Raw genomic sequence first — 114,042 nt, 5'->3', positions numbered from 1 at the left:
GTCTGCACCTGCGCCACGGAGTCCGCGAGCACGTCGCCGATCTCGCTCAGCGCCTCGGGACCGGGGATGAACAGGAAGATGCCCGACCGCGTGTGCAATGCCGTGAGCAGGCACAACAGCACGAACACCTGGGCGATCGCGACCAGCGGCGGAGTCAGCCGGGTAGCGCGCAGGAACGCGCCGGTCACGGTGATCGCCACGATCACCACGCCGATCCGCACCAGCCACAGGTCGCCCTCGATCACACCGGAGAGGGCGGTGGACGCGCAGAGCACGGCCAGCGCGGCGATCCACGGCGTCGCCGAGGTGAACCACTCGGGTTCGGTCCCTCTCGTCGCCGGAGCGGAACGGGTCCCCATCTCAGCCCACCTCCGAGCGCACCGACGGACCCCGGTTACCCGCCGAGGCGCACAACTCCTGCCACACCTGCTGCATCGACGCGGACGGCTTCGCGATCGCCACACCCCAGCCCGCGCCGTTGAGCAGCCGCCGGGCGTCCTCGGGTTCCGGGGCGGCGGCGTCCGTGCCACCCGCCCACGCGTTCACGTCCAGCAGCACGGCCATGCTGCGCATGCCGCGCGGCCGGTACCGGATCAGCTCCTCCGCCGACGCCGGCGAGAGTCCGCCGAGCACCGCGATGACCTCCTGGCCCGCGCCGGGGTCCACGCCGCCGGTGAGCTCACGGCGGTGCGAGCCCTGCAACGCCGCGAGCGAGTCCAGCACCACGTGGTCGCTGTGCCCGCCCTCGGACGAGCCACCCGCGAGCACCCGCCCGTCCTCCGAGACCAGGCGCACCTGGTGACCGAAGTGGTGCAGGTGCAGGCAGATCGACGCCGCGAACGAGATGGCCCACTCCAATGACGCCGTGGGACCGCTACCGCGGTGCGCGTGCACCCGGTGGTCGAGCAGCACGGTCGTGCCGCCGCGCCACGGGCGTTCCTCGACGCGCACCATCAGCTCGTCGCGCCGGGCCGTCGACCGCCAGTGGACCTTCCTCAGGTCGTCGCCCTGCCGGTACTGCCGCACGATCGCGTCGTCCTCGCCCTGACCGGCCCGCAGCCGCACCGAGCCGTCGTCGCCCGCGCCCATGCCGGAACCGCCGGGCAGACCCGACAGCCGCACCACGCGCGGCACCACGACCAGCCGCGACCGGCCCGCGAGCTCGCGGTCGAACTCGGCCAGCCCGAACGGGTCGGTGATCCGCGCCATCAGCGGGCCGACCTGCTGGACGCCGCGCATCACCGGCTTGAGCGGGTAGCGCAAGGTCGTCGGCGTGTTGCGGGGCAACCGCTCCACCAGGAACCGCGGCCGCGCGCCCAGGGCGTACGGCACCGTGTCCTCCAGCATCAGCCCGCCCGTGGGCAGCCGGCCGGTGCTGCGCAGGTCGAGCTTCACCTCGGACGCCGCACCCACCGGCACCCGGCTCGGGGCGAGGAACCGGGCGGCGTGCAATCCAACCCGAGCCCTCGTCGCGAGCCACGCGGCCAGCAGGGGAAGCGCGATCACGAAGGCGGCGACCCGCAACAGGTCGCGTTCGTTCAGCACCGCGGCGCACACTCCGGCGGCGAACCCCGCGGCCAGCAAGCATCTTCCGCGCGTGGTCAGACCGGAGAGTGCGGTGCGCATCGTTAGCGTGGCGTCCCTGCGTTGTTGTTGTTCATGCTGCGGACGAACGCCGCGCTCGGGTCGAGTGCCGCAGTCGGCACCGGCACCCGCTGCAACAGCGCCCTGATCAGCTCGGCGGGGGACCGGCGAGCGGCCTGCGCCTCCGCCGTGAGCACCAGCCGGTGGGCCAGCACGGGGATCGCGATCGCGTGGATGTCGTCGGGAACCACGAAGTCACGGCCGGCCAGCGCGGCTTGCGCGCGTGCGGCGCGGACGAGGTGCAACGTGGACCGCGGCGAGGCACCGAGCCGCAGCTCCGGCAGGCGGCGCGTCGCCGAGACCACCTCGACGGCGTACCTGCGGACCTCAGGCGACAGGTGCACCCGGCGCACGGACTCGACCAGCCGCAGGATCTGCGCGGCGTCCGAAACGGGCCTCAGGTCGTCGAGCGGGTTGTGGCCCGCGTGCTCGTCGACCATCGCCAGCTCGGCCTGCGGGTCCGGGTACCCGATCGACACGCGCGCGGTGAACCTGTCGCGCTGTGCCTCCGGAAGGGCGTAGGTGCCCTCCATCTCGATCGGGTTCTGCGTCGCGATCACCATGAACGGCGAGCCCAGCGGGTAGGTGTTCCCGTCGACCGTGACCTGGTGCTCCTCCATGCACTCCAGCAGAGCGGACTGCGTCTTGGGGGAGGCGCGGTTGATCTCGTCGCCGACGACGATGTTCGCGAAGATCGGTCCAGGCCGGAACTCGAAGTCGTTCTCCTGCCGGTTGTAGATGGAGGAGCCGGTGATGTCGCTCGGCAACAGGTCGGGCGTGAACTGCACTCGGCTCACGGTGCAGTCGATGGAGCGGGCAAGCGCTTTCGCCAGCGAGGTCTTGCCGACACCCGGCACGTCCTCGACCAGCAGGTGCCCCTCGGCGAGCAGCGTCACGAGCGCAAGGCGGACCACGTCTGGTTTACCGACGAGCACCCGCTCGACGTTCGCGGCGATCCGCTGAACGGCGCCGTGCAACTCTCCCAGAATCTGATCGACCGGCGCGTGACTGTTCGCGCTTGGGCTTCCCGGCGTCACTAAACCTCCAGCAGCCGTGTCCGGAACACGGACGTGTGAGCGTTTCACGCAGTGTGTCAAACCACGGCTAAGTGCCCTACACCTGCGGGCTACATCGGGTTCGCTCCACCAGCATCCACCTTCCCCCACCAACTCGCCGCAACTCTCGGTTTTGACGGAAATTTCTAGGCCGTTCGAGTGCTAATTCCGGGCTGAACCCTCACCCGCGAAGGTGGTGACTGACCAGCTCCCCCACCGTCCCCCCACGCTCCCCCACGGCGTCTACCTGGGCAAATGTGTCACGACATGCTGTGTGGACAGCTGTTTCAACGTTGACTGTGGTGAAAAGTGGGGTACTGTGGCGGCCGGTGGGGCAGACGGGGGCTCCGCTGCCGGTCCGTCGCCCGGTGAGGGAGGTGGCTGCCGATGTTCCTCGGCACTCACTACCCGCGCCTGGACGACAAGGGTCGGCTGACACTGCCTGCGAAGTTCCGGGACGAACTGGCGGGAGGTCTCATGGTCACCAAGGGCCAGGACCACTGCCTGTACGTGTTTCCCCGGGCTGAGTTCGAGCAGATGGCGAAGAAAGTCGCCGAGGCGCCGTTCACCAACGACGCCGTACGCGCCTATCAGCGGTATCTGTTCGCAGGAACGGACGAGCAGCGTCCGGACGGTCAGGGCCGCGTCCTGATCGCACCGGAACTGCGCCGGTATGCCGGGCTGACCAAGGAGTGCGTGGTCGTCGGCGCGTTCACCAGGATGGAGATCTGGGACGCGGCGGCCTGGCAGACCTATCTCGACGAGCACGAGGACGGCTACGCCACCGCTCGCGAGGAGGTCATTCCGGGCGTCTTCTGATGGCGGTCAGCCGAGCAACAGGCCGGATGTTCCACACGCGATTCGGGTGCCGTGAGGCCTCGGTCCGCTCGAGAATCGGCCCTGGCGCACCTTCCCCGGCGCCAGGTTCGACGGGCGGGCGGGGACCTGACGTCACCCGAAACGCGCATAAGGGGAGTAGAGAGACCATGGATCAGCCGCGGCACGTTCCGGTGCTGCTGGATCGTGTCCTGGAACTCTTCGCTCCAGCGCTCTCCGGCAAGCCCGCCGTCGTCGTCGACACGACGCTCGGCATGGGCGGCCACTCCGACGCGCTGTTGAGCGCCCACCCCGAACTCACCCTCATCGGGCTCGACCGCGACCCGCAGGCCATCGAGATGGCCGGCAAGCGTCTCGCTCGCCACGGTGACCGCGTTCATCTCGTCAACGTCACCTACGACCACATCGACGAAGCCGTGGAAGACCTCGGTTATTCGCGCGTGGACGGTGTGCTGATGGACCTCGGCGTGTCCTCGTTGCAGTTGGACGAGGAGGAGCGCGGGTTCGCGTACTCGAAGGACGCCCCGCTCGACATGCGGATGTCCAAGGGCACCGGCATGACGGCGGCGGACGTGCTGAACACGTACGGGCACGGCGACCTCGCGCGGATCCTCTCCACCTACGGCGAGGAGCGGTTCGCGGGCAAGATCGCCTCCGCGGTGCTGCGGGAGCGCGAGAAGGAGCCGTTCACGAACTCGGGCCGGCTCGTCGAGCTGCTCTACGCCGTCGTGCCCGCGGCTTCGCGGCGCACCGGTGGCCATCCGGCGAAGCGCACGTTCCAGGCGCTGCGGATCGAGGTCAACGGCGAGCTGGAGTCGTTGCGGCTGGCACTGCCCGCCGCTCTGGGCGTGCTGCGCGTCGGCGGGCGGATCGTCGTGGAGTCCTACCAGTCCCTCGAGGACCGGATGGTGAAGCAGGCGATCGCGGAGCTGGCGAAGTCCAAGACGCCGCCGGGCCTGCCCGTCGAGCTGCCGGGTCACGGACCCGAGGTCAAGTTGCTCACCAGGGGCGCGGAGCTCGCGAACGAGAAGGAAATCGAGGACAACCCGCGTGCGGCGCCGGTGCGCCTGCGGGCGGCGGAGCGGATCGGAGAGCCGAGATGACGGCACCCGCGCGGGTCGGTGGGTCGTCACCCCGCGACCCCTCCCCGAAGAAGACCCAGGACAAGGTCCAGGAGAAGGACAAGGCCCGGCGGCGGACCGCCGGCGCCGAGCGTGCCTACGCGCGCCGGGCCCAGCGCGCCTCGAACCTGCGCGGCGGTTCCGCGAGCCCGCAGCAGAAGGCCGTGTCCAAGGCTCCGTTCGTCGTGCTGGTGATGCTCGTGCTGGGCGCGGGCGTCGCCGGGATCATGTACTTCTCCACCCAGGCCGCCGCCGACACCTACCGGCTGCAGGAGGCGCGGGCGGAGGCCGAGAAGCTGACGCTGCAGATGGAGCAGCTGCGCCGCGAGGTGGCGCTGCTGGAGTCGCCGACCGACCTCGCGCGCCGCGCGGGGGAGATGGGCCTGGTCGAGCCGTCGAACCCGGCACGGCTGCGGCAGAACCCGGACGGCTCGATCGAGGAGTTCGGCAAGCCGAGCGCGCCGACCAAGTCGACGCCTCCGCCTCCGCCGTCCTCCGAGCCGCCCGCACCGCCCGCGGGCCAGACTCCTCCGGCGGGTCAGACGCCTCCGGCGGGTGGCTGATGCCCGGTCCGCAGACCAGGGGACCGCGCCGGCCGTTGTCCGTGCGCGGCTCCCGCCCGGCCGCGCGCCTGGGCGGCAACAGCAGGCTGCGCATCGGCGTCGGCCGGATCCTGCTGATCGGCGCCCTGCTGATCGCGGGCGTCAAGCTCGTGCAGGTGCAGGGCCTGCAGGCGGCCGAGCTGTCGGCGCAGGCGCAGAAGCAGCGCACGACGCCCATCGACATCCCCGCCGAGCGCGGGTCGATCCTCGATCGCAACGGCAACCAGCTCGCGTTCTCGATCGAGGTGCGCGCGCTCTACATCCTTCCGCAGCGCGCGCGTAAGGCCTGGGACGAAGCGCACGCGAAGGACGAGAAGAAGTATCCGGGGACCTACGAGGACCGCGCGCGTGAGATGGCCAAGTTCATCTCGTCGACGCTGGGGCCAGAGGTCAACGGGGAGAAGACCGACGAGGAGTCCGTCTACCAGCAGCTCGTCAAGGACATCTCCTACGAGGTCCTGGTCAGCGAGGCGGAACCGGCCAAGGCCGCGAAGATCGTCGAGAAGTTCCCCGCGGAGATCGGCTCGGAGTACCGCTCCAAGCGCATCTACCCCAACGGCGACCTGGCGGCGAACATCATCGGCGCCGCGAACTGGCGCCAGGAGGAGAAGCCGCCGACCGTCCAGGGCATCCTCGGTCTGGAGAACGCCCAGGACAACGTGCTCGCGGGTCGCACGGGCCGCCGAGTGGTCGACACGATGTCCGGTGACGACACCCTCGTCATCCCGAACACCGAGCGCGAGCTCGTGAAGCCGCAGCCCGGCAAGAGCCTCGAACTCACCATCGACATCGACACCCAGTACGCGGTGCAGAGGATGGTCGCCGACTACGCGAAGAAGTCGGGCGCCAAGAACGCCTCCGCCGTCGTGCTGGACAGCCGCACCGGCGAGATCGTCGCGATGGCCAACGACAAGACCTACGACCCGACGGACTTCGGCAAGGCGAGCGAGGACCAGAAGCGCAACACCGCGGTCGCGTACAGCTTCGAGCCCGGCTCCGTGAACAAGATCGTCACGGCCGCCGCCGCCGTCGAGTACGGCCTGTTCAAGCCGGACGACGTGCTGCAGGTGCCGGGGTCGCTCAAGGTCGCCGACCGGACCATCAGGGACGCGTGGAACCACCCGACCGTGCCCATGTCGTTCACCGGCGTGTTCGCCAAGTCCTCCAACGTCGGCACGTTGCTCGCCGCGCAGGAGGTCGGTCAGGAGCGCTACGCCGAGATGCTGCAGAAGTTCGGTCTCGGCCGCCGCACGAACTCCGGCGTCCCGGCCGAGGAGGCGGGCCAGGTCCCGCCGCTCAACCAGTGGTCCGGCTCGACCTTCGGCAACCTGCCGATCGGCCAGGGTCTCTCGATGACGCTGCTCCAGATGACCGGCATGTACCAGGCGATCGCCAACGACGGTGTCCGCGTCCCGCCGCGGCTGATCCGCGCCGAGATCGGCGAGGACGGCGCGCGTTCGGAGAAGCAACGGCCGGACGGCGTCACCGTCGTGTCGCCGGAGACCGCGAAGACCGTCCGCCAGATGTTCCGCTCGGTCACGCAGTCCGACCTGCGGGACGCGAACCAGAACGGCACCGGCAAGCAGGCCGCCCTGCCCGGCTACCAGGTCGCGGGCAAGACCGGCACGGCGCAGCAGATCGACCAGAACTGCAAGTGCTACTCCCAGTCCCAGTACTGGATCACGTTCGCCGGCATCCTCCCGGCGGACAACCCGCGCTACGTCGTCGGGATCATGCTCGACGCGCCGACCGGCACCCAGTTCAGCTCGTCGGCGGCACCTCTGTTCCACGACATCGCGACCTTCCTGACCCAGCGGTTCCAGGTGCCGATGTCGGTCGAGCAGACGCCGTTCGTGCAGTTGCAGCTGTAGATCAATTGAGTGGGCGCGCATTCTTGGTCGCGCGCGCCCGTTTCGCAAGTGACCTGAGCCACGCCCAGGCGTGACAACAGGACATTCCAGTGTTTCACAGTGAAAAACTCTTCGTAATGAGACGCGATCCATCACGTCTAATACTCCGAAACCGGAGTGGCAAGGCGAGATGGGGTTTGGCGTGCGTTTTCTCAGGTATTCGATCTTGGCAGGGGTCCTGGCGGTGACGATGGTTCCCGCAGCTCAAGCAGGTGAGGACGAATGGACGGCCGAGTCCTTCTGGCTGCACATGAACAGCACCCCGACAAATGATCAAATGATCGCCACCGAGGCGCAGCGCCGTTCCTACGTGGTGCTCAACGCCTGGGAAACCGATCTTGCCGCGAAGTTCAAGGCCGCCAATCCGAAGATCCAGACCTTTGTCTACAAGGATCTCTCGTCGACGCGCAGCTATGCGTGTTCGAACGGCACCGACGATTCCGATCTCCCCACCGGCGTCGGTTACTGCGAGGCCGACCCGTCGTGGTTCCTGCTCGACTCCGGCGGCAAGCGCTTCGAGTACGACGGCTACGAGGGCCACTGGCAGATGGACGTCGGCAACGTCGGCTACCAGAACGCCTGGGCCGACAACGTGGTCGCGTCCTCGGCCAAGGTCTTCGACGGCGTGTTCATGGACAACGCCCTGTTCGCCTGCGACACGTACCACGACGGCGTCTGCCCGGCCGCGTACCCGACCGACGAGTCGATGCGCGAGGCCTACCGCTCCATGCTCGCCAACACCAGGCAGAAGTTCGTGGACGCGGGCCTCAAGACCGTCGCGAACATGTCCAACGCCCGCCTGCACGACGGCGCGTGGGACTCGTACGTCGAGCACCTCGACGGCGGTTTCGACGAGTGGTGGCTGACCTTCGGCGACAAGGACCTGCTCTCCGAGTACTCGCAGGGCTGGAGCCGGCAGATCGCCCAGATCACCGCCAACGAGGCGAAGGGCAAGATCACCTGGGTCCAGCCGCACCACAGCGGCGCCGAGCAGCCGTTCCGCTACGCCTTCGCGAGCTACCTGCTGGCCAAGGGCGAGCACGCCGCGATCTCCGAGATCGACCAGACCGACCGCTACGACGGCCCCTCGCAGTGGCGCACCGAGTACGACTGGGACCTCGGCACGCCGCTCGGCGAGCACCACGAGGTGGCCGCGAACGTGCACCAGCGCGACTTCGAGTGCGGCACCGTGATCGTCAACGCGAACAAGACGGGCAGCGCCCCGATCACCGTGCGGCTCGCCGAGACGCAGTTCAACGAGCGCAACTCCCCGGTCACCTTCGTCGCCCTGCCGGGCACCACCGGAACGGTGCTGCGCAAGAGCTGTTAGAGCTTCGCGCGGTCGTCGTGCATCGGCTCCGGCCGGGCGACCAGCACCGGGCAGGACGCGTGGTAGAGCGCGGCCCGCGTGACCAGCCCCACCCCGTCGTGCTGCCCGCCTCGTCCGACGACCACGAGATCGGAGTCCAGCGCGGCCAGGGCCTCGTGCGGATGCCGTGACTCCACCAGTACTTCGGGGGTCAGTTCGGGAGCGGTGGTGCGCAGGAACAACACGGCCCGGCGGATCGTGGCCTCGTCGCGCGGCACCGTGACGCCGTGCTGGGCCGGCAGGTGGATGTGCAGCAGGCGGAGCCGCGCTCGGCGGGTGCGGCAGAGCTCGACCGCGCGCCGCAGCACGACCGGGTCCTCGCACCCGCCGACGGCAGCGGTGATCCAGCCGTGTTCGCCGCGGATCGCCTCTGGGCGTCCGCGCACCACCACGACGCCGCACCGCGCGCGGCGCAACACCGGGAGGACGAGGGAGCCCAGCCCCAGGCTGCGGTGCTGTTCGCCTTTGCACCCCAAGACCAAGGTCGCGCTGGAGTCCGACGCCCTCACCAGTGCGGCCACCGGGTCGTCTCCGCTCGGGCGGAAGTGGGCGGTGAGCATGGGGAGTCGTTCCAGGACCCGCTGGACCGTCGTGTCGCCGGGGTCCGCGAGGTACACCTGAAGATCCGTCCGGAGCGACCACGCGTGCCGCGCGGCCCACTCGAAAGCGTGATACGCGGACTCGGAAGTGTCGACTCCGACTGTCACGGAACGACTGAAATCGGGTGCCCAGAAGGAAAATCTCCTGGGTTCCACCGCCGTGCTGGTGTTCATCGCCGCCTCCTGCCGCTCTCTACCTCACCGCAGCCACACCAGTGGTCACAGGGCCCTAAGTCACAAAGCGGGCAGGAACTTGTTCGGCCGGACGGGCTCGCTGGACAGGACCAGCGACGAGGGCACTCGAACGGCCCAGAGTCGCTGATCATCACCCGAACGCCAACGCGCCGCTCGACCACTCTGCGCACGCCGGTAGCCTCTTGCCCGTGCCTGCCAAGCTCGAGGGCAAGGTCGCGACCGCCCCGCCCCGCCCCAACGCCATTCGCCCTGCTTCCGTGGCTGCTCTCGCCGCGGTCGCCGACGTGCACCTGACCAGGCCAGCGCATGCCGACGTCCAGGTGACGGGGGTCACTCTGCGTGCACAGCACGTGGTCGCCGGAGACCTCTACGCCGCGCTGCCGGGCGCCAACGCGCACGGCGCCGACTTCGCCGCCACGGCGATCGCGAACGGTGCCGTCGCCGTGCTGACGGACGAGGCCGGAGCCGCGCGCGACGCCCTCAAAGACGTGCCCGTGCTGATCCACCCACGTCCCCGCGAGGTCGTGGGGCTGCTCGCCGCGCACGTCTACGGACAGCCGTCGACCAAGATCAAGCTGTGGGGTGTCACCGGCACGTCCGGCAAGACCACCACCACGTACATGATCGAGTCGGTGCTGCGCGCCGCCGGGAAGAACACCGGCCTGATCGGCACGGTCGGCACCCGCATCGGCACCGAGCAGCTCGGCAGCTCGCACACCACGCCCGAGGCACCGGACCTGCAGGCGCTGTTCGCGGTGATGGCCGAGCGCGGCGTCACCGACGTGGCGATGGAGGTGTCGAGCCACGCGCTGCACATGGGCCGCGTCGCCGCCACCGAGTTCGAGATCGGCGCGTTCACGAACCTGAGCCAGGACCACCTCGACTTCCACGCGGACATGGAGGAGTACTTCCAGGTCAAGGCGCAGCTGTTCGACGGCCGCGCGCGCAAGGAGGTCGTCTGCGTCGACAGCGAGTGGGGCGACCGGCTCGTGAAGCCAGGCACCATCACCGTCGCCACGACCAAGGCCGCGGACTGGACGTCGAGCGAGATCCAGGTGTCGCCGACCGGTGAGCAGACGTTCACCGCGCACGGCCCCGGTCTCGACATCGAGATCCACCTCCCGCTCGCGGGCAGCTTCAACGTCGCGAACGCCCTGCTCGCCATCGCCTGCCTGCACGTGGAGGGCATCGGTGCCGAGGCGATCGCCGAGGGCCTGCGCAACGTCCAGGTGCCCGGCCGCATGCAGCGGATCGACGAGGGCCAGGACTTCACGGCCGTCGTCGACTACTCGCACAAGCCCGCCGCCGTCGCGCTCGCGCTCGACGCCGTGCGCGCCAAGACCGACGGCCGGGTGATCATCGTGCTCGGCTGCGGTGGCGACCGGGACCGCGCCAAGCGGCCGTTGATGGGCGAGGCCGCCGCCGAACGGGCCGAGGTGTTGATCATCACCGATGACAACCCCAGGAGCGAAGACGCGTCCTCTATTCGGGCCGCCATGCTCGAAGGGGCCCTCGCCGCGCACGACAGGGGCGAGGTGCTCGAGATCGGCGACCGGAGGCTCGCGATCGAAAAGGCCGTCGAGCTGGCTCTTCCGGGCGACGTCGTCGTCGTGGCGGGCAAGGGACATGAGACGGGACAAGAGATCGCCGGCGTGATCCAACCGTTCTCGGACGTCGAGACGCTGACCGCCGCGATCAGAGAGGCGCACCGTTGATCGCACTCACGCTCGCCGAGATCGCTGAGATCGTCGGCGGACGCCTGCACGCGACCGATGGCAGTCCGGTGGTCACCGGGTCCATCGAGTTCGACACCCGCAAGGTCACCGAGGGGGGCCTCTTCCTGGCGTTGCCCGGTGAGCGCGTGGACGGCCACGACTTCGCCGCGCAGGCCGTGGCGTCGGGCGCGGCCGGTGTGCTGGCGGGCCGCGAGGTCGACGCTCCCGCGGTGATCGCGCCGCCGGTGCAGACCAAGCACGCCAACGCCTACGTGCTCGCCGGCGACAAGACGGGCGAGGGCGCGGCGGTGCTCGAAGCGCTGGCCAAGCTCGCCCGCCACGTGACGGACCGCCTCAAGGACCTCACGATCATCGGCATCACCGGCTCGGCGGGCAAGACGTCCACCAAGGACCTCATCGCCCAGGTGCTCAGCCCGACGGGCGAGACCATCGCGCCACCCGGTTCGTTCAACAACGAGCTGGGCCACCCGTGGACCGCGCTGCGCGCCACCGAGGACACCCGCTTCCTCGTGCTCGAACTGTCCGCACGCGGCATCGGCCACATCGCGAACCTCACCGAGATCGCCCCGCCGAAGATCGGCGCCGTGCTGAACGTCGGCACCGCGCACGTCGGCGAGTTCGGCTCGCGTGAAGGCATCGCGCAGGGCAAGGGCGAGCTGATCGAGTCGCTGCCGGAAGACGGCGTCGCGATTCTGAACGCCGACGACCAGTTGGTCGCGGGCATGGCGAGCCGCACGAAGGCCAAGGTCGTCCTGGTCGGCGAGAGCCCGAACGCGGACGTCCGCGCCGAGAACATCGAGCTGGACGAGCAGGCCCGCGCGAGCTTCACGCTGAAGACCGCGCGGGGCGACGCCCAGGTCAAGCTGTCGCTGAACGGCCCGCACCAGGTGGGCAACGCGCTGGTCGCGGCCGCGATCGCGCTCGAACTGGGCGCCACGCCCGCCGAGGTGGCGCAGCGGCTCGGTGCGGCCGAACGGGTCTCCGCGCACCGCATGGTCATCACCGACCGGGCGGACGGCGTGACCGTCATCGACGACGCGTACAACGCGAACCCCGACTCGGTGCGGGCGGCGTTGAAGGCGCTGGCGACGATCTCGCGCGCCACCACGCCCGCCCGCCGCAGCTGGGCCGTCCTCGGCCCGATGGCGGAACTGGGCGACGACGCGGTGCGCGAGCACGACGAGATCGGCCGCCTGGTGGTGCGCCTGGACATCAGCAAGCTCGTGGTCGTCGGTGAGGCGGCCCGCGCGATGCACCAGGGTGCGCACCTGGAAGGATCTTGGGGAGACGAATCCGTCAGGGTGCCGGACGCGGACGCGGCGATCGCGCTGCTCCAGGGGGAAGTCCGGCCCGGTGACGTCGTGCTGGTCAAGGCATCGAACGCCTATCGCCTGTGGCGCATTGCCGAGGCCCTGCTGGAGGCAGGAACCAAGTGAAGAGCATCCTGATCGCCGCAGCGATCGCACTGGCAGTGTCGATCCTGCTGACGCCCTACCTGATCAAGATCTTCTCTCGCCAGGGCTTCGGCCAGGAGATCCGCGAGGACGGTCCGCAGCACCACAAGACCAAGCGCGGCACGCCGACCATGGGTGGCCTCGCCATCCTGGTCGCGATGTGGGCCGGTTATCTCGGCACGCACCTCGTGAACTCGATGTCGGCCTCGGCCTCGGGGCAGACCCCGACGGCGTCCGGCCTGCTCGTGCTGATGCTGACGACGTCGCTGGGCATCGTCGGTTTCCTCGACGACTTCATCAAGATCCGCAAGGCCCGCAACCTGGGCCTGAACAAGACGGCGAAGCTGGTCGGCCAGTTCATCGCGACGATCACGTTCGCGATCCTGGTGCTGCAGTTCCCGAACAAGGACGGCCTGACGCCCGCGTCGGTCAACCTGTCGTTCGTCCGCGACATCACCGTGGTCTCGTTCGGCGTCATCGGGTTCATCGTCTTCTGCTACGGCATGGTCGCCGCGTGGTCGAACGCCGTGAACCTGACCGACGGCCTCGACGGCCTCGCCGGCGGTTCGTCGGCGATGGTGTTCGGCACGTACGTCGTGATCTCGTTCTGGCAGTTCCGCTACAACTGCTCCAGCTACGCCGTGGCCGGCTGCTACGACGTGCGCGACCCGCTGGACCTCGCGGTGATCGCCGCGGCCGCGATGGCGGGCTGCATCGGCTTCCTGTGGTGGAACGCCGCTCCGGCCAAGATCTTCATGGGTGACACCGGGTCGCTCGCGCTCGGCGGCCTCGTCGCCGGTCTCGCGATCGCGACCCGCACCGAGCTGCTGATGATCGTCATCGGTGGTCTGTTCGTGGTCGAGGCCCTGTCGGTGGCGTTGCAGGTCGCGGTCTTCCGCACCTCACGACGGCGCCTGTTCCGCATGGCACCGTTCCACCACCACTTCGAGCTGGCGGGCTGGGCGGAAACCACTGTCATCATCCGGTTCTGGTTGATGGGCGGCATCTGCTGCATGTTCGGGCTCGGCGTGTTCTACAGCGAGTGGCTGACGGGCGGTTTCTAGAGCTATGACCAAGCTGGCCGGAACAAAGGTGCTGGTGGCCGGTGCTGGAGTGACCGGCAGGTCCGCCGCGGAGGCGTTGCTCGCGGCGGGCGCCGAGGTCGTGGTGACGGACTCGTCGCCGGAACGGCTGGCGGCGCTGGAGACCGTGCTCGAAGGCGTCGAACTGGTGCCGGGGCTGGTCGAGCCTCCCGCCGGGACGTCGCTGGTCGTCACGAGTCCGGGGTGGCAGCCGTCGAGCCCGTTGCTCGCGGCCGCCTCGTCGGCGGGCATCGAGGTGATCGGCGAGGTCGAGCTGGCCTGGCGGATGGGCACCGAGCTCGCCGACCCGCCGGTGTGGCTCGCGGTGACCGGCACGAACGGCAAGACCACCACGGTCGGCATGCTGGAGTCGATCCTGCACGCCGCCGGCGCGGACGCCGTGGCCTGCGGAAACGTCGGCCTGCCGGTCGTGGACGCGCTGCTGGCCGGCCGCCGGGTGCTGGCGGTGGAGCTGTCGAGCTTCCAGCTGCACTGGGCGCCGTCGGTCCGGCCGCAGGCGGGCGCGCTGCTCAACCTCGCGGAGGACCACCTCGACTGGCACGGCGGCATGGACGCCTACGCGCAGGCCAAGGCTCAGATCCTCACCGGTGAGGTCGCGATCGGCTGGCTCGACGACGAACTCGTCGGCGACCTGCTGGAGGCCTCGCCCGCGCGGGACCGGATCGGCTTCACCCTCGACGAACCGGAGGACGGCCAGCTCGGCGTGCGCGACGGCTGGCTGGTCGACCGCGCGTTCGCCGACGACGAGGCGCTGGTCGAGATCGCGAAGATCCGCCCGGCAGGTCCTCCCGGCATCGCGGACGCTCTCGCCGCCACGGCCCTGGCGCGCGCGTACGGCGTGCCGTCCGAGGCCGTGCGCGAGGGCTTGGAAGCGTTCGAACCGGCCGCGCACCGTGCCGTGCTCGTGACGGTCGACGCCGCGGACGTCAAGTACGTCAACGACTCGAAGGCGACGAACCCGCACGCGGCCGTGGCCTCCCTGCGGGCGTTCGACAGCGTCGTGTGGATCGCCGGCGGCCTGCTCAAGGGCGCGTCGGTCGAGGACATGGTCCGCACCGAGGCCCATCGGCTGCGGGGAGCGGTGCTGATCGGCGCCGATCGCCAGGTCATCGCGGACGCGTTGGCGAAGCACGCGCCGGACGTGCCGGTGCGCGTGCTCGACGTCGCCGACGACGAGGACCCGATGCAGGAGATCGTCCGCACCGCGCAGGAGTTCGCGCAGTCCGGTGACACCGTGCTGCTCGCACCGGCGGCGGCGTCGATGGACATGTTCAGCGACTACGCACACCGCGGCCAGGCGTTCACGGACGCTGTAAAGCGCCTCACGGGTGGCCGGTAGGGTTCGAAACGGGCGACACGCCCCAGGAATCCCCGTTCGAGCGCTTGACACAGGAGACGATGATCTGGTGACCGTCGTCGCCGACAAGCCGAGAAGCAAGCGGAAGGTTCGTCCCACGGGCCGCGTCGCCTCGTTGCGCAGCGGTCTCACGTCGTGGATGAGCCGGCCACTGGCCGACTTCCACCTGTTGCTCGCGATCTTCGGCATGCTCACCGTGCTCGGCCTGGTGATGGTGCTGTCGGCGTCGGCGCCGGGACAGGTCGCGTCAGGCGTGTCCGCGTACAGCGTGTTCCAGAAGCAGCTGATCTACGTGTGCATCGGCGCTGTGCTCTTCTGGGTGATGCTGCGGTTCCCGTTGCGCAAGCTGCGGCACTTCTCGACGGCCGCGATGGCCATCGGCGTGGTGTTGCTGGCGCTGGTGCTGACGCCGCTGGGCGACGTCCGCGGTGGTGCCCGGTCGTGGTTCACCGTCGGGCCGATCTCGTTCCAGCCGATCGAGGCCGTGAAGCTCGCGCTGGCGCTGTGGGGCGCGCACGTCCTGGTCACCAAGCGCGCGTTGCTCTCGCAGTACCGGCACCTGCTGGTGCCCGTCGTACCGGTCGCGATGCTGGTGTTCGCGCTGGTCATGCTGCAGCCCGACCTCGGCGGCACGATCACGCTCGGCGTGGTGCTGATCGGCCTGCTCTGGTTCGTGGGCGCGCCGATGCGGTTGTTCGGCGTGATCGCCGGTGGCGCGATCGCGGGTGCCGTCGTGCTCGCGATCGGTGCCGCCTACCGGCTGCAGCGCGTGACGTCGTTCCTCAACCCTGACGCCGACCCCGACGGCGCCGGTCTGCAGGCGCGTCAGGCGATGTTCGCGCTCGCCGAAGGCGGGCTGTTCGGCAAGGGGCTCGCGCGGGGCAGCTCGCAGTGGCGGTACCTGCCCAACGTCGAGTCGGACTTCATCTTCGCCGTCATCGGCGAGGAGCTCGGCTTCGTCGGGTGCGCGCTGGTGCTGGTGCTGTTCGGCATGCTCGCGTGGGTCGGGCTGCGGATCGCGTCGCGCAACACCGACCCGTGGATCCGGATCGTGTCCGCGACGCTGACGGTGTGGCTGGTCGCACAGGCCGCGATCAACATCGGCTACGTCGTGCAGCTGCTGCCCGTCACCGGCCTCACGTTGCCGATGATCTCCTCCGGCGGCACCTCGATCGTGACGACCATGGTCGTGTTCGGCATCCTCGCGAACTGCGCCCGGCACGAGCCCGAGGCCGTGGCGGCGCTGCGTTCGCTCGGTCCCGGCCGGGTCGGCGGGCTGCTCAGGCTGCCCGCGCCCGAGGCGTACAAGCCGCCCGCCAAGCGCAAGCCGGTCCGTCCGTCCACGCCTCCGCGCGCACCGGGCAGGCGCACCGCGCAACTTCCGGTCGTCGACGAACGTCGTATGGCTGGACGCTCAGCTCCGCCTTCGGAGTACCGTCGCCGCGAATCGCGGCGGACACAGGGCCGTTCGGAGCAAGGTAGGTCGACCCGCGGTCGCGGGCGATACAACTGATCGATCATCCCTACGCCAACACCAAATCGGGAGAAGTCTTGACCGGGCACCCTGCCCCCAGTGGTCCGTGCGTCGTGGTCGCAGGTGGTGGCACCGCGGGTCACATCGAGCCGGCACTGGCGCTGGCCGACGCGGTCATGCGGCTGCGGCCGGACGCGCGCGTCGTCGCGCTCGGCACCGCGCGCGGCCTCGAGAGCAAGATCGTGCCGGCCCGCGGGTACCCGCTGGAGCTGATCCCGCCGGTGCCGATGCCGCGCAAGCCCACGCTGGACCTGCTGAAGCTGCCGCTGAACGTGCGCGGCGCCGTGAAGCAGACCCGTGAGGTGCTGGAGCGCGTCGGCGCGGACGTCGTCGTCGGGTTCGGCGGCTACGTGGCACTGCCGGCGTACCTGGCCGCGCGTGGCCGCATCCCCATCGTCGTGCACGAGGCGAACGCCAAGGCCGGACTCGCGAACAAGGTCGGCGCCAAGTTCGCCGCGCACGTCGCCGCGGCCGTGCCGGACTCCGGTCTCACCGACGCGGAGATCATCGGCATCCCGCTGCGCCAGTCGATCACGACGCTGAACCGCGCCGCGTTGCGCGATGAGGCCCGCCGCTTCTTCGGCCTGGACCCGCACGCACCGGTGCTGCTGGTGTTCGGCGGATCGCAGGGCGCGCGTTCGATCAACGAGGCCGTGGCGCCCGTGGCGGCGGAGTTCGCCCGCGCCGGCGTCGGTGTGCTGCACGCGTACGGCCCGAAGAACTCCGTTGCTGTGCAGCAGGTTCCGGGCGCTCCGGCGTACGTTCCCGTGCCGTACCTGGAGCGCATGGACCTCGCGTACGCCGCCGCGGACGCCGTGCTGTGCCGTTCGGGCGCGATGACCGTCGCCGAGGTGTCGGCCGTCGGCCTGCCCGCGATCTTCGTGCCGCTGCCGATCGGCAACGGCGAGCAGGCTTTGAACGCCGGTCCGGTCGTCTCCGCGGGCGGTGGCCTGCTGGTGCCGGACTCGGAACTGACGCCGCAGAAGGTCGCGTCGCTGGTGGTGCCGCTGATGGCGGACCGCAACCGGCTCGCGCAGATGTCCGCGGCGACGCTCGGCACCGGCCGTCGCGAGGCGGACGAGATCCTGGCCCGCTCCGTGCTGGAGGTGATCAAGAAGTGAGTCTCGAACGAGTTCACCTCGTCGGCATCGGTGGTGCCGGCATGAGCGGCATCGCCCGCATCCTGCTGGCCCGCGGCGTGCAGGTGTCCGGTTCGGACGCCAAGGACTCGCGGACCGTGCTGGCCCTGCGCGCCCAGGGCGCGCGGATCGCCGTCGGCCACGACGCGTCGAACCTGGACCAGCTCGTCGGTGGTCCGACCGAGGTCGTGGTGTCGACCGCGATCAAGGACACGAACCCGGAGTACGCGGCGGCCCGTGAGCGCGGCATCACCGTGCTGCGCCGTGCCGAGGCTCTCGCGGCGCTGATGGAAGACCATCGCGTCGTGTGCGTCGCCGGAACGCACGGCAAGACGTCGACCACGTCGATGCTCACCGTCGCGTTGCAGCACTGCCGCGTCGACCCGTCGTTCGCGATCGGTGGCGACCTGAACGAGTCCGGCGCCAACGCCCACCAGGGCACCGGTGGCGTGTTCGTGGCCGAGGCGGACGAGTCCGACGGCTCGTTCCTGTTCTTCTCGCCGTCCGTCGCCGTCGTGACGAACGTCGAAGCCGACCACCTCGACCACCACGGCACCGTCGAGGCCTACACGGCCGTGTTCGACTCGTTCCTGGAACGGATCGTGCCCGGCGGCGTGCTGGTGTCCTGTGTGGACGATCCCGGTGCGGCGCGGCTGATCACCGAGGCTCGTGCGCGTGGGATCCGGGTGCGCGAGTACGGACGTTCGGCCACCGACGCACGTCTCGTCGACTACAAGCCGCTCGAGTCCGGTGGCCTGGCGTCGGTCGAGATCGACGGTGTGGCGGTCGAGGTCCGGGTCGCGGTGCCGGGCGAGCACATGGCGCTGAACGCGATCGCCGCGCTGCTGGCAGGTCTGGAACTCGGTGCCGACCAGGCCGGGCTGCTCGAAGGCCTCGCCGCCTTCGGTGGCGTGCGGCGGCGGTTCGAGTTCAAGGGCCGCGGCAACGGCGTGTCCGTCTACGACGACTACGCGCACCACCCGACCGAGGTCGACGCACAGCTGCGTGCCGCGCGTCCGGTCGCGGGTGCGGGCCGTGTCATCGTGGTGTTCCAGCCGCACCTGTACTCCAGGACCCGTACGTTCGCGACTGAGTTCGCCGCCGCGTTGTCGCTGGCGGACGAGGTCGTCGTGCTGGACGTCTACGGCGCCCGCGAGGAGCCGGAGCCCGGCGTGACCGGTGCCCTGATCGCGGACCAGGTCACGGCTTCCGTGCACTACGAGCCCTCGTTCGACCGAGTCCCGGCGCTGGTGGCGTCACTGGTGCGTGAGGGCGACCTGGTGGTGACCATGGGCGCGGGCGACGTGACGATGCTCGGCCCCGAGATCGTCAGCGCGCTGTCATGAGCGCACCGGTTCGCGGGAGGTCCACGCGAGTTCGCTCCGCGAACCGGAGACCGAAGAGTGCTGAGTACCGGGCGCGGCGCAGGGTGATCCTGCGCCGCCGCCTGGTGGCGCTGCTGTCCGTGCTTTCCGTGCTGGCCTTGGTCTACTGCGTGTTCTTCACGCCGTTGCTGGGCGTCCGCCAGGTCGACGTCCGCGGCAACGTGGCGCTGACCGAGGACGAGGTCCGTGCCGTCGCGGGGATCGACTCCGGCTCCCCGTTGGTGCGCCTGGACCTCAAGGAGATCCACGACCGCGTGGCGGGCATCCCGCGCGTCGCCGCGGTCGAGGTCGAACGCCAGCTCCCCGGCACGGTCCGGTTGCTGATCACCGAACGCGCCCCGGTCGGCTCGGTGAAGCTGCCGGACGGCTTCCACCTGATCGACTCCACCGGCAAGGACTACGCGATCCTCCCGGCCGCCGCGCCGGGCGTGCCCGAACTGGTGCTGACCCTGCCCTCGTCCTCGGACCCGGCCACTCGCGCCGTGGTCGGGGTCGTGAACGGGCTGCCGGAGAAGCTGCGACCCGAGGTGGTGTCGGTGGCGGCGACGACCGGTGCCGACGTGAAGCTGACGCTCACGGGGGACCGCGTGGTGAAGTGGGGCAGCTCCGACGACACGGCTCGCAAGGGGGCTGTGCTGCTCGTGCTGCTCACACGGGAGGGCAAGACCTACGACGTGTCATCGCCTGACCTGGCCACGGTTTCCTAGGCCGCCTCCGGGGCCCTCGGGCGCGACCATCGCGGACGAGACTTGCAGGACACGGCCTAGCCTCTCAGCCGAGCGTCAGGTGGAAGCCTTCAGTCCTGGCTTCCTGTTGGCTCTTCCAGATCACACCGCGGTTGGCGTTGCCGATCTTCGCGCCGTAGAGCCGCTCTCCCTCGGGGATGCCGCTCACGGTGAACCTGAACGAGCAGCGGGCGCCTGCGCCGGTCTGCAGCGTGCCGACGCCGAGCACCTCGTTGTCCTGGTTGACGATCTCGACCTGGCCGCCGAGTGCGATGTCGGCGTAGCCGCCCGAACCGCAGCTGCCGTTCACGGTCATCGAGCCGCTGACCGTGAACGCGTTGGGTGAGGCCGAGGTGGACGGCGTGGCGGAGTTCGTGCCGGCGGAGCGCAGCAGGTCGGGACCGGTGGCCCTGCCCAGTCCGAAGCCGATTCCGCCCGCTGTCAGCGCCACCAGCGCGAAGCCGATCGCGAGCCACGGCGGCCGGCGTTTCGGTGGTGGCTCCGGTCCTACGGTCACTACTGGTGGAAATGGTTCCACTGCGGTCCTTCAGTTCGAGGTCGTGCTGTCAGCGCCGTGGTGCCGGCGGCCTTGACGGCGTCGGGAGCCGGCGCGGACGCCGGTGCGGGGACCGAGGATTCGGCTGGGAGCACAAGGGATTCTCCTGAGGATCGCGCGCTAGCCGTTCGGCTTCAGCCGCGCCATCGCTGCCCGTACGACGAGGCTGCCCAGCCTGCTCGTGACGAGTTCCAACACGATCGCCTCGATGACGAGCGAACGCACGGACGCGGGTGCGGGTGCCAAGACATGCCTCCTGGTGATGAACGACTAACGTGCTCATCGGACAGCCACTCGCGGTATTAGCCAGAATGATCGTTGTCACCCGAAGGAAGTACTCATGCCGGGCCACGTCGTGGTGGTGGGCGCCGGTCTCGCCGGACTGTCATCTGCGTTGCACCTGCGGGGAACCGGTCGCCGGGTCACCGTGCTCGAGAAGGCGGACGCACCGGGTGGCCGGGCCGGCACCGTTCGCGTCGGCGGGTTCACCGCGGACAGCGGGCCGACCGTGCTGACGATGCCCGAGTACCTGGAGGAGGCGTTCGATGCGGTGGGAGAGAGGCTTTCCGACTGGCTGACTCTCGACCGGGTCGATCCCGCCTATCGCGCCCGGTTCGCGGACGGGTCGGGCATCGCGGTGCACACCGATGCCGCCGCGATGGAGGACGAGGTCAGGACCGTCTGCGGCGCAAGGGAAGCGGCCGGGTACCGGGAGCTGCGGCGATGGCTCGGAGAGCTGTACTCGGCGCAGCGCGAGCACTTCATCGGCGCGAACTTCGACTCGCCGTTCGACCTGCTGCGGCCGGAGCTCGTGAAGCTCGCGACGCTGGGCGGGTTCGGGCGGCTGGAGCCGCGGTTGCGGCGGTTCTTGCGGGACGAACGGCTGATCAGACTCTTTTCGTTCCAGGCTTTGTACGCCGGTGTGCCGCCACAGCAGGCTCTCGCGGCGTACGCGGTCATCGCGTACATGGACACCATCGCGGGCGTGTACTACCCGCGTGGTGGGATGCACGCGGTGCCTCAGGCGTTGGCCGCTGCCGCGACGAAGCACGGTGCGGAGTTCCGTTACGGCGCAACGGTCACACGGCTGGAGTGGCGCGGTGCGCGTGTGGTGGCCGTGCACACCGCTGAGGAGCGCATCGAGTGTGACGCGGTGGTCTTGGCGTGTGAGCTGCCGGACGCCCATCGATTGCTCGGGAAGTCGCCGCAGAGGGCGCTGCCGCATCGATGGTCGCCATCTGCGGTGGTGCTGCACGCCGCGACGGACCGCACGTGGGACCTCGGACATCACAACATCCTGTTCGGGGCGGCGTGGCGGGGCACGTTCGACGAGATCGTCCACAAGGGACGGTTGATGTCCGATCCGTCGCTGCTCGTCACGCACGCGCAGGACGGGCTGCACTACGTGCTGGCGCCGTGCCCGAACCTCACGACCGGGCAGATCGACTGGGCGCGCGTCGGTCCCCGCTACCGCGACGAACTGGTGCGGACGCTGGAAGCGCGCGGGCTGGACGGCTTCGGCGCGGCGGTGCGGGACGAGGTGCTCGTGACGCCGGTGGACTGGGGCAACGCGGCGGGGACGCCGTTCGGGCTCGCGCACACCTTCGCGCAGACGGGACCGTTCCGGCCGCGCAACGTCGTGCGGGGCGCCGAGAACGTGGCGCTGGCGGGTGCGGGGACGACGCCGGGTGTCGGGGTGCCGCCGGTGCTGATCTCCGGACGGCTCGCGGCCCGGCGGATAAATGCGGTGCGGCCGCGTTGACGCTCATGCAGGCTGCGCCGCATGACACGCACCGCACCACCACTCGCCGCCGATGAGCGCGCGACGTACACGGCCCTGCTGGACTACCTGCGCGCCACGATCGAGCTGAAGGTCGAGGGCCTGGCCGACGGCGACGCGGCACGGGCGGTGCTGCCGTCGAAGCTCACGACGGCGGCCGGTGTGGTGAAGCACGTGCGGTGGGTCGAGCACCACTGGTTCGAGGTGGTGCTCGCGGGACGTGCGTCGCGGGCCCCGTACACGATGGAGGACCCCGACGCGGACTGGCGCGTGGAGGAGGGCGAGACCCTCGCCGGGTTCCTCGCGGACTACCGCGCGCAGTGCGCGGAGAGCCGGGAGGTCCTCGCCGGCCTGGAACTCGACGCCGAGGTGCCGTTCCGGGGCGACCGGACGGTCTCGGCCCGATGGGTGCTCGCGCACGTCATCGAGGAGACCGCCCGGCACGCCGGTCAGCTGGACGTCGTCAGGGAACTGCTGGACGGCACCGTCGGCGACTAGGCGACGCTGAGGGTCCAGCTCTCGTAGGTGTTGTAGGTGCCGCCGCGGGTGATGATCCACAGCTCCCGCCCGACCGGGGTGAGGTAGCGCTGGTCGGAGGACAGCCGGATGCGGAAGTCGCCGGTCCTGACCGGTTCGAACGTCCACAGCTGCTTGGCGTCGGCCGGGTCGCAGTCGAACTCGTAGGCGTTGGTGCCCCCGTGCTTCGCGGAGAGGCACTTGCCCGACGCGATGTTGCGCAGCATGGTGCTGCCGCCGGTCTCGATCCGCTGGAACTTCTGCTCGGGCACGTCCGCGCACGGCTGGTGGTAGACCGACGTGCTGTATCCCGTCGGCGTTACACAGCCGTAGCTGTCGTGAACACTCGCGATGCGGACGATCTGGCCAGTGGTGTCGACGGGCACCGTGGTGCCGGTCTGCCGCACCCGCCAGCGCTGGTGGTCGGTGTCGGCGAACTCCCAGGTCCACACACCTTCCGTGGTGTCGGCGTAGACCTGGCCGAACTTGATCCGCACCGTGTCCGCCACGTCCGGCACCAGTTCCGCGAACTGGGTCGTCTCCGCCTCGTCGTCGCAGACGTCGCTCCACAGTCCGAACGTCACGTCCAGGCAGGAGCGCGTGCCGAGGTTGCGCAGCAGAAATCTTTCGTCGCCCAGCTGGATCTGCTCGAAGCGCTGCCTCGGCGTGTCGTCGCAGGCGGCGAGTTCGTGCAGGCCGCCACCGGAGTCCGGCTGCAGGCACTGCCCGTGCGCGACACTGCTGATCTCGATGATCGGATTGCCTTCCGGCGCCGCACTCGCGGGTGCGACCGTCACTGCCCCCAGAGCGATCGCGGCCAGCGCGACGCTCAGCATCTTCATCCCCATCTACCGACAGTAGCGACGGGGACGCCTGGAAAGGTGTGGAAGTGACGTAGGGATGGGCGAGACGATCTCTCATTCGACGTCCGACTAGGCTTGCGGTGCGTCGTCCTCAGGATCGTGCGCAACTACTTGACGGCACGACCGGGGAGTAGTAGCGCACAGTGTTGGGACCCTACGGCGTGGCTGCTGGACCGACGCACCGTCGGTGCTTACCGTCCAGCAGGAACATATGGGGTTGACATAACTCTGAGCCTCGATGAGAGGTTGAGAGTTTCAATCCGGGTGCATCTCACCCAGCACAGCGCGGACCACGATCAGGAAGGCGGATCCGATGACGCCCCCGCACAACTATCTCGCGGTGATCAAGGTCGTCGGCATCGGTGGAGGCGGCGTCAACGCCGTCAACCGCATGATCGAGGTCGGGCTGAAGGGCGTCGAGTTCATCGCGGTGAACACCGACGCCCAGGCCTTGCTGATGTCTGATGCCGACGTCAAGCTCGACATCGGCCGCGAATTGACGCGTGGCCTCGGCGCGGGTGCGAACCCCGAGGTCGGGCACAAGGCCGCCGAAGACCACCGCGAGGAGATCGAGGAGGTCCTCAAGGGGGCCGACATGGTCTTCGTGACCGCCGGTGAGGGCGGCGGCACGGGCACCGGCGGCGCGCCCGTCGTGGCCTCGATCGCCCGCAAGCTCGGCGCACTGACCATCGGCGTGGTGACGCGCCCGTTCTCGTTCGAGGGCAAGCGCCGCGCCAAGCAGGCCGAAGACGGCATCCAGGCCCTGCGCAACGAGTGCGACACGCTCATCGTCATCCCCAACGACCGGCTGCTGCAGCTCGGCGACATCGGCGTCAGCCTGATGGACGCCTTCCGGTCCGCGGACGAGGTGCTCCTCTCCGGTGTCCAGGGCATCACCGACCTGATCACGACCCCCGGTCTGATCAACCTGGACTTCGCCGACGTCAAGTCGGTCATGTCCGGCGCGGGCTCGGCGTTGATGGGCATCGGCTCGGCCAGAGGAGAGGGCCGAGCGGTGCAGGCCGCCCAGAAGGCCATCAACTCGCCGCTGCTGGAAGCCTCGATGGAGGGCGCGCACGGCGTGCTGCTGTCGATCGCCGGTGGCTCCGACCTGGGCCTTTTCGAGATCAACGAGTCCGCGTCGCTGGTCCAGGAGGCCGCGCACCCGGACGCGAACATCATCTTCGGTACGGTCATCGACGACTCCCTGGGCGACGAGGTCCGGGTCACGGTGATCGCGGCCGGCTTCGACAGCGGCGGCCCCACGCACAAGAAGCTGGAGCCGACGGCGCTGTCCTCGCAGCCTCGGACCGCTACCGGGCCCATCGCCTCTGCTACCGCGGTGCCCACGCACGTGCAGCAGCCGGTGGCGCAGACTCCGCCGCCCGTGCAGGCGCCTCCGGTTCAGCAGCCGGTGCAGCACGTGCAGCAGGCGCAGCCCGAGGTTCGGCAGGCTCCGCCTGTGCAGCAGCCTCCGACCACCGTGCCGCCGCAGCCCTCGCCGGCTCAGGGGAACGGGTACGTGCCTTCTGTGCCTCGGTCGTTGTCTCCGAACGGGTCGCTGCCTTCTCGGCCTGTGCCGGTTACCGAGGACCCGGATGACGAGGTGGACGTGCCGCCGTTCATGCGGCGGTGATGTGCCGGCGCGGCTGCTGGGTGCGGCTGTGTCGGGTTGGGCCGGGGCGGATGCGGCCTTGTGACTTGTGGTGATGATCTTGTCGGACCCCCTGAGTAGCGTTTGGGCTCAGGGGGTCTTCCTGTTGGGGGGACGCCTGCGTCAGCTTGGTCTCCGTGTGGGTGGGGGCCTGGCGGGCGGCTTTGCGGTAGTCGGCTTGCCTGGGGCTTGCGTTGGGCTGGCGGGTCGCGACCAGGTGGGTGGTGGCCTTGCGGGCGGCGGGCTTGCGTTGGGGTGGCGGGCGGCGGGCTTGTATTGGGTTGGCGGGGTGCGACCGGGCGGGTGGTGACCTTGCGGGCGGCCAGCTTGCGTTGGCAGGCGGGTCGCGACCTTGCGGGTGGTCACCTTGCGGGCGGCGACCTTGCGTTGAGTGCTTCCCCTGGGGGCTCTGCCCCCAGACCCCCGGCAATCTGATCGGGGGGTGGCGCCGCGGGCGGGTTGATGGCACGCCTGTTGCTTTGGGCGGCCGCCGGTTGCTTAGAGAGTTGCGTTGGCGGTGGGGTCCCGTCCCAAGCCGCACCAGGAGCGGGCCACATCTGGAAGGGGAGGTCAAGTCGACGAAAAGCGTGTCGACTTGACCTCCCCTTCCAGATGCAGCAAGTGCTGTGGTGCGACTCGTGACGGGACCCCACCGCCGGGCCCGCTCGGTAAAGACGGCTCGCCTTCGGCATCGCGTTGAGGACGGCTCGCCTTCGGCCTCGTGGGTGGGTGCTGCCGGGGCGGCCTGGGGGCCGCTTGCCGGAGCGTGTCGGTGGTGCGAACTAGGGTGTGGGGGTGCGCATTCGTCGTGTTGTCACCACCCGCGCCGGTGGCGTGTCCAAGGGGTCCTACGAGTCGTTCAACCTCGGCGATCACGTCGGGGACGACGGGGAGGCGGTCGAGGCCAATCGTGCTCGGCTCGCGGAGGGCATTGGGCTTGCGCCCGACCGGTTGGTCTGGATGGAGCAGGTGCATGGGCGCACTGTTGCCACCGTGGACGGGCCGCAGGCCGAGCCGCTTGAGGCCACCGATGCCGTTGTGACGAAAAGGGCTGGTCTCGGGCTTGTCGTGTTGACGGCTGACTGCGTGCCGGTGTTGCTCGGCGATCAGGAGGCCGGGGTCGTCGGGGCGGTGCACGCCGGGCGGGTCGGGGCTCGGGTCGGGGTTGTTGTGGAGGCTCTCAAGGCGATGATGGCGCTGGGGGCCGAGCTTGAGCGCATCGAGGTTCTGCTGGGGCCCTCGGTGTGCGGTGAGTGTTACGAGGTGCCCGCGGACATGCAGCGGGACGTCGAGAAGCACTTGCCTGGTAGTGCGTCCAAGTCGCGGAAGGGTACGCCCGCGCTGGATCTTCGGGCCGGGTTGTGGAACCAGCTCGGGAGTGCCGGGGTCGGGAAGATCGGGGTCGACCCGCGGTGCACGTTCGAGGAGAAGGACCTGTTCAGTCATCGGCGGCAGGCGCCTACCGGGAGGCTTGCGTCGGTCATCTGGATCGAGCCGTGAACCGGGCCGAGGAGCTGAAGGAGAACCTCGCCGAGGTCGAGGAACGCATCGCCAAGGCCTGTGAGGCGGCGGGGCGAGACCGGGACGAGGTGATGTTGCTCGCGGTGACGAAAACCTGGCCCGCGAGCGATGTGGAGATCCTTTACGGGCTCGGGTTGCGGCACTTCGCGGAAAATCGCGATCAGGAGGCCGCCGTGAAGGTCGGCCAATTGAGACATCTCGAAGAAGCCCGTTGGCACATGGTCGGGCGATTGCAGCGCAACAAAGCGAAGTCCGTCGTCGAGTGGGCCGATCAGGTCGACTCGGTGGACAGCGTCCGGCTGGCGGAGGCGTTGGCCAAGGCGGCGCACGCGAAAGGCAAGACGCTCGACGTGTTGCTGCAGGTCAGCATCGACGGGGACACGTCGCGCGGTGGGGTTGCTGTTGCGGATGTGGCGGAACTGGCTGGCGTGATCACTCGTTCGGGTGATCTTATTCTCCGAGGTGCGATGACTGTCGCGCCCCGGACGATGAACCCATCGCAGGCGTTTCAGGCGTTGGTTTCGGTGGTATCAGGCCTACGTGATCATCATCCCACTGCCATCGGAGTGTCAGCGGGAATGAGCGGTGACCTGGAAGATGCCATCTCGCACGGATCGACCTGTGTGCGTGTCGGAACGGCGTTGCTCGGCGGCCGGCGACTAACCTCGCCGTAGGTTGTCGGGAACCTCGGGACCGTCCGCACCGTCCCTAAGAGTGGGGAACCGCCGAGGAGGGGCTGGAATGAGCGCTTTGCACAAGCTGAAGGCCTACTTCGGGATGGTCCCCGCCGAGTACGCAGACGACCCCGGCTACGACGACGACCGCGGCCGCTACGGCGACTACCGGTCCGAGTACGCGGCCGAGGCCGACGACTACGACCCATACCCGCGGCGCAACCGCGTGTTCACGCCGGGCCGGTCGGAGCTCCAGGGCTCCGGATACCGGGCCGACATCGACGAGTCGGACGACTACGAGCCGGAGTCGCGGCGCGGGGGCAGCCCCTCGAGCACGCGACGCTGGAGTGCCGATGCACCCGTGCACGGCGCACTCGCTGTCGAGCCGCAGCGCGAGCCCGTGAGCAGGCTGCGTCCCGTTGCCGAGCCGGCAACAAGCAACCCGTTGGCGCGCATCACCACGCTTCACCCCCGTACCTACAGCGAGGCGCGCACTATCGGGGAGCACTACCGCGACGGCACACCGGTGATCTTGAACCTGACCGACATGGACGACGCGGACGCGAAGCGTCTCGTCGACTTCTCGGCCGGACTCGCGTTCGCTCTGCGCGGGTCCATGGACAAGATCACCAGCAGGGTGTTCCTTCTCTCACCGCCGAACGTTGACGTCACGGCGGAGGACCGCAGGAAGCTGGCGGAGGGTGGGTTCGGGAACCACGGTTAGAGTTGACCCGTGGACCCGATCCGTCTCGTCATCTTCTACGTCCTGTTCGCGTTCTCCCTGTTCCTGACCGCGCGTGTCGTGGTCGAGATGGTGAGGACGTTCGCGAGGGAATGGCGCCCAGCGGGCGGCGTAGCCGTGACGCTTGAGACCGTGTACACGGTCACCGACCCACCGGTCCGTTGGCTCCGTCGGGTGATCCCGACTGTGCGGATCGGGGGCGTCGGGCTGGACCTATCGATTATTGTGCTGTGGCTAGTCGTTATCATTCTGATGCGATTCGCAGATCCCAGGTGACGGGGAACCGTGGGATGACCGCAGCCCAGGAGTGCGAGAGGTGATCCGATGCCGTTGACCCCCGCTGACGTGCACAATGTTGCATTCAGCAAGCCGCCGATTGGCAAGCGGGGCTACAACGAGGACGAGGTGGACGCGTTCCTCGACCTGGTTGAGGGCGAGCTCGCCCGCTTGATCGAGGAGAACAACGACCTCCGTCAGCAGGTCGAGCAGCTCGACCAGCAGCTTGAGACGTCGCGCGCCGACCTCGACGACGCGCGTGCCAAGGCTTCTTCCAGCCCCATGACGACCCGTATGCCGGTCGAGGAGCCGCGCCGCCTGGCGCCGGTCCCGCCGCCTTCGGTCATGGAGCAGACGTCCCCCGGTGGTGGCGGAGACCACCACGTGCAGGCCGCGAAGGTCCTGGGTCTCGCCCAGGAGATGGCGGACCGGCTGACGGGCGAGGCGAAGGCCGAAGCGGACGGCATGCTGTCCGAGGCCCGCACGAAGTCCGAGCAGCTGCTGTCCGAGGCCCGCGCCAAGGCCGACACGATGGTCAACGAGGCACGCACGCGTGCCGAGACCATGCTCAACGACGCGCGGACGCGTTCGGAGACTCTGGAGCGGCAGGCCCGTGAGAAGGCCACCGCGCTGGACCGTGACGCGCAGCGCAAGCACGCCGAGGTGATGGGCAACATCACCCAGGAGAAGAACACGCTCGAGAAGCAGATCGACAAGCTGCAGACGTTCGAGCGCGAGTACCGCACGCGACTGAAGACGATGCTCGAGTCGTCCCTGCGCGACCTCCAGGACCGCGGCCCGGCCGCTCCGTCCGAGGGTCGTTCCCAGGGCTACTCGTTCGGCGCACGCGCTGAAGCGGGCTGAACTACTGTTCGCTAGGTGCTCTTCGTAGTTCTACTTCTGGTGCTGGCAGCCCTCGGGTTGCTCGTTCCTGCGCTGGCCACGTCCAACACGATCTGGGCGTGGTCGTCCGTGGGCGCGAGCGTGCTCGCCGCCCTGGTCCTTGCTTGGGACTGGTGGCGACGGCGACCGGGGGACCCCGCTGCCGACGCGCAGAGTGTAGATCAACAAGCTGTAGCTGATGATCAACGGGTAGTGGTGCCGGCGGAAGCCGACACGCCGCCCGCTGACGAGGAACCACTGGAAGAGGACACCGACGCGGCGGACCTGCTCGTCGTGGCCGATCTGGTGGACGAGGTCCGGGTGCTGGACGAGCGGCCCCGGTATCACCTGAGCTCGTGCTCCTGGCTTGCCGGGAGGCCCACTCTGGGCCTCCCGGTGCAGGAGGCACGGCAGTTGCAGTTCACGCCTTGCGCCCACTGCACCCCTGACGCGGTGCTGGTGCGCAGGAGCCGTACCGCCTGATTTCGTTCGTTTCGCGGACGAACCGTGCGGTCTGGCGGCACGAACGAGCCATGAGGCTGAGAGCCCTTGGCCGTCGTTTCCGCATTCGTCTTCACCGGGCAGCCCCCGTGGGGTTCTGCTCACGCCCGGCACCGGCGAGTCGTGTTCCGCAGACGGAACACGACCGCCCCTCCCGGCGTCAGCGCCGGTAGCTGACCTTCGCGCGGAACGTGCTGTCCGGCTTGTCCCGGTAGTGGTGCTCGATCGCGCCGTCGAACTCCGAGATCAGGCCCTCGTCGTTGTACGCGATGTGCTCGACGTCGAAGTCACCGGCGTTGTCGTACCAGCCGAAGCCGTGGTTCACGACCAGGACCTTCTGATCCTCGAAGTGGCCCTCGGTGATGCGCTGCCCGTCGTGGCGGTACAACCTGATCTCGAGGAACTCCTGCTCGTCCGGGGACTCGCCCTTGATCCGGATCAGGTTGTCCTCCTCCGGGGCCTCGCGCACGGAGAACAGCCCCGGTGGCGTCCAGGTGCCGGAGCGGCCCTCGGTGGGCCACGCGCCCGCGTCGGAGTCCCAGACGAGGGAGCCGGTCGCGGCCGAAGCCGGTGCGGCGGTTGCGAGCAGTAATGCTGTGGTGGTCAGAACAGCGCGAATCATGGTTCCCCCCAGGATGTCAGCGGTTGAAGTCGACCCGTGCCCGGAACGCGTTGAAGGGCTGGTCTCCGCAGGTGTGCGTGATCGACGCCGCGAACACGTCGGTCCACCCGTCGGCGTTGTACTCGACGCGGTCGACGGTGAAGTCGGCCGTGTCGTCGGTGCAGACGAAGCCGTCGCCGAAGACCCTGACCTGCTCGTCGTGGTACGAGCCGGCGGTGATCAGCTGTCCGTCGTGCCGTTTCAGCTCGACGAGGACGTAGTCCTCCAGGCCGTTGTGCTCGGCGTGGATCCTGATCGTGTTGTCGGACCGGCGCAGCCCGACCCGGATCTCCTCGGCGGGAGCCGACCAGTTCGCGGACCGGCCGCGGATCGGCCAAGCGTTGGCTTCGGCCTCGAAGGAGAACTCCTGCACCGGAGCGACGACGGTGGTGCTCAGCAAAGCGGCGAGTGCCAGAACTTTCACGTGATCCCCCAATCACCTCGTCGAGAAGTCTGGGGGAGGCGCCGCTCAGCGCACCATGAGTGCTTCTACTCAGAGCACGACCGGGCGCGCGCCGTGGGCCGTGACGAGGCCCGGCAGGCGTTCGCGGCTCGTCACGACGACACGGCACCGCGGGGTGCCCGGTAGCAGCGGCACGACCTGGGCGGTGTCGGCGGCGTTGTCGAGCACGATCAGCATTCTCCGGTCGGCCAGCAACGTGCGGTAGAGCGCTGTCTGCGCGTGAGGTTCCGGTGGGATGCCGTCGGGACTGGTGCCCAGCGCGGTGATGAACTCGCGGACGACGTCGGCCGGATCGGAACCGTTGAGGTCCACGAACAACTGGCCGTCCGGGTAGTCGGCGGCGTGTTCGTGCGCCCAGTGCAACGCGAGCCGCGTCTTTCCCGTGCCGGCCGGACCGGTGATCGTGACGATCGGCCCGGCCAGGTCGAGGGCCGCGAGCTCGGCCGTCATGCCGGCGAAATCCGTTGGGGCGGCGGGAAGCTGGCGTGGACTCCATTGTGGACGTTGGATCAACGACGCGTGCAGGTCGCGCAACGCGGGACCGGGGTCGAGGCCCAGTTCGTCCGCGAGCCGGTCGCGGAGCTGCGAGTAGTGGGCGAGCGCCTCGGGGCGTTGGCCGGCGCCGATCAACGCGCGCATCAGCTGGCTCGCGAGCCGTTCGTCGAGCGGGCGTTCGGACGTGCGGGCGGTCAACTCGGCGACCAGCGAGAGGTGCTCGCCCGCGGCCAGGCGCGCGTCGGTGCGGTCGAGTTCGGCGGCGGTGATCTCGCCTGCCAATGTCTCGCGCAGACCGGCGAACCACGTGCCGTGCAGGCCTGCGAACGGTTCGCCGCGCACGAGCGCCATGGCCTCGTCGGGACGGCCGAGCACGACGAGAGAGCGGAACCGGTGCAGGTCGATGGACGCGGGGTCGGTCTCCAGCACGTACCCGCCGGAGCGGCGGACGATCGGGGTGCCGTCGAGCGCGGTCCGCAGCCGGGACATGTAGCTGTAGAGCGCGGCCTTGGCCTGTCGCGGCGGCGCGTCGTCCCACACCCGTGCCAGCAGCTTGTCGACGCCGACGACCTGGTTGACGTCGACCAGCAGCACCGCCAGCACGCTCAGCTGGCGGGCGTGGCCGACGTCGACGAGGTCGGGGCCGAGCCGGATCTCAGGTGCGCCGAGGACGCGGAACTCGTGCCTCACCGGTCCAGGAACAGCAACATGATCAGCAACGCCAGCAGCGCCAGGTCCACGACCACACCGGACGGCTTCGAGTCGTACCTCAGCCGGGTGATCGTGGCGCCGACCATCAGCAGCCCGAGCCCGACGGTGGCGGCGTGCGCCACCCACTCCCACGTGACCAGGCCGACGACCAGGCCCGCCGCACCGGCCCACTCCAGCACGCCGATGGTGCGCCACAGCGCCGGGTTCATCCGGAAGTGGTCGCGGGCCTCGAGTGACGCCTTCGCCCCGAACAGCTTGCCCGCGCCTGTCGCCACGAACAGCAGGGCCAGCACGATCGACAACGCGATGGTCAACGTCATCGCGCGAGCATACGGTTTGCGCCTGCGGTTACTCTGTAACTCACAGGCACCGATCCGGCCATCACCGGGGAGCCTCCGGAAGAACGGGTGCGCGAGCACCTCAGTAGAACCGGACGGGACCGGCCCGTCACAGCCGAAGAACGAGAGGCTCACCCCCAAGGTGAGCAAGCGGGGTGGTACCGCGGCAGGCCGAGCCACATCGGCGTGTCGTCCTCGCGTGTCGCATCTGACCGCGAGGAGCAGTGAAGATGGCCTACCCCAGGGCCGGAGCGAACGAGGTCCCGGCGCAGCCGTCCTTTCCGAACCTCGAGCAGGACGTGCTCGGGTACTGGAAGGACGACGAGACCTTCCAGGCGAGCATCGACCGCAACCCGGTGGGCGAGAGCGGCGAGAACGAGTTCGTCTTCTACGACGGCCCGCCGTTCGCCAACGGCCTGCCGCACTACGGGCACCTGCTGACCGGCTACGTCAAGGACGTCGTGCCGCGCTACCAGACGATGCGCGGCAAGCACGTCGAGCGCCGGTTCGGCTGGGACACGCACGGCATGCCGGCCGAGTACGAGGCCGAGAAGCAGCTGGGCATCACGCAGAAGCACGAGATCGACGAGCTCGGCATCGAGAAGTTCAACGAGGCGTGCCGCACGTCCGTGCTGCAGTACACGGACCAGTGGCGCGAGTACGTGACGCGGCAGGCTCGCTGGGTCGACTTCGACAACGACTACAAGACGCTCGACCTCGACTACATGGAAAGCGTCATGTGGGCGTTCAAGGCCTTGTGGGACAAGGGCTTGATCTACGAGGGCTTCCGGGTGCTCTGGTACTGCTGGCGTTGCCAGACGCCGTTGTCCAACACCGAGACCAAGATGGACGACGCCTACCGGGACCGGCAGGACCCCGCCGTCACGGTCGCGCTGCGCCTCGAGTCCGGCGAGAAGGCCCTGGTCTGGACGACCACGCCGTGGACGCTGCCGAGCAACCTGGCCGCCGCCGTGCACCCGGACGTCGACTACGTGACCGTGGTCGGTTCCGACGGCGACAAGTACCTGCTGGCCGAGGCCCGTGTCGCGGCCTACGCGCGTGAGCTCGGCGAGGAGCCCGAGGTCGTCGCCCGCTACAAGGGGTCGGACCTGGTCGGCAAGAAGTACCTGCCGCCGTTCGACTTCTTCGTGGGCCGCGAGAACGCGCACCAGGTCCTGACGGCCGACTACGTGACCACCGACGACGGCACGGGCATCGTCCACATCGCACCGGCGTTCGGTGAGGACGACAAGGTCGTGACGGACGCGGCGGGCATCGAGGTCGTCGTGCCGGTCGGGCCGGACGGCAAGTTCACCGCGGAGGTGGCGCCGTACCAGGGCGTGCACGTCTTCGAGGCGAACAAGCTGATCATCCGCGACCTCAAGGACGCGGGCCTGCTGCTGCGCCACGAGACCTACGACCACCCGTACCCGCACTGCTGGCGGTGTGCGAACCCGCTGATCCAGCGCGCGCTGTCGGCGTGGTTCGTCGCGGTCACGCAGTTCAAGGACCGGATGGTCGAGCTCAACCAGCAGATCAACTGGGTGCCGGGCCACATCAAGGACGGCCAGTTCGGCAAGTGGCTCGAGAACGCGCGCGACTGGAACATCTCGCGCAACCGGTACTGGGGCTCGCCGCTGCCCGTGTGGACCTCGGACAACCCCGAGTTCCCGCGCACGGACGTGTACGGGTCGCTGGACGAGCTGGAGCGCGACTTCGGCGTGCGTCCGGACAACCTGCACCGGCCGTTCATCGACGAGCTCACGCGGCCGAACCCGGACGACCCGAGCGGTCAGTCCGTCATGCGGCGCATCCCGGACGTGCTCGACTGCTGGTTCGAGTCGGGCTCGATGTCGTTCGCGCAGGTGCACTACCCGTTCGAGAACGCGGCGTGGTTCGAGAACCACTACCCCGGCGACTTCATCGTCGAGTACAACGGGCAGACGCGCGGCTGGTTCTACACGCTGCACGTGCTCGCGACGGCGTTGTTCGACCGGCCCGCGTTCCGCGACTGCGTGGCGCACGGCATCGTGCTCGGTGACGACGGCCAGAAGATGTCCAAGTCGCTGAAGAACTACCCGAGCGTCAACGAGGTCTTCGACCGCGACGGCTCCGACGCCATGCGCTGGTTCCTCATGGCGTCGCCGATCCTGCGCGGTGGCGACCTCGTGGTGACCGAGCGCGGCATCAGGGACGCGGTGCGCCAGGCGGTGCTGCCGTTGTGGAACTCCTGGTACTTCCTCGCGTTGTACTCCAACGCTTCCGGGAAGGAGGGCACGTGGCGCGTCGACTCGAAGAACGTGCTCGACCGGTACGCGTTGGCGAAGACGCACGACCTGGTGCGCGACGTCCAGGCGGCGATGGACGTCTACGACATCTCCGGTGCGTGCCAGCTGGTGCGCGAGTACCTGGAGGTGCTGACGAACTGGTACGTGCGGCGGTCGCGGCAGCGGTTCTGGGACGGTGACCAGGACGCGATCGACACCCTGCACACCGTGCTGGAGATCGTGACGCGCGTGACGGCGCCGTTGCTGCCTTACACGACCGAGGTCGTGTGGCGCGGGCTGACCGGTGGCCGTTCGGTACACCTGACGGACTTCCCGTCGGTCGAGGACGTGCCGGCGGACGACGCGCTGGTGGCGGCGATGGACGAGGTGCGGGACGTCTGCTCGACGGCGTTGTCGCTGCGCAAGGCGAACAAGCTGCGCGTGCGGCTTCCGCTGGCGCGCCTGACGGTCGCGTCGCCGGTGGCGGGCTCGCTGGAGGACTTCGCCGAGATCGTGCGCGACGAGGTCAACGTCAAGGAGGTGTCGCTGTCCACGGACGTCGACGCCTACGGGCAGTTCCAGCTGGTCGTCAACGCGCGGGCCGCCGGTCCGCGGCTCGGGCCGAACGTGCAGAAGGTCATCAAGGCCGTCAAGGCCGGCGACTGGTCCGAAGCGGACGGAAAGATCGTCGCCGCCGGTGTCGAGCTGTTCGAGGGCGAGTACGAACAGCGCCTGGTGGCAACGGATCCCGCCGCCACGGCCGCTCTGCCGGGCGGTGCCGGTGTCGTCGTGCTCGACACGGTGCTGTCGCCGGAACTGGAGGCCGAGGGCGTCGCGCGTGACCTGGTTCGCGTCGTGCAGCAGGCGCGCAAGGACGCTCAGCTCGACGTGTCCGACCGGATCACGCTGACGCTGGAGCTTCCGGACGCGGTGCGTTCCGCCGTGGAGCCGCACCTGGAGTTCGTGCGGTCGGAGACGCTGACGACCTCGGTGGTGTTCGGCGAGGGCTCTTCTGAGGGCACGGTCGGCGACGGCGCCAAGGTGAAGGTCGCGGTCGCGAAGGCGTAGGTACGGGCCACATGGCGGCGTGTGGTGGGTTCGCCCACCGCACGCCGCCTTTTTGGATGCAACATCTCGTGTCGAGGAGGACACCTCCAGCTGAACGGTCGATCTCTTCGGGAGGGGTGGCACGTGGTTGCTGGGGGATGGCGCCTGACGGCAGGCGCCGCGGTGTTGGTGACGAGTGCGTTGGTCGCACCCGCCACCGCGCGGGCGGACACGGGGTGCGATTGGTGGATGAAGCGTTTGCCGATTCCGGCCGGTCAGCACTCGGTGGGCCCGCTCGCCGGTGAGGGCGACTGGCTGGCTTCCGGCGGGGGCACGTCGGTCGTGATCTGGCACCGGGAGGTCGCCAGGACGGTCGAGTTCCCCGTGTCCAGGTCCACCCCGGACATCAACCGGCACGGTGTGCTGATCAGCGCTGGTGAGGACGGTGTGTGGCGTGGTGAGGAGAAGCTCGGCGAGTTGCCCGGTGAGCCGTCGACGGTGCGCTCGATCAACGCGGACGGCGACGTCGCCGGCGCTTCCGGCGGGGCGTTGGTGGTCTGGCCGGCCGGGTCTGCCTCTCCGATGCCGCTCGAAGGCACCGACGACGGGCGGTTCTGGCAGGTCTCGGGGATGGACGACGCCGGGAACGTCGTCGCCGCCACGAGTGCGGACGGGGTCCGGCAGGGCTACGTCTGGGGCTCGGAGGGCGAGCGCGTTGAACTCCAGCCGTTGGCGGGGCACCACGAGGTCTCTCCGACGTTGATCCGGGACGGCCGCGTCTACGGGTGGTCGGCGGAGAGGGGCGGGGAGTGGGCGACCACGTCGGTCGAGTGGAACCTGCGGGGCGAGGTCGTCCGCACCATGGAACTCGGCCCCGTGTTCGACGTCAACGACGCCGGTGACGAGTTGCTGTCCTGGAGCGGGGCCGTGCGACGCGCCGACGGCCGTGTCGACCGCTGGTCCTACCCCTTCACCATGGCCTTCCCGAGCGTGCTCGCCGAGAACGGCGACCTGTACGGCGGGCAGTACTACGAGGGGCCCGCCAAGCTGTTCTGCCGCTGACGCCTCATCACCGCGCCGATCACCCGCCGCACCAGCCGGACCCAGGGCGACCACCTGGCCGGTGCGGCGGGCTCGCGTCCCGCCGCGCGCTCGAAGTTGTCGAACAGGTCCTCCAGGCACGCGTCGTGCAGCCAGCGGACCACCAGCGCCCAGCGCAGTCGTGCGGCCAGGTCGAAGTCGCCGATCAGCTCGTGCCGGATGACGGTGCCCGACGCCGAGAGCGTGTGCGTGCCCGAGACCTCGGTGAACTCGAAGGTGATCGACTCACCTGGCTTGAACTCCGTGCAGCGGTAGCGGATCGGGCCGTGGCCGCCGTCCGCCCCGACACCCAGCGGGCGGTCGAACTCCTGCTTGCCCCACGCGGGCGGCCAGAGCTCCTGGACGCGGTCGACGAACGGGCCCGCGGGCACGCCGAGGTCGCGGGTGTGGACGTTCCTGATCATGAGGATCCCTTTCCATACGCTGCCGTATGTTCCTGAAACGTACGGTAGCGTATGGAAGCGTGGTGCGGCGGAATCGCGATGACTGGACTGAGATAGCGCTGAGAGCGTTGGCCGACGGCGGGCTCCAAGCCGTCGCGATCGAACCGCTGGCCGCGCAGGCGGGGGCCACGAAAGGCAGCGTCTACCACCACTTCCCGAACCGCGAGGCGTTGCTGAAGGCGACGGTCGAGCGGTGGGAGCGGGAGCACACCGAGAAGGTCATCGAGCTGGTCGAGGCGGAGAAGTCACCGCGGGACAAGCTCAGGACGTTGTTCGGCACGGTGCTCGACCGCGGCCGCAAGGGTTCGGTGGAGATGGCGTTGCAGGCGGGCGCCGAGAACGAGGTGATCGCGCCGGTCCTGCGGCGCGTCACGGAGAAACGCCTGAACTACCTGACCGAGCTGTTCGAGCAGCTCGGGTTCGACCACGATCACGCGAAGAAGCGCGCGCTCATCGCGTTCAGCCTCTACCTCGGTCAGGCGCAGATGTGGGCGACCCTGCCCGGCCTCGTCGAACCGGTGCTCGACGAGGCCGTGCAGGTGCTCACCGCGAAATGATCAGGCCGCGGTGTTCCACAACGCGTAGGCGATCACGTCCGCGTTGCGGTCGAGAGCCGTCGCGTTGATGTTCGACGTGGTGTCGCAGGAGCGGTGGTAGCAACGGTCGAAGGCCTGACCGGCCGTGCCACCCCACTTCGCCGCCTGTGCCGAGGTCTTGGTCTGCTCGGCGCCGGTGAAGGTGCCGCCGGTCGGGATGTTCGCCCGCGCGAACGCCGCGTGGTCGGAGCGGCCGCCGACGTTGGTGAGTTCGGTCTGGACGCCGATCGAGGTGAAGCCCGCCTGCAGTCGCTGCTGCAGCGCCACCGAACCGGTGGGCTGGCCGTCGGCGCCGTTGTAGACGAAGTAGCCGGGGTTCGGCGAGCCGGTCATGTCGAAGTTCAGGTACGCCTTGATCCTCGACTTCTCGGTGGTGGACAGGGAGTTCACGTAGGCCGTCGAGCCGCGCAGCCCGAGCTCCTCCGCGCCCCACCAGCCGAACCGCACGTGCTTGGTCGGCTGGAAGTTGGTCGCCTTCATCTGGAGGGCGACCTCCAGGATCGACGCGGAACCCGTGCCGTTGTCGTTGATGCCGGGGCCCGCCGTGACGCTGTCGAGGTGACCGCCCAGCATGACGACGTTGTTCGCGTCGCCGCCGGGGTAGTCCGCGATCAGGTTGTAGCCGGTGGCGCCGCCGTAGGTGAACGACTGCACGCGCGTCGTGAAGCCGGCCGCGTCGAGCTTGCTCTTGACCCAGTTGATCGAGGCCAGGTACCCCGGTCGTCCGTGAGCGCGGTTGCCGCCGTTGGCGCTCGCGATCGACTGGAACTGGTTCAGGTGTGCTTGGACGTTCGCGACGCTGATGTTCGGTGCTGCCAGAGCCGCGGGGGCGGCCGCTTGCGCTGTGGTTGCTCCGGTCACCATCAAGGCGGCCGCCAGCGCGATCAGGATCCTCATGGTTCAACTCCGTGCAGGGTTAGGGATTGAGCCACAGATCAACATGCTCCACCGCGCATGAGCCCGCTAGATGCGATCGTCGGATTCGTCGGAATCGATGGTGATCAACCAGAATGGTCCAGGTGGGTGACGTCACGGTCGTTCTGGGCGTCGGCGCGGCCGTACTGCTGATCTCCGTGATCGCGGTGCGGGTGTCGACTCGGCTCGGGCTGCCCTCACTCCTGCTGTACCTCGGCATCGGCGTGCTGCTGGGCGAGGCCGCGTTCGGCATCAAGTTCGACGACGCCGACCTGACGCAGTCCCTCGGCATCGCGGCACTCGTGCTGATCCTGACCGAGGGCGGCATCACGACCCGCTGGAACGCGGTGAAGTCCTCGCTGTGGCTGGGCGTCGCACTGTCCACAGTGGCCGTTGTGGTGAGCGTGGCGGTGACCGGGACGGCGTTGCACTTCCTGCTGGGCCTCGACTGGCGGATGGCGTTGCTGTGGGGCGCGGTGCTGTCGTCCACCGACGCGGCCGCCGTGTTCAGCGTCCTGCGCTCGTTAGGTGTCGGGCCGCGGCTCACGGGCGCGCTCGAACTGGAATCGGGCCTCAACGACGCGCCGGTCTACATCGCCGTCGTGCTGCTGGCCTCGTCGGACGCGATCTCGTGGACCGCGCCGCTGCTGGTGATCTACGAACTGGGCGTGGGCGCGCTCATCGGCGTCGCTCTCGGCTATCTCGGCGGAGCCGGGCTCAGACGCGCGGCACTGCCCTCCACCGGTCTGTACCCGCTCGCCACGGTGGCGGTGTGCGTGATGGCCTACACGGCCGGCGACCTCGCGCACGCCTCCGGATTCCTCGCCACCTACGTCGCCGCGCTGGTCCTGGGCAACGCCCGCCTGCCGCACCGCGCCGACACCCTCTCGTTCGCCGAAGGTCTCGGCTGGCTCGCCCAGATCGGGCTCTTCGTGCTGCTCGGCCTCTACGCCTCGCCGTCGAGGCTGCTCGACGTGCTGTTCCCCGCCCTGGTCGCGGGCGTGGTGCTGACGTTCGTGGGCCGGCCGCTGTCGGTGTTCCTCGCCTCGCTGCCGTTCAAGGTGCCGTGGCGGGAACAGGTCTTCCTGTCCTGGTCGGGGCTGCGCGGCGCGGTGCCGATCGTGTTCGCGCTGATCCCGCTGATCCAGGGGGTCGAGGGCGCGCGCGAACTGGTCGACGTGGTGTTCGTGCTGGTCATCGTGCTGACGGTGGTGCAGGGCACGACACTGCCGTTCCTCGCCCGGCGCCTCGGGCTGGTGAAGGCGGGGGAGGCGCAGGAGGTCCAGGTCGACTCCTCGCCGCTCGACGAGCTGGGCGCCGAACTGCTGCAGGTGCACATCCAGCGCGGGTCGAAGCTGCACGGCGTCTACATGACCGAACTGCGGCTGCCGATCGGCGCCACGGTGAGCCTCGTGGTGCGCTCGGGAAAGAGTTTCACGCCACAACCGACGACCCGGCTGCAGACGGACGATCAGTTGCTCATCGTCACCACCGAGGAAGCGCGCGATGCCGCTGAGCGGCGCGTACGTGCCGTCGACCGCGCCGGTCGCTACGCACGGTGGAAGGGCGAGTCCGGCGATTAGTCGGTCACCGATGCTTCTCAGCATCTGAATCAGGTGTCGACGGGCGCGGCAGCCTCCGCTAACGTCGTCGGCAGGTCATGAGAGCCAGCGTCAAGCCCAAGCTTGCTGGCCGGCAACCCTCCAACCGCGGTGGGGTGCCCTTGGTGAGGACCTGGTCCGGCGCGTGGGGCGCCGGTCAAGCGCGGGCCTTCGCTGGACGGGGCCCCTGGCCTCGGAGGCAGCTCGATGACGCTCGCGATCACCCCTGGAACCACCACCGCCGTTCCGGCTGTCGTCGGCGCTGACCTGCGGGTTCCGCTCGTCACCGGAGAGCGCGTCACCTACGCCAACCTCGACCACGCCGCCTCGGCGCCCTGTCTGCAGGAGGTGCGCGACGCCGTCGACGAGCTGCTGCCCTGGTACGCCAGCGTGCACCGCGGCGCCGGGTTCGCCTCGCAGGTCTCGACCCGCGTCTACGAGCAGGCCCGCGACCGCATCCGCCGTTTCGTCGGGGCGCACTCCTCCGACACCGTCGTCTTCACCCGCAACACCACCGATTCGCTGAACCTGTTGGCGCGCAGCGTTCCCAAGAACACCGCCGTCGTCCTGTTCGACAGCGAGCACCACGCGGCCCTGCTGCCGTGGAGGGGCCCCAACGTTCAGCGTGTTCCCGCACCGTCTTCGTCTGGCGCCGCAGTGGTCGCGCTGGACCGGGCGTTGGCCGCCGCCCCGGTCGGCCCTCGGCTCGTGATCGTCACCGGGGCGTCCAACGTCACGGGGGAGCTGTGGCCGGTCGCCGCGCTCGCGAAGGTCGCCCGCCGGCACGGCGCGCGGATCGCGCTCGACGCGGCCCAGCTCGCCCCGCACCGTCCGATCAACGCCCGTGAGCTGGGCGTCGACTACATCGCGTTCTCGGGCCACAAGATCTACGCGCCGTTCGGCGCGGGCGTGTTGGTCGGCCGCGCGGACTGGCTGCAGCAGGCCCAGCCGTACCTGGTCGGCGGCGGTGCGACCTCGAAGGTGACCGACCACGGCGACCGTCTCGGGGTGGCCTGGTCCGCCGTGCCCGAGCGGCACGAGGCCGGCAGCCCGAACGTCGTCGGCGTGCACGCGCTGGCCGCGGCCTGCGAGATCCTGTCGCGGCACTGGGAGCAGACCGTCGCGCACGAGCAGGAACTGCTGACGCGCCTGCAGAACGGCCTGCGCACGATCCCCGGCCTCCGCGAGCTCGCGATCCTGACCGACGCCGACAAGGTGGGCGTCGTGAGCTTCACGATCTCCGGCTTCGACGCGGGCTTCCTCGCGGCGGCGCTGTCCGCCGAGTACGGCATCGGCGTGCGTGACGGAGCGTTCTGCGCGCACGTGATCGTGGGTCGGCTGGTCAAGCAGGCCGGAGCGCACGAGGAACGCGCCGTGCGCGCGTCGATCGGCCTCGGTACGACGCCCGAGCACGTGGACCGTTTGGTCGCGGCGCTGCGCACTCTCGTCACCGAGGGTCCGAAGTGGACCTACGCGCAGCGCGACGGCCGCTGGGTTCCGCAGGACGACAACCGAACCCTGCCGCCGTTCCTCGCGTAGTCCCTGTAGTGGACAATGACCTGGTGAGTGACGAGGCCAAGGCCGCGGAGAAAGCTGCCGAGAAGGCTGCCGGGAAGGTCGCTGACAAGCCGGAGGAAGCGCAGGTCAGCGATCCGGAGACGGTCGCGACGCCCGCGATCGTCGTCGAGGAGCCGGCCGCGGGGAAGGCCGAGGAGAAACCGGAGGAGTCCCCCGCGAAGGCGGAGGAGGACGACGACGAGTTCTCGATCTCCGGTTCGATCTCCGGCTCGTTGCCGGAGCCGCGGACGAAGATCCTCGCGCTCCTGGCGGTCGGTGTGCTGGCCCTGGACGTGCTCACCAAGGTCGTGTCCGTGGCGTTCCTCGAGGGCGCCGACCCGATCAAGCTCTTCGGCGGCGTGCTCTACCTGACGTTCGTCCGCAACCCCGGAGCCGCGTTCGGCCTGGCCGAGGGGCAGACGTGGATCCTCGCGCTGATCGCGCTGGGCGTCGCCGGGTTCATCCTCTGGATCTCGCGCAACCTCCGCTCGCAGGGCTGGGCCGTCGGCCTCGGCCTGGTGCTGGGCGGCGCCGTCGGCAACCTCGCCGACCGCCTGTTCCGCGAGCCGGGCCCGATGCGCGGCCACGTCGTGGACTTCCTGTCGCTGTTCGACCCGTACGGCCAGGTGTGGCCGGTGTTCAACGTCGCGGACATGGCGATCGTCGGCGGTGGCGCCACGGTCATCGTGCTGGCGCTGCTGCGGCACGACTACGACGGGACCGTCCACAAGGACGAGCCCGCGCTCGTCGTGGAGCCCACGCCCACGGTGGAGTCCGACGGTGCGGCGGAGCCGAAGTAGCTGCTCCTGGTAGATTTAGCAGGTTCTGCAAGGAGAAGAAGGTCGAGGCACCCCGCGTGAGCGGATACCGAACGCTGCCGATTCCCGACGGTCTGGACGGCATGCGCGTCGACGCCGGCCTCGCGAAGTTGCTCGGCCTGTCCCGCACCGTCGTCGCGGCCATCGTCGACTCCGACGAGGTGCTGGTCGACGGCCGGGTGGTCGGCAAGTCCGACCGGCTCATGGCCGGGTCGACGCTGGAGATCACGCTGCCCGCGCCGCCGCAGCCGGTCACCGTTCAGGCGGTCCCCGTCGAGGGCATGGTCATCATCCACGAGGACGACGACATCATCGTCATCGACAAGCCCGTCGGTGTCGCCGTGCACCCGTCGCCGGGCTGGACCGGGCCGACCGTCGTCGGTGGGTTGCTCGCCTCCGGCCACCGCGTCGCCACGTCCGGCGCCGCCGAGCGCCAGGGCGTCGTGCACCGGCTCGACGTCGGCACGACCGGCGTGATGGTGGTCGCGAAGTCCGAGTCCGCGTACTCCGCTCTGAAGCACGCCTTCAAAGAGCGGACCGTCGACAAGGTCTACCACGCGATCGTGCAGGGCCACCCGGACCCGATCAAGGGCACCATCGACGCGCCGATCGACCGTCACCCCAAGCACGACTACAAGTTCGCCGTGATGCAGGACGGCAAGCCGTCCATCACGCATTACGAGGTGATGGAGGCGTTCCGCGCCGCTTCTCTCGTCGAGGTGCACCTGGAAACCGGGCGCACGCACCAGATTCGTGTGCACTTCTCGGCGCTGCACCACCCGTGCGTCGGCGACTTGACCTACGGCGCCGACCCGACGCTGTCCAAGCGGCTCGGCGTCACGAGGCAGTGGCTGCACGCGCGCCAGCTCGGCTTCCACCACCCGGCAGACGGCCAGTGGGTCTCGTTCACGTCCGAGTACCCGGACGACCTGTCCGCGGCGTTGGAAAAGCTGCGCGAAGAAGGCTAATTGCGTTTGGGTAAATCACCGGTTGATGACATTGCACTTGATGTTAATCGGCGTGCTCAATAGCGTTCTTGGCATGCACCTGACCATCCTCGCGGCCTCGGGCCGTACCGGTTTCGCTCTCACCCGCCAGGCGTTGGAGCGCGGCCACGTCGTCACCGCGATCGCCCGCGACCCGAGCCGGATCACCCTCGACCACCCGAACCTGCGCAAGGTCGCCGGCGACGTGAGCACGCCGTTGAGCATCGACGCCGATTCCGTCGTCCTGTCCGGCCTCGGCACGGACCGGGCGGGCGTCCTGCTCGACGGCGCCAAGGCCGTGGTCGCCGCCGGACCGCGCCGGATCATCTGGCTCGGCGCGTACGGCACTGGCGCGTCCGCCGACGCGGCGGGCGAGGGCGCCGCGGTGCTGTGGAAGGTGATGGGCGACCGGATCCCGGACAAGATCGCGGCCGACAACACCGTGCTCGCCGCCGGTGGCACGGTCTTCCACGCCGGCGTGCTCAGCGACGAGCCCGGGAACCCCGGCCGCACGGTCGGCCTGGACGACGCGCCCCCGTTCGACCTCAGCGCGAAGGTCAGCCGTGAGACCGTCGCCGCCGCGATGCTCGACGAGGCCGAGAACCCGCGCTTTCCCGGCGCGGTCGCGTTGCCGCTACCGGCCTAGTGGTGTGGCCCAGAAAGTTGCCGGGCGAATTCGCGGTCAGACGGGTGCATCGCGCCGTGAGGTGCCCTGCTGAGCGTGAATTACCCAGCCAACTTTCTGGGTCACGCCACTAGAACTTCGGTGAGGGTCGTGCGCACCAGGTCGCGCAGCCATGCGTGGGCGAGGTCGGAGTCGTAGCGCTGGTGCCAGTTGCAGTTGATCGACGCCTCCGGTGACTCGGCCGGCAGCGGACGGGTGACCAGCCCGAACGCCTCGATCAGCGGCCGGCAGAGGATCGCCGTAGTGGTGATCAGCGCGTCGCTCGCCGCCGCGATCTGCAGGGCGGAGTGAACGGTGGCCACGGTCGCGATCACCTTGCGCTGCAAGCCTTCCGCGGCCAGCAGCTCGTCGATCGGAGCGGTCAGCCGGCCGCGCCGGGAGACCACCACGTGCGGATAGGCCGCGTACGCGCGCAGATCCAGTTCGGTGCAGGGATGGCCGGACCGCATGACCACGGCGAGCGGATCGGTGCCGAGCGTCTCCGAGCGGAACTCGGGGAGGCCGGGCGTGCCACCGCCGAGTTCGAGGTCGACCCGGCCGTGCCGCAGGTCGTCGGTGTCGGCGGACTGTTCGGCGAGCACCCGCAACCGCACGCCGGGTGCCTGCTCCGCGATCCGCGCGATCAACGCCGGCACCACCGACGAGGCGAGGGCGTCGTGGCACTGGATGGTGAACGTGCGCTCCAGTTCGGCCAGGTCCAGCTCACGGCTCGGCGCCAGCACGGCGTTGGCCTCGCGCACCAGCCGGCGCACCTCGTCGGCGATTCCCAGCGCGTACGGCGTGGGCGTCATCGTGTGGCCGGTCCGCACGAGGATGTCGTCGCCGGTCACCTTCCTGATCCGCCCGAGCGTGCGGCTGACCGCGGGTGACGACAGGTGCAGCCGTTGCGCCGCCCCCATCACGCTGCCCTCGTCGAGCAGGGCGTCCAGCACGGTCAACAGATTCAGATCCGCCTGCATGACAGTCAATCTTGGAGGAAGCAATGCTCACCGCCACCACCGCCGTCGTCCGCCGTGCCGGAGCGCGCATGCTGAAGCGCTACTCGACGGAGTCCCGCGCCTCCAGCCTCACCGAGATCGTCGAGGCCGTCCGGGCCAACGACGCCGCGGTCGTCGACCTGCTCAGGCCGGAGCTGGCCGAGATCCGCCCGGAGGCGCGCTGGCTCGACGACGAACACGGCTCCGGCCCGCTCGAAGCAGGCGAGTGGTGGCTGGTCGACCCGGTCGGCGGCAACATGAACGCGGTCCACGGCATGACGGACTGGAACATCGGCGTGAGCCTGGTCCGCGACGGCCGACCGGTGCTCGCGGTCGTCTACTTCCCGCTGTTCGACGAGATGTTCACGGCCACCGAGGGCGGCGGCGCGTTCCTGAACGGCGTCCGGCTCAAGGTCTCGGACAAGACCTCACTGGACGGCGCGCTGGCCGGCACCGGTCAGGCCCAGCCCGGCCAGGGCCCGGAGATGGCGGACCGGGTCGGCGCCGCCTACAGCGCGATGGCGAAGGAAGCCCTCTACGTCCGGATCTCCGTACCGGTGACCCACCAGCTCGCCCAGGTCGCGGCGGGACGGATGGATGTGCACTGGCAGTACGAGAACGTGCGCGCACACGCGTCCGGTGTGCTGCTCGTGCAGGAGGCGGGAGGTGTCGTCACGGATCTCGACGGCAAGCCGTGGGAGCTGACGACCCGTGAGTACCTGGCCGCCGCACCGGGAGTGCACGCAGCAGCACTGGAGCTGCTTTAGTCCTCGACGGTCCAGACCAGGGTGTTCAGGTCCACCTCGGGGCGCACGCTCCAGCGGACCTGGATCACCTCGGTCGCATCCGGCAGCACGAACACGCTGTGGCCGCCCGCGGTCTCGCCCGGCGCCACGCCGAGCTTGTGCGCGGGCCGGGAGGACAGCGAGACGGGCGCCTTCGTCACGGTCTCGCCGGTCTTGGTGACCAGGACGAGGTACATGTCGGGCAACGAGGTGTACGGGACCTGGGAGGTGTTCGTCACCTCGGTGTGCACGACGACGGCTCGTTCGCCCTCGGCGAGCTTGTAGCCGGCGGCGGTGAACAGGAAGTCCGCCGGGTCGACGACCTCGATCAACTGGATCGACAGGCGGGCGCCTTCGAGGCTGTCCGCCTCCAGGGCCGTGCCGATCTTGCCGGTCCGCGAGACGACGGGCTTGGGCTGCGGCTGGTCCGCGCGCACCCAGCCGGCTGACTGGGGCGGGCCCCAGGTGGCCTGCGGCTGGGCCGGGAACGGCTGGCTGACCGGACCCTGAGGAGGGTAGGGCTGCTGCTGGACCGGGTGGGGGCCGCTCTGGTTCACCGCGTACGGGCCGGACGGCGGACCGCCCACGTAGCTGCCGTAGGCGGCGGCGTTGGCCAGCGCCCGGCGCACCCCGTTCGGGTCGCACTCCACGCCCACGAGCAGCGGAAGACCGCTGCCGGAGAGGGTGATCAAACGCATGGCGGCCTCGCGCGGGTCCATCCCCAGGCGCTGGGCGATCTCGTGCACGGCGGCGCGACCTGACTCGGCGAGAACGGCGAGCAGGCGGGCGTCTACGGGATCGGGGGGCACCACGAAAAGAACGCTACCTGGCGGTCTGGATCACCGTGCCACCGCCTACCCGATCGAGATCAAGGCAACGTGCGCTGTCGTGCGCCTTCGTTGGCCTTCGAAGGACGTAGAATGCGGTCTTTTTGCCGTCGCGGGACTTCGCCGGCTGATGGGCGGGTCGGCTTCTTGAGCCGAAGCAAGTCGGCTAGTCTCGACGAGCGCCAGGGGCCTTCCCGTTCCCCGTCATTCGCGCTAAAACGCTTGCCATACAAGGGGGTTGCCGGTGGCGGACTCGTTTGTGCACCTGCACGTGCACACCGAGTACTCGATGCTCGACGGCGCGGCCAAGGTGGCCCCGTTGTTCGAGGAAGCCGAGCGGCTCGGAATGACCGCTGTCGGTATGAGCGACCACGGCAACATGTACGGGTCCGACGAGTTCTACCAAACGGCGATGAAGACCGGCATCAAGCCGATCATCGGCATCGAGGCCTACCTCGCGCCGCACAACCGCCTGCACAAGAAGCCGGTCGCCTGGGGCGATCCCGGCCAGCGCAGCGACGACATCTCCGGTGCGGGCGCCTACACGCACATGACGATGTGGGCGCGCAACGCGGACGGCCTGCGCAACCTCTTCCGCCTGCACACCGAGGCGAGCAAGACGGGCTACTACTACAAGCCCCGCATGGACCGCGAGCTCGTCGCGGAGCACGCCGACGGCATCATCGCCACGACCGGCTGCCCGTCCGGCGAGGTGCAGACCCGCCTGCGGCTCGGACAGGTCGACGAGGCGTTCAAGGCCGCCGCCGACTACCAGGAGATCTTCGGCAAGGAGAACTTCTTCCTGGAGCTGATGGACCACGGCCTGGAGATCGAGCGCCGGGTCCGCGACGGCCTGCTGGAGATCAGCAAGAAGCTCGCCATCCCGCCGCTCGCGACGAACGACAGCCACTACGTCACCAAGGACCAGGCGGACACGCACTCCGCGTTGCTCTGCGTGCAGTCCGGCAAGATGCTGACCGACCCGAACCGGTTCAAGTTCGACGGCGACGGCTACTACCTGAAGTCGTCCGAGGAGATGCGGCAGATCTGGAAGGACCTGCCGGAGGCGTGCGACAACACGCTGCTCGTCGCGTCGATGGTCGAGTCCTACGACGACATCTGGAGCGTCAAGGACCGGATCCCGAACTTCGAGGTGCCCGAGGGCGAGGACCAGGCCTCCTGGTTCCGCAAGGAGATCCGGCGCGGCCTCGAGTGGCGGTTCGCCGGCAAGGAAGTTCCCGACGAGTACATCAAGCGCTGCGACTTCGAGGCCCAGGTCATCATCGACAAGGGCTTCCCCGCGTACTTCCTGATCGTCGCCGACCTGATCAGCTACGCCCGCAGCGTGGGCATCCGCGTCGGTCCCGGCCGTGGTTCCGCCGCGGGTGCCGCCGTGTCGTGGGCGATGGGCATCACGAACATCGACCCGATCCCGCACGGCCTGCTGTTCGAGCGGTTCCTGAACCCCGAGCGCACCGCCATGCCCGACATCGACATCGACTTCGACGACCGCCGGCGTGGCGAGATGATCCGCTACGCCAGCGAGAAGTACGGCGCCGACAAGGTCGCGCAGGTGATCACGTTCGGCACTATTAAGACCAAGGCGGCGCTGAAGGACTCGGCGCGCGTGCACCACGGTCAGCCGGGCTTCGCGATCGCCGACAAGATCTCCAAGGCGCTGCCGCCGCCGATCATGGCGAAGGACATCCCGCTCAACGGGATCGTCAACAAGAGCCACCCGCGCTACGGCGAGGCCGCCGAGGTCCGGTCGCTGCTGGAGACCGACTCGCAGGTGAAGGAGATCTTCGACACCGCGCTCGGTCTCGAGGGCCTGATCCGCAACGCCGGTGTGCACGCCTGCGCGGTGATCATGTCGAAGGACCCGCTCACCGAGTCCATCCCGCTCTGGTACCGCGACGACGGCTCGTTCATCACCGGCTGGGACTACCCGTCGTGCGAGAACATCGGCCTGCTGAAGATGGACTTCCTCGGGCTGCGCAACCTCACGGTGATGGGCGACGCGATCGAGAACATCGAGGCCAACCGCGGCAAGGACGCGGTCCCGGACTTCGACAAGCTCACGCTCGACGACCCGGAGACCTACGCACTGCTCGGCCGCGGTGACACGCTCGGCGTGTTCCAGCTGGACGGCGGGCCGATGCGCGACCTGCTGCGCCGCATGCAGCCGACGACGTTCGAGGACATCGTCGCGGTCGGCGCGCTGTACCGCCCCGGTCCGATGGGTGTGAACGCGCACAACGACTACGCGGACCGCAAGAACGGCCGTCAGGAAGTCAAGCCGATCCACCCGCAGCTCGAGGAACCGCTCAAGGTGATCCTCGGCGAGACGCACGGTCTGATCGTCTACCAAGAGCAGATCATGTTCATCGCCCAGGAGGTCGCGGGCTACTCGATGGGTCGAGCGGACGTGCTCCGCAAGGCCATGGGCAAGAAGAAGGCCGAGGTTCTGGCCAAGGAGTTCGAGGGCTTCCGGGAGGGCATGCGCAACGACCCGCGCGGCTTCTCCGACGAGGCCATTCAGGCCCTGTGGGACACGATCCTCCCGTTCGCCGGCTACGCGTTCAACAAGTCGCACGCCGCCGCGTACGGCCTGATCTCGTACTGGACGGCGTACCTCAAGGCGAACTTCCGCGCCGAGTACATGGCCGCCCTGCTGACGTCGGTCGGTGACAACAAGGACAAGTCCGCGGTCTACCTCGCCGAGTGCCGCCGCCTGGGCATCAAGGTCCTCCCGCCGGACGTCAACGAGTCGGCGCTGCGCTTCGGTGCGGTCGGCACGGACATCCGCTTCGGCCTGGGCGCGATCCGCAACGTCGGTGCGAACGTCGTCGAGTCGATCATCAAGAGCCGCCGGGAGAAGGGCAACTACACGTCCTTCACGGACTTCATGGACAAGTCCGAACTCGTCGCCTGCAACAAACGTGTGATCGAGTCGCTGATCAAAGCAGGCGCGTTCGACGCGTTCGGCCACCCGCGCCTGTCGCTGATCCAGGTGCACGAGGACGCGGTCGACGCCGTCGTCCCGATCAAGCGCAAGGAGGCGGAGGGGCAGTTCGACCTGTTCGGTGGCGACAGCGCCGACGACCAGGACGACAGCAGCTCTCCGTTGGCACACCTCAAGTTCGGCACCGAGGAGTACCCGCGCAAGCAGATGCTGAGCCTCGAGAAGGAGATGCTGGGGCTGTACGTGTCCTCGCACCCCCTCGACGGCGCCGAGCGGATTCTGCGCAAGTACGCGCCCAGGCCGATCGCCGTCGTGCTCGACGATCCGCCCAAGGAAGGCGAGCTGATCGTCTCGGGCATGATCTCGTCGATCGAGCGCCGGGTGAACAAGAACGGCCTGCCGTGGGCGATCACGGTGATCGAGGACCTGGACGCGTCCATCGAGGTGCTGTTCTTCCCGAAGTCCTACGAGGTGCTGCGCGACGACCTGGAGCTCGACTCCGCCGTGTGCGTGAAGGGCCGGGTGAACTGGCGCGAGGACAAGATGGCGATCTTCGGTGACGGTGTCGTCCCGCTCGACATCAGCGACGCGGAGGCGAACCCCGGCGCGGACCCGCCCCTCGTCCTCGGGCTGCACACCAAGACGCTGACGCCGGAGCTGATCGAGGAACTGAAGAGCGTCTTCAAGTCGCACGAGGGTCAGGTCGCCGTGCACCTGGAGGTGCAGAAGCGCGACAAGTCGAAGGAGATGATGGTGGTGGGCAACTTCCGGGTGAACACGACGCCGTCGCTCTTCGGTGACCTCAAGACGATCCGCGGCATCACGATCCACCGTTAGAGATCGAGAACCAGGTCGGTTTCCGGCCGTGCGCAGCAGATCAGCGCGCTGCCGGGAGCCGGTGGTTCCAGCGGGTCCGGCCGGTTGGTGATCGTGCCGGACAGCACCGGGGTCACGCAGGTGTGGCAGACGCCGGTGCGGCACGACCAGCGGGTCGGGACGTCGCAGGCCTCGGCCAGGTCGAGCAGGGACGCGTCGTCACGCCACGCCACCGTCAGGCCGCTGCGGGCGAACGTGATCTTCGGGCCGGTGCCCGCCGGAACGGGCTGGTGCGGCGCAACGGTGTCGGTGCCGACCAGGCCCGGGTTGATGGCCGTGCGGGCACCGAACAGTTCGGTGTGGATGCGGGCCGGATCGAGGCCGCGTTCGATCAGCGCTTCACGCATGTCGGCCATGAAAGCGTTGGGGCCGCACAGATACGCGCTCGCGTTGGTGGGCAGGTCGGCCAGGCTCGCGCGGGTGAGCCGGCCGTTGTCCGAGTGGTGGACGAGCTCGTGCGCCGGGTTGAGCTCGCGCACTTCGGCGGCGAAGGCGTGGTCGGCGGAACGCGTTGTGTGCAGCCAGAAGACCTCGCGGCCGGTGCCCTTCAGCGCGTGCAGCATCGCCAGCACCGGGGTGACGCCGACTCCCGCGGACAGCAGGATCACCGGTTCGTCACCGGCTCGCAGCGTGAAGTCGCCTCGGGGAGCGGCGACATCGAGCGTGTCGTCGACCTTCAGGTGCTCGTGGAGCCAAGTGCTGACCACGCCGTCGCGTTTGACGCTGATCCGGTACGAGTCCGACGAGATCGAGTAGCTCCGCACTCCCGCGGGCGTGCGCACGGTCAGGTACTGACCCGGCTCGGGACGCGGACCGTCACCGGCGAGGCGGAACGACCTGATGGACGGGCTCTCCTGCGTGATCGCCTCGACGCGCAAGGGCCGGAACCCTTCCCAACCAACGGGTTCAGGCTCCGTGGGAGTCAGCAGGTCGTGGAACGAGCCTTGCCAGCCGGGGCTCAGCGCGGGGATGTCGACGGCCTTGCGGAGCTGTTCGGCGTCGCGGTCCGGCAGGTAGAGCAACGCGTCGATGGCGGCCACGCTCATCTGGTGCCGGCCGACCGCGGTGCGCACGATCTCGTCGCCTGCCTGGACCTCGCCCTCGGTGATGACCCGCAGGTAGAAGCCGGGGCGGCCGTGCGCGACCATCAACGACGGCATGCGCGGCTCGTCCAGCCGCATGCCGACGCGGTAACAGGTGACGCGCGGCTGGGTGACCTCGAACTCGGCCTCGCCGACGCGGAACCGGTCGCCGATGTGCACATCGGCATCGGCCAGGCCCTCGACGGTGAAGTTCTCCCCGAACTGGCCGTACTCGAACGTGCGGCCCAGCTCGGACCGCCAGTGCTCGTACGACTCCCGTTGGTACACGAGGACAGCGCGGTTCTCGCCGCCGTGCCCGCCGAGGTCGCCCTGGCCGTCCCCGTCGACGTTGAGCCTGCGCACCATCAGCGGTCCGGAGACCGGCTGCTTGAAGATTCCCGTGTGGACGGTCCGGTCGTGCCAGGAGACGTCCTTCGGCAGTCCGACGTTGAGCGACAGCAGGCGGGCCATCAGCGGTCTCCTCGCGTGCGCTGGTAGTGGCGGCGGGCCTTCATCCGGTTGCCGCAGACCGCCATCGAGCACCATCGGGCGCTGTTCGGCTTGCTGTGGTCGATCAGGAACAGCCGGCACTCGGGGTTCGCGCACGGCCGCAACCTGCCAGGACTCGACAGCCGCAGCCCGTCCCAGGCGAGCACGGCCCGTGCGGCGGCGGTACGTCCTTCCGGCAGGTCGAGCTCCCACGTCACGCCGGTCGCGTCGACCCCGGCCCGTTGCCGGACGCCCTCGACGAACGGGCCGAGCGCCGCCGATCCCTCCTCGCCGCGCACGACGGCCTGCAACGCGTCGCGTGCCGCGATCAGTGCGCGCAACTCGTCGTCCGAGGCGGGCTGATCGTGCGCTGTCAGCCAGCTCAGGCCTTCCTCCGCGAGCACGTCGTGCTGCCCGTCGTCCAGCACGGGTGTCGTGTTCAGCAGGTCGAGCAGCATCCCTAACCTCCAAATTGACCCTTGACAGGTTATAGGACGTTCTGTCTAACTGGCAAACATTACTTAAAGGGTTAGGAGATGGTCATGGGTCTGTCGTGGCAGCAAGGGCCGTTGGGTGCGAAGGCCGTGGGCCGGTTCCTCACGCCGGAGCCGTTGCCGGAGCGGCTGCTGTTCGCCGAACCGCTGCGCCGCCGGATGCGCGTACGGCTCGCCGGTGAGTGGGTCGCCGACAGCGAGGACGTCGTGCTGCTGCACGAGCCCGGCCGCTACCCGGTCGCGTACTTCCCGCGAGACGACGTCACGGGCCTCGAAGAGGAAACGCGCACGACGAACCACCGCGACCTCGGCGCGACGGCGTGGTTCGCGGTGGGGGCGGCGAAGCACGCGGCGTGGCAGCACATCGATCTACCCGCTCACGCGAAGGTGCTGGAGGACCGGATCGCTTTCGCCTGGCGCGCAATGGACGCGTTCTACGAGGAGGACGAGCGCATCCTCGGTCACGCGGCCGATCCGTACCACCGCGTCGACATCCGGCAGACCTCGCGGCACCTCGTCGTGCGGGACGGCGACCGGGTCGTCGCGGACACGAAGCGGCCGCTGGCGCTGTACGAATCGGGTTTCGCGCCGCGCTGGTACGTGCCGCGTGAGGACGTCGACGCGTCGGCGCTGAAGCACGTCGAAGGCGAGACCTTCTGTCCCTACAAGGGTTTGGCGAGCTACTACGACATCGGTGACCGCAAGCGCGCCGCCTGGTCGTACCCGGAGGCGTGGGCCGAGTCCGCCGAGATCTCGGACTGGGTCTCGTTCGAACCCGACGTCGTCGACGTCTACCTCGACGACCGGAAGCTGGCCTTGGAGCCAGGGCAAGCCGTCTCGCCGCACGGCGTCGACCGCGGACTCACTCCGGACGAGATCAAGGAGCAGCAGCGATGAAGGTACTGGTCATCGGTCGTGACAGCGGCATCGCCGGGGCGGTGGCGGCCAGGGTGCGCGACGCCGGCGGCACCGTCGTCCTGGCCGGGCGCAACCAGGACGAGCACGTCGACCTGACCGACGAGAGCAGCATCGCCGCGCTCGCCGAGCGGATCGGGAGCGTCGACCACGTCGTGTCCACCGCGTCGGCCAGGGCGCGTGGCACCGTCGCGGACCTCGACCGCGACGCCGTGCGGGCCTCGTTCGACGTCAAGGTCATCGGCCCGATCCTGCTGGCCAGGCACTTCGCGCCGCGCATGCCGCGCGACGGCTCGTTCGTCTTCTTCTCCGGCGCCTCCGCCCGCAAGGTCGTGCCGGGCATGCTCGCGGTCGGTGCCACGAACGCCGCCGTGGACGCGGTGACCAGGAGCCTCGCCGTCGAACTCGCGCCGATCCGGGTCAACGCGATCTCGCCCTGCACCGTCGATACCGGCGCCTACGACGGCCTCGGCGCGGAGGAGAAGGCCGCGCTGTTCGCTTCCCGCGAGGCCACGAGCCCGGCCGGTCGCGTCGGGCAGGCCGCGGAGATCGCCGACGCGGTGCTGTTCATGCTCACCAACTCGTTCATGACCGGCATCTCGCTGGGCGTCGACGGTGGCGAGGTGCTGGTCTGACGTGGACTACCGCATCGAGGTCATCACGCTGCCCGTCAGCGACGTGGACCGAGCCATCACCTTTTACACGAAAATGGCCGGATTCGAGTTGGATGTCGACTATCGGCCCAATGACCAATTCCGCGTCGTACAGCTCACCCCGCCGGGATCGGCGTGTTCGATCCAGTTCGGCACGGGAATCGGCAACTACCTCGTGGTGAGCGACATCGAGGCCGCGCATCGTGACCTCGCCGGGCGTGGGCTGAAGGTAGGACCGTTGCGGCACAAGGCGGGCATGCCCGACTGGCAGGGTGAGTTCGTCCCCGGCAGGGACCCCGCTCGCCGCAACTACGCGAGCTTCTTCGACTTCGCGGACCTGGACGGCAACACGTGGACGGTCCAGGAACGAGGAGCGCTCGAGAAATAGTGGCGAGCGTTGAGTAAACGGGGTTAACTGGGTGAGGTGACGACACTCACCCGGTTGCCCGCCGACTACGTCCAGAACCCGCACGAGGTGCACGACCTGTTGCGCGCCGAGGGGCCGGCGCGGGAAGTGATCCTTCCGCACGGCCTCAAGGCCTGGCTCGTTACCCGGTACGACGAGGCGAAGATCGCTCTCACCGACCCCAGGGTCAGCAAGAACGTCCAGACCGGCGGCCACCTGATGGCCAAGCACGCCACCCAGACGCACGTGCGCCGCGAGATCGAGCCCACGCTCTCCGTCCACATGCTCAACATGGACCCGCCGGACCACACCCGGCTGCGCAAGCTCGTGACGAAGGCGTTCACCGCCCGCCGCATCGAGTTGATGCGGCCGCGCGTCGAGGAGATCGCGGCCGAGCTGATCGCGAAGCTGAACGACGGCGACGAGGTCGACCTGCTGGAGGCGTTCGCGTTCCCGCTGCCGATCACGGTCATCTGCGAGTTGCTCGGCATCCCGATCGACAACCGCGACGACTTCCGCGAGTGGTCCAACCAGCTGCTGTCCTTCGGCACGCCCGAGCAGGTCCAGGCCGCCGCCGGCGCGATGGCGGGCTTCCTGTTCCAGCACGTCACGGCCATCGCCGAGGCCGAGCCGAACGACACGTTCTTCTCCGCTCTCGTGCACGCCGACGACTCCGGTGACCGGCTGAACACCGAAGAACTGATCTCGATGGCGTTCCTGCTGCTCGTGGCGGGCCACGAGACGACGGTGAACCTCATCGGCAACGCTGTGCTCGCGTTGCTGAAGAACCCGGAACAGCTGCAGATCCTCAAGGACCGCCCGGAGCTGATCCCGGCGAGCACCGAGGAGTTCCTGCGGCTGGAAGGGCCGGTCAACGTCGCGACCTTCCGCTACACCAAGGAACCCCTCGAACTCGGCGGCGTCACCGTGCCCGCGGACGAGATCCTCATGGTGTCGCTGATCGCCGCGAACCGGGACCCGCAGCGCTACGAGAACGCCGACCGGCTCGACGTGACGCGGTCCGCGCAGGGGCACGTGGCGTTCGGCCACGGCATCCACTTCTGCCTCGGCGCGCCGCTGGCCCGGCTGGAGTTCGACGTGGCGCTCACGCGGTTGCTGGCCCGGTTCCCGAACCTGACGCTCGCCGCCGAACCGGAAACGCTGGGGTGGCGGGACAGCACGCTGATCCGCGGCCTGCACACCTTGCCGGTGCGCCTCGCCTAATGTGCTTCGGGTGGACGACCTGCTGAAGCTCGACCAGGCGCACGTCTGGCACCCGTACGGCCCGATGCCGGGCACCCAGGAGCCGTTGCTCGTCTCGGAGGCCTCGGGTGTCCGGCTGACGCTGGCGGACGGCCGCGAGCTCGTGGACGGCATGTCGTCGTGGTGGGCGGCCATCCACGGCTACCGGCACCCCGTGCTGGACGCGGCCGTCACCGACCAGATCGGCCGGATGAGCCACGTGATGTTCGGCGGTCTCACCCACGAGCCCGCCATCAGGCTCGCCGCGAAGCTCGTCGAGATCACGCCCGCGGAGCTGCAGCACGTGTTCCTGTGCGACTCCGGCTCGGTGTCGGTCGAGGTCGCGGTGAAGATGTGCCTGCAGTACTGGCGCTCGCAGAACCGGCCGGAGAAGCGTCGCCTGCTGACCTGGCGCGGCGGCTACCACGGGGACACGTTCAACCCGATGTCCGTCTGCGATCCCGAAGGCGGGATGCATTCGTTGTGGCGTGGAATTCTGCCGCAGCAGGTGTTCGCGGACACGCCGCCGGCCGAGATGGACACCGCGTACGTCCAGCACCTCGCCGACCTGATCGAGGAACACGCGCACGAGTTGGCGGCGATCATCGTTGAGCCGGTCGTGCAGGGCGCGGGCGGCATGAGGTTCCACGACCCGCGCTACCTGCACGTTCTTCGTGAACTCGCGTACACGCACGACGTGCTTCTCGTGTTCGACGAGATCGCCACGGGCTTCGGGCGCACTGGCGAGCTGTTCGGTGCCGACCACGCGAACGTCAGCCCGGACGTCATGTGCCTCGGCAAGTCGCTGACCGGCGGTTATCTGACGATGGCCGCCACCCTGTGCACGTCACGGGTCGCCGACGGGATCAGCAAGGGCGAGGTGCCGGTGCTCGCACACGGGCCGACGTTCATGGGCAACCCGCTCGCGGCGGCGGTGTCGCTGGCGTCGATCGACCTGCTGCTGTCGCAGGACTGGAAGCGTGAGGTCGCGCGCATCTCGGCCGGCCTGACGGCGGGACTCGCGCCCGCACGCGCGTTGCCCGGCGTCCGGGACGTGCGCGTGCTGGGCGCTATCGGCGTCGTGCAGCTGCATGAGCCGGTGGACATGGCACGAGCCACCAAGGCCGCTGTGGACGCGGGTGTGTGGCTGCGGCCGTTCCGCGACCTGATCTACGCGATGCCGCCGTTCATCAGCACGGACGACGACATCGCGGCGATCTGTCAGGGCGTGATCGCGGCGGCGAGCTGAGTGTCGGTCGGCTCGACCAGGAACTCGCCGTTCGGCAGCACGACGACGGGGATGTTCTTGCGGCCGGCGATCGCGATGGCCTTGTCGCGCGCCTCGTCGTCGTTCTCGACGTCGACGTAGGTGAACGGCACGTTGTTGCGGGTCAGCCACGACTTGGCCCGGCGGCAGTCGCCACACCATTCGGCGCCGTACATCACGATCGGTTGCTCGGTCATGCCCTCACGTTAGGTGACGTCCTAAGGTGAGGACCTGTGAGCGTGCTGGTGATCACCGGAACCGGGACCGAGGTCGGCAAGACCGCCGTGACCGCGGGCATCGCGGCGCTGGCCAGGGCAGAAGGCAGACGGGTCGCGGTGCTCAAGCCCGCGCAGACCGGCCTGCTGCCCGGCGAGCCTGGCGACGTGGCGGAGGTGGCGCGGCTGGCGGGCGACGTGACGACCCGTGAGCTGGCCAGATACCCCGACCCGCTGGCGCCCGCCACCGCGGCGAAGCGGGCGGGCATGGCGACCGTGCGTCCCCAGGACGTGGCGGCTGAGGTCACCAAGCTCGACGAGGCCCACGACCTGGTGCTGGTCGAGGGCGCGGGCGGGCTGCTGGTGCGGTTCGACGAGGGCGGAACGACCCTGGCCGACATCGCGTGGGCGGTGAACGCACCCGTGCTGATCGTGGCTCAGGCCGGCCTCGGCACGTTGAACACGACCGCGCTGACGGCCGAGGCGCTGCAGCGGCGTGGGCTCGAGTCGATCGGTGTCGTCGTCGGCAGCTGGCCGTTGCACCCGGACCTCGCCTCGCTCACGAACCTGGCCGACCTGCCGGAGGCGGCGGGCGCCCCGTTGCTCGGCGCGCTGCCTCAAGGTGTGACGAAGCTCGGTTCTGTGGATTTCCTGGCCGTCGCCAAGAGATCGTTTTCACCGTGGTTCGGCGGAGAGTTCGACCCGGAGACGTTCGCGGCTCAATTCGCGGTCCAGTGATCTACGTCGCTCCACGATGAAGGATTCAGTGCGGCATAGTGCACGCCAGGCCACAGGAGGAGGAGAGACCGTGACCGCAGCACCGGAACAGATCGACGTGCTCGACGAAGCTCGTGAGCAGGTGCTCGAACGAGGCGTCGGGCTCACCGAGGCTCAGGTGCTGAAGGTGCTGGAGCTCCCGGAGGACCGGATCCCGGACCTGCTGGCGCTCGCACACGAGGTCCGTGAGCGCTGGTGCGGCCCCGAGGTCGAGGTCGAGGGCATCGTCTCGCTCAAGACCGGCGGCTGCCCCGAGGACTGCCACTTCTGCTCGCAGTCGGGTCAGTTCCCCTCGCCCGTGCGCTCGGCGTGGCTCGACATCCCCGGCCTGGTCCGCGCGGCGCGGCAGACCCGCGACACCGGCGCGACCGAGTTCTGCATCGTCGCGGCCGTGCGAGGCCCGGACAAGCGGCTGCTCTCGCAGGTACGCGACGGCATCAAGGCCATCCGCGAGGACGGCAACGACATCCAGATCGCCTGCTCGCTCGGCATGCTCACGCAGGAGCAGGTCGACGAGCTCGTGGCCATGGGCGTGCACCGCTACAACCACAACCTCGAGACGGCCCGCTCGCACTTCCCCGAGGTCGTGACCACGCACTCCTGGGAGGAGCGCTGGGACACGCTGCGGATGATCCGCGACGCCGGCATGGAGGTCTGCTGCGGCGGCATCATCGGCATGGGGGAGACGCTGGCGCAGCGCGCGGAGTTCGCCGTGCAGCTCGCGGAGCTGGAGCCGGACGAGGTGCCGTTGAACTTCCTCATCCCGAACCCCGGCACGCCGTACGAGAACTACCCGGTCGTGGAGGGCGCCGAGGCGCTGCGCACGGTCGGCGCGTTCCGGCTGGCGCTGCCGCGCACGATCCTGCGCTTCGCCGGCGGCCGTGAGCTGACGTTCGGCGACCTGGGCGCGAAGCAGGGCATGCTCGGCGGCATCAACGCGATCATCGTCGGCAACTACCTGACGAACCTCGGCCGCCCCGCGCAGCAGGACCTCGACATGCTCGAAGAACTGTCGATGCCCATCAAGGCGCTGAGCCAGACCCTGTGATGATTACGACCGTGTACTGCTCCTTCTGCGGCAAAGAGGAAGCTGACGGCGACCACGCGTTCTGCCGTCAGCGCCTGTCCATGATCGACCCGCCGCGGTACTGCGCGGAGTGCGCGCGCCGCATGGTCGTCCAGGTGACCCCGGACGGCTGGACGGCGCGCTGCAGCCGCCACGGAGAGACCATGTCGGCTCGGTAGTAACCTCTCGCGAATGGACGAGAAAGCAGCGCCGGTGCGCATCGAACCCGTGCCGGAGCCGCCGTACGTCTACCACTACTACATGCGGCCACGGCCGAAGGTCGTGGTGAAGCGGGACCTGCTGCCGGGCCTGGTGGTGGCGCTGACGACGTTCGCGTTCGGGCTGCCCGCCGCGTACCTGTGGTCGTGGCTGGCCCCGGCGCAGCTCAAGATCGTCTCGCCGCAGGACGGCAAGTTCTACCCGATCGGGGTGGAGAGCTACCACCGGCTCGACGCGCTGATGGTGTTCGTGCTGATCGGGTTCGGCGCCGGTGTGGTCACGGGGATCGCGACATGGCTGCTGCGGCAGCGGCGCGGGCCCGTCGTGATGCTGGGGATGACCGCCGGCTCGTTCGCGGCGGGGTGGATGGCGCAGTGGATGGGCGTCAAGCTCGCCCTGGGCGGCTATCCGATGCCGGCGTCGATCAAGCCGAACGACACGTTGCTCATCGCGCCCTCTTTGGAGACGTGGTGGGGAATTCTGGCGTGGCCGCTCGGTGCCGCGCTGGCGTACGGCTGCTGCACGGCGTGGAACGGCTTGGACGACCTGGGGCGGCGCCTCGGCTGAAAGCCGGGACACCGCCCTCGCGGTGGCCTATCCGACCCGATAGGCGAAGTCGGGCATGTCCGTGACGAACATCTGACCGGGCGCGTGCGTGATCGCGAACGGCGGCTTGGACTTCATCAGCACCGCCTGTGGAGTCACACCGCACGCCCAGAACACCGGCACGTCACCGGGTTCGTGCTCGACCGCGTCCCCGAAGTCCGGTTCGCCGATGTCCCTGATCCCGAGCATCTTCGGGTCTCCCGCGCCGACCGGTGCCCCGTGCACCGACGGCATGAGCGCGGTGACCTTGTGCGCCATGTCCACAAGGGACTCCGGAATCCAGCGCATCGACACGACCATCGGGCCGTGCAGCCGTCCGGCCGGCCTGCACTGGATGTCCGTGACGAACATGGAGACGTTCTTCTGCTGCTCCACGTGCCGCAGCGGCACCCCGGCGTTGGTCAGTGCCGTCTCGAAGGTGAAGCTGCAGCCGATCAGGAACGTCACCAGGTCGTCGCGCCAGTACTCGGTCGCGTTCTCGGGTTCCGCTACGAGCTCGCCGTTCTCCCAGACGCGGTACTGCGGCGCGTGAGTGCGCACGTCCGCGTCCTGCTTGAGGGCGCTGACGGTCTCACCCGCGTCCAGCACGTCGAGCACCGGGCACGGCTTGGGGTTGCGGTGGGTGAAGAGGAGGAAGTCGTACGCCCAGTCCCTGGGGATGGCGATCAGGTTGGCCTGCGCCTGTCCAGGCGCTCGTCCCGCGGTCGTCATTCCAGCTCCTTGTTGACCGTCTCCGGCAGCCAGATGAGTGCGATGACCGCGATTCCGTACGCGGCCGCCCCGAACAGCATCGCACCGCCGATGCCCAGCCGATCGGCCATGAACCCGACCAGACCGGGGAACACCGCGCCGAACGCGCGCCCGAAGTTGTACGTGAAGCCCTGCCCGGTGCCGCGCAGCTGCGTCGGGTAGAGCTCGCTGAGATAGCTGCCGAAGCCGCTGAAGATCGCGGACATGCAGAACCCGAGCGGGAAGCCGAGGAACATGACCAACGTGTTGGCGCCGTTGGGGATCTGCGTGTACGCCACGATCAGCAGCGCGCTGGCGATCGCGAAGACCACGAAGGTCTTCTTGCGCCCCAGGTAGTCCGTGAGATAGCCGCCGCAGACGTACCCGATCCAGGCGCCGGTGATGAGGAACGCGAGGTACCCGCCCGTGCCGATGATCGTGAGGCCGCGCCCGGTCTGCAGGAACGCCGGCAGCCACGTCGCGAGCGTGTAGTACCCGCCCTGCACGCCGGTCGCGAGCAGCGCGGCGAACAGAGTGGTCTTGAGGATCGGGCCCTGGAAGATCTTCGGGAACGTGCCGCGTTCCTTGGGCTGCGACTTGGTCTCCGGTGCGTCGTCGACGTTGCGGCGCACGTAGAAGATGAGGATCGCGGGCAGCGCGCCCGTCCAGAACATGATGCGCCAGGAGATGGCCGGGTCCGCCAAGCTCGCCACCAGTGTGTTGACGATGACCGCGAGCCCCCAGCCGACCGCCCACGCGCTCTGGACGAACGCCACCGTGCGGCCGCGGTACTTGGGCTTGCAGTACTCGGCCACGAGGATCGCCCCGGCCGCCCACTCGCCGCCGAAGCCCAGTCCCTGCAGGGCGCGGAAGACCAGCAGGGTCTCGTAGTTGGTCGCGAAGCCGCACAGCACGGTGAAGAACGCGTACGCCGCCACCGTGATGATCAGCGTCTTGGAACGGCCGAACCGGTCGGCCATGATGCCCGCCACCGCGCCGCCGATGGCGCTCATGAGCAGCGTGCTCGTGCCCAGCAGGCCTGCTTCCGCCTTGGTGAGGCCGAAGTAGCCGCTGATCGCGACCAGGCTCAGGGGCAGGACCCAGTAGTCGTAGGAGTCGAGCCCGTAGCCGCCGAAGGCGCCGACGAACGCGCGCCTGCCCTTCTGGCCGAGACTGCGGAACCAGGCGAAACGGCCTGTGTCCTCGGTCGTGGACGTGCTCATGGGACACCTCGCAGCGTGGTGGAGGAGTGGTCGAGTGTGATGTGGACCTCAGAGTAAGGATTGTTCAACAATCCCACAAGGCCACAATTCAACGATCCGACGATCGGCGCGCCCGGGATGGGCTTGATGGCGCCCGCGGGTGCGGCTCAACGGTGCTGTGGGCACGGCTCGGAGACCCGCGTGGGCTGGGTGTTCGGATGAGGAGGACCAGGGCAGGCGGTTCTGGGTGGGAGGGCAGCGCGTGCACGTGGGCGGTGCGAACGGGCGGCGGGTTCAGGTCGCGAGCGCAGCGCATGCAGGAGCGCGGCGCGTACGGGCGGTGGTTCAGGTCGGGAGGGCAGCGCGTGCACGTGGGCGGTGCGAACGGGCGGCGGTTCTGGGTGGGAGGGCAGCGCACGTACGAGGACGGCGCGTACGGGTGGCGGTTCAGGTCGGGAGGGCAGCGCGTGCAGGAGGGCGGCGCGAACGGGCGGCGGTTCAGGTCACCAGGGCAGCGCGTTCAGGCGACAAGGCTCAGGACAGGAGGCTGGGCGGAAGGGCAGCGATAACGTCCGGCGGTTCATGGCCCTTGCCCGGAGAGGCGCTGCTGACCGGCCGAACCAGGTGCTCGTGCCGCATCACGGGAGCGGTGCTGGTGCCCAGGCCGCACCACCGAAGGCGTCCGCGCTCGCGGGCCTGCTGCCGCACGCCGAGAAGTTCCGGGCACGGCTCGGTCGGCCCGCGTTCCTAGTTCGGGCTCGGCACGTGCCCGAACTCGGTCAACGGCACCGGCACCGCCTTCAAGGCGCTCAAAATCCCGGTCTCCCGGTGCAGCATCCGCCGCACCAGCCGCAGCCGCCGCGCCGGCGACCTCTCCTCCAGCAGTCGCTGCCGGTCCTCGACGGGCAACAGGCAGTCGGCGGCCAGCAGGTACGACAGCGCGCCGAGGTCGCTGTCCTCGGCGGGCGACGACCAGTCCTCGCGGTGCCAGGCGGCGCCGCAGTAGCGTTCGTGGGCCGCGCGGGCGCCGCGTTCCAGGATCGGCACGACCTCCAGGGCGGCCTCGGGCACCGGGGCGTCGTCCAGGTAGTCGACGTGGGCCAGCAGGTACGGCGCGGTCGTCGTGTCGACGTCCAGCAGCCGGAAGCGGCGCACTCCGCGCGTCACGATGTCGAAGCGGCCCTCGGGCAGCGGGCGGGCGTCGAGGAGGTCGGCGGAGCAGCCGATGTCCTTCAGGGAGTGGACGTTGTCGGCTCCGACCTCCCAGCCCTCCTTGATGCACACGACACCGAAGGTGCGGCCGAACAGCGAGCCCGTCATCAGGTCGACCACGAGCTGGCGGTAGCGCGGTTCGAAGATGTGCAACGGCAACGACGCCCCGGGCAGCAGCACGGTGCCCAGCGGGAACAACGGAAGCGTCTCTGCCACGCGCCCAACGTTACGTGGTGCCCCCGCCGCCCGCCGGACGGCCGGATCCAGGTGGTCTGAGCACGGCGAACGGATCGGTGACCAAGATTCCCTTGGCGCTGAACCGGAACAGGGCCGCCGGTCGGCCGCCGGACGGGCCGGGGGGAGCGGTGCCACCCGTGGGCTCCAGCAACAACCGGCGCGAGAGCACGCGTTGCAGGTTCGTGGCGGACACGCGGTAGCCCAGTGCCGCCGAGTAGTGGTCGCGCAGCAGGGAGATGGTGAACTCCGGTGGCGCGAGGGCGAAGCCGATGTTCGTGTACGACAGCTTCGAGCCCAGCCTGTGCCGCGCTCGATGCACGATGGAGGCGTGGTCGAACGCCATCAGCGGAAGCTTCTCCACGCAGTGCCACTCGGTGTCCGCCGGTCGCTCCGGATCGACGTCCGAAGGGACCAGTCCGAGGAACGCCGTCGCCACGACACGGGGACCGGGAACGCGATCCGGGGCGCTGAAAACGGCCAGCTGCTCGACGTGTGACAACTGTCGCACGTCGACTTTTTCCGCCAGCTGGCGCCGGATGGAGGACTCGACGTCCTCGTCCACCCGCAGCTCCCCACCGGGCAGCGACCAGCGGTGAGCGTGCGGTTCCCGAGCGCGCTCCCACAGCATGACCTGGAGTGACGCACCTCTCACCCGCAACACAGCGGCCAGAACTTCGTGCCCCACACCTGCCACCTGGCTGATACTATCGGCCACGTTTTCGACCAGTAGGCGAAAACCCCGGATCGAGGAGGCAGTGATGGTCGCTACCGCAACCGTGGAGCGAACCGCGTCGGGTGTGTACGGCGGAGTCGAGCCGAACGCCGCGTGGCGAGACGAGGTGCTGCGCCTCGCGAAGGAACGCGACGCCGTCATCCTGGCGCACAACTACCAGCTGCCCGAGATCCAGGACATCGCCCACCACACCGGCGACTCCCTCGCGCTCAGCCGGATCGCCGCGCAGTCCGACGCGCAGACCATCATCTTCTGCGGCGTGCACTTCATGGCCGAGACCGCGAAGATCCTCGCGCCGCAGAAGACCGTGCTGATCCCGGACGAGCGCGCGGGTTGCTCGCTCGCCGACTCGATCACCGGCGCGCAGCTGCGCGAGTGGAAGGCCGAGCACCCCGGCGCGGTCGTCGTGTCGTACGTGAACACCACCGCCGAGGTGAAGGCCGAGACGGACATCTGCTGCACGTCCTCGAACGCCGTCGACGTGGTGCGCTCGATCCCGGCCGACCGCGAGGTGCTGTTCTGCCCGGACCAGTTCCTGGGCGCGCACGTCAAGCGCGAGACCGGCCGCGAGAACATGCACATCTGGGCGGGCGAGTGCCACGTCCACGCCGGCATCAACGGCCCCGAGCTGGCCGAGCGCGCCGCCGCGAACCCCGAGGCGGACCTCTTCATCCACCCGGAGTGCGGCTGCGCGACGTCCGCGCTCTACCTGAGCGGCGAGGGCATCGTCCCCGCGGAGAAGGTCAAGATCCTCTCGACCGGCGACATGATCACCGCGGCCCGCAGCACGAAGGCCACCAAGGTGCTCGTCGCGACCGAGATCGGCATGCTGCACCAGCTGCGCAAGGCCGCCCCGGAGATCGACTTCCGCGCCGTGAACGACCGCGCGTCCTGCACCTACATGAAGATGATCACGCCGGCCGCACTGCTGCGGTGCGTGCGTGACGGCCTGGACGAGGTGCACGTGGACCTGGAGACCGCCAAGCGCGCCCAGGGCGCCGTGCAGCGCATGATCGAGATCGGCAAGCCCGGCGGCGGTGAGTGATGGCCGCGCGCTGGGAGGCGCGAGCCGACCTGATCGTGGTCGGCACGGGCGTGGCGGGTCTCACCGCCGCGCTGCGGGCTCGTGAGCTGGGACTTCGGGTCCTGGTCGTCACGAAGGCCGCGGGCGACGACGGCAACACGCGCTGGGCTCAGGGCGGCGTCGCCGTCGTCATGGAGGACCAGCACGATCCCGGCGACTCGGTCGGGAAGCACATCGAGGACACGCTGACGGCGGGCGCCGGCCTCTGTGACGACGTGGCCGTCGCGGCGATCATCTCCGACGGTCCCGCGGCCGTCGCCCGGCTGCGCGAGCGCGGGGCGGTGTTCGACGCCAAGCCGGACGGCCTGCTCGAACGCACCCGCGAAGGCGGCCACAGCGCGTTCCGCGTCGTGCACTCCGGTGGCGACGCGACCGGCGCCGAGGTCGAACGGGCACTGCTCAAGGCCACTGTGGACGGACGGGTTCCCCTTCTGGAGAACCACGTCGCGGTCGACGCCGTGAAGACGCCGCTCGGCGCCGTCGCGGGCCTGCTCGTGCTGGACGGCAACGGCGTGCCCGGCGTGCTGACCGCGCCCGCCGTGCTGCTGGCGACCGGTGGCCTCGGCCAGATGTACCAGGCGACCTCGAACCCCTCGGTGGCGACGGGCGACGGGCTGGCACTGGCGCTGCGGGCCGGCGCGGTGGCGGCGGACGTCGAGTTCATCCAGTTCCACCCGACCGTCCTCTACACGGGTCGTGGCGCACGTGGCCGCTGCCCGCTCGTCACGGAGGCCGTGCGCGGCGAGGGTGCCGTGCTGATCGACGCGACCGGTGCCCGTGTGATGAAGGGCGTGCACCCGCTCGAAGACCTGGCCCCGCGCGACGTCGTGGCGGCCGCGATCACCCGGCACATGGCGCAGGAGCCCGGTGGCGTCGACGACCACGTCTTCCTGGACGCGACGGCGTTGCACGACATGGCGACCCGCTTCCCGACCGTGTTCGCGGCCTGCACCTCGGTGGGCATCGACCCGGCCGTGGACCCGATTCCCGTTGCCCCGGCGGCACACTTCGCCTGCGGTGGCGTGGTGTCCACCGTCGACGGACGTACCGGTGTCGCCGGGTTGTACGCGGTCGGCGAAGTCGCCCGCACGGGTCTGCACGGCGCGAACCGCCTGGCGTCCAACAGCCTGCTCGAAGGCCTGGTCTGCGGCACCCGTGCCGCCGAGGCCGTCGCCTCCGACCTCGCTGTCGGCCTGATCGCGCCGGCTCGTGCCGTGGACATCTCGCTGCCGACCGCGCCCGTGGCGGACCGCGACCTGCTTCAGCGCGTGATGTCCCGCTACGCCGCGATCGGCCGTGACGCGGAGGGTCTGGCCGTCGTCGGCTCGGTCCTCGACGTGTCCACCGTGGACAAGCAGCTGGAGTCGCGCGAACTGGTCGAGGACGCGGCGCTGACCATGGCCGCCCGCGCCCTGATCGCGGCGGCTCAGCAACGCACCGAGTCGCGCGGCTGCCACGTCCGCACGGACTTCACCGAGCGTTCCGTCGCGTGGCAACGCAGTCAGCTCGTCCGGCTCACCCCGACCGGTCAGCCCGTGCTGGCCGATCCTGTTCTCGCAGAGGGTGTCGCTTGACTTCCTCTCCCTCGTGAACGAGGGAGATTCCTACGGCTCGCGCTGCAGGGTTTCTGCTTCGTCGCCGACTGCCCGCCCGGAGTACTCCGTTGAGGTCTTACATCGGCTCCACAGACCGAGGCCGCCAGCCCAGCGGCCAGTATGTTGCGTGCCGCGTTCACGTCCCGGTCATGGGTCGTACCGCAGTCACAGGTCCACGTGCGCACGCGCAGCGGCATCGCCGCCGCAAGCGCGCCGCAGACCGAGCACAACTTGGACGACGGGAACCAGCGATCCACTGTGATCACGTCCCGCCCGTACCAGTCCGCCTTGTACTCCAGCAGCTGCCGGAACTGCCGCCAGCCCGCATCCCTGATGGCACGGGCCAGGCGGTGGTTGCCGACCATGTTCGACACGGCCAGATCCTCGATCACGAGCGTTTGGGTTTCACGCACGAGCCGAGTAGTGATCTTGTGCAGGAAGTCGGAACGCCGATCAGCAATCCGGGCATGGATACGGGCAACCTTGACGCGGGCCTTGGCCCGGTTGCTGCTGCCCTTCTGCTTACGGCACAACGCCCGCTGGGCCTTGGCCAGTGCCGTGCGGTCCCGTCGTTCGTGTCGGGGATTGCCGATCTTTTCCCCGGTCGAGAGCACCAGCAGGTGGTCGATACCGACATCGATACCGACGACCGCATCGGTGGCGGGCAATGGTGTCACGCCGGGGTCCTCGCACAGCAGGGACACGAACCAGCGCCCGGCCGAGTCCTGCGACACGGTCACCGTCGACGGCGTTGCTCCCTCGGGCAGTGGCCGGGACCAGCGGATGTCCAGCGGCTCGGCCATCTTCGCCAGCGTCAACGTCCCGTCACGCCAGCGGAACGCCGACCGCGTGTACTCCGCGCTGGCACGCGACTTCTTCCGCGACTTGAACCGCGGAAACCGCGCACGCCTGGCAAAGAAGTTCGTGAACCCAGCCTGAAGATGCCGCAACGCCTGCTGCAACGGAACCGCCGACACCTCGGCCAGAAACGCCAGCTCCTCGGTGCGCTTCCACACGGTCAGCAATGCCGACGTGGCCTCGTAGCCGACCCGCTCCCCGCGCTGGGTCCACGCCTCCGCGCGGGCCTGCAATGCCAGGTTGTAGACCTTGCGGACACACCCGAACGTGCGCGACAACTCCGCCGCCTGCGCCTCGCTCGGATAGAAGCGGTACCGCAGCGCCCGCTTCACCAGCCCGTTCACTGTTCACAGATTGCTCTGCCACTGTGTGCCCCTGTGCGACTGGGGCGTGGACGCCGTATCGCCCCGGCGGCGACACGGCTGTTCCCGCTCTGCTCCGCAGAGGTCCGATTCCTCCTCGTCCTGAAGGACGAGGTCTCCTCGGAGGACTTCAGATGACCATCGACAGCAACATCGATTGGGACGACGCGAACCGGGTCATCCAGCTCGCGTTGGAGGAGGACCTCCGCTACGGCCTCGACGCGACGACGCTGGCGACCGTGCCGGAGAAGGCCGTCGCCACCGCCGAGATCACGCCGCGCGCGGCGGGCGTGCTGTGCGGCGTTTCCGTGGCACGCACCGCTTTCCAGCGCTACCTGCCCGAGATCGAGGTGCTGTCCGAGGCCGCCGACGGCGACAAGGCGGTCCCCGGTGAGCCCGCGCTGGTGCTCACCGGCCCGACCCGCGGCCTGCTCACGGTCGAGCGCACGGCGCTGAACCTCATCTGCCACCTGTCGGGCATCGCCACGCAGACCGCCCGCTGGGTGTCCGCGATCGAGGGCACCGGCGCGGCCGTTCGCGACTCCCGCAAGACGTTGCCAGGCCTGCGTTTGCTGCAGAAGTACGCGGTGCGGGCCGGCGGTGGCGTGAACCACCGCATGGGTCTCGGTGACGCGATCCTGATCAAGGACAACCACGTCGCCGCGGCCGGTTCGGTCGGTGCCGCGATCCGGGCGGCCCGTGCGCACGCGCCCGAGTTGCTGATGGAGGTCGAGGTCGACAGCCTGGCGCAGCTCGACGAGGCGCTGGCCGAAGGCGCGGAACTGGTGCTGCTGGACAACTTCACGCCCGAGCAGTGCGCTCAGGCGGTGAAGGTCCGTCCGGACGGCGTGAAGCTGGAGGCGTCCGGCGGGCTCACGCTCGACGTGGCCCGCCAGTACGCCGAGACCGGCGTGGACTACCTCGCGGTCGGCGGCCTCACGCACTCCAGCCCGTCACTCGACCTCGGCCTGGACCTTCGCTAGCGGCCGGTACCGCTCGACGCTCACGTGCTGGACGCCGGGGAAGTTCTGCACCCGGCGCCAGTCGGCCGTCGCCGAGCCGACACCGCCGCCGCTCGACACCGCGTCGACGTGGTCCTCGGCGCTGACCCACTCCGCGTAGTTGATCACGCGCCTGCCGTCGTCCCTGATGTGGAAGGCGGCGGAGATGCCGCCGGGGTGCGGGTTCGGCTCGCTGGCGAGCGCGACGAACACCGAGTCGACCCACGCCCGTGCGGTCGCCTCGCTGTCCGTGTCGACGGTGACGAGCACGACGCAGCCGGGCTCGCGGCGATCGCGCGGGTCGCCGGAGCGGTAGAGCGTGAAACCGTCGAGGTTCTTGCGGTCGTGGATGAACGAGGGCAGTTCGGGAAGCGTCATGCCCTTGATCCTGTGGTCTCGACCTAACTGGAGGTCAAGCGCCGGTTCGCCAGGACGGGCAGGACTTCACGAGCCTGCCGCACCACGTCGAGATCGAGATCGACGATCGTGTCGGAAGGCTGCTCCGACAGCTGCACGACGACGTTCCCGAACGGGTCGGCGACCGTCGAGTACCCGATCCCGGTGGGCGCGGACGACCCGAGATCACCGGGATAGGCCTGCCCACAGGCCACGACGAACGACGTGCAGTCCAGAGCGCGCGCCCGCACCAGCAGTTCCCACTGTTCCTTCTTGCCCGGCCCGGCACCCCACGACGCCCCGACCAGCACGGCCGAAGCGCCCTCGTCCGCCAGCCTCGTGAAGAGTTCGGGGAAGCGGATGTCGTAACAGGTGGCCACGCCCAAAGTGACGCCGTCCACCTCGAACACCACCGGCTCGGCACCCGGCGCGACCGTCCGCGACTCCTGGAACCCGAACGCGTCGAACAGGTGGATCTTGTCGTAGCCGATGTGGATGTCGGGCCCGGTCACCAGAAGCGTGTTCGTCACCCGGTCACCGGAAGGCGTGAACATCCCGGCCACCACCACTACGTCGTGCGACGCCGCGATCTCGTGCACCGCGGAAGCCCACGGCCCGTCCAACGGCTCCGCAACGGGCCCGAGAGGCACGCCGAAACGGCACATCGTCGCCTCGGGCAGCAGAACGACCCGTGCGCCCTCGGCCCTGCGCACCGCGTCGCGGACGAGTTCCAGGTTGGAGCGGGGATCGGTGGTCGAGCTGATCTGACTCACGGCGACGCGCATGGGGATCACTGTAGGGTCCGACTCGTGCGTTCCCCACTGCTCCTAGTCGTGTTGCTGGCCGTCGCGGGCTGCACCGAGACCCCCACACCCCGCCCGGACGGTGGGCAGAACGGCACGTCGATCGTGCTGGCGGACCGCGACGAGCCCACGACGCTGAACCCGCTGCTCGGCTATGGCGCGCAGGGCGTGTCGAAGATCTACGACGGGCTCGTGGAGCACCGCCAGGACGGGTCGCTGACCCCGCAGCTCGCGGCCGATCTGCCCGAGCCCGCGGCGGACGGTCTGAGCTGGACGGTCAAGCTGCGCGGCGACGTGAAGTTCACCGACGGCAGCACGTTCGGCGCCGAGGACGTCGTCGCCACGTACACCGCCGCGCTGCAGAACCCGGTCAAGGAGCGGTTCAGCACCCTCAAGAGCGTCGAGCAGGTCGACCCGTCGACGGTCCGCTTCACGCTGACGCAGGTGCACGCCGCGTTCCCGCACCTGCTCGTGCTCGGCGTCCTGCCCAGCGAGCAGGCGAAGCCGGAGGGGCAGCCGATCGGCACCGGCCCGTACAAGGTCACGGAGTGGAAGAAGGGCGACCGGCTGCTGCTGGAGTCCAACGATGGTTACTTCGACGGCGCGCCGAAGGTCAAGAAGCTGACGGTCGTCTTCGTCACCGACGACAACCAGCGCGCCCGTCGCATGCAGGACGGCGAGTTCGACGGCACGGTGCTGCCGCCCAAGATCGCCACGCAGTTCGCCGCGAGGTCCGGCCTGCAGGTGAACTACCACCGCAGCGCCGACTACCGCGCCGTGCGGCTGCCCGCGGCCAACCCGGTGACCGGCAACGCCTCCATCCGGCTCGCGCTGAACTTCGCCGCGAACCGCCAGGCCATGATCGACAGCCTGCTGGAAGGCAAGGGGACCCTCGCGTACACGCCGGTGCCGGACGCGCTGGCAGAGGAGTTCGACCCGACCGCGAAGTTCCGCTTCGACAAGACCGAGGCGACGCGGCTGCTCGACGTGGGCGGCTGGGTGCCCGGCGCGGACGGCATCCGGGTCCGCGAGGGCGTCGCGGCCCGTTTCACGCTGATGTACCCGCTGGGCGACGACCTGCGCGCCGACCTGGCCACCGCGTTCGCGGCCGACGCCAAGGCCGTGGGCGTCGACGTGCAGCTCGCGGGCCTGTCGTGGGACGCGATCCGGCCGCGGATGGACCAGGACGCGCTCCTGTACGGCGAGGGCTCGCCGTTCGACCCCGACCTGATGCTCTACGACCTGCGCGGCCAGGGCAGCCCCGCCGCCGACGCCGCGCTCGAGAACGGCCGCAGGATCATCGACCCGGCGCAGCGCGCGGTGGCGTACAAACTCTTCCAGCAGGCTTTCATCGCCACGCCGTCCATGGCGGTGCTGGTCTTCCCCGAGCACGCGTACGTGATGCGCGACTCGTGGAACGGCTACCAGCCCGTGGTCGACCCGAACTCCTACGGCGCGCTGGCCTGGGGCCCGTGGTGGAACCTGGAGAAGTGGGAGCCTAAGTAGTCCGGGCGTTGATCTCGCGGACGGCGCGGTCCGGGTCGTCCGCCCAGAACTCGACGCGCTCGACCCGCCGCACGCCCGTCTTGCCGAGGTTCACCAGCTGCGGCTCGTGGAACGGCACCGACACGTTCGTCCTGGTCAGCGACTGGATGACGAGCGCGTCGCCGATCACCTCGACGCTGCGCTGTCCCTTGTGGGTGCGCTCGGCGACCTGAGCGGCGCCGAGGTCCGAGGTCGGCAGGCGCCAGTCGAAGAACCCCAGCTGACGCAGCCGCAGCTCTTCCTCCGAGACCGTGTGCGGCTGCTTGGCCAGCACGTAGAGAGCGCCCACGCACACGACCGCGTTCAGCACACCCAGGACGATCAGCGTGATGAGCAGCCACGGGATGTCCAGGGCGAACGCGACCAGCGCGATCCCGACCGCCGTGATGATCAGGAACCGCAGGTACCTCGGCCGCATGCGCTTGCCGTAGGGGATCTCCACCATGTGGGTGAGCCTATTTTCGCAGCGCGCGAACCACGCCGTCGGGGTCGTCGGCCCAGAACTCGATCTTCGTCACGTCGTGCGCGCCGCGCCGGCCCAGGTCGATCTCCTGCGGTTCGCTCAACCTCAGCGAAACGTTGGTGGAGCCGGAGATCTCCAGCACCAGCGTGCCGTCCACAACGGACCGCGTCCTGTGCAAAGTCCGGCTCGTCGTGCCCTGCGTCACGCTTTCGACGGCGGCCAAGGGAATCCTGTATTCGAACTCCCGCGCGTACCGCAGCCAGAGGTACCGCTCGTCCACCGAGTGCTTGAACTTGTGGAGCATCCACAGCTGCCATCCGAGCAGCAACGCGCTCAGCACTCCGAACGCGAGCAGAACGGCCCGCAGCCAGAACCACGGCACGATCAGCTCCACGAGCAGGATCTCCAGCGGTGTCACCACGATGAACACCCACAGGAACGGTCTTACCTGTGCGCTGTAACCGAAAGTTTGATCCCCCATGAGTTCGATGGTGGCACAGTGGGGCGGGTGAGCGACCTGATCTTCTTGGACAGCGCCGGTTCCTCGATCCCGCCGGCCGAAGTGGTCGACGAGGTGGTGGGGCACCTCCGCAGGGAGACCGAGATCGGTGGCTACCGGGCCGCCGCGGAACGCCGTGACGACATCGAGGCGGGCTACGGCGTGCTGGCCGAGCTCTTCGGCTGCGAGCCCTCGGAGGTCGCGTTCACCGACAGCGCGACCCGGTCGTGGCTCACGGCCTTCGACGCCGTTCCGCTGGCGAAGGGCGACCGGATCCTGGTCACCGAGGTCGAGTACGGCGGCAACGCGGTGCCGATGCTGCGCCGCGCCGAGGAGACCGGCGCGACCATCGAGGTGATGCCGTCCGACCGGCACGGGCAGCTCGACGTCGACGCGCTGGACCTGGACGAGCGGGTCAAGCTGATCTCGCTCGTGCACGTGCCCACGAACGGCGGACTGGTCAACCCGGTCGACGAGGTCACCGCGAAGGCTCGCGAGGTCGGCGCTCTGGTGCTGCTCGACGCCTGCCAGTCGACCGGCCAGATCGACCTGAGCGCCCACGACTACGACATGCTCGTCTGCACCGGCCGCAAGTGGCTGCGCGGGCCACGCGGAACGGGCGCGCTCGTGGTGCGGAACGAGGTGCGGCGCAGGCTGAAGCCGCGCCTGATGGACCACAGCGCGGCGGAGTGGGTCGCGCCCGACCGCTACCAGCCGCGGGACGACGCGCGGGTGTTCGAGCTGTGGGAGTACAGCGTCGCGGACCGGCTGGGCATGATCGCCGCCGCGAAGTACGCGCTGGCCAAGGGGCTGGACGTCATCGAGGCCGAGGTGGGGGACCGCGCCAAGCGCTTGCGCACGGGTCTCGCGAGCATCCCCGGCATCACCGTTCAGGACCTCGGCGAACGGCAGTCCGGCATCGTCACGTTCACGAGCGACCGGGTGCCGGCGATGGAGCTCAAGGACCGGCTCTGGCAGCGCGACGTCGCCGTCACGGTGTCGCAGAGCGGGTCGACGCTGATCGACATGACGAGGCGGGGCCTGGACGAAGTAGTGCGGGCCTCCCCGCACTACTTCGTCACTCCGGAGGAGATCGATCAGGCGCTGGACCGGATCAGCAGCTCACGTTGATGACGCGCTTCACGCAGTCCGAGTAGCTGACGAACAGGTCGACGGCGCGGTCGTTGCGGCTGGTCTGCGCCGCGATGACCGTGTCACGCGGGTAGAAGCTGTTGAGGCCGCCGCTGCTCGGGTACATCTCGAAGGTGTACGACCAGATCTTGTGCTGGCCCCACATCCAGTCGTCGATGCTGCCGTCGGTGATGTACAGATCACTCGCCTGCTCCGGCGTGTAGCCGTTGGTGGCGGCCATCTGCTGGCCGAGCGTGCGGAACGCGCGTTCCTCGGTCGCGTCCAGGCCCGGTGCGGTGTTCGCGGTGGTGTAGCCGAACGGCCACAGCACGAGCTCCGAGAACGAGTGGAAGTCGATGTTCGTCTTGATCTGCTGGACGCCACCGATGACGCGCGAGTCCACGAAGTTCTTGATGACGTTGGTCTCCGGCGCGGAGAACGCCGACGGGCCGCGGTAGGTGTCCGACGTCGTGCTGCCGCTGGAACCGCCGCAGCAGCCCCACTTGTAGCCCCAGTTGCGGTTGAGGTCTGTGCCGTTGCCCTGGCGGTTCTTGCGCCAGCCGCGGAACGAACCGGTGGCGATGTCGTACTCGACGCCGTCCGGGTTGACCATCGGGACGAACCAGACCTCGCGCGTGTCGACGAGGTTCTTGATCGCCGAGTTCGCGTAGTTGTCGGTGTAGCGCTTGATGATCTGCAGGCACTGCTCGACCGTCAGGTGCTCACGGGCGTGCTGGTTGCAGGTGAAGATGACCTCGGGTTCGCTCTCGTCGGTCGCGACGTTGTCGCTGACCTTGAGCGCCCAGATGTCCCGGTTCTGGTAGCTCTTGCCGATGCTGCGCAGGCTCGCGAGCGTCGGGTGGTCGCGGACGGTCTGCTGCAGCTCCGCGGTCATCTCCGCGTAGTTGTGGTAGCCCGTGTAGCCGGACGGGAAGTCCTGGGTGCCGACCTGGCCGGGCTGCGGGTCGGAGAAGTCGACCTTGCCGAGGCTCTTGAGCTCCTTCTCGAAGTCGCCGACGTACTTGAGCGGCAGACCGGTGGCCTGCAGGGCCCGGTACTGCGCCTTGTCCGCGACGACCGAGATCGTGGTGAGCTTCGTCGCGCCGAGCACGTCGACCCCGATCTGGGCGACCTGGGTGCGTTCGGCGGACGTGTTCGCGGTGACTTCCAGCAGGTAACGGCCGGAGTCGGCGTTGCTGGGTGCCGCCATGCCCGCGACCAGCACGGGCAGACATAGGGCGAGCACTGCGGCGATCTTGCCGCGGCGCTTGGTGAACATGGGTCCTCCATCATCAGCAGGGGTTTGCGACGGAGTGGTGCTCGACCGAGCGTGGCCGTGGTGTCACAGGCTGAGGTAGCGCCGTTAGCGGGCTGACCGTTGACAGATTTCCGCAGGAACTAGGCTGTCGGACATGCTCAGCCGCATCGACCTGCGAGGTCGCACCACGACCCCTGCTCAGCTGCGCGCCGTCGTGCCGCGCGCCGAGGTGGACGTGGACGCGGTTCTGCATCATGTTCGCCCCATGGTGGAGGCGGTCGCCGAGCGCGGCGCCGACGCGGCGCTCGACTACACGGAGAAGTTCGACGGCGTTCGTCCTGCTTCTGTCCGTGTGCCCGCTTCAGAAATTTCGTCCGCTTTGTCATCGCTGGACCCGGCCGTGCGCGAGGCGTTGGAAGAGGTCATCGCGCGCACCCGGCGCGTGCACGCCGACCAGCGCCGCACGGAGACGACCACGCAGGTCGTGCCCGGTGGCACCGTCACGGAGAAGTGGGTGCCGGTCGCGCGCGTCGGCCTGTACGCGCCCGGCGGCCTCGCGGTCTACCCGTCGACGGTCGTCATGAACGTCGTGCCCGCGCAGATCGCCGGCGTGGAGTCGCTGGTGGTGGCCTCGCCGCCGCAGGCGGAGTTCGGTGGCCTGCCGCACCCGACGATCCTCGCCGCCGCCGCGTTGCTCGGCGTCGACGAGGTCTGGGCCGTCGGTGGCGCCCAGGCCGTAGCCCTCCTGGCCCACGGTGGCGTGGACACCGACGGCGCCGAACTGGCCCCGGTCGACATCGTCACCGGTCCCGGCAACATCTACGTGACGGCGGCCAAGCGGCTGCTGCGCGGCCTGATCGGCATCGACTCCGAGGCGGGGCCGACCGAGATCGCGATCCTCGCCGACTCGACGGCCGACCCGGTGCACGTGGCCGCCGACCTGATCAGCCAGGCCGAGCACGACCCGCTCGCGGCGTCGGTGCTGGTGACGGACTCGGAAGAGCTCGCGGACGCGGTGGACGCCGAGCTGGAGGAGCGCGTCGGTGCCACCAAGCACAGCGAGCGCGTGCGCACGGCGTTGAGCGGCAAGCAGTCCGGCATCGTGCTCGTGTCCTCTGTGGACGAAGGTGTGCGGGTCGTCGACGCCTACGCCGCCGAGCACCTGGAGATCCAGACGCGCGACGCACGCGAGGTGGCGGCGCGGATCCGGTCCGCGGGCGCGATCTTCGTCGGTGCGTACGCGCCGGTGTCGCTGGGCGACTACTGCGCCGGCTCGAACCACGTGCTGCCGACCGGTGGCTGCGCGCGGCACTCGTCCGGGCTGTCCGTGCAGACGTTCCTGCGCGGCATCCACGTGATCGACTACTCCGAGGAAGCACTGCGCGAGGTCGCGGACAAGGTCGTCGCGCTCGCGAACGCCGAGGACCTGCCCGCGCACGGGCAGGCTGTCACAGCGAGGTTCTCTCGATGAAGCCAGTGATCGGCGCACGGGTTGAGCTGTCCGATCTGCCCCTGCGCGAGGACCTGCGCGGCCGCACGCCCTACGGCGCGCCGCAGCTCGACGTCCCGTATCGCTTGAACACCAACGAGAACCCGTACGCGCCGACCGACGCGCTGGCCGCTGACGTCGTCGCGGCGGTCGCCGAGATCGCCGGTGAGCTGCACCGCTACCCGGACCGTGACGCGGTGGCGTTGCGCGAGGACCTGGCGGCGTACCTGACGTCCGCGACGTCGGTGACGCTCACCTCCGAGAACGTCTGGGCCGCCAACGGGTCGAACGAGATCCTCCAGCAGATCCTGCAGGCGTTCGGCGGCCCTGGCCGGGTGGCGCTGGGCTTCGAGCCGTCGTACTCGATGCACCCGATCATCGCCGCCGGCACGCGCACCGAGTGGTCGCCGGCCCCGCGCCGTTCCGACTTCTCGCTGGACGTGGAGAAGGCCGCCGCGGTGATCGCCGAGACGCGTCCGGACGTCGTCTTCGTGACGTCGCCGAACAACCCGACCGGCCAGTCGATCCCCCTGGACGATCTGCGCCTGCTGATCGCCTCCACCACCGGCATGATCGTGGTGGACGAGGCGTACGCGGAGTTCTCCCCGCAGGAGAGCGCGATCAAGCTGCTGGACGAGTTCGGTTCGCGCCTGATCGTCTCGCGCACGATGTCGAAGGCCTTCGCGTTCGCCGGCGGCCGTCTCGGCTACCTGGCGGCGGCCCCGGCCGTGGTCGACGCACTGCAGCTGGTGCGCCTGCCGTACCACCTGTCCGCTCTGACGCAGGCCGCCGCGCGCGCGTCGCTCAGGCACGGCCCGGAGACGCTGGGCTCGGTGGCTCGCCTGTCCGCGGAACGCGACCGGGTGTCCTCGGCGTTGACGGAGTTGGGTTTCCAGGTCGTCCCGTCGGACGCGAACTTCGTGCTGTTCGGCTGGTTCGAGAACGCACGTGAGGTCTGGAAGTCCTATTTGGACCACGGCGTGCTCATCAGGGACGTCGGAATCGCGGGTCACCTGCGGGTGACCATCGGAACGCCCGAGGAGAACGACGCTTTCCTCGCGGCCAGCAAGGAGGTCAGCCGGTGAGTCGTGTCGGCAAGGTGGAACGCACCACCAGGGAGTCGTCGGTCTACGTGGAGATCGACCTGGACGGCACCGGCCAGGTCGAGATCAGCACGGGAGTGCCGTTCTACGACCACATGCTCACCGCGTTCGGCGTGCACGGCTGCTTCGACCTGATCGTCCGCGCCACCGGTGACACGCACATCGACGCCCACCACTCGGTCGAGGACATCGCGATCGTCCTGGGCCAGGCACTGCGGGAAGCGTTGGGGGACAAGAAGGGCATCCGCCGCTTCGGCGACTGCTGGATCCCGATGGACGAGACCCTCGCGCACGCCGCGGTGGACGTCTCGGGCCGCCCGTACACCGTGCACCGCGGCGAACCGGAGCAGTTCAACAGCTTCGTGATCGGCGGCAACTACCCGTTCGTGCTCAACCGGCACGTCTTCGAGTCGCTCGCCTTCCACGCCCAGATCGCACTGCACGTGCGCGTCGAGTACGGCCGCGATCCGCACCACATCGCGGAAGCCGAGTACAAGGCCATCGCCCGCGCCCTGCGCACGGCCACCGAGCCCGACCCGCGCGTCGGCGGCGTCCCGTCGACCAAGGGCGTTCTCTGATGCCGAAGGAAGTCGTCGTCATCGGCCTGCTGGCCCTCGCGGGCTTCCTGGCCGGTGGCGTCTACACCACCTGGAAGACCGCCAAGTTCATGGCGATCATCCTGCTGGTGCTGACCGTCGTGGCGGTGGGCGGCGCCGTTCTCTGGTTGATCTAGTGGCGGGTGGGCCGCGCCGCTAGCCCTTGCGGGCGAGGACCCAGTGGAACGTCGCCGGGCCCGGCTCGTGCATGGTCACCAGGTCGTCGATGACGATCTCCAGGTGTTGCGCGAGCAGGTCCCGGTTCACGTCGGGTGTGTTGCTGCCGAAGAACATCTCGACGCCGAGCCAGGTCTCGGTGACGTCCGGCGTGCCGACGCCGAGCGAGGCCAGGAACAGGCCGCCGGGCTTGAGCCAGCGCGCGATCCTCGCGAGGAGCGCGGGCTGTTCGGCGCGCGGCACGTGCAGGATCGAGTAGAACGCCGCGACGCCGTCGAACTCTCCGTCCGGGAAGTCGAGCGCGGTCATGTCCGCCTTCTCGAACTGTCCGGCCGGCACGTTCGCGCGGGCGAGCTCGACCTGCCGCTGTGACAGGTCGACGCCGAGGACGTCATGCCGTTCGGCGAGCTTCTGACTGCACGGAATGCCCGCGCCGCAGCCGAGTTCGAGGACCTTCGCCCCATCGGGCAGTCGCTCGTCGAACTGGGTGAGATAGCGCAGCCTGGGGTCGTCGGCGATCAGCGCGGACCAGTCGAGGTACCGCTGCGCGATGGCGTCGTAGCCGTCCTCGACGGTCCGTTTCACGTCGTGGCCAGGTAGCCGGCCGGAACGTGCTGCGCGAGCCACACCCCGTTGGCGCTGAGCCGGAACTCGTGCCCGTCCGCGTGCATCGCCCTGGCGTCGACGGTCAGGATCAACGGCCGCCCGCGCCGGGCTCCGACGCGCCGCGCGGTCTCGCGGTCGGGCGAGAGGTGCACGTCGTGGCGTGACATGGGGCGCAGGCCGTCGCGCATGATGTCGTCGAGGTACTGCGCGACGGTGCCGTGGAACAGCTGGTCCGGCGGGATCGCGGTCGGCAGGCCGAGGTCGACCTCGATGCTGTGGCCCTGGTTCGCGCGGATGCGGTCGCCGTCGATGCTGAAGCGCTTCTTGTCGTTGCGGTCCACGACCTCGCGCAGGTCGGCCTCGGAGATGCCGAGCGCGGTCAGGAGGTCGGCCACCGGCACCCAGCCCGACGGGTCGAGGGTGAGGCCGACGCGCTCGGGCTGGTGCCTGAGCGCTTTGGACATCCGCTTCGAGAGGCGGATCATTCGTTCGTCTTCCATTTCCTGACCAGGAAACCACAGCGCGTCCACCGGTTTTGCGGTTTCATGGGGCGGATGTGGCGTGAGCGGCGGGTCCCTGGCGAGACCGAGATCTTCGTGGCCTGGCAGGAGGGCACCGGGGACGGGACGTTGCTCGCGATCCACGGCGGCCCCGACTGGGACCACAGCTACCTCCGCGATCCGCTCGACCGGTTGGACTGCCGGCTGCTGATGCCGGACCTGCGCGGGTGTGGCAGGTCAGGGCGAGCGCCGGAGTACCACCCGGACGGCGTGGTGGAAGACCTGGTGCGAGTGCTGGACGCGTTCGAGGTCGAGCGGGCGGACGTTCTCGGCCACTCCTACGGCGGCATGGTCGCGCAACGGTTCGCGATCACTCATCCGGAACGCGTGCGCAGCCTGATCGTGTCGGGCAGCAGCGTGTTGCCGGTACCGCCGGACGCCTTCGACGGATGGGCGGAGCGGGACGAGGTCCTGGCGAGCCAGGAGGATCCGTGGCAACGCGAGGACCTGACGCCGGAGCAGTGCGTGCGGGCCGACGCGTTCGCGGCCGTCGAGGCCAACGTCCGGCGTGCCGGGCAGGTGCCGGGCTACCTGAAGCGGCTGGGACAGGTGCGGTTCGGCGCGGAGTGGGTGCGCCAGTTGCAGACGGTCGGCCTGACCTCACCGAGGCTTCCCGATGCCGCGCACCGGATCGCCGAGCTGGGCATTCCGGTGCTCCTGCTGCGCGGCCGGCAGGACATGACGTTCCCGGTCGGCCTGGTCGAGCCCACCCTCGCACTGATCCCGCGCGCACGCGCCGTGGTGCTCGACGACGCGGGCCACATGCTGCACGTGGACGAGCCCGGCGGCTATCTGCGCGCGGTCCGGGAGTTCCTAGACGGTGCCGCCTTCGAGGGCGGGCTTGAGCTTCGGAGCCCCCGGCCCGTGTGAGGCCTGCTCGTCGTCGATGTTCTGCAACGCGCAGCTGCGCAACGACAGGCAGCCGCACCCGATGCAGCCGGTGAGCCGGTCGCGCAGCCGGTACAGGGCGTCGATGCGGGCGTCGAGCTCGGTCTTCCACGAACGGGAGAGGCGTTCCCAGTCGGACTTCGTCGGTGTGCGGCTGTCGGGCAGCTGGGCGAGGGCGTCGCGAACGTCCTCCAGGGTGAGGCCGACGCGTTGCGCGGTGCGGATGAACGCCAGCCGGCGCAGCACCGAGCGCAGGTAGCGCCGCTGGTTGCCCGCGGTGCGGACGGAGGTGATCAGACCCCTGTCCTCGTAGAAGCGCAGGGCGGTGTGGGGGACGCCGCTGCGCTCGGCGACCTGGCCGATGGTCAGCATTTCCGGCAACTTGCTCACCGGATCATGGTAACCGCTTGACCTCCAGCATGGTCGAGGTTGAACAGTGGGTGGCATGCAGCGGCTACCAGAGCTCTTCGCGAGGATGACCGGGGACGAGAAGCACGAGTGGGCGGCGGCTTCCACGATCGACGTGCTCTGGGTCCTCTACGACAAGGTCCTCAACGTCACGCCCGCCACCGTCGCCGATCCCGACCGCGACCGGTTCCTGCTCTCCAAGGGACACGGCCCGATGGCCTACTACGCCGTGCTGGCGGAGAAGGGATTCATCGGGGAGTCCATTTTGGACGACTGGACGTCGTGGGACAGCCCGCTCGGCCAGCACCCCGACCGGGTGCTCGTGAACGGCGTGGAGATCAGCAGCGGCTCGCTCGGCCACGGGCTGCCCATCGCGGTGGGCACGGCGATCGGGCAGCGCGTCGCGGGGAGTCGCGGCCGCACGTTCGTGCTGGTCGGCGACGGTGAGCTGGACGAGGGCAGCAACCACGAGGCGATCGCCGTGGCGTCGCGGCTCAGGGTCGCGAACCTCACCACGATCGTGATCGACAACCAGTCCGCCATGTACGGCTGGCCCGGTGGCATCGCCCAGCGCTTCGCCGTCGAGGGCTGGCAGACCGCCGAGGTCGACGGCCGCGACCACGAGGCCATCTTCACCGCACTGACCGCGCCGCACGACCGCCCGTACGCGGTGGTCGCCAAGATCGAGAAGAGCTACTGATGACCACCATGCGCCAGGCCTTCGTGAAGGCGGTCAACGACGAGATCGCCACCGACCCGCGCATCGCCGTGGTGACCGCGGTGATCTCCAGCAACGAGTTCCCCCAAGAGAACGAACGCGTCGTGGACGTCGGGATCCGCGAGCAGACCATGGTGGGCGTGGCGAGCGGTCTGGCGTTGGCGGGGCTACGTCCGGTCGTGCACAGCTACGCGCCGTTCCTGGTCGAACGGCCGTACGAGCAGATCAAGCTCGACATCGGACATCAGGACGTGGGCGCGGTGTTCGTGAGCATCGGCGCGTCCTATGACGACCCGGCGTGGGGCCGCACGCACCAGTCGCCGGGCGACGTCGCGTTGTTCGACACGTTGCCCGGCTGGACCGTTCACGTACCTGGACACCCGGAGGAGGTGACGCCGCTGCTGCAGCAGGCGTTGAAGGACGACAACCGGGTCTACGTGAGGCTTTCGCTGCACGAGAACACCCAGGCGCATCCGGTGGGGGAGGGGTTCACGGCGCTGCGCCACGGAAAGCGCGGCGTGGTGGTCGCCGTCGGGCCGATGCTCGACCGCGTGCTCAAGGCCGTCGAGTCCGAGAACGCCGACGTCACGGTGTTGTACGCGGCGACGGTCCGACCGTTCGACTCGGACGGACTGCGCAAGGCGGTGCAGGACACCGATCACGCCGACGTGATGGTGGTGGAGCCGTACCTGGAGGGAACCTCGTCTCATCTTGTGTCCGAGACACTGCAACAAATCCCGCACCGCGTTCGTTCTATAGGTGTCAAACGACACGCAGAGCTCCGCAACTACGGCACGGCCGAGGATCATGACGCAGCGCATGATCTCGACGTGGTCGGGCTGGGGAGCGCTGTGCGGAGTTTCTTCAGGGGGTGAAGAAACATGTTGGCAGTCATGGGGGATGACTGGACCGGAGCGCCTTCGCGCACGGTGTGATTGTGAGCCGGAAGGGTGCGATCGGGCCGGATGCCCGGCGCACCCTTCCGCCGTTCGTACCCCTGCCCGTCTCGAAACGCGAAAACCTTGGCATGTCTGCACGGACGCGCGAGACGGACCAGGAATGATGTTGAGCGTGAGAATGCTGATCTGGACCCCGTTGAACGCCGCCGAACTGCAGAAGGCCATGCACAGCGGCAACGTGGGCCCCGCGGCACTCGTCCCGGTCCCGTCCGGCACGGTGCTGCTGCCTCCTCCGGCCACCAAGCTCAACGAGGCCGCGTACATGACGAACAGGGTGCGCAAGCTCGGGGGCGGCGCCGCGCTGGCCGTCTGGAACGACGACGCCGCGTTGCTCTACATGTTCACCTCGACGCTCGGCCGCGCCTCGATGTGGGGCTCGCGCGAGGCGGTGCTGCGGTTGTCGGCGCAGGCGAAGCAGTCGGGACCCGTCGGACTCGCCTTCGACCGCATGACCGCGGGCATGGTCAACCTGCGGGAGAAGGAGAAGTGGCAGCTCGACGCCATCGACAAGCTCACCGCGCTGTACCCGGCGGCCAGTCGCAAGGGCACGCTCGAACGCATCCGCGACTTCGAGAACGGCCACGCGGCGATCCCGGACTTCTTCCGTGCGGCGGGGCTGCAGGAGGTCGCGCGGGTCGCCGAGCTCACCGAGGAGGGCCGGGCGGACGTCGTGCTGCAGACGCTCGAACCGCCGCGCGCGCAGATGTGGCCGCTCGCGCTGATCTTCCCGTTGATCGTGCTGACGGCGTTGGTGACGGTGCTGCTCAACATCCCGGCGTTCGTGTACTACGTCGTCGGCGGTCTGCTCCTCGTGGTGATGTGCGGGCTGCTGGTCATGCTCAGGCGTCGGCTCGTGCGCACGAAACCGATCAACACGGTGTTGCCGGTCATACCGGTCACGCAGGGTGCGGTCCCCACCGACTAACCTGGTCGTCGTGGCACGTGTCGTCGTACTTGACTATGGATCCGGCAACCTGCGCTCCGCCGAGCGCGCGCTTCAGCGGGTCGGCGCCCATGTCGAGGTGACGTCGGACCAGAAGGCCGCCCGCGAGGCGGAACTCCTCGTCGTGCCCGGCGTCGGCGCGTACGCGGCGTGCATGGAGGGCCTCAACTCGGTGCGGGGCGCCCGGATCATCGGCGAGCGCCTCGCCGGCGGCCGTCCGGTGCTCGGCATCTGCGTGGGCATGCAGATCCTGTTCGAGCGCGGCATCGAGCACGGCGTGCTGACCGAGGGCTGTGGCGAGTGGCCCGGCACCGTCGAGCGGCTCGAAGCGCCGATCGTGCCGCACATGGGCTGGAACACCGTGCGCGCGCCCGAGGGTTCGAAGCTCTTCGCGGGCCTCGACAAGGACACGCGCTTCTACTTCGTGCACTCCTACGGCGTGCGCCGGTGGGAGCTGGAGCCGTCAGAACACCTCAAGCCGCCGCTGGTGACGTGGGCGGACCACTCGGGCGACGAGTTCGTCGCGGCCGTCGAGAACGGGCCGCTGTGGGCGACCCAGTTCCACCCGGAGAAGTCCGGCGATGCCGGGGCGCACCTGCTGCAGAACTGGTTGACCAGCTTTTCGTGATCACACGACTGCTGACGGTAGCCGCGATCGTGGCTGCCTGCGTTGCCGTGCCTGGGGGCGCGCTCGCCGCACCGGCACCGTTCCACGACGACTTCGACAACGCCGTGGACGCCGACCCGACCTACGGCCTGAACGACAACCTCAAGCAACGCCAGGGCACCGGCGCCGTCACGTACAGCCGCGTGTCCGGCAAGTGGAACACCGGTGACGTGCCGCGCCCGTGGTTCGCGCAGGTCGGCCACCCGAACCATCGCGGCAAGCTGTCCCTGCACCTCGGCACGACGGCCGTGCGGCTCGACGCGCCGTCCACCGGGTCCACGATCTCGGCGACGCTGACCCCGGTCGTGGGCGACCGCGCGTCCGGCGACTGGTCGTCGATCGCGTTGGGACGGTCGGCGAACAGCTGGGGCTATGTGTCCAATCAGGACATCGACCTCGGCTTCCTGGTGCGCGCCAACGGAGGCGTGCAGCTCTTCCAGCCGGGCACGCCCGTCGTGACGCTGCCGGCGTTCGCCTCGGCCAAGGACGACGGCTCGTTCGACGTGACGCTGAAGCTCGCCGGGGCGAAGCTCGACCTCACGGTCAACGGCAGGCGCGAGACGATCACGCTGGGCACGGCGGTGCCGACCGAACGGTTGTGGGTCTACCTCGGGCGCTACTCCGACAACGACAAGACCGTCAGCCTCGTCGACGATCTCCGCGTCGAGCAGCTCGACTCCGACGACCTGCGCAAGCTGCCGGGCTCCCAGTTGCGCTACTACGGCTACTTCGGCGCGCGGCTGAACCTCGCGGGTGGCAACCACCTGCCTGAGGTGCGCGGCCGCAGCAACCTCAACTGGGTGCAGATCAGCGACGCCGACGCCTACCGTCCCGAGGTGTTGCGGGACTGCGCCCCTGAGGGCTGTGTCGTCCACACGGGCAACGAGTTCTTCGACTGCGACGCGGCCGGCTGCCCGCTGTACCCGAACGCCGCCGAGCGCTGGCAGGTCCTCGCGTCGAAGGTGCGGCCCCATCTGGACCGGGTGGCGGGGTTCGTGCTCCAGGACGAGCCGTTCCACCACGGCGCGAGCTTCGCGGACGTCGAGCACTCCGCCCAGCAGATCAAGAACACCTTCCCCGGCAAGAAGGTCATGCTGATCGAGGCGGGCGTCCGGGTCGACGACGCCTTCCGCGTGCCCGCCGCCGTCGACTGGGTCGGCTTCGACGAGTACTGCGTCGGGTACGAGGCGTTGGAAGCGCGCATGACCAAGCTGGAAGAGCGCGCGCCCGGCAAGGAACTCTTCCTGCTGCCGGAAGCCGCGCCGCAGTCGTGGTGCGCGGACCGCACCGACGCGGACCTCGAAAGCACCCAGTACCTCTACATGGCGCTGGCGCGGCAGCACCCCGCGTTCGTGGGAGTCATGGTCTTCGGTCCGTGGACGGGCGTCGGACCTGCCGCGACGGGTCCTGGCACGCCGGTCCCGTCGAAGTTCCCCCGCGCCACGGAGGCCCAGGAGCGCGTGGCCGCCCTCGTGCTGGGGGACGCTAGGCTGCTCGGGTGACGTTCACACTCCTCCCCGCTGTTGACGTGGCCGACGGTCGTGCCGTCCGGCTCGTGCAGGGCGAAGCCGGTACCGAGACGAACTACGGCGAGCCGCTCGACGCGGCCCTGCAGTGGCAGCGCGACGGAGCGGAGTGGATCCATCTCGTCGACCTCGACGCGGCGTTCGGCCGCGGCTCCAACCGCGAGCTCATCGCCCGGGTCGTCGGCGAGCTCGACGTGAAGGTCGAGCTGTCCGGCGGCATCCGCGACGACGCGTCGCTGGAGGCCGCCCTGGCCACCGGCTGCGCCCGCGTGAACCTCGGCACGGCCGCGCTGGAAGACCCGGAGTGGTGCGCGAAGGCGCTCGCGACGTACGGCGAGAAGATCGCGGTGGGCCTCGACGTCCGCATCACCGAGCAGGGCCACCGGGTCAAGGGCCGTGGCTGGACGTCGGACGGCGGCGACCTCTGGGAGGTCCTCGACCGGCTCGACCGCGACGGCTGCACGCGTTACGTGGTCACCGACGTGTCGAAGGACGGCACTTTGACGGGCCCGAACGTGGAGCTGCTGCGCGAGGTCTGCGCCCGCACCGACGCACCGGTGATCGCGTCCGGCGGGGTGTCCACTGTGGATGACCTGGTCGCGCTCGCGAAGCTGTCGCGCGACGGCGTCGAGGGCTCGATCATCGGCAAGGCGCTGTACGCCGGCGCCTTCACGCTCCCGGAAGCACTCGCTGCGGTCCGTTGACCACGGTCTCAATGTGAGCGGCCGCGGCCGCGTGCGTCACACCCGTGTTGTGCAGCACGTCGGCCGCGGTCCCATCCGCTTCGAGCAGGACGCCGAGCAGGATGTGCTCGGTCCCGATGAACATGTGGCCCATCCGCAGCGCCTCGCGCACGGCCAGTTCCAGGGCCTTCTTGCAGTGCGTCGTGTACGGCTGCTTCTCCGGCCGCTGCTTGGCCTCGGTGTCGAGCCGGTTGAGGGTCGCGATACGCGTGCTGCCGTCGCCGGACTCCAGCTTCGCGATGGTCTTGGCCGCCAGTCCCGCCGACTCGTCGAGCAGCCCGAGCAGCAGGTGCTCGGTGCCGATCCGCTCGCTGAACCGCGCGTGGTGCCGGGCCAGCGCGATCACCCGGCGCGACCGCTGGGTGTAGCGCTCGGTCGAGGGCTTGGACAGCTCCGGTGACTCCCTGGGCACGAACCGCTTCTGCGCGGCCTGCTTCGTCACGCCGAGGCTCTCGCCGATCTCGGCCCAGCTCGCCCCGCCGCGACGCGCCTCGTCCACGAAGTGGCCGATCAGGTGGTCGCCGAGTTCGGTGAGCTGACCGCTCAGCTCGACTGCCTTCGCCAGGCGCACCAGCGCGTCGTCGGCCTCTCGGGCGACGGTGACGATGAGGTCGGTCAACTGGATCACGCGTCAACTCTAGGTTGACGCCGGCGGCCGGGTCAACCTCGGGTTGACGAGTTCACGTTGACTCAATGTTGACCTGCTCTGTCCACGTTGAGTCAACATGGACGCGAGGAATCAACGTTGACGCGTCCGGTCAACATGCACGGAACTGGCGGAAGACAACGTTGTCATCGGCGTGGACGGCATCTGCTTCGGGCTTGAGCGGGTCCAGTCCACGTTGATCTGGCGGTGTCCACGTTGAGTCAACGTGGACAGGCGCCCGTCAACGTTGATCGGCCGAATCAACGTTGACTCGACGTTGATCGCTCAGCTCGCCGCCGTGATCCGGATGCCCACAGACCCGGTCCGTCCGCGCCGCAACTTGCTGCCGGCCACGGTCATCCACCCGAACAGTCCGTACTTCTTCGTGATCCGCGACCGCACGTCATCGCTGGCCTCGTCGTCGAGGAGCGCCGCGTGGGCCTTGACCGAGTCGCCCTTCGGGTTGCCGCGGACGTCGCACGGCCCGATCTCGACGTCACCGCTGCGCCTGATCCGCTTGACCTTGCCGGTGTCCCGGCCGCTCCAGGCGTAGATGACGCCGTCGCTCTCGCCCGGCACGACCCAGACCGGCGTTGGCACCGGGGTGCCGTCCTTGCGGAAGGTCGTCAGCAGCAGGTACTTGCCTTCGCCGAGTTCGGTGATCATGGCCGCGCAGCGTAGTCCTCGCACGCCCCTTGTAGGCTTTCCCGCATGTCAGTCGCGGTCCGTGTCATCCCCTGTCTCGACGTCGACCGGGGCCGGGTGGTGAAGGGCGTCAACTTCACGAACCTCGTCGACGCGGGCGATCCGGTCGAACTGGCCAGGGCCTACGACGCCGAGGGTGCGGACGAGCTGACGTTCCTCGACGTGACGGCGAGCAGCGGCGACCGCGAGACGACGTTCGACGTGGTCCGCCGCACCGCCGAGCAGGTGTTCATCCCCCTCACGGTCGGTGGCGGCGTGCGCAGCCCCGAGGACGTCGACAAGCTGCTCCGCGCCGGCGCGGACAAGGTCAGCCTCAACACCGCCGCCATCGCACGTCCCGAGCTGCTCAAGGAGTGCTCGGAGCGGTACGGCGCGCAGTGCATCGTGCTGTCGGTCGACGCGCGGCGCGTGCCCGGCGGCACCGGCTTCGAGGTCACCACGCACGGCGGCCGCACCGGTACCGGGATCGACGCCATCGCGTGGGCCGCGAAGGGCCAGGAGCTGGGTGTCGGCGAGATCCTGCTGAACTCGATGGACGCCGACGGCACCAAGGCCGGGTTCGACCTCGAGCTGATCGACCTGGTGCGCCGCGAGGTCGACGTGCCGCTGATCGCGAGCGGTGGCGCCGGGGCGGTCGACCACTTCCCGCCGGCCGTCGCCGCGGGCGCGGACGCCGTGCTGGCCGCGAGCGTCTTCCACTTCGGGCAGCTCCGCATCGGCGAGGTCAAGGACGGCCTGCGCCAGGCGGGTGTCGTGGTGCGATGAAGCCCGTCGAGGTGCGGGTCGCCTCGGCGGTCGCGTTCGGCGGCGCCCTGGTGTTCTTCGTGGTCGGGCTGATCCTGTGGCGCTCGACCGGCGACGCGGACGTGCTGAAGCTGCCGTCGTTCCTCGCGGTCGTGGAACTGCCCGTGGCAGCAGCCCTGTTGCTGCGGCTGCGTTTCATGCACTACCCGGCGATGATCGTCTTCATCCTCGTCGGGCTGCTGCACCTCGTCATCGTGCTCGCCGAAGGACCGGCGTGGGCCCGCGTCGCGTCCGGGGTGCTGTCCGCCGTGCACATCTACGGAGTGGTCCTGCTCAACACCGGACCGGCTCGTGAACACCTGGGAGGTCCCCGTTGAGCAACGCGCTCGATCCCGCCATCGCCCAACGGCTCAAGCGCACGCCGGACGGCCTGGTGTGCGCGGTCGCCCAGCAGCGCGGCACCGGCGAGGTGCTCATGGTGGCGTGGATGGACGACGAGGCGCTGCACCGCACCCTCACCACCCGCCGCGCGACGTACTACTCGCGCAGCCGTCAGCAGCTTTGGGTGAAGGGCGAGACCTCCGGGCACACCCAGTACGTGCACGAGGTGCGGCTCGACTGCGACGGCGACACGCTGCTGCTGACCGTCGACCAGGTGGGCGCGGCCTGCCACACGGGCGACCGCACGTGCTTCGACGCCACGGTGCTGCTCGCCGGCGCGTGACCGGTCAGTCCAGGTCGCCGGTCAGGTAGCGCTGCAGGTTCGGGCCGATCGTCCTGACCACGGTCTCCACGTCTGCCGACGCCAACGGCTCGAACCGCACGACGTACCGCACGATGCCGAGCCCGACCATCTGGGTCGCGCACAGCGCGGCCCGGAGTTCGCGGTGCTCGGCGCCGATCTCCGCGAGCACGTTCTTGAAGATCGCGTTGATGAGGAACGACTTCAGCGCGCCCGCCACCTCGGGCTGGCTGGTGACGCTGCGGATCAGTGCCGCGAACGTGCCGCCGCCGGTCGCGTCCCACACGGTCACGAAGGTGCGGACGATGCGTTCGCCCGCATCCTCCACCGCGCCGTCGAGCAGGCGTTTGAGGAGCTCGGCCGGATCGAAGGGGAGTTGCAGCACCGCCTGCGCGAACAGGCCTTCCTTGCCACCGAACCAGTGGTTGACCATTGCGGCGTCCACGCCCGCCTTGGCGGCGATCGCGCGTACCGTGGCACCGTCGTAGCCCTTTTCCACGAACACCTCGCGGGCCGCTGCGACGAGCGCGGCCCTGGTGTCCTCGCCCGCGGCGCGACGGCCTCGGCGTTTCTGGTTCACTTGCTCCACGCGGGCCATAGTTCAACAGTTGTTGAATTTATGCAACAATTGACGGCATGGTGAGCGTCATCGGGGCTGTGGCCGCCGCTGGTCTTGGGGCCGTCAGCCCAACGCGTGAGGAGTTCCGCGAGCTCGCGGTCAACCGCCGGGTCATCCCGGTGGTGCGCAAGCTGCTCGCGGACGCGGAGACCCCGGTCGGTCTGTACCGCAAGCTCGGGGCCAATCAGCCGGGCACGTTCCTCTTCGAGTCGGCGGAGAACGGCCGCTCCTGGTCGCGATGGTCGTTCATCGGCGTGCGGTCCACGGCGGCGCTCACGGCGACCGGCGGCGAGGCGTTCTGGACGGGCACGCGGCCCGTCGGCCTGCCCGACGGCGGCGACCCGCTGCAGGCCCTGCGCGAGACCATCGAGGTGCTGCGCACCGACCCGTTGCCCGGCATGCCCCCGCTGACCGGCGGCATGGTCGGCTACATCGGCTACGACGCGGTGCGGCGCCTGGAGCGGCTGCCCGTCATCGCCGAGGACGACCTGAAGATCCCCGAACTGGTCATGCTGCTGGCGACCGACCTCGCCGCGCTCGACCACCACGAGGGCACCGTCACGCTCATCGCGAACGCGATCAACTGGGACGACTCGACCGAACGCGTCGACGCCGCCTACGACGACGCGGTGCGCCGCCTCGACGAGATGACGACGGCACTGCACACGCCCGCGCCGCCGACGGCCGCCGTGTTCGCGCGGCCCAAGCCGGAGTTCCGGCGCCGGCGCTCGCAGGCCGAGCACTTCGCCGCCGTCGAGAAGGCCAAGGAGGCCATCCGCGCGGGCGAGGCGTTCCAGATCGTGGTGTCGCAGCGGTTCGAGATCGAGACGGACGCCGACGCGCTCGACATCTACCGGGTGCTGCGCGCGACGAACCCCAGCCCGTACATGTACCTCCTGCGTCTGGACGGGTTCGACATCGTCGGATCCAGCCCGGAATCGCTGGTCACGGTGCGCGACGGCAAGGCGACCACGCACCCCATCGCGGGCACCCGCTGGCGCAGCGAGGACCCTGAGGAGGACGCCCTGCTCGAGAAGGACCTCCTCGCGGACCACAAGGAACGCGCCGAGCACCTGATGCTCGTCGACCTCGGCCGCAACGACCTGGGCCGCGTCTGCAAGCCGGGTTCGGTGCACGTCGTCGACTTCTTCAAGGTCGAGCGGTACAGCCACGTCATGCACATCGTGTCGACCGTGACCGGTGAGCTGGCCGAGGGCAAGACGGCCTACGACGCGGTCGCCGCGTGCTTCCCGGCCGGCACCCTGTCCGGTGCACCCAAGCCGCGCGCGATGGAGCTCATCGAGGAGCTGGAGCCCACGCGCCGCGGCCTCTACGGCGGCGTCGTCGGCTACTTCGACTTCGCCGGGGACGCGGACACCGCCATCGCCATCCGCACCGCCCTGGTGCGTGAAGGGGTGGCGTACGTGCAGGCCGGTGGCGGCATCGTCGCCGACTCGGACCCGCTGTCCGAGGACAACGAGTGCCTGAACAAGGCGGGCGCGGTGCTGGCCGCGATCGCCACCGCCCAGACGATGGCGCCGGCAGTTGAAAGCTAGTACTCCACTGTGGATCGCCGCGCTCCTGCTGGTGGGCGCGGCGGGTGCCTTCTGGGGCGCCGGTTCGGTGCCGGTCGCTCTGCTGTGCCTCGCGGCCGTCGCGGCGGTCGTCGCGCTGAGCGGGGTGGCGCGCCGGGTCCTCGGCGCGTTGCTGATCGTCGTGGGCATCGCGGCGGCGTTCTCCGGCCACTGGCTCGCAATCGCCGGAGGCGTCCTCGTGGCGTTCTCCGGCGGGCTTCAGGTAGCGCTGGGGGCCCGGATGCCGAAGATCGGGATGGGCGGGCAGAAAGCCCGCACGCACGACCCCGAGACGGACCTGTGGCGCGCGCTGGAGCGCGGGGACGACCCGACCGACGATAAGACCCCCGGCGGACGTGCCTCGAACGAGTGAAGATCATTCATCCGCGTTCACGCATGTGACAGGCGCACAGCCTCGGTTAGCTGCGTGGACACTTGAACCCCGGTGGCGGAGGCGTTACTCCGGCGGGGTTAGCATCCCCGTAGCGGGAAGGGGAGCAACACTGTGACGGTTCTCGAGTCGATCCTCGAAGGTGTGCGTGAGGATCTCGCCGCTCGCGAGGCTCAGTTGTCCTTCGAGGTGGTCAAGGAGCGCGCGACCAAGACCGCTCCGCCGCTCGACGTGCTGTCGGTGCTGCGCGGGCCGAACGTGGGTGTCATCGCGGAGGTCAAGCGCCGCAGCCCCTCCAAGGGGGCGCTGGCGGAGATTCCGGAGCCTGCCGACCTCGCGTCCGCGTACGAGGCGGGCGGCGCGTCGGTGATCAGCGTGCTGACCGAGCAGCGCCGCTTCGGCGGGTCGCTGGCGGACTTCGACGCGGTGCGCAGGGCGGTGAAGATCCCGCTGCTGCGCAAGGACTTCATCGTGTCGCCGTACCAGGTGCACGAGGCCCGCATGCACGGAGCGGACCTGGTGCTGCTGATCGTGGCGGCGCTGGAGCAGAACGCGCTCGTGTCGCTGCTCGATCGGGTGGAATCGCTCGGCATGACGGCACTCGTCGAGGTGCACACCGCGGAAGAGGCGGACCGTGCCCTGGAAGCGGGTTCGTCGGTGATCGGCGTCAACGCGCGCAACCTCCACACGTTGGAGGTCGATAAAGACGTTTTCGGCAGGATCGCTCCGGGACTACCCTTCGAGACGATCAAGATCGCCGAGTCGGGCGTGACCGGGCCCGGCGACCTGATGTCGTACGCCGGCGCCGGTGCCGACGCGGTGCTCGTCGGCGAAAGCCTGGTGACCAGCGGAGACCCCAAGGCCGCCGTGAACAAGCTCGTGACCGCGGGCTCACACCCCGCGTGCCCCCGGCCGAGCCGGTAAGGCACGGTTGATTACAGCGTTAGAGGAGCTACCCGATGGGCCAGTTCACGCCCACACCGCATGATCCAGACGCACGTGGCCACTTCGGCCCGTGGGGCGGCCGGTTCGTCCCGGAGGCCCTGATCGCCGCGGTGGACGAGCTGGCCGCCGAGTACGACAAGGCGCGGCTCGACCCGGAGTTCGTGAACGAGTTCCAGCGCCTCCTTCGCGACTTCGCGGGCCGTCCGTCCCTGCTGACCGAGGCCCCGAAGTTCGCGGAGCACGCCGGTACGCAGGTGTGGCTCAAGCGCGAGGACCTCAACCACACGGGTTCACACAAGATCAACAACGTGCTCGGCCAGGCGTTGCTGACCAAGCGCATGGGCAAGCAGCGCGTCATCGCCGAGACCGGCGCCGGCCAGCACGGCGTGGCGACGGCGACGGCGTGCGCGCTCCTCGGCCTCGACTGCGTCGTCTACATGGGCGAGGTCGACACCGAGCGCCAGGCGCTGAACGTCGCCCGCATGCGCCTGCTGGGTGCCGAGGTCATCCCGGTGAAGTCCGGGTCGCGCACCCTGAAGGACGCGATCAACGAGGCTCTCCGCGACTGGGTCACCAACGTCGACGACACGCACTACCTGCTCGGCACGGCCGCGGGTCCGCACCCGTTCCCGCTGCTGGTCCGCGACTTCCACCGGATCATCGGCATCGAGGCGCGCGAGCAGATCCTCGAGAAGGCCGGCCGGCTGCCCGACGCCGTCGTCGCCTGCGTCGGTGGCGGCTCGAACGCGATCGGCATCTTCCACGGCTTCATCGACGACCTCGACGTCCGTCTCGTCGGTGTCGAGCCCGGTGGCTCCGGTCTCGACAGCGGCAGCCACGGCGCGACGCTGACGGCCGGCACGCCCGGCTCGTTGCACGGCGCGATGTCGTACGTCATGCAGGACGACGACGGCCAGATCACCGAGGCGCACTCGATCTCCGCCGGTCTCGACTACCCCGGCGTGGGCCCCGAGCACTCGCACCTCAAGGACATCGGCCGCGCCGAGTACTTCCCGGTCACCGACGCCGAGGCCATGGAGGCGTTCGCTCTGCTCTCGCGCACCGAGGGCATCATCCCGGCGATCGAGTCGGCGCACGCCCTGGCGGGCGCGCTGAAGCTCGGGCCGTCGCTCGGACCGGACGGACTGCTCGTCGTGAACCTCTCCGGACGTGGCGACAAGGACATGGACACCGCCGTGAAGTACTTCGGCCTCGCTGACGGGGGACAGGCCTGATGTCGTTGTCCGACGTGTTCTCCACCGCGCGCGCCGAGTCGCGTGCCGCGCTGATCGGCTACCTGCCCGCGGGTTTCCCCACGGTCGAAGGTTCCAAGGACTACCTCCGTTCGATGGTCGAGTCCGGGTGTGACCTGGTCGAGGTCGGCCTGCCGTTCTCCGACCCGGTGATGGACGGCCCGACGATCCAGGCCGCCGCCGAGCAGGCGCGAGCCGCGGGCTTCCGCGTGCGTGACCTGTTCGACGTGGTGTCTGCCGTGACCGACGCCGGTGGGCGTGCGGTCGTGATGACGTACTGGAACCCGGTGCTGCGTTACGGCGTCGACGCGTTCGCACGCGACCTCGCCGCCGCCGGTGGACTCGGCATCATCACGCCCGACCTCGTTCCGGACGAGGCCGAGGACTGGATGGCCGCTTCCGCCGCGCACGGGCTCGACCGGACCTTCCTGGTGGCGCCGTCGTCGACCGAGGAGCGCATCGCGATGACCGCGCGTGCGTCCTCCGGCTTCCTCTACGCCACCGCGGTCATGGGCGTCACGGGCGCCCGTGACGTCGTGTCGTCCGCAGCCCCCGAGCTGGTTGCGCGGGTGCGTGAGCACACCTCGTTGCCGATCGGCGTCGGGCTGGGTGTGCGCTCTGGTGCGCAGGCCGCCGAGATCGCCGGGTTCGCGGACGGCGTCATCGTCGGGTCGGCGTTCGTGTCGGCCGTGGCGGAGGGCGACGCCGCGGTGCGCGCGCTGGCCGCCGACCTCGCCAAGGGCGTGCGGTCGGCTCCGGCGACCGTCTGATCCTCCTTTGCTCGGTGAAGCCGCTCGGCCTTCTGGCCGGGCGGTTTTGCTTTGCGTGTCAGTCGTTGACGTTCCTCCAAGAGCATGACATGGATTCGAACACCTGATCGAGTGAATCTCTGTCGATTGGGGCCAAAACCCCGATTGACTGTCGGTCTGAGCTGCGATCGTGGGTTCATGCACAGGCCAGCCATTCGCTCGGCGTGCCACACTGGTGGTGCGCAAGCGGTCAACGGAGGTGATGCCCAGTGGCGGCGCCAGCCGAAGCTCGGCCCGATGTCCTGCTGCCCGCTCACGAAGGGCCGTGGACGATCGAGGACGTCCTCGCCTTGCCGGAGGACAACAGCCAACGCATCGAACTTCTCGACGGGATGCTGTACGTGAGCCCGCTGGGGAACGCCTCGCACCAGCGTTTGGTGTTCGAGGCGTCGTACTCGTTGCGCGGAGCGTGCCCGAAGGAGTTCGAGACCACGATCGAGCTGAACGTTCAGTTCGACGGCGATCGGATGTTCATCCCGGACTTCACGGTGCTGAAGAAGCGGGGCGCGAAAGGCCTGACCGTGCCGGCGGCGGACGTGCTTCTCATCGGCGAGGTGCTCTCCCGGAGCACCAAGGTGAACGACCTGGTGCTCAAGCGCCAGGTGTACGCGGAAGCCGGCATCTCCTACTACCTGATCATCGATCCGGCTGGTGACGTGCCCCAGGCGTCGTTGCTCGAGCTCGAAGAAGGGAAGTACGTCGAGATCGCGCGAAGCGACGACGGGGTGCTGACCTTCGACAGGCCGTTCCCGGTCACGATCGAGCTGCCCTCCTAGCCGTAGAGCCACTCCAGCCGTTCGTGCAGGTCGGCCGTGGTCCACGAGGCGAACATCGCGTCACGGACCTCCGCCGCCTCGCCGGCCGGGTGATAGACCTCCCGACCCATCCACCGTGACGCGTGGTGGACGCGCGCGGTCCGCTCCGAGCGGAGCGCTACGTACCGCGCAAAAGAGCCGGTCACGTCACGGGGGTCGAACACGGACGAGAGGCACACGGCGTCCTCCAACGCCTGACAGGCGCCCTGGGCGGCGTACTGCAGCACGGGATGGGCGGCGTCACCGAGCAGCACGACCCGCGAGTCCTGCCAGTTCGTGATCGGCGCGCGGTCGCACAGCACCCATGCCCGCCACTCGTCGGCGAGCTCCATGATCCGTGCCGCGTCATCGCACAACGGCGTGAAGTGCTTCATGACCTCGGCGTGCTCGACGGGCTTGCCGGTCATGGGGTCCGTGGCGCCGTTGTCCACGGTGGCCACGAGATTCACGTACCGCCCGCCCGCGATCACGTACCAGACGACGTGATAGCGCGGCCCCGCCCACAGCGTGACGACGTTCTCCTTCAACGACCGCGGCACGTCCTGAGCGGGAATGACCGCGCGGAAGGTCGTGTGCCCGGACACCTGCGGATCCCCGTCGCCCACGAGCTGCCGCCGCACCGCCGACCGCAACCCGTCAGCGCCGATCAACGCCTCCCCGTGCACGAGATCGCCCGACCGCAACACCGCGGTGACCCCGCCCGCGTCCTGCGTGTAGGCCTCGACACCGCTGCTCACCCGGAGGTCGATCCGCTCGTCGTTCTGGCAGGCGTCGAGCAACGGCGTCAGCACGTCGTTGCGATGCACCACCGCATAGGTGCCGAACCGCTTCCGAAAGCCCTCGTCGACGGGCAACCCGGCGATCTGCCGCCCGGACACCCCGCACCGCAACCGCAACTCGTCCACGTGCACCGCCCGAGCCCGCACAGCGCCACCCACACCCACCGAGTCGAGCATGCGAAACCCGTTGGGCCCGACCTGGATGCCCGCGCCGATCTCCTCGAACACCGCCGCGGCCTCCAGCACCGTCACGCGTTGCCCGGCCCGCGCGAGCCCGAGCGCCGTCGCCAGCCCGCCGATACCGCCGCCGACCACCAGGACCGTCATGTCCGACCTTTCGGGAGTCCGCTCAGACCGCGTCCGAGTATCTCGGTTCAGCGATCACGAACCCCCTAAGGTCCCGAGTTCTGGACGTCTCCGGCTGAGGTGGAGAGGTCCGCGCTGCGGAAACCGGTCACGAACACCCCCCCGAGGTCGCGAAGCTGAGCCCCGGCGGATCGGGGAGCAGGTGGCCAGTCACGGTTCTGCGCGTTCCGGTTTGGCGATCACCACCTTCGAGGTCCCGAACCGAGCCCGGCGGATGGGAGAACGGGCACGGCTCCGCTCTCCCCGTGAGCGGGTCACCTCCGGTGCGTTCGCTCAGCTGAAGTCATGAGACTCACGTGCCTATGGGCTGCGACCACACACACGCGCCCGGCCGGGTACCCCCAATTTCGATTCTAGTGATCGGCACCGACAGGGTTCGGGCCGATAACGATCGCGCGTCCCCACGAGACGCTCACAAGCCGACCGGTACGGTGGGCGCCGTGTTGGACGCCCTCCTGGCCACGATCCCGAGTCCCGACCGCGGTGTTTGGTACCTCGGTCCCCTCCCGCTCAGGGCCTACGCGCTGTGCATCATCGCCGGCATCATCGTCGCCATCTGGTGGGGTGAGCGCCGCTGGGTCGCCCGCGGCGGCATCAAGGGCGAGGTCACGGACATCGCCGTGTGGGCGGTGCCGTTCGGCCTCGTCGGCGGGCGGCTCTACCACGTCATCACGGACAACCAGAAGTACTTCGGGCCGGGCAAGGACCCGCTCGCGGCGCTGGAGATCTGGAACGGCGGCCTCGGCATCTGGGGTGCCATCGCGCTCGGTGCCGTCGGTGCGTGGATCGCGTGCCGGCGCAAGGGCATTCCGTTGCCCGCGATGGCGGACGCGCTGGCGCCCGGCATCGTGGTGGCGCAGGCCATCGGGCGGCTCGGCAACTACTTCAACCAGGAGCTTTACGGCGGCGACACGACGTTGCCGTGGGGTCTGGAGATCTACCGCCGCGTCACGCCTGAGGGGCGTGAGGACGCGCTGGCCGGTATCGCCATCGATCACACGCCGATCCAGGTCGTGCACCCGACGTTCCTCTACGAGCTGCTGTGGAACCTCGGTGTCGCGCTGCTGATCGTGTGGGCGGACCGGAAGTTCCGGCTGGGCCACGGGCGGGTGTTCGCGCTGTACGTCGCCGGCTACACGGCCGGTCGGTTCTGGATCGAGCTGATGCGCACCGACGAGGCGACGCTGATCCTCGGCACGCGCGTCAACGTGTTCGTGTCGGCGATCGTGTTCTTCGGAGCGATCGCGTACTTCATCATCGCCAAGTCCCGCGGTGAACGTGAGGACGTCGCCGCGCTGCGAGGCACGACCGAGGTGCCGGGCGAACCCCGGGAAGCCGCTGAAGAAGCGGCAGAGGACAAGAGCGTCACCGACGTCACCGAGGACGGCAGCGAAGGTGACGTCGCCGAGAAGGACAATAAGAACTCCCCGGAGTCCGTCAAACCGGAGTGATCTGTGCGCGTGCTCGTCGTCGAGGATGACGACCGGGTGGCCAGAGGCCTGCTGACCGCACTGCGGCATGCGGGCTACGAGGTGCATCGGGTGGCCACGGCCGCTGACGCGCTGCGTGCCGCACCTGCCGACGTGGTGCTGCTCGACCTCGGTCTGCCCGATGGCGACGGTCTGGACGTGCTGCGCGAGCTGCGGCACAGGCCGGGCACCGCCGTCATCACCGTGACCGCGCGTGGCGAGGAACGTGAACGCGTCCTCGGGCTGCGTGCGGGTGCCGACGACTACGTGGTGAAGCCGTTCGGCACGTCCGAGCTTCTCGCACGGATCGAGGCCGTCCTCAGGAGGACGCGCACGCACCGCGCGGAACCGGAGAGCGAAGGACCGCTTCGGATCGGGCCGCTGCAGATCAACACGTCGACGCGTGCGGTCACTTTGGACGGTGAGCCGCTCTCGTTGACCCGCAAGGAGTTCGACCTGCTCGCTCTTCTCGCGGCCCGCAAGGGCGAGGTCGTGAGCCGCGACTTCATCGTGGACCAGGTGTGGCAGGCGCACTGGGAGGCGCCGTCACGGACGCTGGACACGCACATCGCGGCGTTGCGAGGGAAGCTCGGCGGCCACGCCAAGATCGAGACGGTCCGGGGCGTGGGGTACCGGCTCGCCACGTGACGAGTCTCCAAGAGACATCCACAGGTGCGTGCGGAACAATCGCAACCGATGCTCCGCCGACTGCTCGTCATCACCGTTCCGCTGCTCGTCGCCCTCGTGGCGTCGCTCGGCATCCCTTTGGCGTCCGCGGTCGTGCAGCGCGAGACGCAGACGACCTATCTCGACCGCCTCGGTGACGCCAGCAGGTTCGCCTCGCTTGGCGAGAGCGCGTTGCAGTCGGACCGGCTGGAAGCGCTCAGCCAGGAGATCCAGCGCTACGACAACCTCTACGACATCCCGGTCGCCCTGGTCAGCGCCGACCGGCGGATCCTCATGTCGTCGCGGCAGGGGTTCAACCCCAGCAACGACCCCGAGGTCACGAAGGCCCTCAACACGGCGTTGAACGGTGGCGTGCGGCCCGAGCCCGAGTACACGGGCTGGCCGTGGCGCACGGGGCCGATGGTCGTGGTCGAGCCGGTCGGACGGGACAGCGAAGTGGTGGCAGCCGTCGTCACCATCTCGCAGACGCGCGGCCTGCGCACCGAAGTGTTGCGTCAGTGGGGGCTGATGGCGCTGGCCGGTCTCGCGCCGATGCTGGCCGTGGTCGCCGCCGCCTGGCCCATGTCGCGATGGGTGCTCCGGCCGGTCGGCAGGCTCGACGAGGCCACCGCGGCGGTGGCCCAGGGCAACCTCGACGTGCGGGCGGACGAGGTCGGCGGGCCACAGGAACTTCGCAGGCTCGCGCGCAGTTTCAACATCATGGTCGACGTCGTCGGCAAGGCCCTGAACAGGCAGAGGGCGTTCGTGGCGGACGCGTCGCACCAGTTGCGGAACCCGCTGGCCAGTCTGCGGCTCGCCGTCGACAACCTCGAACCGCACGTGGACGGAGAGCTCGCGCGAGAAGCGCACCAGATCGCGGTCGAGGAGGCCGAGGAGATGGGACGGGTGCTCGACACGCTGCTCGCCGCGACCCGGCTCGACAGCGCGCGGCAGACCGAGCCCGTCGAGATCGACCAGTTGCTCACGACGCACCGCGCGGCCTGGCAGGCGCTCGCGAGCAAGTCCGGGATCACGCTGAAGATCGACGTCCCGGCGGGCCTGACCATGCAGGAACCGCCCGGCGGCCTCGGCAGCGTGCTGGACGAACTCGTCAGCAACGCCATCCGGCTCGCCAACGCCACCGAGGTCGTGGTCACCGGCAAGCCTGGTGAGCTGCACGTCGTCGACGACGGCGACGGCTTGAGCGCCGAGGAGCGCGAGCTCGCGCTGCAGCGGTTCTGGCGCGCGACCAAGCACCAGAACGTGCCGGGCACCGGCATGGGGCTCGCGATTTGCGCCGAGCTGATCGAGTCCGCCGGCGGCACGCTCACCCTGCACGACGCGGACCCGGGCCTGGACGTGAAGGTCGCCCTCAGCGCTTCACGGAACGGAACCAGCGCATAGCGCCGTCGTGCAGCGGCACGAGACCGGTCGCGATGCCGGTGCGGACGTTTATCCGCGACGCCTCCGGGTGCCCCTCCACGATCCGCGCGGTCTCGGTGAACACCGTGCGCGTCACCACCTCCACGACGTCCGCGCTCAGCGACTCGCGCGCCAGCAGCAGGTTCGGCACCGCGAACGTCTGGTTCGCCGCCACGTTCTCGTAGGTGGTGCTGGGGATCGTCGCGGGGATGTACGGGCCCTTGTACTTCTCGGCGAGCTTGATCGCCTCGTCCGGGATGTTGATCAGCCGCACGTTGCCCCGCAGATCGGTTATCGCGGGCGTCGGGATGCCGGTCAGCGCCAGCATCGCGTCCAACGACCCGTCGGCGACGCGACGGGAGGCCTCGGCGTGCGCCATGCGTCCGTCCATTGCGGACAGGCCGAAGAACCTCAGCATCCGCGTGGCGGTGAACTCCGTGCCGGAACCGATGGGCCCCAACGAGATCCGTTTGCCCGCGAGATCACCGAAGGTGTGGATCGGGGAGGCCGAGGGCACCGCGATCTGCATGAAGCTGTCGTAGAGCCGGCCGACCGCGCGGACGCTCTGCGGGTCGTCGATCGGGTCCAATGAGGACAGCGCGAGCTGGGCTTCACCTGATCGCAACAACTGCAGGTTCTCAACCGATGCAGCCGTGGGGATCGCGGTGACCTTCGTGCCGGGCAGCTGCTCGGCCAGCGCGGCCGCCAGGGCGCCCCCGACCTCGCGGAACACCGCACCCTCCGGCCCGGTCGCGAGCACCAGCTCAGCAGGCGCCTCGACCCTGCGCGGGGTACACCCGGCGAGAGCCAGCCCGGCCCCTAGCAGAAGCGTGCGACGACGAAGCGACACCGATGAAGCCTAGCTGTTACGTCAGGGCTGTCTGAAGTTTCCTCACGCCGGGTTGTCGGGCCAGGTGGCGCGGCTCACTCTCTCACCCAACACGTAGTTCAAGGAGGAACAGTGGCGACCACGACCACAGGGCGCAAACCGATCTACAAGCACCTCTACTTCTGGGTGCTGGTCTCCATCGTGCTGGGCGCTGCCGTCGGCTTCCTGTTCCCCAAACAGGCGTCCGAGATGAAGTGGCTCGCCGACCTGTTCGTGAACCTCGTCAAGGTCGTCATCGCGCCGACCATCTTCGCGACGATCATCGTCGGCATCGCGGGCCTCGGAAACCTCGCCAAGGCGGGCGGGCTCGCGCTCAAGACGATCCTCTACTTCACGGCGATGACCACGGTGGCGCTCGCCATCGGCCTGATCGTCGTGAACATCGTCCAGCCGGGTCACCACGGCGGCGACATCGCGCTCAACGCGAGCCAGGCCGACGCGACGCTGAAGTCCGCCTCGACCGCGGAGACGGGCATCACCGGCTTCATCCTGAGCCTGGTGCCGAAGTCGTTCGTCAGTGCGTTCACCGACGGTCAGCTGATCCAGGTGCTGGTGGTCGCCATCCTCGTGGCCGTCGCGGTCGCCGGCATGGGTGAGCGCGGCGCCAAGGTCGTCTCCGCGATGGAGACGCTCTCCAAGGTGATGTTCGGCATCATCAAGATCGTCATGTACGTCGCGCCGATCGGTGCCTTCGGCGGCATCGCCTACACCGTCGGCAAGTTCGGCGGCAGCGTGCTCGGCAAGCTGCTCTGGCTGATGGGCTCGTTCTACGCCACCTGCATCCTGTTCGTCATCGTGGTGCTCGGCCTGGTCGCGAAGTTCGCGGGCTTCAGCCTCTTCAAGTTCCTGCGCTACATCAAGGACGAGATCCTGATCGTGCTCGGCACCTCGTCGTCCGAGTCGGTGCTGCCGCGCATGATGGTCAAGCTGGAGGCGGCGGGCGCCCAGAAGTCGGTCGTCGGCCTCACCATCCCGACCGGGTACTCGTTCAACCTCGACGGCACCTGCATCTACCTGACCATGGGCGCGATCTTCATCGCCCAGGCCACCGGCAACGACGTGTCGATCGGCGTTCAGATCGGCCTGCTGCTGTTCATGCTGATCGCGTCGAAGGGAGCGGCGGGCGTCACCGGCGCCGGCCTCGTCACCCTGGCCGCGTCGCTGCAGGCCTTCGAGGCGCACTCGGCCATCCCCGCGGTCGGCATCGCGCTGATCGTCGGCATCGACCGGTTCATGTCCGAGGCCCGCGCCATCACGAACGTGATCGGCAACGGTGTCGGCTCGCTGGTCGTGGCCGCGTGGCAGAAGGGTCTCGACAAGGACCGCCTGCGCGAGGTGCTGGACAACCCCGACAGCGTCGACGTCGACGACCTGCTGGCTCAGCAGACCGGCGCCGAGGGCGACGACAAGAAGGAGCCGGTCGCGGCTCACTGAGAACGTCCGTGGCCGGAGGCGCCTCCTCGCCTCCGGTCACGAGACCTCAGACCTCCATGTATGCCGAGGTCCCGCTCTCCCCGCATGCGGCGTGGGGTGAACGGGGCCTCGGTCTCGTTTGGCAGGGAACAGTCACGGTCTGCCCCTGTGGACAGTGACGCGGTGGCTGTGGCCGGTTTCGAGTGAGCGTCCGCTAACTGGGACGACAATGGCTCGACCAGCGAAAACATCTGGGTACCCAGCTCATCCAGTGGCAAACCGGGAATGTCGCGCAACTCTCATCCGGCTGGCCGAAGTTGAACGTTCGGTTACGCTTACCCGGCTGTAACGAACGCCGACGTTGGCCGCAATGTCGCTCCCCGCCCGGGAATCGTTACACATCCATGACCTAGATCACCCATTGGCGGGTGTCCCTGGGTTTCGCGGCTGTTAAAGTCGCGTCAACACGCGGGCCATCGTCGTCCCGTGCTCCCACCTGTTGGTTCGAGGTCTGAGCACGAGGACTTTGTTCTTTAGCGAGGACGACGAAGGAGGTCTGCGCAGTGATCTTCTCCGCCATCCCCGGCCCCCAGGGTCTCTACGACCCGGCTGATGAGCGCGACGCGTGCGGCGTCGCCATGGTGGCCGACATCCAGGGCAGGCGTTCCCACGGCATCGTCGTCGATGCCTTGACAGCGCTGGCGAACCTGGAGCACCGGGGCGCCGCGGGCGCCGAACCCACTTCGGGTGACGGTGCTGGCATTCTTTTGCAGCTGCCGGACGAGTTCCTGCGTGCTGTGGTCGAGTTCGACCTCCCGGAACGCGACCGGTACGCGGCGGGAATCGCTTTTCTGCCGTTTGAATCCGAAGAACGCGTCACCGCGATGCAGGAGATCGAACGCATCGCGGAAGAGGAGAACCTCGTCGTTCTCGGCTGGCGCGACGTCCCGACCGAACCGGAGAAGGCCAACGTCGGCCCGACCGCGATGTCGGTGGCGCCGCACTTCGCGCAGCTCTTCGTGAAGGGCACGCGCGACGAGGCCGGGATCGCCCTGGACCGCCTGGCCTTCTGCCTGCGCAAGCGGGTCGAGCACGAGGGCAGCGTCTACTTCCCCTCGCTGTCGGCGCGCACGATCGTCTACAAGGGAATGCTGACGACCGAGCAGCTGCCGGCGTTCTTCCCCGACCTGCACGACGAGCGCCTCTACTCGGCGATCGCGTTGGTGCACAGTCGTTTCTCCACGAACACCTTCCCGTCGTGGCCGCTCGCGCACCCGTTCCGGTTCGTCGCGCACAACGGTGAGATCAACACCGTCCGCGGCAACCGCAACCGCATGCGCGCCCGCGAGGCGTTGCTGGACAGCGAACTCATCCCCGGCGACCTCGCCAGGCTGTTCCCGATCTGCAACCCGGACGGCTCGGACTCGGCGTCGTTCGACGAGGTGCTGGAGCTGCTGCACCTCGGTGGCCGCAGCCTTCCGCACGCGGTGCTGATGATGATCCCGGAGGCGTGGGAGAACCACGCCACGATGGACCCGAAGCGTCGCGCCTTCTACCAGTTCCACGCGAGCCTCATGGAGCCGTGGGACGGCCCGGCCTGTGTCACCTTCACCGACGGCGAGCTCGTCGGCGCGGTCCTCGACCGCAACGGCCTGCGTCCCGCGCGCTGGTGGCAGACCGCCGACGGCCGTGTCGTTCTGGCATCCGAGACCGGTGTGCTCGACGTCCCGTCCGACCAGGTGGTCGCGAAGGGCCGCCTGCAGCCGGGCCGCATGTTCCTCGTGGACACCACCGCGGGCCGCATCATCGACGACGACGAGTTCAAGTCGTCGCTGGCCTCGGAGTCGCCCTACGACGAGTGGCTGCACGCCGGCCTGCTCGACCTGGCCGACCTGTCGGACCGCGAGCACGTGGTGCAGAGCCACGAGTCGGTGGTGCGCCGCCAGCTCACCTTCGGCTACACCGAGGAGGAGCTGCGGATCCTGCTCACGCCCATGTCGATCAACGGCATGGAACCGCTGGCCTCGATGGGCACGGACACGCCGGTCGCCGCGCTCAGCCAGCGATCCCGGCTGCTCTACGACTACTTCGTGCAGAACTTCGCACAGGTCACGAACCCGCCGCTGGACGCGATCCGCGAAGAGATCGTCACGTCCGTCAAGCGCGTGATGGGCCCCGAGCAGAACGTGCTCGACCCCGGCCCTGTCTCGTGCCGCCACGTGACGCTCGACTACCCGGTCATCGACAACGACGAGCTCGCCAAGCTCATCCACATCAACGACGACGGCGACCTGCCGGGCTTCGCCTGCACCGTCCTGTCCGGACTGTACGAAGTGGACGGCGGCGGCGAGGCGCTCACCGCCGCGATCGAGCGCGTGCGTCGCGAGGCGTCGGAGGCCATCGCGAACGGTGCTCGCACGCTGGTGCTGAGCGACCGCGACTCCGACCACCGCATGGCGCCGATCCCGTCGCTGTTGCTGGTCTCCGCGGTGCACCACCACCTGGTGCGCACCAAGGAACGCCTGCGGGTCGCGCTGGTCGTCGAGTCCGGTGACTGCCGCGAGGTCCACCACGTCGCCGCGCTGCTGAGCTACGGCGCCGCCGCGGTGAACCCGTACCTCGCGTTCGAGACGATCGAGGACCTGATCAGCCAGGGCGCCATCTCCGGCGTCCGCGCGCACAAGGCCGTGCGCAACTACGTCAAGGCGCTCGTCAAGGGCGTCCTGAAGATCATGTCGAAGATGGGCATCTCGACCGTCGGCGCCTACACCGCGGCGCAGATCTTCGAGGCGGTCGGCCTGTCGAACGACCTGCTGGACGAGTACTTCACCGGCACGCAGTCCAAGCTCGGCGGCGTGCACCTGGACGTGCTCGCCGAGGAGGTGGCGGTGCGTCACCGCCGCGCGTACCCGGACAACCCGACCGACCGCGCGCACCGCAGGCTCGAAGTCGGTGGCGAGTACTCGTACCGCCGCGAAGGCGAGCTGCACCTGTTCACGCCGGAGACGGTGTTCCTGTTGCAGCACGCCACGAAGACGCGCAAGGAGGACGTCTTCCGCCAGTACACGGCGGAGGTCGAGCGCATCTCCCGGCAGGGCGGCACGTTGCGCGGGCTGTTCAAGTTCCGCAACGAGGGCCGGACGCCGATCCCGATCGACGAGGTCGAGCCCGTCAGCTCGATCGTCAAGCGCTTCAACACCGGCGCCATGTCCTACGGCTCGATCTCGGCCGAGGCGCACGAAACCCTCGCCATCGCGATGAACCGCCTCGGCGGCCGGTCGAACAGCGGTGAGGGCGGCGAGGACCGCGAACGCCTGTACGACCCGGAACGGCGTTCCGCGGTCAAGCAGGTCGCGAGTGGACGGTTCGGCGTCACGAGCGAGTACCTCGTGAACTCCACGGACATCCAGATCAAGATGGCGCAGGGCGCGAAGCCCGGCGAGGGCGGCCAGCTGCCCGGCTTCAAGGTCTACCCGTGGGTCGCGCGCACCCGGCACTCCACGCCGGGCGTCGGTCTCATCTCGCCGCCGCCGCACCACGACATCTACTCGATCGAGGATCTGGCGCAACTCATCCACGATCTTAAAAACGCGAACGAGCAGGCTCGGGTTCACGTGAAGCTCGTCTCGTCGATCGGTGTGGGCACGGTCGCGGCCGGTGTGGCGAAGGCGCACGCGGACGTCGTGCTGATCTCCGGCTACGACGGCGGCACCGGTGCCTCGCCGATGAACTCGCTCAAGCACGCGGGAACGCCGTGGGAGATCGGCCTCGCCGAGACCCAGCAGACGCTGCTGCTCAACGGTTTGCGCGACCGCATCACCGTGCAGGTCGACGGCGCGATGCGCACCGGCCGGGACGTCGTGGTCGCCGCGCTCCTCGGCGCCGAGGAGTTCGGCTTCGCCACGGCACCGCTGATCGTCGCGGGCTGCGTGATGATGCGCGTCTGCCACCTGGACACGTGCCCGGTCGGCGTCGCCACGCAGAACCCCGACCTGCGCGCCCGCTACACCGGCCAGGCCGACCACGTCGTGAACTTCTTCGAGTTCATCGCGCAGGAGGCCCGCGAGATCCTGGCCGAGCTCGGTTTCCGCACGATCGACGAGGCCGTCGGTCACGCGGAGCTGCTCGACAAGGACGAGGCGATCGAGCACTGGAAGACCGCGGGCCTGAACCTGGACCCGGTCTTCGAGGTGCCGGAGACCCCGTACCCGACGGCGAAGCGCAAGATCCGCGACCAGGACCACGGCCTCGACAAGGCCCTGGACCGCACGCTGATCCAGCTCGCGGAGGCGGCGCTGGAGGACGCGCACCAGGTCACCCTGGAGCTGCCCGTCCGCAACGTCAACCGCACGGTCGGCACGCTGCTCGGTGCCGAGGTCACCCGCCGCTACGGCGGCGAGGGCCTGGAGGACGACACGATCCGGGTCAAGCTGACCGGTTCGGCCGGCCAGTCGCTCGGCGCGTTCCTGCCGCGCGGCATCACGCTCGAGATGGTCGGCGACGCGAACGACTACGTCGGCAAGGGCCTGTCCGGTGGGCGGATCATCGTCCGGCCGTTCGAGGACGCGCCGTTCCGCGCCGAGGACCAGGTGATCGCGGGCAACGTGATCGGCTACGGCGCCACGTCCGGTGAGATCTTCCTGCGCGGCCGCGTCGGTGAACGCTTCTGCGTCCGCAACTCCGGCGCGCTGCTGGTGGCGGAGGGCGTGGGCGACCACGCGTTCGAGTACATGACCGGTGGCCGGGCAGTGGTGCTCGGACCGACCGGGCGCAACGTCGCGGCCGGCATGTCCGGCGGTATCGCGTACGTGCTCGACCTGGATCCCCTGTCGGTGAACCAGGAGATGGTGAATCTGCAGCGCCTCAGCGCCGAGGACCTGCGTTGGCTCAAGGACGCCGTCACCAAGCACCACAAGGCCACGGGTTCCGCCGTCGCCGCGTCGCTGCTCGGTGACTGGACCCGGCGAGCCGGTGCGTTCACGAAGGTCATGCCCGGCGACTACCAGCGCGTTCTCGAGGCCATGCGCCTCGCCCGCGCCGAGGGCCGGGACGTTGACGCGGCTGTCATGGAGGCGTCTCGTGGCTGATCCACAGGGATTTATGAAGCACACCCGTTCCGACGCGCCCAAGCGCCCGAAGCCGGAACGGTTGCAGGACTGGAACGAGGTCTACCTCCACGAGGATCCCGTCGAGCGCAACAAGGCCGTGCGCACGCAGGCCACGCGGTGCATGGACTGCGGCATTCCCTTCTGCCACAGCGGAACCGCGGGCTGTCCGCTCGGGAACCTGATCCCCGAGTGGAACGACCTGGTGCGCCGCGGCGACTGGGAGCTCGCCTCGGACCGGTTGCACGCCACCAACAACTTCCCGGAGTTCACGGGTCGTCTGTGCCCGGCACCGTGTGAGGCAGCCTGCGTGCTGTCGATCTCGCACGACGCCGGTGGTGCCGTCGCGATCAAGCGGGTCGAGGAGACCATCGCGGACGTGTCGTGGGAGAACGGCTACGTGCAGCCGGCCCAGGCGACGGTGTCCTCGGGCAAGCGCGTCGCGATCGTCGGTTCCGGCCCCGCCGGACTCGCCGCCGCGCAGCAGCTGACCCGCGCGGGCCACGAAGTCGTGGTGTACGAACGGGACGACCGGCTCGGTGGCCTGCTGCGGTACGGCATCCCCGAGTTCAAGATGGAGAAGAAGATCCTCGACCGGCGCCTGTCCCAGCTTCGCCGGGAGGGCACGAAGTTCGTGACCGGCTGCGAGGTCGGCGTCGACATCACGGTCGAGGAACTGCGTGCGAAGTTCGACTCGGTCGTGCTCGCCGTGGGCGCGCTGCGCGGCCGTGACGACAAGACGACTCCTGGGCGTGAGCTCAAGGGCGTGCACCTCGCGATGGACCACCTGGTGCCCGCGAACCGCGCCGTCGAAGGTGACGGCCCGTCCGCGATCTCGGCCGAGGGCAAGCACGTCATCGTCATCGGCGGTGGCGACACGGGTGCCGACTGCTACGGCACCGCGACCCGCCAGGGCGCGCTGTCCGTGACGCAGCTCGACCAGTACCCGATGCCGCCGTCCGTCCGCGACGACGACCGTTCGCCGTGGCCGGTGTGGCCGCACATCCTGCGCACGTACCCCGCGCACGAGGAGGCCGGCGAGCGCCGCTTCACCGTGGCGGTCAGGCGTTTCGTGGGTGACGACGACGGCCACGTGCGCTTCATCGAACTGCAGCAGGTGCGCGTCGAGAGGGACTCGTCCGGCCGCCGTTCCGTGGTGCCGCTGACCGACGAGATCGAGGTCCTGCCCGCTGACATGGTGCTGCTGGCGATCGGCTTCGAGGGCGTCGAGCACATGCGTCTTCTGGACGACCTGGGCATTTCCCTGTCGGCGCGGGGCACGATCTCGTGCGGCTCCGACTGGCAGACGACCGCGCCCGGCGTGTTCGTCTGCGGGGACGCGCATCGCGGCGCTTCCCTCGTGGTGTGGGCGATCGCCGAGGGGCGGTCCGTGGCGAACGCCGTGGACAGGTTCCTCACGGGTTCCTCGAACCTGCCTTCGCCGGTCATCCCGAACCAGCTTCCGCTCGCTGTGGTCTGACAACGGCGTCAGATCAGCGGAGAGCAGCATGACGCCCCGCGCGACAACGGAGTCGCGCGGGGCGTTCGCCTTCTCTAGGGTCTGCGCTCGTGTGGTCGATCCAGGGGGAGTTCAGAGGTAGGAGCTGGGCGGCTGTCGCGGAGTGGTTCGACGAACTGCACCGAGAACACGACGGTTTCGAGTCACACCAGTACATGCGGGACATCGTCGCGAGTGTTCTCGCGAGTGGAGCGGCCAACCGGTTGGGCGTGACCACCTCCATGCACGACCTCGTCGTCGTGTCACTGGACGCGAGAACCTGGTACTACGAGACGATCAGGGTTTTTTCGCCGTCTTCCTTGCCGCCGGTGCCGGAAGGGTTCGTCATGCTGACCTTCAACGGACGCAAGAAGCGCAGGCAGGGCGGTAGGGAGATCCTCCAGTGCCCGGTCGTGGAAGCTGTGCCCGCGTTCTGGCGGATGGTCGAGGACAAGTTCGGCATCGTCCGCTAGCCCGCGCAGGTGTCGCGGTAGTCCAGCTCCGGCAGGTACTGCTGCCATTCGAGCGGGCTGAGGCCTCCCGCCGCGACTTCGCAGGCGTGGCTGAACAGGTTGGCAGGCTCCCCGGACGACCCGCGCAACGTGGTGGCCAGTTCGGTCTTCGTGTTCTGGCTGGGCGCCAGCGCGTGCGCGGTCAGGCCGAGGCGCAACGCCAGCCGTGGCGAGGAGGTGCGCGCGACCTGGGCCTGTGCCACGAGTGCGCGTGCCGTCGCCCTGTCACGGTCGACGCTGGCGTTGTGCCATTGGAAGGCCGCGAGCCCCGCCGCGCCGATGGCGGCCACCAGGAACACCGCCAGCCAGCTGACCGTCCGTCTGCGGTCGCGCCGGCGTTGCCCCCGCAGCGTGTGGATCCGGTTGCGGCTCACGGCGAGGAACCGGCGGGCGTCGGGGGAGAGGTCGTCGTTCGCCACCAGCGGCGCGACGGCGGCGAACGTGTCCTCGTTGAGCAGCAGGTGGTCCGCGCGTTCGCCCTCGATCCACTGCGAGGCGTCCAGCTCGACGGACCTGGCCGCGCGCAGGCCGATCTGCCGTTCCTCGATGGCGCCGCGCAACGGCCGCCACTCGGTGAACAACGCCTCGTGCGCCACACCGATCCAGCGGCCCTGCTTGTCGCCGCTCGCGGTGAGCAGGCGGTGCCGGACGAACACCTCCAGCGCGGCGCGGGCGTGCGAGTCCAGCTGGGCCGGGCTGACGCGTTTGCGGGTCGGCCTGCCGGTGTGGTCGAGCGTGGCCAGGGCCGCGAGCCGGGCGAGCAGTTCCTCCTTGCCCATCCCGGTTTCCGCGACGGCGCTGTCGAGCACGTCGTCGGCGTGGCGGGCGAGCGCGCCGTGCACGCCACCTAAGTGCTCGTACAGTTCACTGGACAGCGTGCCGCCCCTCGGGACGCCCATTGCCAGGTGCTGCAACGTGAACGCGAGCAACGGCAACGCCTCGCCGCTCGCCGTGTCCTCGACCAGCAACGCGACGAGCTCCGGGTGCACCTTCAGCCCGGCCACGCGGGCAGGGCCGGTGATCACGATGTTGAGCACCTCGCGCGCGAGCGGCGCCAGCACGTAGCTGCCGAGGTGGACGCCGCTCAGTTCGGGCAACGTCCGCAGGTCGTCCAGAAACTCCGACCGCAGCGTCGCGACCACTCGCACGTTGTCCGCGAGGGCGCCCTTGAGCAGGCTCGCGACGATCTGGCGCTCCTTCTCCCCAGCACGGGTGAAGAGCTCCTCGGCCTGGTCGATCGTGATCAGCAGTCTGCGGTCCTCGTCCACGAGCTCCTGGGCGACGCCGCGCAGCCCGTCGAGGACGAGCCGGTCCTTGGTCTCCCGCAACGTCCAGCCGAGACCGGCGTGGGCGGCGGTCTTGCGCACCGCGCGGGCGAGCGCGTCGAGCGGGTCGTTGCCCGGCAGCCACGGCGGCATGACGAGCCACCGCGGATCGTCCGCCAGCTGGGCCAGCAGACCGGCCCTGACCAACGACGACTTGCCGCAGCCGGACGGGCCGACGACGGCGAGCAGGCCGGGGCCGCGGCGCACCTTGCGGGCCAGCGCGCGGGTCTCCGCGTCACGGCCGAAGAACACCGCGCTCAGCGCCGTGGTGAACGCGTCCAGGCCGGGGAACGGTTCCTGGTCCTTCGCGAGCTTGCGGCCACCCGTGTCGAACCGCCGCAGCGCTTTCTCGAGGTGCCCGCGGGCGGTGGCGTGCGGGATGTGGTTGAGGTGCCCGATCAACGGGTGGATGACGCCGTCGAGCTGCACGGGCAGCAGGAGAGTGCCCAGCGCGTCCGCGATGGCGATCTCGGCGTTGCACCAGCTCGACGTGACCGACGCCTGGCTGACGACGCACACGACGGCGTCCGCCCTGCGCAGCTCGTGGTGCAAACGCTCGCGCCACGCCTCGCCGACCTGAATCCCGTCCTCGGGGTGAACTTCCAGGAAAATCTCGTGATCACCTTCGAGCCAGTTGCGGATATGTGTCGCGATCGCCACATTCTGCGTCGCGTGGCTGATGAACACCCTCGCCACGACCGTCTCCTTTGGCATTCGGTCACCGATTGTGCAGAGCTGGCAGGGATCGGCGGCCGGTTGTCCACTAATTGGCGCATCTACAACGCGGCAGGACCACTCTCCGCATACGTACGTTTCCGTGAAATGAGAAGCCCTTTCGGGTGAAACTAGTGTGTGATTCGGTCAAAGTCGGTCTCGTATATCGCGGAACTTGTCCACTTTGGGCGAAACTGATACTCGTAGATCAACTCGGTCGGGGGGTGTGAGCATGCGCAGCGTTCTTCTCGCTGTCGTCGTCGCCCTGTGCGCCGTGCTGACCCCGGCCGTGTCCACTGTGTCGATCGGCGCGCCGCCGCCGAAGTCGAAGACCTCTGTCCCCAAGGAAGAAGCTCCGCGCGAGGAGCGCGAGACGAGCCGCCTGCGTCTGCTGGTCACGTCCGTCGACCGCACGTCCGGCGTGGCCGCTCCGTCCTTCTTCACGGTGTTCACGCCGCGCGCCGTTCCCGGTGTTCTCGCGCTCGTGTCCAACGCCGAACCAATACTGGTCTGGCGCACACCCCCTGCGCTGCAGGTGTTCCGAAACTGATCGGTCCCCACTCCCCGATCGAACCGAAACACTTTTCCTTAGCAGTGAGGGACTCCCATGGACTTCCATCGCTTTGTTCAGCATGCCCGCGCACACGCCGCATCGCGTTCCCGCGCACTCGGCCGCAAGCTCGCCGCTGGTCAGCAACCCACCACGATGTTCATCACGTGCGCCGATTCGCGCATCGTGACGGCCGCGATCACGGGCGCCGAGCCCGGTTCGCTGTTCGAACTCCGCACCGCGGGCAACGTCATCCCGCCCTACTCGCTGACCGCGCCGTCCAGCGAGATGGCGACGATCGAGTTCGCCGTCCTGCAGCTCGGCGTCAGCGAGATCGTCGTCTGCGGTCACTCGCACTGCGGCGCGGTCGGCGCGTTGAACGGCGGCGGCATCGACCACCTGCCCGCGATGCGCGGCTGGTTGCGTCCCGGACGGCCGCGCAAGGCGTCCGATCCGGCGATGCGGACGGAAGGACAGGAACACGTGCGCGCCCAGCTGGAAACCCTGCTGGCGTACCCGTTCGTGGCCGAGAAGGTCGCTTCGGGTTCGTTGCGCGTCCACGGCTGGTTCTACGACATCGAGACCGGCGAGGTCTCCGCGTGTGCCGAGCACGCCTTCCTTCCGCTGTAGGGGTTTCTGACGTGATGAAGAAGTACTGGACCGATCTCGGCGCGTCGGTCGTCGTGTTCCTCGTGGCGCTGCCGCTGTGCGTGGGCGTGGCGGTGGCGTCCGGAGTGCCGGCCGAGCTCGGCATCGTGACCGGCGTGGTCGGCGGCATCGTCGTCGGCCTGCTGCCGGGCAGCACGATGCAGGTGAGCGGACCGGCCGCCGGGCTGACGGTGCTGGTGGCGGACGCCGTGTCCCGGCACGGGATCCAGGCGCTGGGCGTGATCGTGCTCGGCGCAGGCCTGCTGCAGGTGGCGCTGGGCTTAGCCAGGTGCGGACGGTGGTTCCGCGCGATCTCGCCGTCCGTGGTGCAGGGCATGCTCGCGGGCATCGGGCTGGTGCTGATCTTCGGCCAGCTCAAGCACCTCGTCGTGTCCCCGGTCGCACTGGCGCTGGGCCTGCTCACCGTGCTGATCATGTTGCTGTGGCAGCGAAGCCCGTTGCGGGTCGTGCCGGGCATTCTGGTCGGCGTGGTCGTCTGCACCGCGCTGGCGGAGGTGTTCGCGTCACCGGTCGACCGCATCACGGTCGGCACGTTGTCGACGGACGTGCACCTGCCTGATTTCTCGTTGCTCAACACCGGAATCATCGGCACGGCGGTGGTGTTCGCCCTCGTCGCCTCCGCCGAGTCGATGTTCAGCGCGGCCGCCGTCGACCGC

General features: G+C 69.2%; 113 protein-coding genes and 1 riboswitch (2 of these 114 only partly in view). Of the genes, 76 read left to right on the top strand and 37 right to left on the bottom strand.

What is annotated here, in order from left to right; all coding sequences use genetic code 11:
* The 3 genes in view from SK854_RS24090 to SK854_RS24080 are tightly spaced (at most 2 nt apart) and all read right to left on the bottom strand, a layout consistent with a single transcriptional unit that may run on beyond the window.
* Positions 1-359: the beginning of a transglutaminaseTgpA domain-containing protein gene (locus SK854_RS24090; RefSeq protein ID WP_319977353.1), read on the bottom strand. The gene continues 2,119 nt to the left of window position 1, outside the view; only the first 359 of its 2,478 coding nucleotides appear in the window; the start codon lies at positions 357-359; its stop codon lies off the left edge, out of view.
* Position 360: 1 nt separating this feature from the next.
* Entirely contained in the window at positions 361-1,626 is a 1,266-nt protein-coding gene (locus SK854_RS24085) for a DUF58 domain-containing protein (RefSeq protein WP_319977352.1), read from the bottom strand.
* A 2-nt stretch (positions 1,627-1,628) separates the two neighbouring features.
* Positions 1,629-2,681, bottom strand: a complete 1,053-nt coding sequence (locus SK854_RS24080) for an AAA family ATPase (RefSeq protein WP_402905564.1) — start codon at positions 2,679-2,681, stop codon at positions 1,629-1,631.
* Between the two features lie 405 nt (positions 2,682-3,086).
* On the opposite strand from SK854_RS24080, the gene mraZ reads away from it, so the two are divergent.
* The 5 genes from mraZ to SK854_RS24055 all read left to right on the top strand — a co-directional run bounded on the left by mraZ (position 3,087) and on the right by SK854_RS24055 (position 8,499).
* Positions 3,087-3,518: a division/cell wall cluster transcriptional repressor MraZ gene (mraZ, locus tag SK854_RS24075; protein ID WP_030479478.1), complete on the top strand. Its 432-nt coding sequence runs from the start codon at positions 3,087-3,089 to the stop codon at positions 3,516-3,518.
* 167 nt (positions 3,519-3,685) lie between these two features.
* Positions 3,686-4,639 carry a 16S rRNA (cytosine(1402)-N(4))-methyltransferase RsmH gene (rsmH, locus tag SK854_RS24070; protein WP_319977350.1) on the top strand — a complete coding sequence of 318 codons (954 nt, stop codon included), beginning with the start codon at positions 3,686-3,688 and terminating at the stop codon, positions 4,637-4,639.
* Positions 4,636-5,220: a hypothetical protein gene (locus SK854_RS24065; RefSeq protein WP_319977348.1), complete on the top strand. Its 585-nt coding sequence runs from the start codon at positions 4,636-4,638 to the stop codon at positions 5,218-5,220. Before rsmH ends, SK854_RS24065 begins: the two co-directional genes overlap by 4 nt.
* Entirely contained in the window at positions 5,220-7,130 is a 1,911-nt protein-coding gene (locus SK854_RS24060) for a peptidoglycan D,D-transpeptidase FtsI family protein (protein WP_319977346.1), read from the top strand. Before SK854_RS24065 ends, SK854_RS24060 begins: the two co-directional genes overlap by 1 nt.
* 316 nt (positions 7,131-7,446) lie before the next feature.
* Positions 7,447-8,499, top strand: a complete 1,053-nt coding sequence (locus tag SK854_RS24055; RefSeq protein WP_319977345.1) for a putative glycoside hydrolase — start codon at positions 7,447-7,449, stop codon at positions 8,497-8,499.
* Here SK854_RS24055 and SK854_RS24050 read toward each other — a convergent pair.
* On the bottom strand, positions 8,496-9,245 hold the full coding sequence (locus tag SK854_RS24050) for a universal stress protein (protein WP_319977344.1): 750 nt from the start codon (positions 9,243-9,245) through the stop codon (positions 8,496-8,498). The two genes, SK854_RS24055 and SK854_RS24050, sit on opposite strands and share 4 nt — an antisense overlap.
* 275 nt (positions 9,246-9,520) lie before the next feature.
* Between SK854_RS24050 and SK854_RS24045 the strand changes: the two genes are divergently transcribed.
* The 8 genes from SK854_RS24045 to SK854_RS24010 all read left to right on the top strand — a co-directional run bounded on the left by SK854_RS24045 (position 9,521) and on the right by SK854_RS24010 (position 19,747).
* Positions 9,521-11,047 (top strand): UDP-N-acetylmuramoyl-L-alanyl-D-glutamate--2,6-diaminopimelate ligase, encoded by a 1,527-nt coding sequence (locus SK854_RS24045; protein ID WP_319977343.1) that lies wholly within the window; start codon positions 9,521-9,523, stop codon positions 11,045-11,047.
* Positions 11,044-12,504 carry a UDP-N-acetylmuramoyl-tripeptide--D-alanyl-D-alanine ligase gene (locus tag SK854_RS24040; RefSeq protein ID WP_319977342.1) on the top strand — a complete coding sequence of 487 codons (1,461 nt, stop codon included), beginning with the start codon at positions 11,044-11,046 and terminating at the stop codon, positions 12,502-12,504. The genes SK854_RS24045 and SK854_RS24040 overlap by 4 nt, the downstream gene beginning before the upstream one ends.
* A complete protein-coding gene (gene mraY, locus SK854_RS24035; RefSeq protein ID WP_319977341.1) occupies positions 12,501-13,586 on the top strand; it encodes a phospho-N-acetylmuramoyl-pentapeptide-transferase in 1,086 nt (361 codons plus the stop codon). Before SK854_RS24040 ends, mraY begins: the two co-directional genes overlap by 4 nt.
* A gap of 4 nt (positions 13,587-13,590) precedes the next feature.
* A complete protein-coding gene (murD, locus tag SK854_RS24030) occupies positions 13,591-14,964 on the top strand; it encodes a UDP-N-acetylmuramoyl-L-alanine--D-glutamate ligase (protein ID WP_319977340.1) in 1,374 nt (457 codons plus the stop codon).
* 67 nt (positions 14,965-15,031) lie between these two features.
* Positions 15,032-16,495, top strand: coding sequence for a putative lipid II flippase FtsW (ftsW, locus tag SK854_RS24025; protein WP_406601816.1), 1,464 nt, complete (start codon positions 15,032-15,034; stop codon positions 16,493-16,495).
* A 38-nt stretch (positions 16,496-16,533) separates the two neighbouring features.
* A complete protein-coding gene (gene murG / locus SK854_RS24020) occupies positions 16,534-17,637 on the top strand; it encodes an undecaprenyldiphospho-muramoylpentapeptide beta-N-acetylglucosaminyltransferase (protein ID WP_319977339.1) in 1,104 nt (367 codons plus the stop codon).
* Positions 17,634-19,001, top strand: a complete 1,368-nt coding sequence (gene murC / locus SK854_RS24015) for a UDP-N-acetylmuramate--L-alanine ligase (protein ID WP_319977338.1) — start codon at positions 17,634-17,636, stop codon at positions 18,999-19,001. The genes murG and murC overlap by 4 nt, the downstream gene beginning before the upstream one ends.
* 83 nt (positions 19,002-19,084) lie before the next feature.
* A complete protein-coding gene (locus tag SK854_RS24010) occupies positions 19,085-19,747 on the top strand; it encodes a cell division protein FtsQ/DivIB (protein ID WP_319977337.1) in 663 nt (220 codons plus the stop codon).
* A 64-nt stretch (positions 19,748-19,811) separates the two neighbouring features.
* On the opposite strand, the gene SK854_RS24005 is transcribed toward SK854_RS24010, so the two are convergent.
* Together SK854_RS24005 and SK854_RS24000 are read right to left on the bottom strand one after the other, a co-directional pair.
* Positions 19,812-20,282, bottom strand: a complete 471-nt coding sequence (locus SK854_RS24005) for a hypothetical protein (RefSeq protein ID WP_319977336.1) — start codon at positions 20,280-20,282, stop codon at positions 19,812-19,814.
* 159 nt (positions 20,283-20,441) lie between these two features.
* Positions 20,442-20,567, bottom strand: coding sequence for a hypothetical protein (locus SK854_RS24000; RefSeq protein ID WP_319977335.1), 126 nt, complete (start codon positions 20,565-20,567; stop codon positions 20,442-20,444).
* Positions 20,568-20,661: 94 nt separating this feature from the next.
* Here SK854_RS24000 and crtI point away from each other — a divergent pair, with 94 nt between their 5' ends.
* Entirely contained in the window at positions 20,662-22,083 is a 1,422-nt protein-coding gene (gene crtI / locus SK854_RS23995; protein WP_319977333.1) for a phytoene desaturase family protein, read from the top strand.
* A 21-nt stretch (positions 22,084-22,104) separates the two neighbouring features.
* Positions 22,105-22,599 carry a DinB family protein gene (locus SK854_RS23990; protein WP_319977332.1) on the top strand — a complete coding sequence of 165 codons (495 nt, stop codon included), beginning with the start codon at positions 22,105-22,107 and terminating at the stop codon, positions 22,597-22,599.
* Here SK854_RS23990 and SK854_RS23985 read toward each other — a convergent pair.
* The gene (locus tag SK854_RS23985) at positions 22,596-23,465 is read right to left on the bottom strand and encodes an RICIN domain-containing protein (protein ID WP_319977331.1); all 870 of its coding nucleotides are present in this window, start codon (positions 23,463-23,465) and stop codon (positions 22,596-22,598) included. The genes SK854_RS23990 and SK854_RS23985 overlap by 4 nt on opposite strands.
* Positions 23,466-23,793: 328 nt before the next feature.
* Here SK854_RS23985 and ftsZ point away from each other — a divergent pair, with 328 nt between their 5' ends.
* The 7 genes from ftsZ (at position 23,794) to SK854_RS23950 (ending at position 29,712) form a co-directional block, all read left to right on the top strand.
* The gene (gene ftsZ, locus SK854_RS23980) at positions 23,794-25,116 is read left to right on the top strand and encodes a cell division protein FtsZ (protein WP_319977330.1); all 1,323 of its coding nucleotides are present in this window, start codon (positions 23,794-23,796) and stop codon (positions 25,114-25,116) included.
* Between the two features lie 813 nt (positions 25,117-25,929).
* The gene (pgeF, locus tag SK854_RS23975) at positions 25,930-26,634 is read left to right on the top strand and encodes a peptidoglycan editing factor PgeF (protein WP_319977329.1); all 705 of its coding nucleotides are present in this window, start codon (positions 25,930-25,932) and stop codon (positions 26,632-26,634) included.
* Positions 26,631-27,329 (top strand): YggS family pyridoxal phosphate-dependent enzyme, encoded by a 699-nt coding sequence (locus tag SK854_RS23970; RefSeq protein WP_319977327.1) that lies wholly within the window; start codon positions 26,631-26,633, stop codon positions 27,327-27,329. Before pgeF ends, SK854_RS23970 begins: the two co-directional genes overlap by 4 nt.
* 67 nt (positions 27,330-27,396) lie before the next feature.
* Complete coding sequence (locus tag SK854_RS23965; protein WP_319977326.1) at positions 27,397-28,053, top strand: cell division protein SepF; 657 nt, start codon at positions 27,397-27,399, stop codon at positions 28,051-28,053.
* A gap of 18 nt (positions 28,054-28,071) precedes the next feature.
* On the top strand, positions 28,072-28,347 hold the full coding sequence (locus tag SK854_RS23960; RefSeq protein ID WP_319977848.1) for a YggT family protein: 276 nt from the start codon (positions 28,072-28,074) through the stop codon (positions 28,345-28,347).
* Positions 28,348-28,395: 48 nt separating this feature from the next.
* Positions 28,396-29,211 (top strand): DivIVA-like cell division protein Wag31, encoded by an 816-nt coding sequence (gene wag31 / locus SK854_RS23955; protein WP_093597422.1) that lies wholly within the window; start codon positions 28,396-28,398, stop codon positions 29,209-29,211.
* Between the two features lie 15 nt (positions 29,212-29,226).
* Positions 29,227-29,712: a hypothetical protein gene (locus SK854_RS23950; RefSeq protein WP_319977325.1), complete on the top strand. Its 486-nt coding sequence runs from the start codon at positions 29,227-29,229 to the stop codon at positions 29,710-29,712.
* Positions 29,713-29,890: 178 nt separating this feature from the next.
* Here the strand turns inward: SK854_RS23950 and SK854_RS23945 are convergent, their stop codons facing one another.
* The 4 genes from SK854_RS23945 to SK854_RS23930 form a co-directional block, all read right to left on the bottom strand.
* On the bottom strand, positions 29,891-30,352 hold the full coding sequence (locus tag SK854_RS23945; RefSeq protein ID WP_319977323.1) for a hypothetical protein: 462 nt from the start codon (positions 30,350-30,352) through the stop codon (positions 29,891-29,893).
* Between the two features lie 16 nt (positions 30,353-30,368).
* A complete protein-coding gene (locus tag SK854_RS23940; protein ID WP_319977322.1) occupies positions 30,369-30,815 on the bottom strand; it encodes a hypothetical protein in 447 nt (148 codons plus the stop codon).
* A gap of 69 nt (positions 30,816-30,884) precedes the next feature.
* Positions 30,885-32,039, bottom strand: a complete 1,155-nt coding sequence (locus SK854_RS23935) for an AfsR/SARP family transcriptional regulator (RefSeq protein WP_319977321.1) — start codon at positions 32,037-32,039, stop codon at positions 30,885-30,887.
* Entirely contained in the window at positions 32,036-32,380 is a 345-nt protein-coding gene (locus tag SK854_RS23930) for a DoxX family protein (RefSeq protein ID WP_319977320.1), read from the bottom strand. Before SK854_RS23930 ends, SK854_RS23935 begins: the two co-directional genes overlap by 4 nt.
* A 248-nt stretch (positions 32,381-32,628) precedes the next feature.
* Between SK854_RS23930 and ileS the strand changes: the two genes are divergently transcribed.
* Both ileS and SK854_RS23920 read left to right on the top strand, forming a co-directional pair.
* Positions 32,629-35,733 (top strand): isoleucine--tRNA ligase, encoded by a 3,105-nt coding sequence (gene ileS, locus SK854_RS23925; RefSeq protein WP_319977319.1) that lies wholly within the window; start codon positions 32,629-32,631, stop codon positions 35,731-35,733.
* 228 nt (positions 35,734-35,961) lie between these two features.
* Complete coding sequence (locus SK854_RS23920; RefSeq protein ID WP_319977318.1) at positions 35,962-36,774, top strand: hypothetical protein; 813 nt, start codon at positions 35,962-35,964, stop codon at positions 36,772-36,774.
* On the opposite strand, the gene SK854_RS23915 is transcribed toward SK854_RS23920, so the two are convergent.
* Complete coding sequence (locus SK854_RS23915) at positions 36,741-37,217, bottom strand: SRPBCC family protein (RefSeq protein ID WP_319977317.1); 477 nt, start codon at positions 37,215-37,217, stop codon at positions 36,741-36,743. The genes SK854_RS23920 and SK854_RS23915 overlap by 34 nt on opposite strands.
* A 59-nt stretch (positions 37,218-37,276) precedes the next feature.
* Between SK854_RS23915 and SK854_RS23910 the strand changes: the two genes are divergently transcribed.
* Positions 37,277-37,813: a TetR/AcrR family transcriptional regulator gene (locus SK854_RS23910; protein WP_319977316.1), complete on the top strand. Its 537-nt coding sequence runs from the start codon at positions 37,277-37,279 to the stop codon at positions 37,811-37,813.
* On the opposite strand, the gene SK854_RS23905 is transcribed toward SK854_RS23910, so the two are convergent.
* Entirely contained in the window at positions 37,814-38,749 is a 936-nt protein-coding gene (locus SK854_RS23905) for a M28 family metallopeptidase (RefSeq protein ID WP_319977315.1), read from the bottom strand.
* Positions 38,750-38,871: 122 nt separating this feature from the next.
* On the opposite strand from SK854_RS23905, the gene SK854_RS23900 reads away from it, so the two are divergent.
* From SK854_RS23900 to SK854_RS23880, 5 genes are all read left to right on the top strand, one after another.
* Positions 38,872-40,350, top strand: coding sequence for a potassium/proton antiporter (locus SK854_RS23900; protein WP_319977314.1), 1,479 nt, complete (start codon positions 38,872-38,874; stop codon positions 40,348-40,350).
* 73 nt (positions 40,351-40,423) lie between these two features.
* Positions 40,424-40,538: riboswitch (SAM riboswitch) on the top strand.
* 37 nt (positions 40,539-40,575) lie between these two features.
* Positions 40,576-41,907, top strand: a complete 1,332-nt coding sequence (locus tag SK854_RS23895) for an aminotransferase class V-fold PLP-dependent enzyme (protein ID WP_319977313.1) — start codon at positions 40,576-40,578, stop codon at positions 41,905-41,907.
* A gap of 23 nt (positions 41,908-41,930) precedes the next feature.
* Positions 41,931-42,725: a signal peptidase II gene (gene lspA / locus SK854_RS23890; protein WP_319977312.1), complete on the top strand. Its 795-nt coding sequence runs from the start codon at positions 41,931-41,933 to the stop codon at positions 42,723-42,725.
* A 101-nt stretch (positions 42,726-42,826) separates the two neighbouring features.
* Positions 42,827-43,711, top strand: a complete 885-nt coding sequence (locus tag SK854_RS23885) for an RluA family pseudouridine synthase (RefSeq protein ID WP_319977847.1) — start codon at positions 42,827-42,829, stop codon at positions 43,709-43,711.
* Positions 43,712-43,784: 73 nt separating this feature from the next.
* Positions 43,785-44,375 carry an NAD(P)-dependent oxidoreductase gene (locus SK854_RS23880; RefSeq protein WP_319977311.1) on the top strand — a complete coding sequence of 197 codons (591 nt, stop codon included), beginning with the start codon at positions 43,785-43,787 and terminating at the stop codon, positions 44,373-44,375.
* A 101-nt stretch (positions 44,376-44,476) separates the two neighbouring features.
* On the opposite strand, the gene SK854_RS23875 is transcribed toward SK854_RS23880, so the two are convergent.
* The gene (locus tag SK854_RS23875) at positions 44,477-45,373 is read right to left on the bottom strand and encodes a LysR family transcriptional regulator (protein WP_319977310.1); all 897 of its coding nucleotides are present in this window, start codon (positions 45,371-45,373) and stop codon (positions 44,477-44,479) included.
* A gap of 23 nt (positions 45,374-45,396) precedes the next feature.
* Here SK854_RS23875 and SK854_RS23870 point away from each other — a divergent pair, with 23 nt between their 5' ends.
* Positions 45,397-46,158, top strand: coding sequence for an inositol monophosphatase family protein (locus tag SK854_RS23870; protein ID WP_319977309.1), 762 nt, complete (start codon positions 45,397-45,399; stop codon positions 46,156-46,158).
* Here SK854_RS23870 and SK854_RS23865 read toward each other — a convergent pair.
* Positions 46,155-46,988, bottom strand: coding sequence for an AsnC family protein (locus tag SK854_RS23865; protein ID WP_319977308.1), 834 nt, complete (start codon positions 46,986-46,988; stop codon positions 46,155-46,157). The two genes, SK854_RS23870 and SK854_RS23865, sit on opposite strands and share 4 nt — an antisense overlap.
* Positions 46,989-47,292: 304 nt before the next feature.
* On the opposite strand from SK854_RS23865, the gene dnaE reads away from it, so the two are divergent.
* Entirely contained in the window at positions 47,293-50,805 is a 3,513-nt protein-coding gene (gene dnaE / locus SK854_RS23860) for a DNA polymerase III subunit alpha (RefSeq protein WP_406601831.1), read from the top strand.
* Here the strand turns inward: dnaE and SK854_RS23855 are convergent.
* The gene (locus tag SK854_RS23855; protein WP_319977306.1) at positions 50,802-52,397 is read right to left on the bottom strand and encodes an MOSC domain-containing protein; all 1,596 of its coding nucleotides are present in this window, start codon (positions 52,395-52,397) and stop codon (positions 50,802-50,804) included. The two genes, dnaE and SK854_RS23855, sit on opposite strands and share 4 nt — an antisense overlap.
* A complete protein-coding gene (locus SK854_RS23850; protein ID WP_319977305.1) occupies positions 52,397-52,873 on the bottom strand; it encodes a CGNR zinc finger domain-containing protein in 477 nt (158 codons plus the stop codon). Before SK854_RS23850 ends, SK854_RS23855 begins: the two co-directional genes overlap by 1 nt.
* An 84-nt stretch (positions 52,874-52,957) precedes the next feature.
* On the opposite strand from SK854_RS23850, the gene SK854_RS23845 reads away from it, so the two are divergent.
* From SK854_RS23845 to SK854_RS23825, 5 genes are all read left to right on the top strand, one after another.
* Positions 52,958-53,806: a DUF427 domain-containing protein gene (locus SK854_RS23845; protein ID WP_319977304.1), complete on the top strand. Its 849-nt coding sequence runs from the start codon at positions 52,958-52,960 to the stop codon at positions 53,804-53,806.
* Positions 53,803-54,459, top strand: a complete 657-nt coding sequence (locus SK854_RS23840) for an SDR family oxidoreductase (RefSeq protein ID WP_319977303.1) — start codon at positions 53,803-53,805, stop codon at positions 54,457-54,459. Before SK854_RS23845 ends, SK854_RS23840 begins: the two co-directional genes overlap by 4 nt.
* Before the next feature lies 1 nt (position 54,460).
* Positions 54,461-54,865 (top strand): VOC family protein, encoded by a 405-nt coding sequence (locus tag SK854_RS23835; RefSeq protein ID WP_319977302.1) that lies wholly within the window; start codon positions 54,461-54,463, stop codon positions 54,863-54,865.
* 36 nt (positions 54,866-54,901) lie between these two features.
* The gene (locus tag SK854_RS23830; RefSeq protein ID WP_319977301.1) at positions 54,902-56,107 is read left to right on the top strand and encodes a cytochrome P450 family protein; all 1,206 of its coding nucleotides are present in this window, start codon (positions 54,902-54,904) and stop codon (positions 56,105-56,107) included.
* Between the two features lie 64 nt (positions 56,108-56,171).
* Positions 56,172-57,374 (top strand): adenosylmethionine--8-amino-7-oxononanoate transaminase, encoded by a 1,203-nt coding sequence (locus SK854_RS23825; RefSeq protein ID WP_319977846.1) that lies wholly within the window; start codon positions 56,172-56,174, stop codon positions 57,372-57,374.
* Here the strand turns inward: SK854_RS23825 and SK854_RS23820 are convergent.
* Positions 57,347-57,589, bottom strand: coding sequence for a glutaredoxin family protein (locus tag SK854_RS23820; protein ID WP_319977299.1), 243 nt, complete (start codon positions 57,587-57,589; stop codon positions 57,347-57,349). The genes SK854_RS23825 and SK854_RS23820 overlap by 28 nt on opposite strands.
* Positions 57,590-57,625: 36 nt before the next feature.
* On the opposite strand from SK854_RS23820, the gene bioD reads away from it, so the two are divergent.
* From bioD to SK854_RS23800, 4 genes are all read left to right on the top strand, one after another.
* On the top strand, positions 57,626-58,345 hold the full coding sequence (bioD, locus tag SK854_RS23815; protein ID WP_319977298.1) for a dethiobiotin synthase: 720 nt from the start codon (positions 57,626-57,628) through the stop codon (positions 58,343-58,345).
* A 70-nt stretch (positions 58,346-58,415) separates the two neighbouring features.
* Positions 58,416-59,432, top strand: a complete 1,017-nt coding sequence (gene bioB, locus SK854_RS23810; RefSeq protein WP_093597363.1) for a biotin synthase BioB — start codon at positions 58,416-58,418, stop codon at positions 59,430-59,432.
* Entirely contained in the window at positions 59,432-59,629 is a 198-nt protein-coding gene (gene bsaP, locus SK854_RS23805) for a biotin synthase auxiliary protein BsaP (protein ID WP_319977297.1), read from the top strand. The genes bioB and bsaP overlap by 1 nt, the downstream gene beginning before the upstream one ends.
* 13 nt (positions 59,630-59,642) lie before the next feature.
* A complete protein-coding gene (locus SK854_RS23800; protein ID WP_319977296.1) occupies positions 59,643-60,236 on the top strand; it encodes a DUF2567 domain-containing protein in 594 nt (197 codons plus the stop codon).
* A 27-nt stretch (positions 60,237-60,263) separates the two neighbouring features.
* Here SK854_RS23800 and SK854_RS23795 read toward each other — a convergent pair whose 3' ends face one another.
* The 4 genes from SK854_RS23795 to SK854_RS23780 form a co-directional block, all read right to left on the bottom strand.
* Positions 60,264-60,986: a putative hydro-lyase gene (locus SK854_RS23795; RefSeq protein WP_319977295.1), complete on the bottom strand. Its 723-nt coding sequence runs from the start codon at positions 60,984-60,986 to the stop codon at positions 60,264-60,266.
* Complete coding sequence (locus SK854_RS23790; protein ID WP_319977294.1) at positions 60,983-62,227, bottom strand: MFS transporter; 1,245 nt, start codon at positions 62,225-62,227, stop codon at positions 60,983-60,985. Before SK854_RS23790 ends, SK854_RS23795 begins: the two co-directional genes overlap by 4 nt.
* Positions 62,228-62,953: 726 nt before the next feature.
* Positions 62,954-63,634 (bottom strand): LON peptidase substrate-binding domain-containing protein, encoded by a 681-nt coding sequence (locus SK854_RS23785; RefSeq protein ID WP_319977293.1) that lies wholly within the window; start codon positions 63,632-63,634, stop codon positions 62,954-62,956.
* Positions 63,635-63,644: 10 nt separating this feature from the next.
* Positions 63,645-64,340, bottom strand: a complete 696-nt coding sequence (locus SK854_RS23780; protein ID WP_401032272.1) for an NUDIX hydrolase — start codon at positions 64,338-64,340, stop codon at positions 63,645-63,647.
* A 73-nt stretch (positions 64,341-64,413) separates the two neighbouring features.
* On the opposite strand from SK854_RS23780, the gene nadA reads away from it, so the two are divergent.
* Positions 64,414-65,433 (top strand): quinolinate synthase NadA, encoded by a 1,020-nt coding sequence (gene nadA / locus SK854_RS23775; protein WP_319977292.1) that lies wholly within the window; start codon positions 64,414-64,416, stop codon positions 65,431-65,433.
* Complete coding sequence (locus SK854_RS23770) at positions 65,433-67,046, top strand: L-aspartate oxidase (protein WP_319977291.1); 1,614 nt, start codon at positions 65,433-65,435, stop codon at positions 67,044-67,046. The genes nadA and SK854_RS23770 overlap by 1 nt, the downstream gene beginning before the upstream one ends.
* Here the strand turns inward: SK854_RS23770 and SK854_RS23765 are convergent.
* A complete protein-coding gene (locus SK854_RS23765) occupies positions 67,001-68,269 on the bottom strand; it encodes an RNA-guided endonuclease InsQ/TnpB family protein (RefSeq protein WP_319977290.1) in 1,269 nt (422 codons plus the stop codon). The genes SK854_RS23770 and SK854_RS23765 overlap by 46 nt on opposite strands.
* Positions 68,270-68,421: 152 nt before the next feature.
* Here SK854_RS23765 and nadC point away from each other — a divergent pair, with 152 nt between their 5' ends.
* Positions 68,422-69,270, top strand: coding sequence for a carboxylating nicotinate-nucleotide diphosphorylase (nadC, locus tag SK854_RS23760; protein ID WP_319977289.1), 849 nt, complete (start codon positions 68,422-68,424; stop codon positions 69,268-69,270).
* Here nadC and SK854_RS23755 read toward each other — a convergent pair.
* Complete coding sequence (locus SK854_RS23755) at positions 69,241-69,666, bottom strand: antibiotic biosynthesis monooxygenase (protein ID WP_319977288.1); 426 nt, start codon at positions 69,664-69,666, stop codon at positions 69,241-69,243. The two genes, nadC and SK854_RS23755, sit on opposite strands and share 30 nt — an antisense overlap.
* Before the next feature lie 23 nt (positions 69,667-69,689).
* Entirely contained in the window at positions 69,690-70,469 is a 780-nt protein-coding gene (locus SK854_RS23750; protein WP_319977287.1) for a carbon-nitrogen hydrolase family protein, read from the bottom strand.
* Between the two features lie 24 nt (positions 70,470-70,493).
* On the opposite strand from SK854_RS23750, the gene SK854_RS23745 reads away from it, so the two are divergent.
* On the top strand, positions 70,494-71,993 hold the full coding sequence (locus SK854_RS23745; protein ID WP_319977286.1) for an ABC transporter substrate-binding protein: 1,500 nt from the start codon (positions 70,494-70,496) through the stop codon (positions 71,991-71,993).
* On the opposite strand, the gene SK854_RS23740 is transcribed toward SK854_RS23745, so the two are convergent.
* Entirely contained in the window at positions 71,986-72,477 is a 492-nt protein-coding gene (locus tag SK854_RS23740; RefSeq protein ID WP_319977285.1) for a hypothetical protein, read from the bottom strand. The two genes, SK854_RS23745 and SK854_RS23740, sit on opposite strands and share 8 nt — an antisense overlap.
* Before the next feature lie 10 nt (positions 72,478-72,487).
* Positions 72,488-72,976 (bottom strand): hypothetical protein, encoded by a 489-nt coding sequence (locus SK854_RS23735; RefSeq protein ID WP_319977284.1) that lies wholly within the window; start codon positions 72,974-72,976, stop codon positions 72,488-72,490.
* Between the two features lie 27 nt (positions 72,977-73,003).
* Between SK854_RS23735 and SK854_RS23730 the strand changes: the two genes are divergently transcribed.
* A complete protein-coding gene (locus tag SK854_RS23730; RefSeq protein WP_319977283.1) occupies positions 73,004-74,125 on the top strand; it encodes an aminotransferase class V-fold PLP-dependent enzyme in 1,122 nt (373 codons plus the stop codon).
* Here the strand turns inward: SK854_RS23730 and SK854_RS23725 are convergent.
* The gene (locus SK854_RS23725) at positions 74,109-75,404 is read right to left on the bottom strand and encodes a M14 family metallopeptidase (protein ID WP_406601812.1); all 1,296 of its coding nucleotides are present in this window, start codon (positions 75,402-75,404) and stop codon (positions 74,109-74,111) included. The genes SK854_RS23730 and SK854_RS23725 overlap by 17 nt on opposite strands.
* A gap of 133 nt (positions 75,405-75,537) precedes the next feature.
* Here SK854_RS23725 and hisD point away from each other — a divergent pair, with 133 nt between their 5' ends.
* Genes hisD through SK854_RS23705 form a run of 4 tightly spaced genes read left to right on the top strand, consistent with a single transcriptional unit; the run spans position 75,538 to position 78,708 of the window.
* Positions 75,538-76,854, top strand: coding sequence for a histidinol dehydrogenase (gene hisD, locus SK854_RS23720; protein ID WP_319977282.1), 1,317 nt, complete (start codon positions 75,538-75,540; stop codon positions 76,852-76,854).
* The gene (locus tag SK854_RS23715; protein ID WP_319977281.1) at positions 76,851-77,957 is read left to right on the top strand and encodes a histidinol-phosphate transaminase; all 1,107 of its coding nucleotides are present in this window, start codon (positions 76,851-76,853) and stop codon (positions 77,955-77,957) included. Before hisD ends, SK854_RS23715 begins: the two co-directional genes overlap by 4 nt.
* Complete coding sequence (gene hisB, locus SK854_RS23710) at positions 77,954-78,553, top strand: imidazoleglycerol-phosphate dehydratase HisB (RefSeq protein WP_319977280.1); 600 nt, start codon at positions 77,954-77,956, stop codon at positions 78,551-78,553. The genes SK854_RS23715 and hisB overlap by 4 nt, the downstream gene beginning before the upstream one ends.
* On the top strand, positions 78,553-78,708 hold the full coding sequence (locus SK854_RS23705) for a hypothetical protein (protein ID WP_319977279.1): 156 nt from the start codon (positions 78,553-78,555) through the stop codon (positions 78,706-78,708). Before hisB ends, SK854_RS23705 begins: the two co-directional genes overlap by 1 nt.
* Before the next feature lie 19 nt (positions 78,709-78,727).
* On the opposite strand, the gene SK854_RS23700 is transcribed toward SK854_RS23705, so the two are convergent.
* Positions 78,728-79,333, bottom strand: a complete 606-nt coding sequence (locus SK854_RS23700; protein ID WP_319977278.1) for a class I SAM-dependent methyltransferase — start codon at positions 79,331-79,333, stop codon at positions 78,728-78,730.
* Entirely contained in the window at positions 79,330-79,854 is a 525-nt protein-coding gene (locus SK854_RS23695) for an RNA 2'-phosphotransferase (protein WP_319977277.1), read from the bottom strand. Before SK854_RS23695 ends, SK854_RS23700 begins: the two co-directional genes overlap by 4 nt.
* A 54-nt stretch (positions 79,855-79,908) precedes the next feature.
* On the opposite strand from SK854_RS23695, the gene SK854_RS23690 reads away from it, so the two are divergent.
* A complete protein-coding gene (locus SK854_RS23690) occupies positions 79,909-80,784 on the top strand; it encodes an alpha/beta fold hydrolase (protein ID WP_319977276.1) in 876 nt (291 codons plus the stop codon).
* On the opposite strand, the gene soxR is transcribed toward SK854_RS23690, so the two are convergent.
* Positions 80,728-81,174: a redox-sensitive transcriptional activator SoxR gene (soxR, locus tag SK854_RS23685; RefSeq protein WP_402906177.1), complete on the bottom strand. Its 447-nt coding sequence runs from the start codon at positions 81,172-81,174 to the stop codon at positions 80,728-80,730. The two genes, SK854_RS23690 and soxR, sit on opposite strands and share 57 nt — an antisense overlap.
* A 73-nt stretch (positions 81,175-81,247) precedes the next feature.
* Between soxR and SK854_RS23680 the strand changes: the two genes are divergently transcribed.
* The 6 genes from SK854_RS23680 (at position 81,248) to priA (ending at position 86,727) form a co-directional block, all read left to right on the top strand.
* Positions 81,248-81,910 (top strand): thiamine pyrophosphate-dependent enzyme, encoded by a 663-nt coding sequence (locus SK854_RS23680; protein ID WP_319977274.1) that lies wholly within the window; start codon positions 81,248-81,250, stop codon positions 81,908-81,910.
* The gene (locus tag SK854_RS23675) at positions 81,910-82,803 is read left to right on the top strand and encodes a transketolase family protein (RefSeq protein WP_319977273.1); all 894 of its coding nucleotides are present in this window, start codon (positions 81,910-81,912) and stop codon (positions 82,801-82,803) included. Before SK854_RS23680 ends, SK854_RS23675 begins: the two co-directional genes overlap by 1 nt.
* A 196-nt stretch (positions 82,804-82,999) precedes the next feature.
* On the top strand, positions 83,000-83,812 hold the full coding sequence (locus tag SK854_RS23670) for a hypothetical protein (protein WP_319977271.1): 813 nt from the start codon (positions 83,000-83,002) through the stop codon (positions 83,810-83,812).
* 10 nt (positions 83,813-83,822) lie between these two features.
* Positions 83,823-84,458 (top strand): imidazole glycerol phosphate synthase subunit HisH, encoded by a 636-nt coding sequence (hisH, locus tag SK854_RS23665; RefSeq protein ID WP_319977270.1) that lies wholly within the window; start codon positions 83,823-83,825, stop codon positions 84,456-84,458.
* Entirely contained in the window at positions 84,455-85,999 is a 1,545-nt protein-coding gene (locus tag SK854_RS23660) for a hypothetical protein (protein WP_319977269.1), read from the top strand. Before hisH ends, SK854_RS23660 begins: the two co-directional genes overlap by 4 nt.
* A complete protein-coding gene (gene priA / locus SK854_RS23655; RefSeq protein WP_319977268.1) occupies positions 85,996-86,727 on the top strand; it encodes a bifunctional 1-(5-phosphoribosyl)-5-((5-phosphoribosylamino)methylideneamino)imidazole-4-carboxamide isomerase/phosphoribosylanthranilate isomerase PriA in 732 nt (243 codons plus the stop codon). Before SK854_RS23660 ends, priA begins: the two co-directional genes overlap by 4 nt.
* Here priA and SK854_RS23650 read toward each other — a convergent pair.
* Together SK854_RS23650 and SK854_RS23645 are read right to left on the bottom strand one after the other, a co-directional pair.
* A complete protein-coding gene (locus SK854_RS23650; protein ID WP_319977267.1) occupies positions 86,693-87,394 on the bottom strand; it encodes a Clp protease N-terminal domain-containing protein in 702 nt (233 codons plus the stop codon). The genes priA and SK854_RS23650 overlap by 35 nt on opposite strands.
* A gap of 303 nt (positions 87,395-87,697) precedes the next feature.
* On the bottom strand, positions 87,698-88,078 hold the full coding sequence (locus SK854_RS23645; RefSeq protein WP_319977266.1) for a PPOX class F420-dependent oxidoreductase: 381 nt from the start codon (positions 88,076-88,078) through the stop codon (positions 87,698-87,700).
* A 45-nt stretch (positions 88,079-88,123) separates the two neighbouring features.
* Here SK854_RS23645 and hisF point away from each other — a divergent pair, with 45 nt between their 5' ends.
* From hisF to hisI, 3 genes are read left to right on the top strand one after another with little or no spacing between them, the layout of a single operon-like run.
* Positions 88,124-88,882: an imidazole glycerol phosphate synthase subunit HisF gene (gene hisF / locus SK854_RS23640; RefSeq protein ID WP_319977265.1), complete on the top strand. Its 759-nt coding sequence runs from the start codon at positions 88,124-88,126 to the stop codon at positions 88,880-88,882.
* Positions 88,879-89,238, top strand: a complete 360-nt coding sequence (locus SK854_RS23635; RefSeq protein ID WP_319977264.1) for a hypothetical protein — start codon at positions 88,879-88,881, stop codon at positions 89,236-89,238. Before hisF ends, SK854_RS23635 begins: the two co-directional genes overlap by 4 nt.
* Positions 89,235-89,585: a phosphoribosyl-AMP cyclohydrolase gene (hisI, locus tag SK854_RS23630; protein WP_319977262.1), complete on the top strand. Its 351-nt coding sequence runs from the start codon at positions 89,235-89,237 to the stop codon at positions 89,583-89,585. Before SK854_RS23635 ends, hisI begins: the two co-directional genes overlap by 4 nt.
* 4 nt (positions 89,586-89,589) lie before the next feature.
* Here hisI and SK854_RS23625 read toward each other — a convergent pair whose 3' ends face one another.
* Positions 89,590-90,201, bottom strand: coding sequence for a TetR/AcrR family transcriptional regulator (locus SK854_RS23625; RefSeq protein WP_319977261.1), 612 nt, complete (start codon positions 90,199-90,201; stop codon positions 89,590-89,592).
* Positions 90,202-90,239: 38 nt separating this feature from the next.
* On the opposite strand from SK854_RS23625, the gene SK854_RS23620 reads away from it, so the two are divergent.
* From SK854_RS23620 to SK854_RS23595, 6 genes are all read left to right on the top strand, one after another.
* Complete coding sequence (locus tag SK854_RS23620) at positions 90,240-91,778, top strand: anthranilate synthase component I (protein WP_093597273.1); 1,539 nt, start codon at positions 90,240-90,242, stop codon at positions 91,776-91,778.
* Complete coding sequence (locus SK854_RS23615; RefSeq protein ID WP_319977260.1) at positions 91,768-92,169, top strand: hypothetical protein; 402 nt, start codon at positions 91,768-91,770, stop codon at positions 92,167-92,169. The genes SK854_RS23620 and SK854_RS23615 overlap by 11 nt, the downstream gene beginning before the upstream one ends.
* A 132-nt stretch (positions 92,170-92,301) precedes the next feature.
* Positions 92,302-93,111, top strand: coding sequence for an indole-3-glycerol phosphate synthase TrpC (gene trpC / locus SK854_RS23610; protein ID WP_093597267.1), 810 nt, complete (start codon positions 92,302-92,304; stop codon positions 93,109-93,111).
* A 35-nt stretch (positions 93,112-93,146) separates the two neighbouring features.
* A complete protein-coding gene (trpB, locus tag SK854_RS23605) occupies positions 93,147-94,367 on the top strand; it encodes a tryptophan synthase subunit beta (RefSeq protein WP_319977259.1) in 1,221 nt (406 codons plus the stop codon).
* Complete coding sequence (trpA, locus tag SK854_RS23600) at positions 94,367-95,155, top strand: tryptophan synthase subunit alpha (RefSeq protein WP_406601811.1); 789 nt, start codon at positions 94,367-94,369, stop codon at positions 95,153-95,155. Before trpB ends, trpA begins: the two co-directional genes overlap by 1 nt.
* Positions 95,156-95,403: 248 nt before the next feature.
* Complete coding sequence (locus SK854_RS23595) at positions 95,404-95,970, top strand: Uma2 family endonuclease (protein ID WP_319977258.1); 567 nt, start codon at positions 95,404-95,406, stop codon at positions 95,968-95,970.
* Here SK854_RS23595 and SK854_RS23590 read toward each other — a convergent pair.
* Positions 95,967-97,115 (bottom strand): FAD-dependent monooxygenase, encoded by a 1,149-nt coding sequence (locus SK854_RS23590; RefSeq protein ID WP_319977257.1) that lies wholly within the window; start codon positions 97,113-97,115, stop codon positions 95,967-95,969. The genes SK854_RS23595 and SK854_RS23590 overlap by 4 nt on opposite strands.
* A gap of 482 nt (positions 97,116-97,597) precedes the next feature.
* Between SK854_RS23590 and lgt the strand changes: the two genes are divergently transcribed.
* The 3 genes from lgt to SK854_RS23575 are packed head-to-tail and all read left to right on the top strand — an operon-like array spanning position 97,598 to position 100,693.
* A complete protein-coding gene (gene lgt, locus SK854_RS23585; protein ID WP_319977843.1) occupies positions 97,598-98,605 on the top strand; it encodes a prolipoprotein diacylglyceryl transferase in 1,008 nt (335 codons plus the stop codon).
* A gap of 3 nt (positions 98,606-98,608) precedes the next feature.
* Positions 98,609-99,271, top strand: a complete 663-nt coding sequence (locus tag SK854_RS23580) for a response regulator transcription factor (protein ID WP_093597252.1) — start codon at positions 98,609-98,611, stop codon at positions 99,269-99,271.
* Positions 99,272-99,319: 48 nt separating this feature from the next.
* Positions 99,320-100,693 carry a sensor histidine kinase gene (locus SK854_RS23575; protein ID WP_319977256.1) on the top strand — a complete coding sequence of 458 codons (1,374 nt, stop codon included), beginning with the start codon at positions 99,320-99,322 and terminating at the stop codon, positions 100,691-100,693.
* Here SK854_RS23575 and SK854_RS23570 read toward each other — a convergent pair.
* Positions 100,662-101,561, bottom strand: coding sequence for a TAXI family TRAP transporter solute-binding subunit (locus SK854_RS23570; RefSeq protein ID WP_319977255.1), 900 nt, complete (start codon positions 101,559-101,561; stop codon positions 100,662-100,664). The two genes, SK854_RS23575 and SK854_RS23570, sit on opposite strands and share 32 nt — an antisense overlap.
* Positions 101,562-101,672: 111 nt before the next feature.
* Here SK854_RS23570 and dctA point away from each other — a divergent pair, with 111 nt between their 5' ends.
* The 4 genes from dctA (at position 101,673) to SK854_RS23550 (ending at position 110,089) form a co-directional block, all read left to right on the top strand.
* Positions 101,673-103,034: a C4-dicarboxylate transporter DctA gene (gene dctA, locus SK854_RS23565; RefSeq protein ID WP_319977254.1), complete on the top strand. Its 1,362-nt coding sequence runs from the start codon at positions 101,673-101,675 to the stop codon at positions 103,032-103,034.
* Positions 103,035-103,576: 542 nt separating this feature from the next.
* Positions 103,577-108,100, top strand: coding sequence for a glutamate synthase large subunit (gene gltB / locus SK854_RS23560; protein ID WP_319977253.1), 4,524 nt, complete (start codon positions 103,577-103,579; stop codon positions 108,098-108,100).
* Complete coding sequence (locus SK854_RS23555; protein WP_319977252.1) at positions 108,093-109,598, top strand: glutamate synthase subunit beta; 1,506 nt, start codon at positions 108,093-108,095, stop codon at positions 109,596-109,598. Before gltB ends, SK854_RS23555 begins: the two co-directional genes overlap by 8 nt.
* Positions 109,599-109,687: 89 nt before the next feature.
* Complete coding sequence (locus SK854_RS23550) at positions 109,688-110,089, top strand: hypothetical protein (protein ID WP_319977251.1); 402 nt, start codon at positions 109,688-109,690, stop codon at positions 110,087-110,089.
* Here the strand turns inward: SK854_RS23550 and SK854_RS23545 are convergent.
* The gene (locus SK854_RS23545; RefSeq protein WP_319977250.1) at positions 110,086-112,149 is read right to left on the bottom strand and encodes a toll/interleukin-1 receptor domain-containing protein; all 2,064 of its coding nucleotides are present in this window, start codon (positions 112,147-112,149) and stop codon (positions 110,086-110,088) included. The genes SK854_RS23550 and SK854_RS23545 overlap by 4 nt on opposite strands.
* A 250-nt stretch (positions 112,150-112,399) precedes the next feature.
* On the opposite strand from SK854_RS23545, the gene SK854_RS23540 reads away from it, so the two are divergent.
* The 3 genes in view from SK854_RS23540 to SK854_RS23530 are tightly spaced (at most 57 nt apart) and all read left to right on the top strand, a layout consistent with a single transcriptional unit that may run on beyond the window.
* Positions 112,400-112,717: a hypothetical protein gene (locus tag SK854_RS23540; RefSeq protein ID WP_319977249.1), complete on the top strand. Its 318-nt coding sequence runs from the start codon at positions 112,400-112,402 to the stop codon at positions 112,715-112,717.
* 57 nt (positions 112,718-112,774) lie between these two features.
* Complete coding sequence (locus SK854_RS23535; protein WP_319977248.1) at positions 112,775-113,347, top strand: carbonic anhydrase; 573 nt, start codon at positions 112,775-112,777, stop codon at positions 113,345-113,347.
* Between the two features lie 14 nt (positions 113,348-113,361).
* Positions 113,362-114,042: the 5' portion of a SulP family inorganic anion transporter gene (locus SK854_RS23530; protein ID WP_319977247.1), read on the top strand. Its footprint extends 648 nt past the window's final position; the window shows 681 of its 1,329 coding nt (coding positions 1-681); it begins with the start codon at positions 113,362-113,364; its stop codon lies beyond the right edge, outside the window.

It is taken from the genome of Lentzea sokolovensis, assembly GCF_033949975.1.
Taxonomy (GTDB): Bacteria; Actinomycetota; Actinomycetes; order Mycobacteriales; family Pseudonocardiaceae; genus Lentzea; species Lentzea sokolovensis.
Note: the sequence above shows the minus strand (reverse complement) of the source record. Positions and strands in the feature narration are given on the sequence as shown.

Coding starts and splice junctions, on each gene's coding strand:
- SK854_RS23750 (WP_319977287.1), bottom strand. CDS start 70,469: ATGCGCGTCGCCGTGAGTCAGATCAGCTCGACCACCGATCCCCGCTCC.
- crtI (WP_319977333.1), top strand. CDS start 20,662: ATGCCGGGCCACGTCGTGGTGGTGGGCGCCGGTCTCGCCGGACTGTCA.
- SK854_RS23575 (WP_319977256.1), top strand. CDS start 99,320: ATGCTCCGCCGACTGCTCGTCATCACCGTTCCGCTGCTCGTCGCCCTC.
- SK854_RS23885 (WP_319977847.1), top strand. CDS start 42,827: ATGCGCGTCGACGCCGGCCTCGCGAAGTTGCTCGGCCTGTCCCGCACC.
- ileS (WP_319977319.1), top strand. CDS start 32,629: ATGGCCTACCCCAGGGCCGGAGCGAACGAGGTCCCGGCGCAGCCGTCC.
- SK854_RS23535 (WP_319977248.1), top strand. CDS start 112,775: ATGGACTTCCATCGCTTTGTTCAGCATGCCCGCGCACACGCCGCATCG.
- SK854_RS23880 (WP_319977311.1), top strand. CDS start 43,785: ATGCACCTGACCATCCTCGCGGCCTCGGGCCGTACCGGTTTCGCTCTC.
- SK854_RS23680 (WP_319977274.1), top strand. CDS start 81,248: ATGCAGCGGCTACCAGAGCTCTTCGCGAGGATGACCGGGGACGAGAAG.
- SK854_RS23715 (WP_319977281.1), top strand. CDS start 76,851: ATGAAGCCAGTGATCGGCGCACGGGTTGAGCTGTCCGATCTGCCCCTG.
- SK854_RS23990 (WP_319977332.1), top strand. CDS start 22,105: ATGACACGCACCGCACCACCACTCGCCGCCGATGAGCGCGCGACGTAC.
- rsmH (WP_319977350.1), top strand. CDS start 3,686: ATGGATCAGCCGCGGCACGTTCCGGTGCTGCTGGATCGTGTCCTGGAA.
- hisD (WP_319977282.1), top strand. CDS start 75,538: ATGCTCAGCCGCATCGACCTGCGAGGTCGCACCACGACCCCTGCTCAG.
- SK854_RS23800 (WP_319977296.1), top strand. CDS start 59,643: ATGGACGAGAAAGCAGCGCCGGTGCGCATCGAACCCGTGCCGGAGCCG.
- SK854_RS24085 (WP_319977352.1), bottom strand. CDS start 1,626: ATGCGCACCGCACTCTCCGGTCTGACCACGCGCGGAAGATGCTTGCTG.
- SK854_RS23540 (WP_319977249.1), top strand. CDS start 112,400: ATGCGCAGCGTTCTTCTCGCTGTCGTCGTCGCCCTGTGCGCCGTGCTG.
- nadA (WP_319977292.1), top strand. CDS start 64,414: ATGGTCGCTACCGCAACCGTGGAGCGAACCGCGTCGGGTGTGTACGGC.
- nadC (WP_319977289.1), top strand. CDS start 68,422: ATGACCATCGACAGCAACATCGATTGGGACGACGCGAACCGGGTCATC.
- SK854_RS23735 (WP_319977284.1), bottom strand. CDS start 72,976: ATGGGGGATCAAACTTTCGGTTACAGCGCACAGGTAAGACCGTTCCTG.
- SK854_RS23930 (WP_319977320.1), bottom strand. CDS start 32,380: ATGACGTTGACCATCGCGTTGTCGATCGTGCTGGCCCTGCTGTTCGTG.
- ftsZ (WP_319977330.1), top strand. CDS start 23,794: ATGACGCCCCCGCACAACTATCTCGCGGTGATCAAGGTCGTCGGCATC.
- SK854_RS23820 (WP_319977299.1), bottom strand. CDS start 57,589: ATGACCGAGCAACCGATCGTGATGTACGGCGCCGAATGGTGTGGCGAC.
- SK854_RS23905 (WP_319977315.1), bottom strand. CDS start 38,749: ATGAGGATCCTGATCGCGCTGGCGGCCGCCTTGATGGTGACCGGAGCA.
- SK854_RS23875 (WP_319977310.1), bottom strand. CDS start 45,373: ATGCAGGCGGATCTGAATCTGTTGACCGTGCTGGACGCCCTGCTCGAC.
- trpB (WP_319977259.1), top strand. CDS start 93,147: ATGGGCCAGTTCACGCCCACACCGCATGATCCAGACGCACGTGGCCAC.
- trpA (WP_406601811.1), top strand. CDS start 94,367: ATGTCGTTGTCCGACGTGTTCTCCACCGCGCGCGCCGAGTCGCGTGCC.
- SK854_RS23590 (WP_319977257.1), bottom strand. CDS start 97,115: ATGACGGTCCTGGTGGTCGGCGGCGGTATCGGCGGGCTGGCGACGGCG.
- soxR (WP_402906177.1), bottom strand. CDS start 81,174: ATGCTGACCATCGGCCAGGTCGCCGAGCGCAGCGGCGTCCCCCACACC.
- bsaP (WP_319977297.1), top strand. CDS start 59,432: ATGATTACGACCGTGTACTGCTCCTTCTGCGGCAAAGAGGAAGCTGAC.
- mraZ (WP_030479478.1), top strand. CDS start 3,087: ATGTTCCTCGGCACTCACTACCCGCGCCTGGACGACAAGGGTCGGCTG.
- SK854_RS23690 (WP_319977276.1), top strand. CDS start 79,909: ATGTGGCGTGAGCGGCGGGTCCCTGGCGAGACCGAGATCTTCGTGGCC.
- SK854_RS24055 (WP_319977345.1), top strand. CDS start 7,447: ATGATCGCCACCGAGGCGCAGCGCCGTTCCTACGTGGTGCTCAACGCC.
- wag31 (WP_093597422.1), top strand. CDS start 28,396: ATGCCGTTGACCCCCGCTGACGTGCACAATGTTGCATTCAGCAAGCCG.
- SK854_RS23645 (WP_319977266.1), bottom strand. CDS start 88,078: ATGATCACCGAACTCGGCGAAGGCAAGTACCTGCTGCTGACGACCTTC.
- SK854_RS23625 (WP_319977261.1), bottom strand. CDS start 90,201: ATGGCCCGCGTGGAGCAAGTGAACCAGAAACGCCGAGGCCGTCGCGCC.
- SK854_RS23945 (WP_319977323.1), bottom strand. CDS start 30,352: ATGATTCGCGCTGTTCTGACCACCACAGCATTACTGCTCGCAACCGCC.
- SK854_RS23705 (WP_319977279.1), top strand. CDS start 78,553: ATGCCGAAGGAAGTCGTCGTCATCGGCCTGCTGGCCCTCGCGGGCTTC.
- SK854_RS23635 (WP_319977264.1), top strand. CDS start 88,879: ATGAAGCCCGTCGAGGTGCGGGTCGCCTCGGCGGTCGCGTTCGGCGGC.
- SK854_RS23850 (WP_319977305.1), bottom strand. CDS start 52,873: ATGCTGCTCGACCTGCTGAACACGACACCCGTGCTGGACGACGGGCAG.
- SK854_RS23965 (WP_319977326.1), top strand. CDS start 27,397: ATGAGCGCTTTGCACAAGCTGAAGGCCTACTTCGGGATGGTCCCCGCC.
- SK854_RS24065 (WP_319977348.1), top strand. CDS start 4,636: ATGACGGCACCCGCGCGGGTCGGTGGGTCGTCACCCCGCGACCCCTCC.
- SK854_RS23870 (WP_319977309.1), top strand. CDS start 45,397: ATGCTCACCGCCACCACCGCCGTCGTCCGCCGTGCCGGAGCGCGCATG.
- SK854_RS23920 (WP_319977318.1), top strand. CDS start 35,962: ATGAAGCGTTTGCCGATTCCGGCCGGTCAGCACTCGGTGGGCCCGCTC.
- SK854_RS23755 (WP_319977288.1), bottom strand. CDS start 69,666: ATGACGCTTCCCGAACTGCCCTCGTTCATCCACGACCGCAAGAACCTC.
- SK854_RS23725 (WP_406601812.1), bottom strand. CDS start 75,404: ATGTTCACCAAGCGCCGCGGCAAGATCGCCGCAGTGCTCGCCCTATGT.
- hisF (WP_319977265.1), top strand. CDS start 88,124: ATGTCAGTCGCGGTCCGTGTCATCCCCTGTCTCGACGTCGACCGGGGC.
- SK854_RS23790 (WP_319977294.1), bottom strand. CDS start 62,227: ATGAGCACGTCCACGACCGAGGACACAGGCCGTTTCGCCTGGTTCCGC.
- murD (WP_319977340.1), top strand. CDS start 13,591: ATGACCAAGCTGGCCGGAACAAAGGTGCTGGTGGCCGGTGCTGGAGTG.
- SK854_RS23695 (WP_319977277.1), bottom strand. CDS start 79,854: ATGGAAGACGAACGAATGATCCGCCTCTCGAAGCGGATGTCCAAAGCG.
- SK854_RS23840 (WP_319977303.1), top strand. CDS start 53,803: ATGAAGGTACTGGTCATCGGTCGTGACAGCGGCATCGCCGGGGCGGTG.
- SK854_RS23770 (WP_319977291.1), top strand. CDS start 65,433: ATGGCCGCGCGCTGGGAGGCGCGAGCCGACCTGATCGTGGTCGGCACG.
- SK854_RS23620 (WP_093597273.1), top strand. CDS start 90,240: ATGGTGAGCGTCATCGGGGCTGTGGCCGCCGCTGGTCTTGGGGCCGTC.
- SK854_RS23675 (WP_319977273.1), top strand. CDS start 81,910: ATGACCACCATGCGCCAGGCCTTCGTGAAGGCGGTCAACGACGAGATC.
- SK854_RS23825 (WP_319977846.1), top strand. CDS start 56,172: ATGCCGGGCACCCAGGAGCCGTTGCTCGTCTCGGAGGCCTCGGGTGTC.
- SK854_RS23895 (WP_319977313.1), top strand. CDS start 40,576: ATGACGCTCGCGATCACCCCTGGAACCACCACCGCCGTTCCGGCTGTC.
- SK854_RS23740 (WP_319977285.1), bottom strand. CDS start 72,477: ATGGTGGAGATCCCCTACGGCAAGCGCATGCGGCCGAGGTACCTGCGG.
- SK854_RS24060 (WP_319977346.1), top strand. CDS start 5,220: ATGCCCGGTCCGCAGACCAGGGGACCGCGCCGGCCGTTGTCCGTGCGC.
- SK854_RS23795 (WP_319977295.1), bottom strand. CDS start 60,986: ATGACGACCGCGGGACGAGCGCCTGGACAGGCGCAGGCCAACCTGATC.
- SK854_RS23915 (WP_319977317.1), bottom strand. CDS start 37,217: ATGATCAGGAACGTCCACACCCGCGACCTCGGCGTGCCCGCGGGCCCG.
- SK854_RS23855 (WP_319977306.1), bottom strand. CDS start 52,397: ATGGCCCGCCTGCTGTCGCTCAACGTCGGACTGCCGAAGGACGTCTCC.
- dnaE (WP_406601831.1), top strand. CDS start 47,293: ATGCTCGACGGCGCGGCCAAGGTGGCCCCGTTGTTCGAGGAAGCCGAG.
- SK854_RS23845 (WP_319977304.1), top strand. CDS start 52,958: ATGGGTCTGTCGTGGCAGCAAGGGCCGTTGGGTGCGAAGGCCGTGGGC.
- SK854_RS23985 (WP_319977331.1), bottom strand. CDS start 23,465: ATGGGGATGAAGATGCTGAGCGTCGCGCTGGCCGCGATCGCTCTGGGG.